Here is a 115,343-nt window from a genome sequence, read left to right on the forward strand (position 1 = left end):
CAATACCTGAAATGATACCGCCGTAGATATCTAAATTGGGGCCATAGTTAGCTTCGGGATATAATCCAAAGATATCACCTTCATAACCCCAATGGTAATGTCCTGTTCTGTAAAAGCCTCTCAAATCAAAATTGTCATTTTTCCATTCAAACTCTGCTTGATAAACCTGTAAATTATTATTGTCTTGAAGGATAACTTCGCCATCGGGTGTAGTCACAGTTATGGGTCTAGCTCTGTTTTCGTAGAAAATCTCGTTGATAGGATTTTCAGCAACATCCCCTACAATGTTAAAGTCTACATTAAAGTTAATGTTTGGCGCTGGTTGTCCGCCTACACCTATAAAATAAGACTGCATTTGATCGAACCCAAGTTGGTTGGGGTAAGAATTGTCGTTTGGATTAGGATTATCCGGAGTAGTGATTAAACTACCCCCTGTATAAAATGTAGATAAATGCGCTGCTATTCTACTAATGCCTACTTTTTGAGAATCTCCACCACCCAATGCGGCTTTATCGCCTCTAGCTCGTAACACAGCATCTGTTAATGAAATATTGCTAAAATAGTTGTCAACAAATTGAGCATCAACCCCTTCTGCATAAGGATCTAATTTATGTGCTTCCTTTAAGGCATAGTAAGCAGCACGTGGATATAACTCGTATAAACCTCTTGAATTTGTTGCTCCTTTTGCACAAATCCCAAACCATTCCTCATTCATGTTATTTTTACCTTCTTCATAGTCTCTATCATAACCACCGTTAGACCAAGAGGCGTTACTATCGTGAACATCAAGATTTTTAGTCTGTCCGTATTTCCACCAGCCGTCGCTAAATTGAAAGGTAAACCCCCCAATTGAGTTCCCCGCTTTTCCTAGTCCAGCAGCATTTTCATAAATATCTTTCCAGTTATTGACCATGTAGTAAGCCTGAGATTTTTGGTCTTCCTGATTCTCTAAAGCATTGAAAGCATCTGCGCCGAACTCTGTAAATAGAACAGGTTTGCCATAAACTTCTTTAATCGTCTCAAAAGAATCACCAAAAGACTCACCGCGATACATGTTGGTTCCATAAATATCTACATCGGGACATTCTTCGGCTATAATATCTATAAATAAAACATCACCATTACAAATAGCAACCGGTAAGGAATCATTTATTTCTTTCATTTTAACAGCGGCTTCGTTCATTAAGCGATACATTGGTCGGCCTCTGTTTTCTCCAACTGCTCTTTTTTCATCTTCCTCATCTGGGAAATCTTCTGTTTCAGCACCTGCCCAAAATAAGCCGTAGTTGTTTTCATTTCCTAAAAGAAAAAGCAAAAGACCAGGAGTTCCTTTGTAATCATTAGCTAGTTCAGTTACTTCCGAAAGAAGTAATTTCTGAGTTGCTGGATCATCATATTTAGTCACAGGAGTCCAACTCCCATCAATAGTTAAACCATATCTACCAAAAGAATGGTTTAACATGGTGTAAATACCATAATTTTCATAGATGTATTCTACCCATTTTGGTTGAATACCTGTATACAGTCTAATGGTATTGACTCCCATATTTTTGAGCAAGCCCATTTCAGCATCTAAGGCAGCTTTTATGACATCGTCTGATTGATTCCATAAACTGTAATTGAAGTTTGTTCCTCTAGGAAAGTAGTCCCAGTTCATACCGTTAATCATAAAGTCATTACCATCAACTTGTAGCTTCATCCCTTGGTCATCTGTGGACACTGAAACTTTTTGAGACTGAGAAAACCCCATTACAGTTGAGAGCAAGACTACACTTATAAATAGAATTTTTTTCATGTGTTAGATATTTGTTAATCCATGTACATCAAACTTAAAGGTTTGAGTTGATAATTATTTAAAAAAATACACTACAAAAAACATACGTCTTAAAAAATAAGTAGTTTTATTGAATTATTCTTAAAATTAGTTAATAAAGTCTTACTATATCTAATAAGCTAAAGACGTTAAATATAAATATTTGTTAATAAAAATAAAAATGTATGGGTAATGTATAGTTGTTTAATGCTCTTGTAAAGGTGTGACGGATCTTATATATGGGTGGTTAAGCAATTATTTCGTCTAAATCGTATCTTTTCTCGCAATCGATATCGCTTATATTGAGACTTTTAATACAGATGTTTAAGTGGTGAGTACGTTTTAGAAATTAAAATAAAGAGAGCGTGTATGACTCTCAATTTTTAGAAGAAGTCGGAAGCATTTAGTAAGCTGGATGTTTTTGGTTCACGTTAGTATTAAATAATCCTTGAAAATTATTTCTCTAAGAAGATAGATGTAGAGCAGTGAGAATTATTCCAATAGGGTTAAGGCCTTTTCATTGACTATTCCCGAAAAAATTATTTTCAGTATCGATGAAAAGGACTTTATTAAGGAAAAATTCATTTCCAGCTAATTTCATCATCAACCCATTGGGGAAGTAATCGGATTGGCTTAAACTCATAGAGGAGTATACATAAGGTTGCACTTCGATTTGTGCTACTACTTTTATATTGGAATTTAGTTGTCTTCTATAAAACTCATAGGATTTACCACAACTCGTGATGTAATACCAATTTAGTTTTTAAATGTTGTATTAAAAATTTGAATTATACTACGACGAAGCTCAGCACAGGTTTTTTACTTAGTTGAGGAAAAAAATATAAGTATAGTTAAGGTTCTATTTTATGACGATTAATAAGTGAAAAAGAAACTTATTCTATCCGACATTGGAATACTAAATTGGTATAAAATAGAGTATCAATGGGTCTTGCATTATCTATGTTAAGTAGTTTTTGGTGATCTATGATAACTGGAAACATACTCGATCCTGTATCATAGTTTAGCTGTACTGTGTTGATGAAATCACAAAAAAAAATAACCCCCTGTTTTTAGAAAACAGAGGGTTGAAAAATTAATATAAATTTTATATTAGAAACTAATATTCAATTGAGAAAAGATTCGAGTCCCGTCAATACCAAACTGTGTGGTTTGCCACGGGTACTTAAATCTTCCTACGAAATCTAAATTTCTATCTTGAGGTGTTCCACCAGTTGACGCATAAGCTTCCGCAAAAGTATCAGGGAAAACATCAAATAAATTATTCACGCCCAGAGTAAAGTTAATATTATCTGTAAACGCATAGTTAACGCTCAAATCCGTTAAGGTTTTACCTCCATAGGTAGCATCGTTTATAGGATCATTTGGGTGTCTGTAAGTTACAGAACCATAATACATCAAAGATAAATTTGCGGTAATCTTATCGATTTCATAACTGGCCGTAGCGACAACTTTTTCTTGAGGTCTCCAGCTTTCAACTCTGGATATATCTTCTCTTGAAAATATAGCATCTCCTAAATTATTGTCTTCAATAAATGCAGGAAAATTAGTTCCTTGCACTTCTGTTTCATTGAAGTTAGCAGCGATACTACCACTTAAGAAACCTCTCCCCAATTCTATATTACTGTAGCTATATACAATATCAATCCCTTTGGTCCTTGTATCTATAGCATTCAAGAAAAAACCAGCAGAACCCACTCCAACATTCTCTAGAGTCCGGTCTATGGGGCTATTTGGATCTCCTGTGGCTGTAACTTGCCCAGAGAGTGCAATTCTATCATCCACATCAATTTGGTAAGCATCTATGGTGATCCCAGAATTTCTATTGAATCTATACGTAAAACCTCCACTTAAGTTAAAAGACGTTTCAGCGTCTAGCTCAGGAATTCCAAGTGCTCTTAAAGCTGGGTTGGCATTGTTCAAAATTCCATTTTGCTGAACCCCATCGGTTGTTAAAGTCGTTGTTGTAGCAGTATAGTAGACTTGGTGTAGAGATGGCGCTCTAAAACCACTACTTACAGAACCTCTTATAACCAATTTATCATCAGCAAGTTTATATCTGGAGCTCAACTTCCAACTTACATTAGAGCCAAAATCGCTATAATCTTCATAACGTAAAGCACCACTCACTAAAAATGATTCTGTAAAATCTGCTGTGATGTCTGTGTAAAAACCAATATTAGATCTGTAATCGTTTGATGCATTTTCTGGGCTAAAACCTCCAAAAGATTCTGAACCTGTTCTACCTCCTTGTGCATCGGGAGACCCTCCGTCGCCGTAAGAAGCAAATTCACCCTCTTCGGTTACAAAGTTTTCTGTTCTGTGTTCCAAACCAAAAGCTACTGATAAAGCTTCAAGTCCTGCATCGTAAAAGGTTCTGTTAATGTCCAAGTTATTTACAACATGGCTAAATTCATGGGCCCCATTATAAAAATCAGAAGGACTACTTCCAGCAAAAGACTGGTTAAACGAATCTTCGATATAATAATCAATTCTATTTTTACCTAAGATAGAACTTACGTCAAAATTCCACTCATTAAAGGTTGTTTTCAAACCAAGAGCAAAGGTGTGATCTCGAATTTGAGGGGCCATTTTAGCTAAAAAGAATTCTTGATCTGGATAGATGGCCTCAAATCCAGGTACCCAATAGGGTACTCTTGCAAATTGGGGCGCAGAACCTTCTCTGTCCGTTAGTGTACCAAAAGAATAAATTTCTGTATTGGTCTCTTTATCTAAAGTAAAACCAAGGTTATAAGCAAAATTAGTAATAGTCATATTGGGTAAGCCCACTTGGAACCCAGCGCTTGGATTTCTTTCTAAGAAAGACGTCAAATCGCTTGTGTTAAAAGCTGAATCATCAGTCACACCCCAATAACCAGCTTCATCTTCAACACTTGTGATTGTTCCTGCTCGTTGTGTAGCCTTAGAGTCCATATGACTCAATGTGAAATTGGCGTACCCTTCAGGCCCAAGGTCTATACCGAACCCAGATTCCACTTGGTACTGTTCACCGTCGCCTCGAGTCGTAGAACTATACCCTGTATTTATAAAAGGGTCTACATCTTCCTTCATCACTAGATTAATGACACCAGCAATAGCGTCAGATCCATACTGTGCAGCTGCACCATCTCTCAAAACTTCTACACTTTCTAAAGCTGCAGAGGGAATAGCTTTCATATCTACTCCAACTTCACCTCGACCTGGAGTGACATAACTGTAAACAAGTGCACTGGCATTTTTTCGTTTTCCATTAACCAATACTAAAGTTCTACTAGGAAAAAGACCTCTCAAACCTGCAGGGCTAAAGTGAGCAGCCGCATCAGATACTGGCTGTTCTGTTGCATTGTAGGAAGGGACGCGTAGCATCAATTGTTGATCTACTGTCGTTTTACCTGTTTTTTGTAGCTCTTTTATTTTAAAATTATCTACAGCTACAGGAGAGTCAAAAGAGGTTCTTGGCTTACCTCGAGTACCTATAACAACCACGGCATCAAGTTGTCCAGCATCTGGCTTCAATTGAACTGTCACTTTGGATTTTCCCTCTACATTTACCTCCTCCTCTTTAAAGCCTACATAAGAGATGACAAGGAATTTTGAACCTTCAGGAACCTGTACTGTAAAGTTTCCGTCAAAGTCTGTTTGTGCACCTACGCTGGTTCCTTTTACTATGACATTAGCTCCAGGTAGTGGGTTTCCTTCTGGTCCTACAACCATTCCAGTTACTTCTCGGTCTTGGATAGCATCAGTAACAATTTTAGCATTTGTAATGCCAGCTGTGAGTACTACTTGATTTCCATTGAAAGTATAATCGAAGTTAACTTGCTTGCTAATTTGATCTAAAATATTTTCAAAAGCTTCGTTTTCGGTATTAATACTTACCTTTTTATTCTCATCAATTTCATTAATATCATAAAAGAAATTGAATTTTGATTTTGATTTAATGTCCTTTAAAACATCAAGAAGCGTTGCATCTTCGTAAGCAATAGATATGTTCTGTTGCAGTTTTGGGTTTGCAAAACTTGGGTTAACAACAAAGAACGATAAGAATACTATGAGCATCGCTTTTAGTGTTGTCATACGTAAAATTGAACATCTCCGATGTTCAAATCTTTTTGTGTAAATTTTCATCATAAAGTGTTTTAAATTAATACTTGTGTTGAACTACTGTTTGTTGATCTGCTTAATCCTTTGGGTTTTTATTAAAAATTCGAATGTGTTTTCCATCTATAGAAAAGCTAAATTTTGAACTAAGAGCAATGGTTTTTAAGGTTTCGGCAAGAGATTCATCTTTAAACTCCCCTCTATAGGTTTTCTCCCATAAATAATCCAATTCGTTGGTAATTGTAATATTGTATTTACGTTCTAGCTTTCTCTTAAGTTCAAGAAAAGAAAGACCGTCGACAACCAAAATGTTATCGATCCAACTGTTAAAAGCATCTGCGTCTACTGTCTTTTTTTCAAACTTCTGATTTGTTTTTTCGAACACTGCTTGTTGATTCGGTACTAATTCAACAGGAGTATTTATTTGAAGGCTATTGTAAACTTGAACTTTGCCTTCCATAAGGGTTGTCTCTGATTTAGAATCATTGGCATAGGAAGAAATATTAAAATGAGTCCCCAAGACTTTCACACTTACGCTGGGCGTGTGGACTATAAACGGTTTTTGTTTGTTTTTGGAAATCTCAAAATAGGCCTCACCGACCACATTTACTTCTCTGGTTTTGGACTTAGAACTAAAGTGTTGTGGAAAGCTTAAGCTACTTCCAGAATTTAGCCAGACCAAGCTACCATCAGATAGTCTAAGCCTCAATTTTTCCCCATATGGTATGTCAATTTGGGTTGTTGAGGTATCTTTTGCAATAGAAGAGTAAGCTTCAAAAGACAATATATTATCTAATTGGCTTGCAACAAGTCTACCTGATTTGTCCTTAAGGCTTATAGTAGATTTTTTGTTGATACGGTGTTGACTTCCATCTGATAAAGTAACTTGGATTTCCTTAAGACTTTCATTAGCCTCTCTTCTATCCGCTATATTGTCTTGTTCTGTAAATAATAATTCTGAATTTTGATAGAGAAGACCTAAACCTATTAAGGCTGTAAAACTTGCAGCCCAATAAAATATTTTTAGTCTTTGTTTGCGCAAGCGTTTTTTCTCTTGAATTTTTTGGTAAAAACGATCAAAGGCTTTATCCGAATCGAAATTTAAGGGGATGACGTATGAATGTGAACGGATACGTTCCTTAAAATAATTAAGATTCTTTAAGTCTTTTTTGACCCATTTATTCATTTGAACACTCTCTCTTTTAGAAAGACTGCCCTTTAAATAATTGTCAATAAGTTGGTCTGAATTCATTTATAATTTATGTGGATCACTTACTTATAAGATGCGGTTTTATTTAAAAACCCCTATTTAACTTAAGATAAATTAAATATATTTCTTAAATTGCTAAAAGTGATAGATCTTATTTTCATACAAAAACTTAAACAAGGCGATGAAATCGCCTACCAAATACTGTATGATAAGTACTATCAATGGCTATGTAATTATGTCTTTAAGCTTTGTGAAAACAAAAAACTATCTGAAGACATTGTTCAAGATGTGTTAATGAAATTTTACGAGAATCGTCTTAAAATTACAATTACAGGTTCACTTAAAAATTACTTATTTACGTCTTGTCACAATCAATTTTTACAGCATTTAAGAAAAAAGAAAATAAAGTTTGATGATTTAGATACTATTAAATGGGAGGTGATTGCAAGTACAATGAATACTCAGGAAAATCATAAGCAAACCAAACTCAAAAAATTACACCAGTATATAGATGAGTTGCCACCCAGATGTAAAGAGATTTTTGTCAAAAACAAACTAGAAAAAACCATCTATAAAGATATTGCTGAAGACATGGATATTTCTGTGAAGACAGTGGAAAACCAGATGTCGAAAGCTCTCAAACACCTCAGAAAGCGAGCTAATCAGTTTATGTTATAAATTTTAAAAATCTTTAATTTCCTCTATGCTATGATCGAAACCCTAGCGATATAAAGTAATTTCGATTGATTTTTGACTTTTGCCTTGGACTAATCGACTTTAACCACTTTTAATGCAGTTATGTAAACCATATGAGTAGAGAAGCAAATGTCACCACCGATAAATGGAGAGGGTATAGACCAATTGCAAAGGTTTATGATAGAACAGAGATTGACAGCAATCGAGAATTGAATTTTAAGGCGTTACATACAAGGATACATCAGGTTAAATATTGGATAAGAATGGCATACTCCTGGTTTGTGGTGTCAGTTTAAATAGATATTTTAATGAATTTTGTTTTAGGATAAATAGGTGGCACAATAAAGCAACTATATTCAATAATCTAATTGTCAAAATGGTGGAGGGAGACAAAATATATCAATCAGAATTAATGTGTAACTAATTACTGACCTCTTCATATATAAATCAATTCACTACTTTTATTCTTGTTATCAATTAATAAAGGGTTTAGGTACACGAACCTTATACTTTAGTATATGTCGGGATTTTCTATAATGCTTTTGAAAGTTTATTAATTGTATTTAATAAGTTTTATAATTTGACCTTCTATGTTCAAGTAATACAAGCTTTCTGGAAATTGAGACAAATCAATCTGCTTGTTATTTCCAGTTAGATTTCCTTCCAATATAGGTTGTCCTAGGGGTGAAATGAGTTCATAATTAACGTCTTTAAGAATTTCTAAATAGACTATGTTTCTGGTTGGGTTGGGATAAAATCCAATAGCTAATTCCTGATTATCAATCCCTAATAATCCACATTCGAAACTTTGCTCCACCTTAGAGGCAGCAGGAGGGTTTACTAAAAGATTGTCTGTTAACAATGGACAATAACAATCATTATCTTCCACATAGAGTTTAAGCCAAGAAAGGGCTATTCTACCTACAGAGCCGCCTCCGCCATTAGGTGTATTAGCAACTGAGTGATCGCCATTTGCAATTTCGAAAAGCACTTTGTCAGTCATACTCGGTGTTGCATTGTAATGAAGATCTGCGTGCTGTGAAGGGGGAGCTACGGTATCATCCTCACCACTAAAAATAAGAACTGGACTTTCATGATCAAGTTGAGAGTTAGGAAGCCATGGACATAAGGCCACAACACCTGCAATGCTATTATCAAGAACGGCAGCCCTTTGAGCACCACCACCGCCCATAGACCATCCACTTACGGCCAATTGGTCTAAGTTGAGGGCTCCTTCAAGCGGAGAAGAAGCTCTACTATTTTCTTGTTTGATGGTTTCCAAAGCATCTAGCAGTGCATTAGCCCGTGCCTCTGGGGAATCCCAAAGATTATTTGTCCCTATAATAATGGTCACGATACCGTGAGACGCATAAAATGGTCCCCATTCTTCAACACTTGAAGGAAACGAATAAAATCCTGGGACTATTGCAATACTTGCGAAGGGCCGTTTAGCATTGGTTGGGTAGTAAATGGTCGCTCCAGAATAATCAGGCCCATTTCGAATTCCATCTGCCTCGGTAAGGGTTTCTACATCATATGGCCCTGGGTTTGTAAGATTCACTAAATTTACATCATCACACTGGGCAAGAGCGCTATTGGTAAATAGGGGGGAGATAAAAAGGAGTAAGAGGACGAAGTATATGTTTTTCATGAGTTCTTTAAACTATTAGATGAGGTATAGATTCATTTATATTTTTGAAAGCAGTAAGGTAAGACTATAATTTAGTCGGCTTTAAAAAAAATATGATATGCATTTTGTCACTACGTTGAATATAATCATCTTATTATCAGTTTTTTAAAAATTGTAATATTTTGAGAGTTGTTTTTTATTTTGAGCAAATAGGTACCAGAATTGAATTTAGGAAGCAATACTCTTATTTTAGAGTGACTTGCTGTTACTTGTTTTTCATATAAATTTTGCCCCAAAATAGTATAAAAACTCAAATTATAATCTCCATCAATTAGATTTAATATTTCTAAGGGACTTCCCGTTGTTGATGGATTAGGATAAATCATTACGTTTTCATTAGTGTTTTCAAAATTGTTAATGTTTAAGAGGGGACTCGTTAAAGCTTGAAAAGCATTAATTCTACCATGTCCATAATATTGATCCCATCCAAACGTATCCTCTGAATCTCCTACTTGGTCTTCAGAAGATTCCTCTAATACTAATCTAATTTCGTCTACAGTCAAATCTGTATTTACAGATAATAATAAAGAAATTAGTCCAGCTACGTGGGGTGCTGCCTGTGAAGTCCCTCCCCAATAATAATCATAATTGGTATTTGACAAGTGATCTAACCCATACATGTAATTTCCAGGTGCCACAAAATCTAATTCCGCTCCATAATTACTTCCGCTAGTGTCACTCCAAAAAAATGGAGCACTTCTAGTATCGTCAGAATTTGTTGAGCCAATAGCAAAAGCATTTATATATTTGGCGGGGTACTGTATCACCGAGTTTTGATTTCCAGTTGACACCACGACGGGAACATTCTCATCATATGCATAATTAATTGCTTCTTCCAAAAGTGTTGATGATACATTTCCACCAACAGACATGTTGATTACAGAAGCTTCATTATCCACAGCGTAGTAAATAGCTTCTGCCCACCAACTATAAAAGCCACTGTTGTTTTCGTCTAATATTTTACATATCATAATTTTAGAATTCCAATTAACACCAGCGTATCCTATGTTATTATTTCCAGAGGCTAATGTAATTCCAGCAACGTTGGTACCGTGTCCATGGTCATCTGTAGGATCATTATCATTATTGACAAAATCCCACCCGCCAAATAAGTCATCTGAATAACCATTTGAATCAGAGTCAGAACCATTTTGAGTTTCATTAGTGTTATTCCATATTCGTCCTGAAAATTCAGGATGGTCTAATTTTAAGCCAGAATCTAAAATAGCGACTATTAAATTTGGGTCTCCTTGGGTGATGTCCCAAGCTAAGTCTGTATCCATATCAGCGTCGATAGTTGAATCTGATAGCAAAAAGGAGCCATCGTTGTAGTGTGACCATTGGCGGTTGAAATAGAAGTCATTGGGAGTAGTTTGAAAACCATGACCTTTACCAATAAAATCAGATTCAACATAGATGAACAGTTCTGTTTTTAAATATAATTCCATGAGTTGTTCTATGGGTCTGTTGACATCAAATTCAAGAACATAAGTGTCTCCTTGTCTCTTATTCCCTGTTAATTTTATGGATCTAATATTGTTGTTCTTATTTAGCAAATCAATATGAGGCATATCAAATTTTTGATATGATTCAACGCTTGTTTTATTGGGTTTCTTATCGGTTTTAAACTTTACAACTATCCTACTGGTTGTTTGATTTTCATTAGATTGAGAAAATAAAAAATGGCTACATAAGATACTTATCAAAATTAGAGTTGTTTTTTTCATACTTTTTATTGGATTGGCGACACTATTAATATGATAAACGCACGTTTTATTTAATAACTAATTTAGGAAATAAAAACTTAATTTCCTCCTTGGTAAAGTGCGAAAATCTGATTCCTCGAGAATAAGGCCGTCATCATTGAAGCCATTAATTTGTTAAGATGTTGTCATACGCTTTTTACTTGCTTTTGTAATTTCTGTTAGCCCAATGTATTGTTGGCTCAATCCATTCTTTTAAAGCTTTAAATAAAAAGCCATGTCCCATTCCTGTATGTAGCTCGATTTCTTCAAAATGTTTGATTTTGCAGGTTGAAGATTTTTTACGGTCTAAAGCAGAAACTCCAAAGGGATCGGACTTTTCGTAAATGGTTAGAATGTTTCCACAATAGTTGATTTCTGGATTGTTTACCAAGTCGCTAATTCTAAAACTTCCGATAAAAACAAAATTCAAGTCTGGATTTCTTGCTAATGTTGAAACGTATTGAGCAATATATCCACCTTTTGAAGTTCCAACGATTGTTATGTTGTTGGACTGAGTACCGCTTTCTATTAAGCTATCAATTTGAATTACAATTCCTTTGGCGTATTCTCGCGCATTTACATTTCCGTTTCTTTTTTCACTGAAAACCTTAAATCCGTTTTTTTTGAATTTGGCAATCATCTCATTGTATTCTGTCCGTCCGAATTTGGGATGTAATTCATTTAATTCGTGTTCTTCTAAAAATCGATTGTGAAGGAAGAAAATATAGCGGTCGTCATTATTTGTTCCATAAGCCCATAGAGACGAGCAAAAAATAATTCCAATGAATAGGCCTATTTTTATCGATGCTCTTAGCTTATAAATGTGAAGCGCCGGTTTTAGTTCAAACAACTCTTGAGGTTTTAAGTCTGATTATCATGTGAATATAATTATTTTTTTCTTTTAAAAATTCAGGTAATTGTGTCTTCGGATACACTACCGTTTTCCATCAAGCTAAAAGCCATCTCAAATTTGAGATGGCCTTGACTTAAAACATGAACAAAACGAAAAAAAAGTTAGTATTCTAATCAGTATTTAGCATTATCGGTAATCAAGTGTTAATACGACCGATTTTTGCATTCGGGGATCTACTGGGTATCCGTTGAACCACAAATTATGTTTCCAAAATTTATTCATCAATATTAATCAATAGTGGAGCCTTCCCATCGGTGATGATTATCTTGGAGTTTGGAGATAGAGATAATTTACTAAAGGCCTCTATACTTCTAGTTTTTATAATTTGATCAGTAAGTCCTTCTGCCAAAATTAGTTGCGCATCTCTTTCTCCCTTTGCACCTATGATTTTTCTCTCGGCCTCTAATTTTTCTTGCTCTAGTACAAACACCAATCGCATCGCATCTTGTTCAGCCTGTAATTTTCGTTCTATAGAATTAGCTAAACCAAGAGGTAATTGTATGCTTTTCATTAAAACAGCAATAAGTTCAATACCATCAGCTTGTTTCTTAAGATTCTCTCCCATACTGATTTTGATCTCTTCCTCTATTTTTGCACGCATCCCAGAATGCATATCCTTGGCAAAAAACTGAGCACATATATCAGAAGAAGCAGATCTAAATACGCTAGTAATTATAGATTCATATCCTCGCCCTAAATTCTCTAATACAGATGGTATTTTATTTTTTTCCAAGCGATATAAAATTGAAATCTCAGAATTTACACTCAGACCTTCTTTACTGGGTAAACTCAGAAAAAGTTTTATATTATTAGTCTGTGTAGATTCTTTTATAACTTTACTTATAAAAGGATTGTAAACCACAGTTCCTTGAGTTATTACTTTGTTTGAAAATTTGCCAAGTGTCTGTTTTACTCCAGCTTCACCAGGCCTAATAACGGCACAACTGCTTAAAAAAATAGCGGCTAAGGCTACACTTAAAATAGTTTTTGTTTTCATAATTTTTTTTATTAAAAATAATAATTAAAAGAGTAATAAATGCTTATTATTTATTAATTGGGTAATTTTTATGAAAAATACGCAACTAAAAATTGAATATACTGATTATATAATAATATGTATAAACATTTTTTATGGATTGAGTGTTTGAAATTTAGTCTTCACGATAAGAGTTTATCACTTATTCTGAACCTGCTTGGATTTATTCATCAATTCATTTGCAGTCTTCTACAATTGTCATATCGTATTACTCAGTGCCGCTTTTTGTTAATCTATCAATTTGATTATCAATTCCTAGGGCGTATTTTCTTGTGTTCATATTTCCATTTCTTTTTTTACTGAAACCTTCAATCTATTTTTTTTAAATTCGGCACTGATTTCATTGCATTCTGATTGTCCGTCTGAATTTTGGATATAATTTTTTTAATTTGTGTTTTTGTAAAAATTGATTGCTTAGGAAGAAAATAAAACGGCCATGATTATTCGTTTTTTAGGTACTTAAAGACGAGAAAAAAAGAATTCCAATGACTAGGCTTATCGCTTAAGGGTTCCGTTTTTTTGACCTAATCACATCAAATTGCTGGTTTAATCTCGTGTAAGCTGTTTATAAACTTATGTGTTCCTTTATCAAATCCAATACTTTTTTAAAATTATCTCTTCTGAAATGAAATCATAACTCTTAATTAGTGTCAGAAACAGATCTTTCTTGTAGGCGTATATTTGAATGGGGTCACAGACCATATTTCAACGTATCATTTTTAATCTCAATATTATGCCAGAAGGCCTTGCTTTTCAGAAAAAAGGGAGTTCTCAGCATACTTTTTTAGCTTGTTGGAATAACTATTTTTTTTCGAAGTAAATTTATCTCACCAACCCCGTCTTTCTTATAGATTGTATTTATTTCTATTTCGTAATACAAAAGATTTATTCTCACTGGTTTTGAGTGTATCAATTTTATTAAATTAGTTTTGTATATCCGCAAATAGCCCTAATTCTGAGATTATTTCATATATTTACCTGATTTTAAAATAGTTACATAGATAATTATTATTTTTATTTTCTAAGCAGAAATGGATGTCGTTTTCATTTAAAGGGGAACGGGATAAAATAAAATTAATTTGAAACCGCTGTTAAGCATTCGACATCTCCAAGTTTAAGAGCAAATGAGGTTATCAGTGTAAAACCGGTTAATCGAAGCCGTAGTTGCTGAATGAAACGTTAATGTTAAGTTCAAAGTTATTATTCATGACATTGTCCAAGACCATTTTCCTCTTGAGTATGACTATGAAAGGTTTTTTATCTAAAGGGAAACAACTACAACTGAGCATTAAACGTTGATAAGGCAGAGAGAATAGACCATTTATTGTAAGAGTCAATAGACGATGAATAAACGATAGTATTCACAGATTATAGTTCATCATAGGTGAATATTGTAGTTTATGCTGAGATATATGTCATTGAAAAATCAAACGAACGAACGAACCACTAAAGAAACTTTAGAATGGGTTCAGCGACAAGTTATGCAAAACGAAATTTTGCAGGAACCTTTCATTAAATTAAAAAAAGTATATTCACCTTTACACTATTGAATTCTACGTAAACTAAATCGTAGATATTTTGGTGAACAAATTTCTGATAGGCTAGTAATTGATGGCATCGCAGCTAATAAACATTAAATTGACACACAAATAAAAAAAATGTACACAAGGCAAAAGCAATTAAAAGCATTTGAGAATTTGCTAGACATGATGGACGAACTCAGAGAAAAGTGTCCATGGGATAGAAAGCAAACTATGGAATCTCTTAGGAATTTGACAGTAGAAGAGGTTTATGAACTTGGAGATGCTATTTTGGAGAATGATAAGGTGGAGATTAAAAAAGAGCTGGGAGATGTATTGCTTCACATTGTATTTTATTCAAAAATAGCAAGTGAAACTGAAGATTTTGATATTACTGATGTGATAGATAGCCTTTGTAAAAAGATGGTTAACAGGCATCCTCACATCTATGGAGATACAAAAGTTGAAAACGAAAAGCAGGTTAAAGAAAATTGGGAAAAAATAAAGTTAAAAGAGGGAAATAAGAGTGTTTTACAAGGTGTCCCTAAATCTTTGCCAGCCTTAATAAAAGCTAGTAGAATTCAAGATAAAGTGGCTGGTGTAGGCTTCGATTGGGAAGAACCCTCACAAGTTTTTGAAAAAGTCCAGGAAGAATTAGGTGAGCTACAAGAAGAGGTGAAAGCAAATGATTTAAATAAAATAGAAGATGAATTTGGAGATGTTTTATTTTCTATGATCAATTACGCGAGATTTTTAAAGATCGATCCTGAAACAGCTTTAGAGCGAACTAATAAAAAGTTTATTTTTAGATTTCAACATCTAGAGAAAAGAGCTGGAGAGCATAATTTAGATTTATCAACTATGTCATTGGAGGAAATGGATAAGTTTTGGGAGGAAGCGAAACATCTTTAACTTTGAGAAAATTCAATTTCTAAAAGTTAAAGATATACATAATTAGGCCACTATTTTTTTTTGGCTAAACCTTAATTCATATCATTGTTATTATAAACTATTAAAAAACGAAACTCATGAAAAAAGTAATTTTAACCATCGGTATATTTATGTTTGCGTTACTATCTACATCTGCTCAAACAGAAGAAAAAGTAAGCGATGCTCAACTTCAAAAATTTGCGGAGGCTTACCAAACTGTTCAACAGGTAAATCAACAAATCCAGCAGGAAATGGTTACGGCTATTGAAGCTGAGGGAATAACAGCGAAGCGTTTCAATGAAATTTATCAAGCAGAAATGGATCCTGAGGTTGAGGCAGATGCCACTGAAGATGAAATGGTGAAGCAAAAGGCAGCTCTTAAAAAGATTGAGGGTATGCAAGGCGGTGTTCAAGAAGATATGCAAAATAAGATTAAGGAGAAAGGTTTAACCTTAGAGCAATATGAGAATATAGGAGCTCAACTTCAGAATAGCCCAGAATTACAAAAGAAATTGCAAGGTATATTGATGAAAAACAAGACAGGTGAGAATCCGATGAAAAAATAAAAGTAAACTTAGTTATATAAGCTAACCTAAAAAAGGTCAGGATATTTTCCTGACCTTTTTTATTTTTTCACTAACTTCTTAATCACTGAATTACCATGTTGATAGATTTTGAAAAAATAGATTCCAGGCGTTAACCAACTCAAATCTTCCTTAAAATAATTTTGCTGACTGTGTTTTGTTAATAACACTTTACCATTTAAATCATAAAGCTCTATTCTTTTTTGATCATTAGAATTAAAACTCATATGAATATGTGAATTTTTCAACGGATTTGGATACAACTTAATGTCCAAAGTATCATAGAAGCTGGAAGAAGATAAAACCTGTTCTCCCGTAATTCTAAAATTATCAACAGTCCAACGCGTTGCCTCTCGATCATTATCTGTATTATATCGAAAAGCGATGTAAACATTCTCAGGTATTTCAGAAATATCAATAGATTCGGCTTTATATGTAAACAAAGAAGGACTTTCATTTGGATGAAGTGGAATTTCTACATTGGGTACTTCTTGCCAATCAAAACTAGAGGGGTTTCCATTTCCAGTATAGGAGGATGAAAACAGAAGCTCTAGCTTTGTGTTTCCATAACTTGCAGAAGCAAAAAAGCTTATTTTTTCAGATTCAAATTCGTTAAAATTAATTTTGCTACTTGTAATTAACCAGTCTAAACTAGGAACTTGTCCATTTTGATAAGCGTTCATTTGATATCCCTGAGAATTATTTTCACCACCATCAGAAACACATCTCCAGTCTAATGGACTTATTTCACTTACGGCCGTGAAGTTATCTAAAACAGTAGTGCAGTTCTCAAAATCTTCAAAAATGAGATAGTTAGGGTCTGCCAGAGTTAAAACATCAAGATTTTCACTTGGTTCAGACACATTTCCACCTTGGTCCAGTGCATAGACCCTATAATTATAAAGGGTTTCAGCGTTTAATCCTGTAACGAGGTAGGTGGATTGGTTGGACCCTACAGTACCGATATCAACATTATCTTGTTCAATAATATAGTGGGCAACAGCAACATTATCATCAGATGAAGTCCAACTTAGTTGTAAACTAAAATTAGTGATAGTGTTGGCTGATAAATCTGATGGAGCAGAAGGTGGCTCATTGTCCGTAAAATCTCCCCAGATCATCAATGCGAATTCAGGACGATCTATCAACGGATTTCGGTTGCTTTGAAATTGATATCCATTGTTATTCCTATCTATTTCTCTTTCGCCAACAGGATCATTGAGGTGCCATGACAGTAAAAGTTCTAGGTACCAATCCACAAAAAACTCTTGAGGATTATCTGCTAATACTTCGTTTGTTCTCCAACTAGAATTGAATTCATCTTCGTATCGAATAGCAAAGTAAAGTACAGCCCTAGCGATATCCCCCTTGAATTCGTCAATAGGTTCAAATACTGTTCCTGTGTAACCAGGGAAAGTATTTGGACCTCGTTTAGACCCATTTGTGGAGGTGTAATTTGGACTTGTGACTTCTCCAAAAGGAAAACTTCCTCGTGCTCCGTTAACAGCTCCATCGGAAGGGACCACATGGAAATAGTCGTTCTTCATGGGGGATGCACTATTAAATGTAGATTGGGGTACTAAATGTTCTCTGTTATAACAATCTCCTTCACCAGAATAGTTACCACAGTTATTCTCCAAATGCTCATAGTTATAATTATCAACCCCTGGAACACGTTCAGAATACATATCCAACACAGTCCCATCATTTTCAAAATAATCGTCACTATCTCCACTATTTTCAGCAGCATAGGCATCGTATAAGGCTCCATACCCTTGGTCCTGATGAAAAGGGAAATCATTATCATCACCAATATCATCTATGATAATTTTAAGGGCAGTTTTAAGTTCGTAACTCAGTAAGTCGTTGGTACTTTCATAATAACCAGAGGGTGCTTGTGCATAGGTTAATGTTGTTAGAACCAAAAATAAGGAAGATGTAAGAAATTTCACTTTATGATTTATTATTTTTGAGGACGGCATAATAAAACCCATCGTATCCTGATTTATGGGCTAGGATTTTTTCATCTGTATCTAGTTGAAAGAATTCACCTTCAGGTGAGTTTAAGAAATCCTGTATTTGAACTTGATTCTCTGTCGGTAAAATGGAGCATGTGGCATATACCAATAAACCCCCTGGCTTTACCATTTTACTATAGTCTAAGAGTAAATTTTGTTGTTTTTCTTTAATTTCCTTCAGAAATTCTGGCGTTAACTTCCATTTAGCATCAGGATTTCGTCGCAGAACACCTAAGCCTGTACAGGGAGCATCAATTAATACGCGGTCTGCAGAGTCATGTAATTTCTTGATGACCTTCGTGGAGTCTATTTCTCTAGTTTCCAAGTTATGAGCTCCTGCACGTTTTGCTCTGCGTTTTAGCTCTTTAAGTTTATTGCCATAAATATCCATAGCGATAACTTGGCCTTTGTTTTCCATTAAAGCAGCGATATGTAACGTTTTCCCTCCAGCACCTGCACAAGCATCGATAACTCTTAAGCCAGGCTCAAGTTTTAAGGCGTGTGCTACTTTCTGTGACGATGCATCTTGCACCTCAAAAAATCCTTTTTTGAAAGCTTCTGTTTTAAAAACATCCGCTCTTTCATAAAGCTCTAAGGCCTCAGGATATCCTTTTATTAATTTAGTAGGAATAAATTCTTCATCTAGGATCAGTTGAAGTTTTGTGGGAGTGATCTTAAGTGTATTGGTTCTTAAAATCACTTTCGCTTGTTCGTTTAACGCATGGATTTCACTTTCCCATAGTTTTCCTAATTCTTTTCTGCCAAGTTCATCCATCCAATCTGGAATGGATTCAGCATATTTTGTGATTTTTGAAAGTTCGTCAAATCGGCCTTTTATTCTTCGTGTAGGAGTATCCTCAAACTGTTTCCAATCTGGAATTTCTATACCCTTTAAAGTGGCCCAGACCGTAAAAAGTCTAAATAGGTTAGGTCTAGAAAAGGGAGGGTTTACGTCTGCAATTTCAGAATATAGTCTTTTCCACCTTACGATATCATAAGTGGTTTCTGCTATGAACCCTCGATCTCTTGCCCCCCAGCGCTTATCTCGCTTTAAAGTATTTGAGATTTCCTTATCCGCATATTTATCTTCATTGAATATAAGGTGAAGTGTATCAACAACGGCAAAGACTAAATTTCTATGTAAGCGCATGATTTTGGTTTAATCTGCAAAAATAGATATTTACTCGTTAGATGACTTATCAGATTGGTATTGTTTCAAAAGTTTTTTATTGAAATCATATTCAGCTTTTTTAAGCATCATGATTTGCTTGGAAGTAATGACTTCTTTGAGGTTTTTTACAAAATCCTCTCTGTAATCTACTCCAGCTTGCTTATATGACATGTAGTTGTCTAGTAAAACTTCAGCCTCTTTCTGACTTAAGGTTTCAATGATCTCTAATTTAGATTTAATAGTAGACCACTCTTTATCCCTTAATTCTTCATAACGTTTGTTATGAAGATTGTAGACGGGCCAAAACCTTACAGCTTCTTTAGCAGATAAGTTTAATTTTTCAGTAAAAAATGCAATTTTCAACTGTTCTATTTGCTCAGTGTCTCTGTCTTGAGCTTCCGCAAAAAAGGCTAAAGTTAATAGACATAGTGTAATAATTATCTTTTTTCTATTCATTGTCATAATCTTGATCTTCGATTTCGTCATTTAAATACTCCAAGATGTCATTATCTTTCAAGTTAACGATATTATCATTTACGATGCTATTAATCGATGATGTATTTTCGTATTCAATAAATTCTTCAGGATTCTCCATGTTATAGTCTAGATAATCCTCAATCATATCTCTATCTAAATCAGAAAATTGAAGATTTTCATCTGGACTTATATCATTTATATATAGAGCGCCAAGTACTGCAAATGCTAGTATAGACGCCGCTGCTACCCACTTGCTTAACTCTTTAAGCTTTATGACTTTGCTTGAGCTTTCCTCTAAAGGGACTGCAAGGCTAAAATCTTTAAAGTAACTCTTAGGTACTTTATACCCGAAATTGCTATTTTCTGATTTTGATTTCACTTTACAAGCCATAGTTTGGTCAATGGAATCGAAGTATCCTTTTGGAACTTTAAATCCTGATTTGCTAGTGTTTATATGTGATTTATGTTCCATCTGTATTTTAGACTATAATTTGATTTGAAAGTTTAATCTTTCTTTAAAAATTTTTCTACTTTCTTTCTGGCATGGTGGTAGTTAGACTTTAATGCTCCAACACTTGAACCTAGGATTTCTGACATTTCCTCATAAGGGATATCTTCAAAGTAACGCATATTAAAAACAGTTTTTTGCTGTTGAGGTAGTGTATCAATAGCTTTTTGAAGTTGAAACTGTATCTCACTTCCTTCAAAATAAACATCACTTTCCAAAGAATCAATTAAAAAATCATTAAGCTCTTGGTCTGAAAGTTTCATCTTTTTTGCTTTCTTATTCAGAAACGTAATGGACTCGTTGGTAGCGATTCTGTACATCCAGCTAAAGAGCTTACTGTCACCCTTAAACGACTTGATATTTCTAAATACCTTTATAAAGGTATCTTGTAATACGTCATCGGCATCTTCATGTAACTTTACAATAGTCCTTATGTGCCAATATAGCCTAACCTTGTGCTTAGAGATAAGGGCTTGAAAGGCCTCATTAGTTTTGGTGCCTTTTTGTAAATGATCTATGATTTCGTCCTCTTTCAATAGTATTGCTTATTCAAAAGACTGCATATTAACCAATTTTTTATAGACTCCTTCATTAGCAATCAATTCATCATGTCTTCCTTGCTCTACAATTTCACCTTGATGCATAACAATAATGGTGTCCGCATTTTTAATCGTAGATAAGCGATGGGCTATGACTAGAGACGTTCTATTTTTCATCATGTTTTCTAAAGCTTTTTGGACAAGTTGTTCGCTTTCAGTATCTAGAGCGGAAGTCGCTTCATCCAAAATCATGATAGGTGGGTTTTTGAGAACCGCTCGAGCGATGGATAGACGTTGCTTCTGTCCACCACTTAATTTTCCTCCACTATCTCCAATATTGGTATCCAAACCTTTAGGGAGTTCTTTTACAAACTCATAAGCATTTGCGATTTTTAGAGAGTCTATTAATTCTTCATCGGTAGCATTGGGTTTTCCGATTTTCAAATTTTCTTTGATGGTATCGTTAAACAAAATTGAATCTTGAGTGACTAAGCCCATAAGTCCTCTCAAAGAACTTTGTGACATGTCTTTAATATTGATACCGTCAATTTTTATTTCACCTTCGGTGATGTCATAAAACCGGGTGACCAAATTAGCAATGGTAGATTTTCCACTTCCAGACTGTCCCACCAGAGCTACTGTTTTTCCTTTTTTGACCGTGGCTTGAAAATTCTTCAGGACGTATTCATTTTCATATTTGAATGAAATATTTTCTAAAGTCAATTCAGAGTTAAATTCAGTTTTATCAATAGCCTTATCAGCATCTGTAATGCTGTTTTCTGTTTCTAAAATTTCTAAAACACGCTCTGCCGCTGCATTTCCTTTCTTTACATTATAGAAGGCTTTTGAAATGCCCTTAGCTGGCGTTAAAACATTATAGGCAAGGCCCATATAGGCTATAAACATAGGTCCGTCTAGAGTCTCGCCGACTAAAACCATTGTCCCTCCATACCATAATAAAACAGCAATAACACTTATTCCTAAAAATTCGCTAGCAGGCGAAGCTAAATTTTGTCGGTTTAGTAATTTATTGGAAAAATCGTTAAAATTTTGGGTGGAAGATTTAAACTTGGTGTAGAAAATGGATTCAGCATTAAAGCCCTTGATGATTTTGAGCCCCCCTAAGGTCTCTTCTAAAATCGATAAAAACAAGCCCTGTTCTTGCTGTACTTTATCCGACTTTTTCTTTAAAGATTTTCCTATTAATGAAATGATAAATCCAGAGATGGGAATAAAAATAAAGACAAAAACAGTTAACTCTGGGCTAATGAATAACATCGCTCCAATGGTAAATAAAATAGTGAGGGGTTCTCTAACAATCAATTCTAAAATAGATAAAAACGAGTGTTGTATTTCTAAAACATCGCTGGTAATTCTAGCAATGGTATCTCCTTTTCGCTTTTCAGAATAATGAGAAAGAGGCAATTCTATGGTTTTCTTGTAAAGGGCATTTCGCAAGTCCTTCAATGTGCCATTTCTAAGAAAGGTTATGAAATACATGGCGATGTAGTTTGAAATATTTTTAAGAAAAAATAAGACGATCACCAAACTGATGACCAAAATCAAAGCAATGGAAACATCATCTTGGGCGTACTCATTGACTTGAAATGACAAATAGTCTTTAAAATAATCTTGGGCTTTACCGATGCCATTGTAAACTGGTGGCTCAGTAATTTTTGTTGCATCTTTTCCTTTAAAAAGCACATCCAACATAGGAATAAGAGCTATAAATGATAAGGCGCTAAAGAGAGCATAAAAAATATTGGCAATGATATTAAGCACTGCATATTTCTTATAAGGTTTCGCAAAGCGAAGTATTTTTTTAAAATAATTCATTTAGTGTTATTCTGATTTTTAAATACCTAAATCGGCTTTTATATGTTCAATTTTTGAAGACAATTCTGAATCGATCTCTTCAAAATCATTTTTTGTTTTGAGAGTTGAATTTACACTGATATAGAATTTAATTTTCGGTTCTGTTCCACTGGGTCTAGCAGCGACTTTGGTCCCGTTTTCTGTATAGTAAATTAAAACATTAGATTTTGGCAGGTTGATGTTATGCGTTTCATGAGATTGCATATTCTTAGCTATTGAAGTTTGATAGTCTTCAATAAGCACCACTTCTTCTCCGTTGATCTCTTTAGGTGGGTTATTGCGCAACTCTATCATTTTAGCTTTAATTTCTTTAGCTCCTTCAATTCCACTTTTGACGAGGGACACTAAATGTTCTTTAAAAAAACCATGCTCTATGTAAATATCAATCAGCTGTTCATAAATAGAAGATCCTTTTGATTTTAACTCTGCAGCCATTTCACAAACAAGTAATATCGCCGTATTCGCATCCTTGTCTCTAACAAAATCCCCTACCATATAACCAAAACTCTCTTCACCACCACCAATATAATCTAGGGTAGGATTATCTTTTATTAATTTTGCAATCCACTTAAAGCCGGTGAGGCTTTCCATATACTTCACACCATACGCTTCGGTCAAAACTCTCATAAGAGGTGTCGATACTATTGTAGAGGCAATAAAGTGAGACTCTTTTAAACTATTGCTTTCTTTTACTTTTTCTAGTAAGTACCAAGTCATGAGCACCATGGTTTGGTTGCCATTGAGCAAGGTGAGTTCCCCTTTTCTATTCCTTACTGCAATACCCAATCGGTCTCCGTCAGGGTCTGTTCCTATAGCTAGATCGCTCTTCTTTTCGTTGGCTAGTTTTAGTGCGAGTTTTAAAGCATCAGGCTCTTCAGGATTTGGAGATTTAACCGTTGGAAATTCAGGATCTGGTTCAGATTGAGAAGAGACCAAGTTTAAATTGGGGTAACCTGCATTTTCTAGTAATTGAGGAACTGTTGTAATGGAGGTCCCATGCAAAGAGGTAAAAGTGATGTTGAGATTTTTTTTGGACTCAGCAGGAAGATTGAAATTTACATTTTCCACTGCTTTTTTTAGATATGCTTTTTCTACAGAATCATCTAAAACTTCAATTAAATCTGATTGGCTTTCAAAATTAATATCAGAGAAATTTAATGCATTTATTTCAGAAATAATATCCAAATCTTGAGGTGGCACGAGCTGTCCTCCATCCTCCCAATAGACCTTATATCCATTATACTCTGGTGGATTGTGACTTGCTGTAAGCATGATTCCACATTGGCATCCAAGGTGTCTTACCGAATAGGAGAGAAGAGGAGTAGGTCTCAATTCAGGAAAGATATAGGCTTGTATCCCATTGGCAGAAAAGACGCCTGCTACTTGATGAGCAAATTCCATACTATTATGTCTGCAATCAAAAGCGATGACAACTTTTAGTTTTTCATCTGGAAAGACAGATTTCATGTAATTTGAAATCCCCTGGGTGTTTTTACCTAAGGTGTATTTGTTTATTCTGCTGGTACCCACTCCCATTATACCGCGCATTCCACCAGTGCCAAAACCCAAATCTTGAAAGAAACTCTCCTCTAGTAACTCTGATTTAGAGTCCATTAAGTCTTGTACTTCTTTATTGGTAGTTTTATCGAAGGTCTCTGTAAGCCACTCTTTTGCTTTATCTAAAAAATCACTCATTATATTCTTTTTAAATTTTTTCTGAAATTAAATATCGTTTTTGATCACTTTTTGTTCTTAATAATAACTCTCCTAAAAAACCAGCTAAAAACATTTGTACACCTATAATCATAGCTGACAAAGCTATATAAAACCAAGGATTATTCACAACCAAGATATTTGGTAGCCCATTCCAAAGCTTATATAATTTAGAGGATCCTATCCAAATAGCAGAAAGGAGACCTACTAAAAACATCAACACACCTATGGCTCCAAAAAAATGCATAGGTCGCTTACCAAATTTAGCAAAAAACCAAAGGGTTACTAGATCTAAAAATCCGTTGATAAATCGTTCTGCACCAAATTTGGTTTTACCGTATTTTCTAGCCTGGTGTTGAACTATTTTTTCACTAATTCTTGAGAATCCTGCCTGTTTAGCTAAAACAGGTATATAGCGATGCATTTCACCGTTAACATTAATATGTTTTACAACTTGAAGCTTATAGGCTTTAAGTCCACAATTGAAGTCGTGAAGTTTTAACCCAGAAGTCCATCGTGCTGCTTTATTAAAAATTTTTGATGGTAAGTTTTTAAAAATGATGGAATCGTATCTTTTCTTTTTCCAACCAGAGATAAGATCGTAATTCTCTTCAGTAATAAGTTTATATAGCTCTGGAATTTCTTCAGGATTATCTTGTAAGTCCGCATCCATAGTGATCACGACCCTCCCTTTAGCCTCAATAAATCCGGCATGTAGTGCTTGAGATTTCCCGTAGTTTTTATTAAAATTAATACCTTTAACGCTATTAAATTCAGAGTGAAGTTGTTTTATAATTTCCCAGGAATCATCTGTACTCCCATCGTTAATAAAGATAATTTCATGCTTAAAACCATGTTTTTCCATCACAGAATTAATCCAAGACTGTAATTCTAAAAGAGACTCAGACTCATTAAGTAGAGGAATAATAATTGATATATCCATAGTCTATCAATTATTTCGTTTAACCATACCTACGATAAGACCCACAAGAAAAGTCTTAAAAATAATAGAAAGTAAACTTAGGGTGGCTAGTGTAAAAGGAGAAGCAAAGGCACCCGACATATCTCTCGTCATTTGTGCTTCTTCTTCACTCATTTGCTGCCGCTCAATTAAGGCTTCCATCTCAGCTTCATTAGTCATTTTCATTTCTGTAATAAGCTCAGGTTCAATCCACTCATAATGAATGTAATTATAGCCTCCATAAATTAAACCTCCAATAACTCCAATAGCAAGGCCTAACTTTATTGAAGTCGTTAAGTCAATTTGCCCTTCATTATCAATTTTGTAGAGATGAATGGCATACCAGACGATAGCTACTGTAATTATAAAGTTAAAAATAGAGATGGCTGTGTTGGATTCCAGATTGAACGCATAAAGCAAAACCATAATTAATATGGAATAACCACCATAGATAACCCCAAAATTAGTGGCATAAGGTTTTACTGGAAGATCTTGATGTTGCATGACTATAAAATATATCGAGCAAATATAAGCATTAGAATGAATTCGATGGTTTTCATTGCAAAATCTAAGAGAATTTCTATGTGCCTAATTCTTTTTTAGAGAAACGTCCTGTTCTGCGATTATTAAAACTTTTGCTATAGAAATTCTTTAAGGCAAACAAAGCTGTGAAAATAGTTTAAAATTTAATTTTTCTAAGTTGTCTAATTTTCTTTGAAACGGAAATCCTATCCAAAATCTATTATATTTACCTCAAATTCTTTAAAACTATGAAACATTTGCTTAACGCTAGAGTAGATGATACTCACGATTTTGAATTTACGCAAGATCAGATTCAAGATCTAGATGTTCAAAAAACTTCGGGAGGGGCATATCATTTATTGGTGAATCATAAATCGGTAACTTCTAAAATCGTAGAATCTGATTTTCTAAATAGAACCTACACGGTTAAGATCAACTCCAATCTTTATAAAGTTGAAATATCCAACGAATTGGATATTCTTATTAAGGATATGGGACTTTCTTTATCCGCTTTAAAAGTCATAAACGATGTAAAAGCACCTATGCCAGGAATGATTCTAGACATTATGGTGTCAGAAGGGCAAGAGGTTAAAGAAGGTGATAATCTTTTAGTTTTGGAAGCTATGAAAATGGAAAATACCATTTTAGCCCCACGAGATGCAGTGATAAAATCCATAAGTATCGCTAAAGGAAAGACCGTTACTAAAAACGAAGTTTTAATCGAAATGGAATAAAAATACGCAGTAATGAAAAAAATATTAGTCGCTAATAGAGGAGAGATTGCTTTACGTGTAATGAAAACCATTAAACAAATGGGAATAAAAAGTGTTGCTATCTTTTCTGAAGCCGATAGAAATGCACCTCATGTGAGATTTGCAGATGAGGCGTTTTGTGTGGGGCCAGCTCCTTCCAATCAATCCTATTTATTGGGAGATAAAATTATAGAAATTGCCAAGTCACTCTCTGTGGACGGGATACATCCGGGCTACGGGTTCTTAAGTGAAAATGCAGATTTTGCAGAAAAAGTAGAACAAAATGAAATCGCTTTTATAGGACCAAAATCTCATGCTATTAGAATTATGGGGGATAAGCTTTCAGCGAAGGAAACGGTTAAAAATTATGATATTCCTATGGTTCCTGGAATAGATGAAGCCGTTACGAATACCGCTAAAGCTATAGAAATCGCTAATGAAATAGGGTATCCCATTCTCATAAAAGCTTCTGCAGGTGGAGGAGGGAAAGGAATGCGCGTGGTAGAAGAAGAGGCAAAACTCGAAGAACAGATGAAAAGAGCTATCAGTGAAGCTGAGTCTGCTTTTGGAAATGGTGCTGTTTTTATTGAAAAATACGTAAGTTCTCCTAGACACATAGAAATTCAAATCCTGGCAGATACCCATGGTAATGTTCTGCATTTATTTGAAAGAGAATGTTCTGTTCAACGAAGACATCAAAAAGTGGTAGAAGAAGCACCTTCTACTATTCTGACTCCTCAATTGAGAGAGAAAATGGGACAAGCGGCTATTGACGTTGCGAAGTCTTGTGATTATGTGGGTGCTGGAACTGTTGAGTTTCTTATGGATGAGAAGAAAAACTTCTACTTTTTAGAAATGAATACGCGTTTGCAAGTGGAACATCCAGTAACAGAATTAATTTCTGGAATTGATCTCGTAGAGCAACAAATAAGAATTGCTAGGGGCGAAGTTTTGGGCTTTTCTCAAAAAGACTTGAAAATTACAGGCCATGCTTTAGAACTCCGTGTTTATGCGGAGGATCCAACAGATGATTTCTTACCAAGTGTAGGGACACTAGAACGTTATAGAAAACCATCAGGACCTGGGATACGAGTGGACGATGGTTTTGAAGAAGGAATGGAAATCCCTATTTATTACGATCCTATGTTGTCAAAATTAGTCACTTATGGGAAAGATAGAGAAGAAGCTTTACAGCTTATGCTTGAGGCTATAAATCTTTATGAAGTAAGAGGAGTAGCAACGACTTTACCCTTTGGAAAATTTGTTTTTAACCATGAAGCTTTCCGTTCTGGTGATTTTGATACTCATTTCGTTAAAAATTATTATACTCCAAAAGTGCTTGAAGAAGAGGTGAAAGAAGAAGCCTATTTAGCTGCTTTAATGGCTATGAAACAGTACCAAGCTGATCAAAAAAAACTAAGATTACCAGAAGTTCCATCAGAAATTAAAAACCAATGAGTAAAAACATAAAAATACTTCAAGATAAACTCGAAAAAGCCAAGCTTGGTGGAGGTTTAAAGCGAATAGAAAAACAACATGCCAAAAAGAAATTAACTGCTCGAGAGCGGGTCGATTATCTTTTGGACGAAGGTTCTTTTGAAGAAATTGGCGCTCTAGTGACCCATAGGACGACCGATTTTGATATGCAAAAGCAAATCTATTATGGAGATGGAGTAGTCACGGGTTATGGAACTGTAAATGGCAAACTCGTGTATGTTTATGCACAAGATTTTACTGTCTTTGGTGGAGCATTATCAGAAACTCATGCTGAGAAAATCTGTAAGTTAATGGACCATGCCCTTAAAGTTGGAGCGCCCATTATAGGTTTAAATGATTCAGGAGGCGCTAGAATTCAAGAGGGGGTGAGATCTCTCGGTGGATATGCCGATATTTTTTATAGAAATGTTCAGGCATCTGGCGTTATTCCTCAGATTTCTGCCATAATGGGACCTTGTGCCGGGGGTGCTGTCTATTCTCCCGCTATTACCGATTTTACGTTTATGGTAGAAAATACAAGCTATATGTTTGTAACAGGGCCAAATGTTGTAAAAACAGTGACCAATGAAGAAGTTACTTCCGAAGAACTTGGAGGGGCTAGCACGCATTCTACTAAATCTGGAGTGACTCATTTTACATCTGTTAATGATGTTGAATGTTTGGAACACATCAAAAAATTGTTGAGTTATATTCCACAAAATAATACGGAAACTGCTGAAAAATTAAAAGTTTCTCTTGATGATGAGACTCGTAAAGAATTAGATAGTTTAATTCCTGACAGTCCCAATAAACCTTATGATATGCATGATGTCATTAAAGGGATTATCGATACAGACTCATTTTTTGAAGTACATAAAAATTACGCAGAAAATATTTTAGTTGGGTTTTCGAGACTGGGTGGAAGAAGTGTAGGTATTGTGGCTAATCAGCCAATGAGTTTAGCGGGGGTTTTAGATGTAGATGCCTCTAAAAAAGCAGCGAGGTTTGTTAGGTTTTGTGATGCCTTCAACATCCCTCTATTAGTTCTCGTAGATGTACCAGGCTTTTTACCAGGAACCGATCAGGAATGGAATGGTATTATACTTCATGGGGCCAAGTTGCTCTATGCCTTAAGTGAAGCTACAGTTCCAAGAGTCACCGTTATTACTAGGAAAGCTTACGGCGGTGCTTATGATGTGATGAACTCTAAGCATATTGGAGCCGACCTTAATTTTGCTTGGCCAACTGCAGAAATTGCGGTGATGGGGGCAAAAGGGGCTAGTGAAATTATTTTCAGAAAAGAAATACAAGATGCTGAAGATCCAGAATTGAAATTGTCTGAAAAGGAAGCTGAATATGCAGAAACCTTTGCAAATCCGTTTAAGGCTGCTCAGCGCGGATTTATAGATGAGGTGATTATGCCAAAAGAGACCCGTAGGAAGTTGTTGAAAGCTTTTGCAATGCTAGAAAATAAAAGCGTGCAAAGACCCAAACGGAAACATGGGAATATTCCTTTGTAAAGAAAGGAAGCATTTTTAAAACCTAGTGTTATCAGAAATAAACCCCTGTCTCTCAAAATTTCGAGCTGGGGTTTTTTTATGTAATGGACATCGATGTTTTAATAGTCTGAAATACACATGTCTGCTAACCGAATTCAGTCAAGTGTTGAATGACAACTTAAGCTTCTAGGAGGTAGATTCTTGCGTCAGTTTTTAAAACAAACTTACTTTACATCTGATTTGGTACCTCGATTCCAAGAACCTTAAAACTTTTCTTGATGACCTCTCCTACCAATCGAGATAGCTCTACTCTAAATTCAATTTGGTGTTCCTCGTCCGCTCCAAGAATAGATACATTCTGATAAAAAGAATTAAATTCTTTAACGAGATCATACACGTAATTTGCGATAAGCGCAGGACTATACTGTTCTGCAGCTTGTTGAATGAGCTCAGGAAACTGGTTTAAAATTTTAATTAAGGATTTCTCTTTGCTATTGAATTCGTAACTAGAAAGATTCAAGTCTTTCGATTCTTTTTTTCCCTTTCTTAAGATCGATTGAATTCTGGCGTAAGTGTACTGTATAAAAGGCCCTGTATTCCCTTGAAAGTCTACAGACTCCTTAGGGTCAAATAAGATTCTCTTTTTAGGATCTACTTTAAGGATATAATACTTTAGAGCCCCTAAACCAATCATTTTATACAACCTGTTTTTTTCATCATCGTCGTAGCCTTCAAGTTTTCCTAACTCCTGAGAAATAGATCTGGCAGTTGAGGTCATCTCTTCGATCAAGTCATCTGCATCCACCACCTTACCTTCACGGCTTTTCATTTTTCCGCTGGGTAGATCGACCATCCCATAACTTAAGTGATAAAGGTGTTCTGCCCATTCGAAACCAAGTTTCTTTAAAATCAGAAAGAGTACTTTGAAATGATAATCTTGTTCATTCCCTACCGTATATATCATTTCATCGATATCGTAATCGGTCACACGTTGTATTGCCGTACCAATATCCTGAGTCATATAAACGGAGGTACCATCAGATCGAAGAACTATTTTTTCATCTAAGCCTTCATTCGATAGATCAATCCATACACTGCCATCGTCTTTAGTAAAGAAAACACCAGTTTCTAAGCCAGTTTTTATATGGTCTTTACCTAAAATATAAGTATCGCTTTCATAATAATTTTTATCAAAATTGACCCCTAGGTTAGTATAGGTAGTTTCGAACCCTTCATACACCCATTTATTCATGGTTTTCCAAAGTTTTACAACTTCAAGATCTCCCGCTTCCCATTTTTGAAGCATATTTTGGGCTTCGAGTAAAATAGGAGCTTGTTTTTTAGCTTCTTCTTCTGTTTTTCCTTCTTTTAGTAAATTTTCAATTTCCGATTTATAGGCCTTATCAAATTTAACATAATATTTTCCTACCAAGTGATCACCTTTGAGGCCAGAAGATTCTGGAGTCTCCTCCTCACCGAATTTTTGCCATGCCAGCATACTTTTACAGATGTGGATACCGCGATCGTTGATAATTTGTGTTTTGTAGACGTGTTTACCAGCAGCTTTTTGAATTTCAGCGACTGAAAACCCTAGTAAGTTATTTCGGATATGTCCAAGATGTAATGGTTTATTGGTGTTCGGTGAAGAATATTCAACCATTACCTTCTGACTAGTAGGGGTGGCTTTTCTAAATCCAAAATTTTCATCCTGACTCATTGAAACCACAAGATCTTTAAAGTAAGATTCAGTTAATGATAAATTTAAAAACCCTTTAACAACATTAAATTCGGATACCAAACTAGAGTGCTTTGATAGATACTCTCCAATTTGTTCACCGAGTTGAACAGGATTGGTTTTAATATGCCTTAATAAAGGAAAGACAACTAAGGTCAAATCACCTTTGAATTCCTTTCTAGTGAGTTGAAATTCAAAAGATTGGACATCGATGTCGTGGTTGTCTTGGATATATTTGGTAACGTATTTAGAAAGTTGCGCTTCTAGAGTCATGAATAAGGTGTTTCAGTTACAAATATAATCTAAAAATTAGAGGTCATTTCAACATGTGAGCATGGAATTCAGTATATTTAAAAATAAAAATGCTTTTAAATGTTTCCTACAACAGACCTAAGATTAAACAGCAAATCGATACAGAAGTAGGCCAGCCTTTTACCCTTTTAGATAGATTAAAAATGAATGGGATAGGATCTGGTAAACTTCACATTCACTCCACTAGTATACAGATCCATAACTTGCTTGTCTTAGATAATAATATGAATATTTGTGGAGTGGAAATGAGGCCTAAAGGAATTATTGTCACCTTCAGATCATTGCTTGAAACTTATGCTCTGGTGATTCCATATTATAAATTGAAACTATACAAAGGACAATCCAAAGTGTATTCTATTTATAAGGACAATTATTTTGTTAAGGTAGAAGCTAAAGAAAAGCGTAATCATGAATTTTTAAAGAAGATCCTTAAATACAAGGCTGATAATTTTTCGAGTGATTTTGAAAACTATTAATATATGAAAATACTTCTCACAGGTGCTAATGGCTATATAGGGATGAGGGTTTTGCCTTTATTGCTTGAGCAAGGTCACCAAGTGGTCTGTGCTGTAAGAAGTGCCGACCGGCTCTCCGTTGATAAAGAAACCAAAGAAAGGATTGACATCATAGAGATGGATTTACTAGATGAGGTAAAACCTAATCTTATTCCAAAAGATATTGATGTGGCCTATTATCTCGTGCATTCTATGTCCAGTTCAACATCAGACTTTTCTGATAAAGAACAAATCACCGCTAATCATTTTAACACCTACATGAAAGACACCCAAGTCAAGCAGGTGATCTTTTTAAGTGGAATTGTGAATGAAGATAACCTTTCAAAACATCTAGAATCCCGTAAAAATGTAGAAAGTATTCTTTATAAAGGGAATTATCATCTTACAGTAATAAGAGCTGGAATTATAGTGGGATCGGGAAGTGCTTCTTTTGAAATTATAAGAGACTTATGTGAGAAGTTGCCTTTGATGATTACCCCAAAATGGGTGAATACAAGATGCCAACCAATTGGGATAAGGGATGTTTTAAAGTTTCTGACGGGTGTGTTAGGAAAGGAAGAAACTTATGATGCTTCTTTTGACATCGGTGGACCGGATGTCTTAACGTATAAGAATATGATGAAAAATTACGCTAAGGTGAGAGGTCTGAGTCTCACCATCGTTAATGTTCCCATTATGACCCCAAAGCTCTCTTCTTATTGGTTATATTTTGTCACGTCAACATCTTATAAACTAGCTTCTAATCTTGTCGATAGTATGCGGATAAATGTGATTGCAAAAGACAAAAGGTTGCAAGATATTTTAGGCATAAAACCTCACACTTATGAAGAAGCCATAGAAATGGCTTTTATAAAAATTGAACAGAATCAAGTCATATCTAGCTGGAAAGATTCTAAAGTAAGTAGTAGATATTCTCAAAAGGATTTGAACAAATATATAAAAGTTCCTAAATTTGGTTGTTTACACGATCATCAACAAATGAAAGCAGATGATCCTAAAGAAGCCCTAGAAAAAATTTGGGCCATCGGCGGTAAAAATGGATGGTATTATGCGAACACACTTTGGAAAATTCGCGGTTATTTTGACAAACTATCAGGTGGAGTAGGACTCCGTCGTGGAAGAACAAATCCAGATAAAATTAATTCTGGAGATTCTCTGGATTTTTGGAGAGTATTGATGGCGGATAAAGAAGAGCGCCGACTTTTGCTTTTTGCAGAAATGAGGGTTCCTGGGGAAGCTTGGTTAGAATTTTATATAGACGATGAAAATGTAGTCCACCAAAATGCTACGTTTAGACCTAAAGGACTCATTGGAAGACTGTATTGGTATTCTATGCTTCCCTTCCATTTCTTTATCTTTAACGGTATGTTGACTAAAATTTGCAAGACCTAAGACTTATCTAAATTCTAAGATTTCATCATTTGTTCCAAAAGTGAAAACCCCAAAGCCTTGTGAGTCTAAACGTATCGTTCTTTGGGTAGTTGCATTTTCTAATGTAATATTATTAAAGACGACAGTGATATTGAATCGCCTTGAAACGCTATTTTCTCTAAAAATATCTATAACCAAACTTTCAAAAACTGTTTCGTCTAAATAATTTGGAATACCGTTATCATTGGTGTCATCGTTAAGTGGATTCAAAACAGGTCTTGATGTAGTGCCTTCTTCAAAAGCATTCAAATCTTCATATCTAGTAATCACTCCATCGCCGTCATCATCGGAGTCTAGGTAATCTGGAATACCATCGCCATCAGTATCTAGATCGATTCCAAAATCTATATCTATTTCAATTTCCACGTTAGTGAGTACATTATCATTATCGTCATCTATATCCAAGAAGTTGGGAAGCCCATCACCGTCTGTATCATAATTGAAGATATCGTTATCTGGACCTTGTTCATCTATATCATCTATCCCGTCACCATCGGTATCTACTCCTGAATCTGATGTTCTTGTAATGGTAAATTCCACATTCCCCCCCGTAGTACTTGTGAATTCTTCAATAACCGTAGGTTCACTAGGAGGAATCTCTTGACAGAAATAAATGTTACTTTCAACGCTGCCATTTAATCGTCTATAGTTAACGCGATTAGAATTATTGATAGTGACTGAGAAAGTTTCAGGACTTATAATATTTTCAACATTTTCTAAAATGTTTTGATCAAAAATCAGGGAAATAGCTTCATTGGATTCAGTAACGATATGCAAGACTTTTCTATCGCCTGCAAATTCACATAAATTGAGTGCTGAGTTTTGATCAAAATTGAAATCGCTGACGATGATATCTCCATCATCACAAGAGAAAAGTAATAAACTTAGTATAGATAATAAAAATAGTCGTTGCATAGTCTTAAAATGAATTCAAATATAAAACACTTGAGCGATTCCATATATATTTGATTTACTTTTGTGATATAATAAAGGGAATAGAATGGATACAGTTTATTTGGATAACGCCGCAACGACTCAACTAGATATAGAGGTGATTTCTGCCATGCATGAAAGCATGCAAACCAACTTTGGAAATCCTTCGTCGACGCATGCTTTTGGAAGAAAGGCAAAAGCAGCTTTAGAAAACGCTAGAAAATCAATTTCTGCCTTACTTCATGTCCCTTCCTCTAGCATTGTGTTTACATCTGGAGGAACTGAAGCGGATAATACAGCTATCAATTGTGCCGTTAGAGATCTAGGAGTTACCCGTATTATTTCTTCCAAAATTGAACACCATGCTGTTTTAAATTGTGTGGAATTTTTAGATCTTGAGAACAGAATAAAATTGGATTTTGTAAATCTTGATGAACATGGTTCTGTAGACCTTTCCCACTTGGAAACTTTATTAAAATCAGATACAGACTCAAAAACCTTAGTGTCCTTAATGCATATCAACAATGAGATTGGAAATATATTAGATCTCAAAGCCGTTGGGGAATTATGCCATACCTATGCGGCGTATTTCCATAGTGATACAGTACAATCTGTTGGTCACTATGAAATGAATTTATCGCAACTTCCTGTTGATTTTATTGCGGTAAGTGCTCACAAATTTCACGGTCCTAAAGGAGCTGGATTTATGTATGTAAGAAACAGAGCTCAACTTAAGCCATTGATACACGGAGGTTCTCAAGAGCGAGAATTAAGAGCAGGAACCGAAAGTATCCATAACATCGTTGGTTTACAGAAAGCTATGGAGCTTGCTTATGCCAATCTTGAGAAAGAAGCAACTTATATAAAATCTTTAAAAAGTTATTTTATATCAAGCTTGAAGGAAGCAATTTCTGGTATACGATTTAATGGACATTCTGGCGATTTGGATAAAAGCACCTACACTTTAGTAAATGTGAGTATTCCGCTCTCACAGGCGGAATCTGATATGATGCTGTTTCAATTAGACCTTAAAGGTATTGCCTGTTCCAAAGGAAGTGCATGTCAAAGCGGAGCTCAACTTGGCTCTTTCGTTTTAAATGAGGTGTACGGTAAGAATTTAGACTACCCTGGATTAAGGTTTTCTTTTTCTAAATACACGACCAAAGAAGAATTGGACTACGTGGTCTCAACTTTAAAAAGCTTATCAACTTCAAAAGCTAGCGGATAGTTTTAAGTTAAAAACTCGAGGACTCAAAAAGTTCGGAATTGCAAATTGATTTCGAGAGGAGGAATCTCTTACAAAAGTATTGGTGATAGAATTCAATCTATCAAACATATTAAAAATTTCAAAACCAACATCTAAGTTTTCAAATATATTCAGCCAATGGTTCTCTTTAAAAGTGTCGTTAGCCTCTTTTAAAGCATAAAAAAATCCAACATCCAAACGTTGATAATCGGATAATCTACTCTGGTAGTCATAAGGGTCTTCAAACTGTGGTGATCCTCCTGGAAGTCCAGTATTATAAACCAAGTTGAGGTATAATTTCAATTTTGGCATATTGGGCACATAATCTTGGAACAAGGCTGCAAATTTGAGACGTTGGTCTGTAGGGCGAGCGATATATTCCCGATCACCTTGGCGTTCTTCGGTTTTTAAATAACCAAAACTAAACCAGCTTTCTGTGCCAGGGACAAATTCTCCGTTGAGGCGCATGTCCAATCCATAAGCATAGGCTTCAGCATCATTTCGTGCTCGATAGCGTATTCTTACGTTTTCTATGGTATACGGATTTACATTATTGAGTTTTTTATAATAGCCTTCAGTCACCAGCTTGAACGGTCTATCCCAAAGTTTAAAACTATAATCGTTTCCAGCCACGATATGTATAGATTCTTGAGCTTTTACATCTGGGACAACAGTTCCAGTAGAATCTCTTAATTCTCTATAGAATGGCGGTTGATGATAAAATCCTCCCGATAAGCGAAAGACCATGTCTTTATCCCAATCTGGTTTTATGGAAACTTGACCCCTCGGGCTTACCACTTGCTGGGTGTTGGATTCAATTCCTTCTCCTGAGACTCTCCAAGCTTGGCTCCTCACTCCAGCATTCATCCATACCTTAGAATTTCCTAGTCGAGTTCTATAGCTCCATTGTAAAAAAGCAGTAATTCTGTCGATTTTCGTAAAGTTAAGAGCTCTTATGCTCTGGAATGCTTCAATAGGAGCCTCAAAGGGATTGTAGGGTTGATCGTTTCCAAAATCGGGTAGTGGAGGACGAACACTAAATCCAGCAGAGTCAATGACTTCATACTCTTGTAAACGGTCTCTAATGTCTTCATGGGAATACCTAGCTCCATATTCAATAAGGTGTTCATCAATTTGATGACTAGCTAAATGTTGAAGATTAAAGATTAAAGCATCCAGATTATTTCTAGCATGTGTAAATTGAGAACCTGCACCTTCTGTAAATTCAACTTCACCTAAATTACCATCCCCAAAATCTGTACTCACACTTCCTAATCTGTAATTTGCTAAAATATCAAAATACTCTTGTTCTTTTGTATGGTAAGCGGAAGCGATAAACTTTCCTGTATAGCTATCATTGGGTTTATAGGTCGCTTTAAAAGCTCCAAGATAGGTTTCGTAAAGGCTTTCTTCTTCACCTTCATAAAAAATCAATAAGGCTTGGGGATCGTCTATAGTTCCAAAATTAGTCTGTCTGGTGAATGGCTCATAACTGTACGAGTTTACAGCTATATTTCCTAAAAAACTGATTTCAAATTTGGGATTAAATTGATAAGTTAAGAAGGTTTGTACGTCTGCAAATCTGGGTTTAAAATTGGCTTCAGTTTCATTTGCATTTACGAATAAAGAATTGTCTCGATAGCGCATCCCAACTATGGCGGAAAGTTTCTTGTTTTTAGAAACACCTTCTACAGAGGCACTTCCTCCAAGAAAACTCGCCTCAAAACTACCACCAAAATTGACAGGTCTTCTATACTCTATATCCAAAACCGAAGACATTTTATCTCCGTACCTCGCTTTAAATCCACCAGCTGAAAACTCAACATTTCGAACCAAATCGGTATTTACAAAACTCAATCCTTCTTGTTGACCACTTCTTATTAAAAAAGGTCTATAAATCTCAATATCATTGACATACACTAAGTTTTCATCAAAATTCCCCCCTCTTACAGAATACTGTGTACTTAGTTCATTATTGGAATTGACTCCTGGTAAGGTTTTAAGCAAATTTTCAACACCAGCATTGGCCCCTGGAATTTTTCTGATGGTTTCTGGATCTAATGTGGTAATCCCTTCAATCCTAGTTCTTCCATCATTTTCAAGGATAACCTCTCCAATTTGTTCGATACTGGTTTTGAGGATAAAATTAAGTTCTTCAACTTGATTTTTTTTCAAGTTAAGCTTTGCAGTAATGGGCTTAAATCCTATATAGGATATTTTCAATTTTAAAGTTTGTCCAGCAGTGATTTTTAGTTGGTAAAATCCGTTGGAATTGCTTACTGTCCCTCCTTGAGATGTACTCACGTTAGCAGAGGCAATAGGATTTCTACTTTCATCGAAAATAATTCCTTGCACGGTGGCTGTTTGGGAAAAGACAGAAGAAGTTATTATAACAAAAAGGAATGTGTAAAAATAGTTCAAGATATAGAGTATTAGTTTTTTCTGGAGAATTCTGCTTCAAATATAGCAGTATTCCCAACTTTATCAATAACAACGACTTTTAATTCATTTTTAGTATCTGAAATTTTATCATCGTTAAAATCGTGAATCAAAGTATTGGTCTTATAATCGTATTCCATCAAAATAAATTTACCATTCACGGTTGCTCTATAGCTCTCTATTCCAGTTTCTTCGTCATTTATTTCCAGTTCTAAATACCTGAAATTTGATACCCACTGCTTATCTGTAAAATTCTTCGGCTTAATACTAGGAGGCGTAGAATCTTCAAACAAAGCATAGCTTCCAAATTGATTGGTCCTAGTAGTCAGCCTATCTTTCTTTTTGTAAGTACTCACATAATATTGACCACCCCAGGGATTAACTTGAGCGATATATAGCTTTCTTTGATCTTCTTGAGAATATTGACTTACATCAAATCCAATAGTGACTGACTTGTGAAGTGGAGTCGTATAGTTATGTAAATCTACACTTAAGCCTTCTATATTAATTTCTAAATAGGTATCTTCATAAAGTGCATTTTTAGGAATATAGATATCAATTTTACCTTCTTCAAAAACACTAGCAGCATCAGCTTTGGCTAAATATTCAGTTTCTTTTTGTGTGTTGGGCTCAATACCTACTCTAAAGTCACTTTCTATAGGAATAGTGATGGATTGGGTATTGCCTTTAAAATCTGAAACTTCAATTTCAAATTGCTGGTTAAGGCTATCTTTAAAAACACTTACAACTCCTTGGTTATAAGCATCGGTGTATACACTTAATGGATTATTGGGCTCAACAAAAAGTTTATGAATTCTGCGTTTTTCCGTTTTATAAAACTCAAAATCTAACAGGCGATTAATATATCGTGTCTCATAAAATGAAAATTTATCAAATGTATTTTCAAAAATAGGTTTTCCATTCAGTTTGGTTTTAATAGAATACACTCCATTTTTATTATAGCTTAAGTCAAGTCTGTCTGTAACTTCAATACCAAATCCAATGTCGCCATAGACCTTGATGGATTCGGTCATGAAATCACCATTATTTTTTTGTATCAATTTGAGTTGTTTCCTGCCAGAATTTCCATTCACATGAGAGTCTTCTCCTATGGCATAGCTGTGTAAGGCGAAAACAGTGGGTTTCTGAGAATCCTGGATCTCATCGAAGCCAAATAGAAAAGGATTCATCGGTTTAGATTGATAATCTCGAATCTCAAAATGTAAATGAGGGCCTCCACTAGAGCCAGAATTACCGCTGTAAGCAATAGTTTCACCTTGTGAAACTATTAGGTCAGATTCTTCTGGGAAAAGTTCAATTTCGAACGACTCTTTTTGATACTGTTTTTCTTTGACCAGTTTTTGAATTTCTGGTGAAAAGTTGTCCAAATGCGCATATACGGTTTGATAGCCGTTGGGGTGATATATATACAAGGCTTTTCCATACCCACCATGTTGAATTTTTATTCTTCCAACATAGCCTTCCGCCGAAGCCTGAACAGAAAGACCAGTCGTTCCTTTCGTTTTAATATCCATTCCCGCATGGAAATGATTGGAGCGCAACTCTCCAAATGTTCCTGAAAGTAATAAAGGGATATCTAAAGGCGACTCAAAATAGTCCTTAGGTAAATCTTGACTGAAAGAAGACAAGCTAAGACTTAGGGTGAATAGATATAAAAATATTTTCAAATACATAGTGGGGGAAGTTTTGAGCTCATTTAAAAAATCAAGAAAGTTGGCGTTGTCTTTTGGCTTCAAAAATCAAAATGGCGGCAGAAACCGATACGTTTAAAGAATCTACCTGGCCTTCCATAGGAATCTTTATAATTTTATCGGCGTTTATTCTCCACTCTTCAGATAAACCTTGATGTTCTGTTCCTACAACTATTGCTGTGGCTTCCTTAAAACCTTCTGCAAGATAGGATGAAGAATCTTGTAAGGCTGCAGCATAAATCTTAATGTTATTGTTTTTTAAAAAATCAATAATTTCTGAAGTTGTTCCCGTTCCAATTGAATTGGTAAAGACTGTCCCTACACTAGAGCGGATGATATTAGGATTGTAAAGATCTGTTTTGGGGTTGGCAATGATGACAGCATCTAGTTTTGCTGCATCAGCGGTTCTAAGTAAAGCGCCAATATTCCCAGGCTTTTCTGGAGCTTCTGCAATCATTATAAGCGGTGTTTTGCTAGATAGCCTTAAATTTTCTATCCTTAAATCTTTTGGTTTTGCAATGGCTATTAGTCCTCCCGTCGAGGATCTATAAGCTAGCTTTTCAAAAACGTCTAGTGAGATTTCGGTAATTTCACAGTCAAATTTTTCTAGGTCTAAAGCATTGTCAAATAGATCTAGACATACTAAAACTTGAGAAAACTCATAAGTCGCTTTTTGCGCATAACTTATTTCCTGAAGGCCCTCTATCACAAATTCCTCCTGACTTTTTCTCAGCTTTGATTTCTTCTGAAGAAGTAGCAGATTTTTAATAAACGGGTTATTGAGACTTGAGATTTTTTTCCTCATGGGTTTTATAAAAAAAGGCTTCTGAAGCCATAGTTTCAGAAGCCTTAAATGTAATTAAATCTTTACGACTAGAGGTGGATAACTTCACCATACGCATCTGCAGTAGCTTCCATTACAGCCTCACTCATAGTAGGGTGTGGGTGTACAGTTTTTAAAACCTCATGGCCTGTGGTTTCAAGTTTTCTTCCTAAAACAGCTTCAGCAATCATATCGGTAACGCCAGCACCTATCATGTGGCAACCAAGCCATTCACCATATTTAGCATCAAAAATAACTTTTACAAAACCATCTTTAGCTCCAGAAGCACTTGCTTTACCAGAAGCAGAAAACGGGAATTTTCCAACTTTAATTTCATACCCAGCTTCTCTGGCTTGCTTTTCGGTCATACCAACACTAGCAATTTCTGGATTTGAATAGGTGCATCCAGGAATATTACCATAATCTAGAGCTTCTACTTTTTCTCCTGCAATTTTTTCTACACAAAGAATACCTTCAGCAGAAGCAACGTGAGCCAAAGCAGATCCTGGCGTCACATCTCCAATAGCATAATAGCCAGGAACATTAGTTTGGTAAAAATCGTTCACAGTGATTTTATCCTTATCGGTTTTGATTCCCACATCTTCCAAACCGATATTTTCGATATGGGTTTTGATACCTACAGCAGAAAGAACAACATCTGCCTCAATAATTTCTTCTCCTTTTTTAGTTTTAACGGTGGCTTTTACTTTTTCACCTGATGTATCTACGCTTTCAACAGAAGAATTGGTCATGACTTTAATGCCCTTCTTCTTGAAAATACGTTCAAATTGTTTAGAGACTTCTTCATCTTCGACAGGGACAATATTGGGTTGGAATTCTACTAAAGTAACTTTAGTTCCCATGTCGTTATAAAAACTTGCAAATTCAGATCCAATAGCGCCAGATCCCACAACAATCATAGTTTCTGGTTGCTTTTCTAGGGTCATTGCTTTTCTATATCCTATTACTTTTTTACCATCTTGTGGTAAATTAGGAAGCTCTCTAGAGTGAGAACCAGTTGCAATTATAATGTGCTCTGCTTCGTATTCAGTTGTTTTACCTTTATCGTCTTCTACAGAAATCTTCTTCCCCTTTTTTAAGGTTCCATGTCCCATGATGACGTCAATTTTGTTCTTCTTCATCAAGAATGCAACCCCTTTACTCATTCCTTCAGCAATGTTTCTGCTGCGTTTTACAACAGCTGTAAAATCTTTATCTGGATTATCAACCTTTAGACCGTAGTCTTCAGCATGATTTAAATATTGAAAAACCTGTGCGCTTTTTAATAAAGCTTTGGTAGGAATACATCCCCAGTTTAAACAAACACCTCCTAAACTTTCTTTCTCTATGACAGCTGTTTTTAAACCGAGTTGCGAGGCACGAATAGCGGCTACATAGCCACCTGGTCCACTCCCTAAAACTATAATATCGTATTTACTCATAACATTTTGTTTGCTAAGATTTTTAAAACAGCTAAATTAAGAATAATCAACAAATTTCACACTCAAATTGGTAGTCTTATTTAAAGGATCAGAGCTAAAAAAATTCCTAATACTATGATTCCAAATTTATAAATGTTGAATTTGTGATCTTTGGAAGACTCAAATAAAATTGTTGTCGAGACATGAAGGAAAATACCGATAACAATGGCATTCAAATAAATACCGATATCGTCGAAAAGAGTCGTATTTGCTTGAACAAAGCTGCCAAAGGGTGTCATGATTCCAAAGATCAATAGAAAGAAAACCACTTTGGCCTTAGATAAATTTGTATTGAATAAAAAGGACGAGATAATAATGGCAATGGGGACTTTGTGGATAATCACCGCATAGAGTAAATGGTCATTTCCATGGATTGGCACTCCCTCCAAAAATGCATGAATACATAAACTTACGAATAGCACCCAAGGGAAATTTGTGTTTTCCTTAGAAATATGGAGATGGCCATGTTCTGCCCCTCCCGACATGTATTCTAACATAATCTGAAGTAAAATTCCTCCTAAAATAAAGACGCCAATAGAATCAACCCCAGAATTATAAATTCCAGGTAGAAATTCTAAGACTGTAACCGATAGTAAAAAGGAACCACTAAAGGCTAATAGGAAGTTTATGATGACGAATTTCTCGTAAAGGAAGTACGAAATTCCAAAGCCAATAAGTACAGCAAGAATGGGTAACAGTAAATTCATAAAAACTACTAAAATATGAGACGTTCAATTATTTATAAGCTTGCTATTGGTTTTTCAAAACAAGGGAGCAAAATTAATGTATTTTTGCACTTAAAAATACCTTCTTTATGGAAATTAATTTCAAAATGATTGCCAAGTGTCTCTTTGAGTTTGAAGATGAGCTTGCAAAAGAGTTGCGGGAACTTGGTGCACTCGATATTAAGAAAGGAGTGAGGCACGTTTCTTTTGTTGGAGACATTGGTTTTATGTATAAGGCCAATTTGTCTCTAAGAACTGCGATAAGTATTTTGAAGCCTGTTTTTAGTTTTAAAATTTCAAATGAAGAGGATTTTTATAATGAACTCAATGCCTATCCTTGGGAAAACTTAATTGACAAGGATGGGACCTTTGCGGTAGAATCTACAGTAAATTCAGAAATTTTCACTCATTCTAGATACGTCGTCTTTAGGACTAAAGATGCTATTGTGGATAGATTTCGAGATAAATTTCAGTCCAGACCCAATGTAGATACCGACAGGCCAGACTGCCAAGTAAGTGTTCATATCGATAGAGGAAATTGTGAAATTAGCTTGAATTCTTCTGGAGACCCCCTCTTTAAAAGAGGATACAAAACCGCTACTAACATAGCACCTATAAACGAGGTGTTGGCTGCAGGCCTACTTTTAAAATCTGGTTGGACTGGACAATGTGATTTTTTGGATCCCATGTGTGGTAGTGGAACTATTCTCATAGAAGCGACAATGATAGCCTGTCATATTCCCCCTAACATCAACCGGGAGCATTTTGCTTTTCAGAATTGGGAAGACTTTGATCAATCCCTTTTTGAAGTCATAAAAGATTCAGCTTTGAAGAAAGTAAGATCGTTTAACTTTGAAATTAAAGGCTACGATAAAGCCCCTTCAGCGGTTGAAAAAGCAACTCAAAATATTGAAAATGCTAATCTATCTGAATTTATTACTGTAAAACGTCAAGACTTCTTTGAATCTATTAAAACTTCAGAGCGTCATTTGCATATGGTTTTTAACCCTCCTTATGGAGTAAGATTGGATGTGGATATACCAGCGTTTTATGCCAAAGTAGGGGATACCTTAAAACGGAGTTACCCAGGAACCTCTGCTTGGTTTATGGTAGCAGACCTAGAAGCCATAAAACATGTTGGCTTGAGACCTTCTCGAAAGATTAAACTCTACAACGCCAAATTGGAGTCTAGACTTTTGAATTATCAAATCTATGAGGGTTCTAAAAAAGCAGCCAAGCAATAGATTTAATTATCTACAGCTTGAGTTTTTGTCTTGGAATAAATGGGGATGAGGTAGCTGATGGAATATCCCCAGCCTGCACCAATATTTGAATTATCGAAGGTCCTTCGAAATCCAGGAACATATAGATTATCAAAATTATTGATCTCTGAAACCGATACCATATTTTTCAATTGAACGTGAGCGCCTAAGTAAAAATTATCAAAAATATTAACCCTTAAACCTGCTTGAAGTTCAATCCAGCTTGCCGTGAGATTGCTGAAGGAGACATCTACATCCCTTATATCTGAAGGGAAATAATCATCTGTTGTATAAATTCTATAGCTCTGTAAATTTTGAGAATAACTAGCAAAGCCATAGCGAATCCCAACGTATATAAGGTTTTGCATCCCTATCCAGTTGTCATATACATTATAATTAACTCCTAATTTAATATAGCTACCATCGGTTTCGTTTATGATGTTTTGCTCATTAAAGGTAGAGGTCTCATTGCCTAACTCTGCTGCTATATAAAGATTCTCACTGTATCTATAATCAGCAGAAATTTCTAGACCTTGATAGTCTGAGTCCCAAGAACTTTGACCAATCCTGCTCAAATCCAAACCGATGTTGAGTCCATATTTATCTTTAAAAAATATAGAATCGCTAATTTGTTCGTATTCGTCGATTGAGTCTTCTTGTGCAAAAGATTGCATGCCAAAACACAGTAGAATACTGCTAATAAAATAAGTATAGGTGAGTTTCAGATTCATTATCTATTGTAGTTTCTCTTACTTGGATATCTCTTATCCAATTGATGTCATCAAATTCTATATTCTCTTTACGTGCTCTAAAATCTATAAAGTCTGCTTTGAAGCCGCAAGCTCTGTTTAAATAAGTTTCAACAGTTGCGTAAGAAAAATTTAAAGTATCAATTAAACCTCCAGATTCTGACTGAGAGTTGATATTGAAAATATATTTAGTTTCAATGGCATCTGTTTTTAATGGAATAGCTATGGTTGAAGTAGAGTTAAATAGTATGGTACTGTCATTTTCAATTTCCCTCACCAGCAAGCTATTCACATTTTTGGAATTTCCAGGATTATTGGCATCAAAAAATTCAATGACCAATTTTGGAGTATTTACAATAGCTTCAGCGCAAATATCATCTCGTTCACATGAATATATACACAGGGCTACAAACGCTGAAATAATACCATAAACTAAACCTTTCTTCATGCTCTTAAGCTTAAGCAAACCACATTTTCAACATGATGGGTTTGAGGAAACATATCTACGGCTTGGCTTTCATCCACTTTATAAAATTCATCCATGAGTTCTAAATCTCTAGCTTGAGTGGCAGAATTACAGCTCACATAGACAATACGTTTAGGTTTTACATTTAGTATCTGTTGGATCACATCTTTATGCATTCCATCACGTGGTGGATCGGTTATAATGACATCGGGTTGTCCATGCTTTTCAATAAATTCTGAATTAAATAGCTTCTTCATATCTCCAGCAAAAAACGATGTATTCTCAATACCGTTGAGTTTTGCGTTTGATTTAGCATCTTCAATAGCTTCAAGTACAGATTCTATACCTACAACATGTTTGGCTTTTTTAGCCACAAATTGAGCTATAGTCCCCGTTCCCGTATATAAATCGTAAACCAGTTCTTCACCCGTTAAGTTCGCAAAACTTCTGGTGATTTTGTAAAGCTCGTAAGCTTGCTCAGAATTGGTTTGATAAAAGGATTTGGCATTAATTTTAAATTTTAAACCCTCCATCTCTTCAAAAATATGATCTTCTCCGTAATAGGTACAAATTTCCTGATCGTAAATAGTGTCGTTTCCTTTTTCGTTGATAACGTAAAGAAGGGAGTTAACTTCAGGAAATTCTTTAATAATATAGTCTAGGAGAAGCTTTCGCTTTTCCTTTTGTTCTTTAAAAAATTGAATCAAAATCATGAATTCACCCGTAGAACTCGTTCTTATCATCAGGGTTCTAAGCAATCCAGTTTTATCTCTCGGGTTGAAAAATTCTAGATCATGTTCAGTAGCAAAATCTCTTATTTTATTTCTAATGGCGTTACTAGGGTCTCCTTGAAGATGACATTTTTCAAGGTTCAAGATCTTATCCCACATCCCTGGAATATGAAATCCAAGTGCATTTTTATCTGTAATGTCGACTTCACTTGAAATTTCTTTTTCAGTTAGCCATCGACTGTTGCTAAAGGAAAATTCCATTTTATTTCTATAGAAATAAATCTTTTCACTTCCCAAAATGGGATGAGTTTTTGCTATTTCAATTTTACCAATTCGTTTTAAATTTTCTAAAACTTCTTTTTCTTTGTAAAACAACTGGTGTTCGTAAGCCATATTTTGCCACTTACATCCACCACAAACTCCAAAATGTTGACAGACAGGCTCAGTTCTTTTGGACGATAATTTTACGAATTGATTAGGTTTGGCCTGGTAATATGATTTTCTCTTCTTGTAAGTGGTAACATCTACAATATCACCGGGGACGACTTGGTCTATAATTAAGACTCTGCCATCATCTGCTCTACCAATGCCTTTCCCTTTACTTCCAGCATCCAGGACTTCTACGTTTTCGAAGGTTTTTTTAGTATTTTTTCGTCTTGCCATAGCGCAAAAATAAAGTATTGTTTGAATTACTGCTTTAATCGATTACATTTCTTTTAAAATGAAGTAATTCTTACACTAATTCCAGTAAAATCACCCAAACACAAACCAAAATGGGACCTAAAATCCCTATCAAAATCCAACAAATCAAAATTCAGATCGGTCTAGTTGTGTTGCGCTATAATCAATGGCGTTTGGAAGCATTAAAACAGGCAAAAGCAAGGTGCAAAAAGCACTTAGAGGGAAGATTAAAGGGATAGTTTTGGGTAATTTTTCAGGAGGTAATAAATAAATGATAGAGTCAGAGGAGTCATTATAGTTGTATGACTCATGATGTTTGAAAATAAGACTAAATAATGCAAAACTAATAGCCAACACATAAAAGTTTAAACTTTGGACATTGAAAAATTCAAATCTTTGATTAAACAACTCAGACCTAAGGTTGCCTAGAAACTTACTAAAAACTGAAGTGAACGACTTTACCAAGTCAGTTGTTTTGAAGTGGTGTCGTTAATTTTTTCTATTTTTTTTTAGAGTACGGTCTAGAATCTGAATCCATACTTTAAGCCTAATTAAAATTTAATTTTAATTAGGCTTTGTTTCATCTTTTTATTTAAACTGAAACTAAATTGACCTATCTCTTAGTTAATAATTTTTAATGGTCCGTGAATTCCTTATTTTTGTGAAAATCGATAAAATATAAGTTATGACAACTGATACAATAGATAAATTAAGGGTTGAAGACATTAAATCTTCACAACAAGCAATAGATCTTGAAAATAAGTATGGAGCTCATAATTATCATCCATTACCTGCAGTTCTAAAAAAAGGAGAAGGTGTATTTGTATGGGATGTTGAAGATAAAAGATATTACGATTTTCTTTCCGCCTATTCTGCTGTTAACCAAGGTCACTGCCATCCTAGGATTGTAGAAGCCATGCACAAGCAATCTCAAACTATATCTTTAACCTCTAGAGCATTTCATAATGACGTGTTAGGGGTATATGAAAAATATGCAACAGAATACTTTAAGTTTGATAAGCTTTTACCGATGAATAGTGGAGCTGAAGCTGTGGAAACTGCTATAAAAATTTGCAGAAAATGGGCTTATGAATGTAAAGGCATCGCAGAAACAGAAGCTCAGATTATAGTTTTTGAAAATAATTTTCACGGTAGAACCACAACTATTATCTCTTTTAGCAATGATGAAGAGGCGAGAAAAAACTTTGGTCCTTATACACCTGGTTTTATTAAGGTGCCTTATAACGATCCTGAAGCCTTAGAAAAAGTACTTAAAGAAAACAAAAATATAGCTGGTGCTTTAATAGAGCCTATCCAAGGTGAAGCAGGTGTTTTTACTCCATCAGATGATTTTATGTCAAAGGTAAAATCACTGTGTAATGAACACAATGTTTTATTTATGGCAGATGAAATACAAACAGGAATTGCAAGAACAGGAGCCTTGCTTGCTGTTTGTGGTAAATGTGATTGTCAAGGGCATTGTGAACGTCAAGAAGCCACTTATTCTAGACCAGATGTTTTGATTTTAGGTAAAGCCTTATCAGGAGGAGCCTATCCAGTGTCTGCAGTTCTAGCAGATGATTGGATTATGAACGTGATCCAACCAGGACAACACGGGTCAACCTTTGGGGGTAATCCTGTTGCTGCTGCTGTAGCTATGGAAGCTCTAGAAGTCATTAAAGACGAGAAGCTTGCCCAAAATGCAAGACGTCTTGGTGATCTTTTTAGATCTGAACTGAATAAATTTATAGAAAATCACAACATTGTAAATCTCGTAAGAGGTAGAGGCTTACTCAATGCTATCGTTATCAACGATTCTGAAGACAGCTCTACAGCCTGGAACATATGTGTCGCTTTAAAAGAAAATGGTTTATTAGCAAAACCTACACATGGTAACATCATTCGTTTTGCACCACCATTAGTGATCACCGAAGAACAATTGATGGATTGTTTAGATATCATAACAACCACACTGAAAGATTTTGAAAACTAAAACTTTAGCTAGTTTTAATTTAAAGCCTTAATCTATGGATTAAGGCTTTTTTGTTTTTAAAAATAGAAGGGTATCCTCTTTAAAGCGGGTTTCTTATTCTGATTTTACCTCCGTTTTTTTAATTGATATTCGATATCCAGTTTTAAAGTTTTAAGTTCACCACTGCCTCCGTCTGGTGTGCGTATAGATTATAAAACTTAAGATAACTTTTGATAGGAGGGAAGTGACTGAAGGCTTTATCTTCAAAAATTTACGGTTTAACCTTGCTAGTTTTATTGACTTAAGGATTTAATCACTACTATTTATCATTAGATAAGGTTCGGTTTAAATCCTTCTCTGTAATAGGTTATCAAATATTTTTTCTCTCATGAAACTTTTATTCAATCGATAGCCATATTCATCTAGACAATCCTGTAAATCTCTGACATGATGGTGTATTACTCTAAAAACATCCTTATAAATCCATGATTACCCTGTGTAGTTCTGAGAAGTTAACGCCTTTATCACCAGAATATATTTTGTTAAATCTTCAAAGTCCTTATCTAATGCTTGATGTCCCGTCTATTTATCTATGGTTACATTAGCTTTTGGAACAGTATGCTCTTTTATAAAAAAGCCTTGATCTTTTGGGAAGCCATACTTCTTAAAAACCTTTGTAACCTTTTGTTTAATTGACAGAAAGTTCTTAGGTGAATAAAAATAGGTTTTAAGAATCTGTGATAGTAAGCGTGTCGGTAGCTTTATAAGCATATTCTTAGCGAAGGCTAAGATAAAGGCAAAAAACTAGCACTAATTTTAGTTGCAAATAAGCTGCTTAAACACTGTTTTGGTTTCTCAAAATCAGGTAGACCATCTGATTAAATGTACGTTTCAGTTTTGCCTAGATAGATGGAAGGAAAACACAATAAAAAAACTTAAAAAATTACAAATGCGAATCTTTGAGTCAAGAGTACTAGTGATTCAAATTAAAGTAGAAAAGAGTTGTTTTATACCTCAGGTCTTTGTTACCAAACGTATTTTTTAATTAGTTCAGAAGTTGATTGATATATTGAAAACTTTATTTTAGGAAAGTGTAACGCTTAAAGTAGAAGCAAAAAAAAACCTAGAGCACAATGTCTAGGTTATATATAATCTTTTATAGTGCAACACTAAAGCATTGTGAATAGTTAGGCACTTTGAATACAAATATAAAAATATTATATGTCGTAGCCAATTTTATTGGTGATTATTCCTTTGAGTGTTTCATTATTCGTGTGCTCTTTTAATAAGTCGTTTATCTCGGTATTCATATCAGAATTTCTGCCCTCAGAAATATTTTTTAAAATAAATGACATTGTTTTAATTCCAGCATCCAAAGATTGGTTGTTATTGTTATTAAATTTTACTCTAGGGATTTTATATATACCCTGTGGAAAATTCAAATCGTATAAAACTCCTGCGTGCGCACATATATTTCGAATAAATTTTATGGTGTGGATGAAATTTATAAATGTATTAAGATTATTTAATCCATAAAGTTTTGAAATTTCTTTTTTTAATTCTTCGCTCTTTAATGCATTAAAAATAGTTACAATTGCTCCAAAAGTCAAAAATTCAAATGTTTTCCAAGTAGGCGCATATATGTCATTTCGATAATTTATATGATGTAGTTTTATCTGTTTATTTTCTTCTTTAAATTTATCTGTATATAGATTCACATCTAATTTACTGATAAACCAATAAGCCATTATTTTGGGATTGGAATACCATATCGGGTCTTCTATATATTTGTGAGAAGTATAGTAAATAATTTTAGTTCTAAAATTTACTTCTATCCGTTTTAAATATTTTAGTAAAACATTCCTTAAATCAACATCTAAATAATAAAGGCTAATAACATTTGAGAATGTAGTTCCTTCTTTAAAATTATGTTCTTTGTCTATTTCGAATGGATACCAATAAAACCCAAGTCTATAATAACCTATATCTAAAAGCATTTCTTCAGCTTTCTCTATTCCGCAGTCAAAATTCATTCCTCTTTCTTTTAGAATGTCTATTTGCTCACTTATGGTTGTTGCTTTCTTTCCCATTTTAGATTAGTATGATATATGTTTTAAAATCTGTAGTTAATAATTTAAATTTAGCTGTAATATTTCTGTTGATATTCCGTAAACTGGCTAAAAAATAATTAGTAGATACTTATTTTTCATTTAGTTATACTGCAAGTAGCTATATGTTCTTTAAGTCTCATAGTTTATAAAGTTAAAAGGATGTGCTTAACACTAGATTTTGACTTAGCGTAATTGATATTTGTTTATCTTTTATTTTAATTAAAGCAATCTAAAAACAGGTCTCTATAAAATACTTTCATATTCCATTTCCTTGATTTTCAGCACCAATTTATTTTCCTTTAAGTGATGCAGTTAAATATACTTAATAATATGACTTCCAGCGTATGTGACCGTTTTTACATACTTTCATCATTTTCATGGTTGATTTGTAATCCCGTTTTGGGATTTTCTCAGGGTATAGTCTATTGGAAAAATCATGGTAATCTGCGGGATTTTCCATTCCTAAAGATTCATTAGGTCTAATGTGGTTATATTATATCACAAACTTATTTAAGCTACGTTGTTGGGCTTTTAAATCGAATGCTTAGGGTTTAATAAGCTGCTTTTAAATCACCGTGAAATTGCTTGTATCTTCCGTTCCGATCTTGCTGGGTCGAGATAAACCGGATCTATTTCTTAATTCTATAAACCAATAGGATGGCTTGGTATATCTTTAAATCGAAGTTTCAGATCCAGAGGCACTTCCGTTGACTGTATGTATTTGTTTTGGGAAGCCAGACTTCCTAAAACCCTTCTAAACTCTTACTTAATTGACAGATTTTTTTTGCGGCGTCCATTTGGTTTGAATAAAAAATTGCTCTTAGAATCGGCAACAGTAAGCGTGTCGGGAACTTTATAAGCGTATTCTTAGCAAAGGTATAGGCAAAAAACTAGCACTAATTTTAGTTGCAAATAAGCTGCTTAAACACTGTTTTGTTTTCTCAAAATCTGGTAGACCATTTGATGAAATGTACGTTTTAGTTTTACCTAGATAGGGAGAAAAATAGACAATTAAAAAAGCTCAGAGAATCAGTTTTATCGATCCATGAGCCTAGAATACTAGTGTTTCAAATTAAAGTAGAAAAGAGTTGTTTTTACCTCAGTTCTTTGCTAGGCCACGGTTTTATCTCCGTAATGTTTTATTTCTTTCAGTTCTGATTGTTTGGATTCCTTTTCTTTTTCAATGTCGTAATCGTCTTGAATTCCAAGCCAGAATTTGGCAGAATTTCCAAAATATTTACTTAATCGCAAAGCAGTATTCGCAGTAATTCGACGGTTACCTTTTATAATTTCCGAAATTCTGGTTTGAGGTATTTTCAAATCCTTCGAAAGTCGGTAAGCTGTAATTTCGAGAGGTTTAAGAAATTCATAGTTTAAGATTTCTCCAGGATGAACATTTGCTAACTTTTCCATTGTCATATTTTTTTAGTGATAATCAATTATTTCCACTTCGCTTGCGTTTCCTTTATCCCAAATGAAGATAATTCGCCATTGCTTGTTAATCCGTATACTATAGAATTCATTTAATTTTCCAGTCAGTTTTTCAAGTCTGTTTGATGGAGGAATTCGTAAATTGGCAATGTCTTGTGAGTTGTTTAATATCCTCAATTTACGACGTCCAACGTTCTGAACTTCAATTGGCATTTTCTTAACTCGGATTCCGTTCCAAATTTTTTCGGTTTTTTTTGAACCAAAGGATAACATCATATCTTTGTACGTTACTAACGCTAAAGGTAGGCGTAATCTTTGTGATTTCCTAATGTTGCCAATGTTAGCCCTAAAAATTCTGGTCTTAAAATATAATAATTTTTTGGTCATTATTTTTTGGGCATGTTAGGGGTTATCTTTTTACAAACATTGATTTTGAATGTGATTGATTTAAAAGTCTTAACATTAAAAACATGCTCTAATAAATGGTGAAATCTCGGGTGTAATTACTATACCTTTCAAATCACAATAGTAGAGTACCCTCTATTATAAATGTTTAAGGAATAGCCTTCTAACACCTATTAAAATTCTGTTTTATAGCTAGGAATAATTAAATCACTAGTTGATTAATGGCCTCCAATGGCTTTATAATTACCTTGGATTGGAAGACAGACCAACAGGTATGCAAAAACCTGTTGGCTCACCGTTGCTCAAGAATTTGAAGGTTTCCGTTTTACCTAAATAAGTAGAAGAAAAAAACAATAAAAAAACTCACAGAATCACAAATGTGAGTCTCTGAGTCCAGACTATTAGTGTTTCAAAATTAATGGAGAAAAGAGCTTTTTATACCTCAGATCATTGCAATGCTTTCGTTATTTTGATTTCATATAAATTCAAGCGAGGCTATTCTAAAAAAGGCTCTTTAAAATCCTCCTAAGTATAAATAGTAGTTGTCGCTTTATCTTTCCCAATTACAGATCTTAAAAGCAGGTACAATTCCTGACCTTATTATTCCCAACAACTTTTAAATCAGTCTTTTTTTTCAAGTCCAAAACCATAAACTCCCATTACTGAACCCATCGAAATAAAGGCCTCTGGATCTATAATTTTCACCGTTTTAAGAATCGATTGAGAATCTTTTTTCTTTGCTAAAAGCATTAAGATTTTTATATCCTTTTGTGAGAAACCATCTTTTGCTTGAAGTTCGGTGATGCCTTGGTCGTGGTTAGAAACAAGCTCATTTTTAATTTTATCAAACATCTCTGTGAAAATAAAAATCTGAACAGATTGCTTCCTGCCCTCAATCATCAAATCAACACAATACGCACTCACACTCATTGCTACAAAACCATAAACAACTTGCTCTATAGAACCCATAACAAAATAGGAAGACGATATAATGATTAAATCCAAAGTCAAAATAAGCTGACCAGGACTATAATTCCGGTATTTGTTAATCATCATAGCAACGATATCCGTACCTCCAGTACTGCTTCCTTGAGATAGAATAATACCCGCACTAGCGCCTGCCATTACACCTCCAATTATAGCACTCATAAATCTATCACTCACAAAAGGTTCAGTAATAACAGATTGCAAAAGCCATAAAAAGAAGGATAACACAAATGTGGCAAATATTGTTTTTATTCCGAAGCCAAAGCCTAGAATCTTCAAAGCAGCAATAATCAATAAACCATTTATGATAAAGACGGAATACCCAACTTTAAAACCCATCATAAAATAAATAATGGTTCCAATTCCACTTACTCCTCCTCCAACAATTTCTGATGGAATAAGAAAACCGGTCCACGCTAAGGCATTTATGAAAAGTCCAAACGCAATAATAAAATAGGATTTAAACTGCTTATTGAAATTTAAAGACGCTGTCATATCATTTTAATGTATTAAATTCTGTGTCTTAAAGTATCTTTGTGCAAAATTATGTTTAAATGAATTTAAACCAAATTATATTTGTCATTATTTTATATAAACCAAAAAATATTCGATTTCAATATGAAGAATGAACTAGACTCGAAAGATATTCAGATTTTAAGCCTTTTGCTGAATAATGCACGGCTATCAAATAAAGAGATTGCTGCAAAGATTGAAATTGCACAGTCTAGTGCACACGATAGAATTAAAAAATTAACTCAGAAGGGGTACTTGAAGGGAGCAAATGCCCAAATTGATCAAAAAAAGCTGGGACTTAATATTGAGGTAATGTTAGCCATTAAGCTAAATAAGCAACACCGTTCAATAATTACAGATTTCTTGGAGAAGGCCTCTCAATTACCTGGTGTTATTCAATTATTTCATATGGCAGGTGACAATGATTTTATTTTGCACATCGCAGTAAAAGACACTGACGAGTTAAGGAGCTTTATTCTCGATAGATTATCTACTCTAGATTATATACACAGTACTCAAACTACAATGGTTTTACACAGTGAAAAGGTAAATAATATTCTATAAGTATTCAGTAAGTGGTCTAACTGTTAATCAGATTACAAAGGCTGTCAATTTTAGTTGACTTGTTTTAATGTAATATGATGTTTTTGCATAAAAAGAAACAATTTATTGCGACATTATAGGTTTAAATTGGTATAACGTCCAAACTGAAGAAAAAAGGGCAATATCAAGTGAAACTGACATAAAAAGAAACCAACCCTAAAAATACACTTACTTCAAGTGACCATCAAAGAAAAAAAGTAACTAATTTGATGTAAAATCTTTTATCCTTTTTTAAGGTCTATGCCTAATCGTTGACTTCACCCTTACCATCAATCCCGAATCAGTCAAAATAATATAAAGCTTCTACCTATCAGCACGCCATATACTTAGTTATTGGCAACTGGCATTATTCCAGTATTTCTTTTAGTTTTTCATTCAATTTTTCTCCTCTTAAGTTGCGTCCAATTATTTCTCCATTCTCGGCAATTAAAAAGTTGTCAGGTATTCCATTAATTCCATAAATGAGAGAAGCTTCATTTTTTTGACCTTTTAAATCACTGACGTGCTCCCTATTTAAACTATCTTTCTTTATTGCTCCTAGCCAACTTTCTTTGTCTTCGTCTAACGAAACTGCAAATATTTCAAATCCTTTTGGATTGAATTTTTCATAAGTTTTCACGAGGATAGGATTTTCTTGACGACAAGGACCACACCAAGAAGCCCAAAATTCGAGAAGTACAGCTTTTCCTTTCAAATTAGACAATTTCTTCAATTCTCCATTTTGGTTTTTCGATTCAAAGTCCGCAAATTGATCTCCGGTTTTTGGTTCTTTATTTAATTCAATATATTTTGTGATTTCTTCCCCAAATTTTGAGTTTTTATTTTCTTTTGAAAGTTGTTCAAAAAGTCCTTTGGTTTTTTCTTTTCCCCAAGTTGTTGAATAAAGTGAAAGCATTGAAGCACTTACAATACTATTTGGATTGTCTTTTATAAATTCAATTTCTAATTTTTGTGCCTCTTCTCTTGGTAAGGTATCTATTTTTTGATGTAAAATGAAACTCAAATTTTCTGGTTCAGAACCTGTTATTTTTGCATTTCTAAAATCAGTTTTAGTCGCGTCAAAAGTCATTGGTTTATTTTCTGCCCACAAAAATCTATATTGAGAAAAGTCTTTAGTTCTTATGATTACTTGTAAAGGCGAGCTCGATAATTTTGATTTAAAAACAAATGTATTATTCTTAATTTTAGTTGAGTCGATAGTATTATTTTCAACGTCTAAATATAGAGTTGTTCCATTTTCAATCCCGTTCGTTGTTCCATTCAAAAAAAAATCCCTCTCAGGTTTTTCATTGCACGAAATTGATACTAATGTTATTATTCCGAATATTATTTTTTTCATTTATGTTTGTTTTTACTTGTTGCCAATATTAACCCTGAAAATAACGGTATCTAAAGATAATAATTTTTTGGTCATTATTTCTTAGGGATTTTAAGGGTTGTTTTTTTACAAAGATTGGTTTTGAATGTGATTGATTTAAAAGTCTTAACATTAAAAACAGGCTTTAATAAATGGTGAAATCTCGAAGCTAATTAATCTCAATATTAGAATACACTCTATCATAAATATTTAAAGAAAAACCTCCAAATACTTATTAAAATACTGTATTACAAGTACTTAATAGCAAATCAATAGCTTATTAATGGCCTCCAATGGCTTATCAATTACCTTGGATTGGAAGACCAATGGGTATGCAAAACCCATTGGTTCACCCTTAGTTCCCAGCTGGTTAAGAAGTTGAACGTTTTCGTTTTACCTAGATAGGTAGAAGTAAAACATAACAAAAAGAAATTACCCTAAAAAGTACCTCGTTTAGATAACCAACTGAAAAAAAAGGGATGCAAAGCACTCTAAAAACAACCTTCTCATCTTGTAAGGTTCTTGCCAACTCATCGAATTCCCCCTTATCTAAAAATCCTGGAATCAGTCAATAAATCATATAGCGGACTCCACTGAGTCTGCTTGTCGTGCCTTATCAGGTAGGCCTGTCAAAGTATTCGCATATTCACACTCCATATGCCAATTTATTAGCTCTAGTTATTTCTCCGGATATAGTTTTTTACTTGCATCATCCAGTCTTTTTCGATAGCTAATTTTATATAGGGTTCAATTCCAATAGATTCTAATTTTAGGTATTTTGAATGCTTTTTAGACGTTAGAACTACTAAGTAATCATCACAAGGTAGATTGTAATTAGAATCTACTATTTCGTATGCCGCTGTTCCACTCGTTCTATTTCCCAGGATGGTGCAATTTTCAAAATCACTTAGTTTATATGCAAATTGTTCTGCATTACTTGCGGTTCTGTGATTAACTAAAACGTAGACATTATTTAGTTTAATATATTTCTTTAAAACTTTAAATAGTCCGTTAGAATTTCTGTCGCCACCACCACCATTATCTCGTAAGTCTAAGATTACATTCTTCTTGGTCAAAGTTCCTTCTAGAGATTTGTAAAATTTATCGGCATCAGAAAGTGTGGGATTCCAAGAGTTAAAACTCCCCACTTTTAAGTAGGTTGTTTCTGGTGATATTTCCTCTCTTAAATAGGTGGATTCAGGATATTTTGAAACGGAATAATTAGGTATTGAGGGCTCTTTTTGAAATCGCATAGTCAGAAAAACCCCATTTTCAATCCGTTCGCCATAGGATATCATTCTTTTACTAGTCATACTTCCACCAACAGCTAATAAATAATTATGGCCATAAGGAACTAAAGTGTAAATCACTTCACCAGCTTCCCAAACTTCATTTTCTGAATCTAAAATAATAGCTCTGTAGGAATCACTTTCTACCATTTTATAAACTCCAAGAGTCATATATCCTTTTCTGAAGTAAACGCCTTCAATAGAATTAATAGGTTGCTTTCTGAGTGCTGTTCTCAGACTATCTAAACTTATAACTGGTCTTGGATAAACAGTAAAGAGCTCTGTTTTTTTAAATATTTTAAACTTAGCAGTATCATTTTTTAAATCTCCATCTAATCCTGTGTTAATGCCATAAAGATTACAATGTCTATCATTTAAGGAAAGCATCAACTTATTCAATTCAAGAAAACACTCATAACCAGAGTTTAGATTTCTAATCTCTTTTTTTATTTTTGCATATTCCATCTCATAAGCCGCTTTGCTTACTTTGTAGGAAGGTGTTTTTTGAATCTTTTCATTTAAAAATTCTAAATCCATTTTACAACTGCAATCATTGATTTGAGCATTTGAAAATGCGATTGAGAAAATAAAAAATAGAAGTGAAATAGAAGACTTTTTAAATTTTCGCATATGTTTTTTTTTTTGACCATAGCTAACGGTCTTGCTAATAATCGTTTTAATGCTTTTTAGCTTTTGTTGTAGCACGTTTTTATTTTTTCTTTTAATTCATTCCCTGGTCTTTTTAGAACCAAAGTCATTTTTTCTAAATAATTTCTGTCAGTAAATTCTATTTCAAGGACATTACTGACTTCTTGAATTTTTTCAATCTTAACGTGACCGGGCTTTAAAGTGATACCATTCTTTTCAAATTCAAAAAACGTTGGTGTCAGTGGTTTGTTCTTTCCCAAAATTTTTGTCTTACCGATCACTACAATGTTTCTATCATTCAGTATTAAGTCGCAGTTGTTGAAGGAGTAAAGTGTTTGGTATGGATCTAAGTCAAACTTGTTCTTCTTTTTAAAGACATCAAAGTTTTTGAACCAAACTTTCAAGTCCGTATAAATTTCTGAAGAATTGTCTGAGTGTGCCTGAATTATCTTTTTTGTTCTCTTTTCAAGAGTTGTCATATATATCCAAAAGAAAACTATCGGAATAGACAACACCGATACGCTTAAAATTATTTGGATGACTTGGTTCATTGTTATGTTTCTTCAAATAGGCTTCAACTTTCGGATAACACAACAAGTTGTGATATCCTCATTTTAGTGTTAGTATAAATTTAGTGATTATTTTATTATCTTGAAAGTTTTAACATTAAATACGGGCTTTAATAAACGGAGGAATCTCGGAGCTAATTAATCTCAAATCTTAATACTAGAATACACTCTATCATAAATATTTAAAGAAAAACCTCCAAACACTTATTAAAATTTTGTTTTACAAGTACTTAAAAGCAAATCAATAGCCTTCAATGGCTTATCAATTACCTCGGATTGGAAGACCAACGGGCATGCAAAGCCCATTGATTCATCCTTAGTTCCACGCTGGTTAAGAAGTTGAACGTTTTCGTTTTATCTAGATAGGTAGAAGTAAAACATAATAAAAAGAAATCACCCTAAAAAACACCTTTTTTAGATAACCAACCGAATAAAAGGGGATGTAAAGCACTTTATAAACAAACGTCTCCTTTTGTAAGGTTCTTTCCAACTCCTAAAATTCCCCTTTACCAGCAATCCCGAGTCAGTCAATAAATCATATAGCTGACTCCACTGAGTCTTGCCTGTCGTGCCTTTGCAGGTAGAGCCTGTTGAAACGGTGGCCTATCGGCACTCCATATATTTAGTTGTTGTGGCTGGTGTTTTTTATCAATTCCCTGTTAATTTCAATTTCTTTTTTTCTAAATAAAAAATAATTAATGAAAATAGAATTTCTATGGTTCCACCAATCAATCCAATTATATGAAAGGGCAGGTTAAAAAGAAATCCTCCAAATCCTGATAAAATTAATGCTGCACCGAAAGCCCAATATATACGCATACCATAAATTGAGGAAAAGACTAAATAACGAGCTCCAATAGTTAATATCATTATTGGGAAAAACCAATTAGGACGGATTTGATACACAAAATAAGCTATGAATAGTCCAATAAATAACAAAAATGTACTTTCCAAAGCGAGGGATGATAATGGGTTTCCTGTTTTATGTTTTCCAGAGCGATTTAATCCTTTAGATAGTAGTATCCCTAATGGATGAATTAGCATTCCTCCAAAAAAGAACACAAGTAGACTAATTTGTTCTGTACTCACTAATGCAGTAATTCCAGCTGTTAGCCATACAATACCAGATACAAGAGCGCCGGGACAACCCCCAAAATAGGATTTACACATATCTTCTTGTGCTTCTATAATATTCATTTCTATTTCATTTTTTTCGAAAGGTATAACTTTGGCATAACACAACTTATTGTGTTATGCCCATTTTCTTTATGATATAAATTTAGTGATTCTTTTATTATCATAAAAGTTTTAACATTAAAAGTATGCTTTAATAAACGGTGAAATCTTGGAGGTAATTGATCGACCTCTTGAATCACAATAGTAGAGAACACTCTATCATAAATGCTTAAAGTATAATTTCTAAACACCTATTAAAATTCTGTTTTATAACCGCTAATAAGCAAATCAATAGCTGACTAATGGCCTGCAATGGTAATACAATCCCCTTGGATTAGAAGACCAACGAGTTTGCAAAACCGGATGGTTCACCTTTGGTTATGAAATTAAAGGTTTCTGTTTTGCCTAGATAGGTAGACGGGAAACACAACAAAAAAATTCAAAGAACGACAAATGCGAATCTCTAAGTCTAGACTACTAGTGTTTCAAAATCAAAGTATAAAAGAGTTCTTTTTACCTCAGTTCTTTGTTGCCTGCTGGCTTTATTCATTTTTAAGCATATCCGTTTATATAAAGTTCCGAATATGTCTTTTTTTTCAAATTCACTTTCAGATTGAAATAGCAGTTTCCACCGTCATTAACTTCCATAAGTTCTGATCTCCAATTCTCACTTCCCCAATCATTGCAGAAAAAATTAATCCAAATCTCTTTTTGTCCCTTATCATTAATAATAGTAACATACTGTCGTTTGAATCCTTTTGTCTTCAATTCAAATCCTGTTTCTGTCCATCGATTGTTAGCATATATCGTATTATGCTTTTCAAGACTTTCACGTTGTTGTTCGTTATTTTCTTTTATGGCTTGTTCAATTATCTTTTCTACTTCGTTAAGTTCATTTTCTGATAGTGTGGTAAGTTCAGCATCCTTGAATATCCAATGCCAATCACTTTTATAGTCCAAAATCACATAGGTCGAGTCAGGAGTCTGGAAATGGGAGCTTACAATCTGCTTCTCAATAGTTTTGTCTGCTTGTTTTGTCTGCCCATTACAAGCAGTTAAAGAAATTATAAGTATTAACAATAATTGTTTCACGGTGTTTTTTTCAAATGTTACACAACGTTTACCAGCTATGCATAGTACGGATCATTAGCTTTATTTGATTTTTCGAAGATAGTTAGAAGGAAAATACAAAAAAAGAATAACACTAAACAGCAACTTCTTCAGATGACCAACTGAAAAAAAAAGGGATACAAAGCTCTATAAAAACAGCCTTCTCCTTTTTTAAGGTTCTTGCCAACTCATCGAATTTTCCCTTGTTTGAAATTCCAGATCAGTCAACAAACCATATAGCGAACTCCACTGAGCATATCGAAGTGTTGGCCTATCGGTACTCCATATGCTTAGTTATTGTAAAACGTTACTTTTCATTATTTAGTGGAAATGTAATTCCAACTGCAAAAGCTCCAACGAATTGTTTAACTGATGGTTGAAAATAATAAGTAAATCCTAAATCAACATTATTATTCTTTCCTAATTCTAGTCCAATTGAAAAAGGGATGTGATAAATAATTCCGCCTTTATCAATATTGTCAAAAGCTGTTAATGTTTCAAATTTTCCAATTGAAGTTCCTATTCCAATTTCAACGTATGGTGCAACCCAAGGAATTGGCGCACGAACTCTTGCTTTTCCTCCAAGTAAAAACGCTTTTGATTCGGCTTTTTCATTAGTCGGATTGTCATTTAAATCTTTTCCATTTGAACTTGTCAAAATAAAACCTGCGTATGGTCTTAATTCAAACCAAGAAGCGACTTTTAATACTAGTTCTCCTTGTACATAAAAGCCATTATCAGCAATTTCGTCAATGCTATTGTATGGTACACTAATACCATAACCAATTTGAGCATTTATTGATTTTTCTTTTATAAATTGAGCTTTAACTAAATTTGAAGTCAGAATTATAATGAATAATATCAGAGTTTTTTTCATAATTAAATAAAGTCATTGTTTAAGTTTAGTTGCGTGTTAAGAAATAAAGTTGACAAATAAATCACAGACCGGTAGGTAGTCCGCGAGGACTTTCGGATGTAGGCTTGAAGAGAGCAATTAAATTTACACGGTGTTGCCATTTCGTTGTTTTCTTAGATTTCTAATTATTCTGCTTACTTTTATTTTACGTTTCAGTGAATTCGGTCAGCGTTTTATTTCATAATTATTTCAATACCGATAGAGTGAGTATTTCCTCAACTTGCTAAATTCTGCAGAAAGTTTGGTTTTTATTTAAAACATTAATATTAGAAAGGACTTTCCCCGTTATTTATTACAACCCTATAACCATCTAAGTCTTCAAAGGTTTGAGCACCACCTTCCCAATATGGATTAAAAGATTTAACTTTCTTAAAGCCAGAATTAGAAATTCTACTTATAGCGTTTTTGTATTCTGTTTCATTTGAAACATAAAAGATTAATAGATTTTCTAAAGAAGGCGCACGCCCAGCTTTTTCATTTGTATGTGTTGTAAATTCTAAATGATAATGATGTTTTGGGTGTCCAACCATTCTTCCACTAAAATTACTATGACCATCAAATCCACCAATCACCTCAAAGCCCAGTCCTTCAACATACATTTTTGTTATTTCTTCTAAATGATCAGTTGGTCTACCAACTCTCATCACTGTATCTCTTTTTATCATCTTTTACTTTTCTAAATTTTAATTATCTTCTATTAGTTCCTCAATGAACGGGTAGAGTAGAGCCTGATTGCTTATCCAAAGTTGTCACTTTAAAAGTAACAAAATAAATAAACAATCAGCGCCCCCTTCATCAAACACTTCGACAGGCTCAGTGCAGCGCCGTGCATGAAGTTTTCCCTCACACAGCCTGCCCCGTTTTTGTCGGGGGCTTACCGATAGATTTCTTTATTGAGCTTTCGCAAGGGTTTTCAAACGTGCATACTTTTCTATGTCAAATAGGTTGTAAAATTTAACCAAATTCTCATAGGGTCGCTGGCGTAGCTTCCGATGCGCTTTCCTTCCTTTGCACTTCATCCATTTAAATAATTTGTAATCCAGATGCTTTTTAATGATTTTTATGGTTTCCCAAATATGTGTAACCTTACTGATAGAAAAGTAATTTAGCCAACCTCTTAATAATTGATTAACCTTCCATACTATCCACTCAATTGTCCAATGTTTTCGATTTGCAAATAGTTCTCGCAATTTTGAAAACAATTTAGACCGTGACTTCATACTGGGTCGTACATTGGTGTAATTCTTGGCATTCCATCCAAATTTGGACTTTATACTTCTAAATTCAAACCCCAAAAAGAATAAACTGCTCTTGCTACTATGCAAAAGTTTTGTCTTTTCTTTATTTAACGTTAATCCCATATTATCCATTATACTAGTGATATAGTCCAGTATCTCTTTGCTGAAATACCATTTACCCATCAATAGAAAATCATCTGCATAACGAACTATGCGGATGTTTGCCTTGGCAAACTTCCCCTTTGGATTGTTTACAATCTGGTCAAATGCATGGAGATATATGTTGGATAATAATGGCGAGATAACTCCCCCTTGTGGACTTCCTTTGGTACTCGCTACTAGCTTTCCGTTGGGTAGCCGTACAGGCGCAGTTAACCATTGATGTATCAAACTTAAAATACTATGATCTACCAACCTTTTCTTTAGTAAAATAAATAATTTAGTATGCGGGATGGTGTCAAAATACTTCGACAAGTCCGCATCATAGACAAATTGATGCCTATCATAAATATTTTGTTTTACTTGCTTTATGGCGTCTTTTGCTCCTCGTTTGGGTCTAAATCCAAAAGAGGTATGCTCAAAATCTGCCTCCCAAAGTGGCTCTATTAGCATCTTTACTGCCATTTGAACCACGCGGTCGCGAATTGTTGGTATTCCTAATACCCTAAAATCTCCTTCCTTTTCCTTGGGGATGAGCTTTTGCTTTACTGCTTGGCTCCTGTAGGTGTGACCTTGTAAGTCTTGTTGAATCTCGCCAAGAAAAACAGATATTCCTTGCTTTTCAATAGCGTCAGAACTTTGATTGTCTACACCTACCCCTTTAGAATAGTTGCTCCTAACTCGTCGATAGGCTTCTATAAGCGTATGGTCTTCACAGAGTTTTCCGTAAAGACTATAAGCCTTGAAGCCCTTATCTTGCTTGGCTCTAATATATAGCTTCCTCTGAAAAACACGAATAGCTGCATCGCTTTGCGATGGACTTGTTAATAGATTTACATCAATACTTGTCATTATGTCTTTCATATAAGCATATCTAAAGTAGTGTCCCTTTCCTAATTAGAGTTTTGTTGTCTCTAACATCATAGGTACTATGAACACCTCCGACTTCTCTTGCTACAGCTAGTAATTTCGTAATACTTATGTACTAGCTTTTATAGTTGCCACCATTTGTAACAAGAGACCTCCCACGTTTCGTAGTTTTCCATCTATAACCACGCCATCCCTATGACTCCGGTAGATTGTTACACTTCATACTACTGTTTATCCATGCAACATAACAGGGTTCAAGAACGTCGAAACTCTCCCCAATCTACAGATACACTTATCGAAGCTACTACGGGTTCACACTTGCGTATTACAGCTTGGTTATTTGAACATGCCCAGCTTCAGCGAAATCCTCACAAATTTAACTGTCGGCAGCTCTTCTAAATGAACAGCAAATTATTTAGGTAGGATTTACACCTACTGGAAAAACACAACTTCGTGGCGCACCAACGTCTAGGCATCGAGTAGACAAGGGGAATTTCACCCCAAGCCTCTCACAGAACCGTGCTTGAAAGTCTCCCCTCACACGGCTCTTGTTGTACAAATCTAAGCGATAATGTTTATCTGAGAAAAGTTCCAATGGTAAAACAAAGTAGGAAATTGCTTTCTTACCGTTGCCAACCATTTGTACCCTTTCCTAATACTGGTTTTATAACGCTTATACCTTTTCCTTGCCCACCAAACTAATCGTTTACTTAGTAATCGAAAGACTTTTGTAAGTTCATACATCTTAAATTTACCATAGTAACGCACCCATCCCCTAATCATTGGATTAAGGTATTGTGCCACTCCTACAATGCTTTTAAACGTAAGTTTATTTACCTTGAGTTCTTCGAGCTTGTCTGCGATTCGTTTTCTTGAACTAATACTTATAGCACAATCATAACCTAAAAATAGCTTTCTCTTTTTCTTAGAATAAGCTGTTCTTGGTTGAAAAGAGTATCCCAAAAAATCAAATCTGACCATTGGGTGATTTTCTTTTCTTCTGTAATCTCGGCAATAGACAATTTTTGTCTTTTTAGGATGTAATTCTAATCCTACCGATTCCATTCTTTGATGTACTAATTGCAGTATTTGTTCCGCATGAGCTTTTGTATTACAGTGTAATATCACATCATCGGCATAACGAGTGAAAACTACATTTTTGTCTACCTTTTCCAACCATGTATCAAAAGCGTAATGCAGAAAAAGATTTGCCAGTAAGGGACTGATTACTCCGCCTTGTGGCGTTCCTTTTCCTTTCCTTTGGGTCAGTTTTCCAGACTTTGTAACAACGGGTGCTTCCAGCCATCGTGTGATGTAGAGTTTAACCCAATTTTCAGGTACATGTTTCTCTACTGCAAGCATCAGTTTGTTATGGTCTATATTGTCAAAGAAACCTTTGATGTCTAAGTCAATTACCCAGTTTTTCTTCCAACAGTTCTCTCTTACCCTTGATAATGCTTGATGAGCACTTCTCTTTGGTCGATAGCCGTAAGAATTTGGACTGAATACTAACTCTAATCTTGGTTCAAAAAACATTTTAACCACCATTTGCCCTACTCTGTCACTAATAGTGGGTATACCCAATTTACGGATTGTACCGTCTTTCTTTGATATCTCTACTTCTTTGACAGGTGGGGGGAAATAACTCCCTGATGCCATCCGATTCCAAAGTTTGTAAAGGTGTTTACTGCGGTTGGCATCAAATTCTTGCATACCAATAGCATCTATTCCCGCACTTCCTTTGTTGGAACGCACTTTTTGATAAGCCTCCCAAACCATTAGGCGACTTATCGGTATTGATTTTGTTTCATTCCATAAATTCATCCTCACATTTTGTAAGTTGATTCGTAAAATGCAACTGTACAACTTAACCCCTTTGCTCCAGTTTCATTACAAAACCTTCTTCACTACTACGGATTAATCTGCCTCTGCTTATAACTTCGGTATTCTATCTCTCGATTGTTTCGATTGTATATTTCCCTTTGACTTGTAGCGAATCCTAATGCGGTAGCCTTACACAAGTCTATCATTCATAAGCAGTTTCCCAAGTTCCGTAAATAAGCCTGAATAAAGTTCTTGCCATCTGAATGACGCCAGTCTTACAGAAAATAAATAGGTTATCTCTGTAATTAATAGTATCAATACTATTACTTTTCACTCCGTATCATACTTCGTAGCTTTTGACTGGAGGTTCCTACTTCTCGACACCTCTTCAATGGTTCACTTTAGTTCAACTCCTTTATTCGTACCTGCTAATCTCCAGGACTAGATTCTCCTAAACGCTCAATACCAAGACTATTAATCAAAGCACCTTTAGGTGGTTTAAAGCCATCGCCTATACAACGACTCTGATGGACCTACCATCATCTTAATTACAGCATTCAACCATTTTATTTATTGCCATGGTTGATTCTTGGCACACTATGGTTAGTACGGGAATTAAAAGTAATAAACTTTCGATTAAGCACTTAGCCAAAACTTTTTATCTTGTTTTATCTTTTTTGTTCTAAAGCCAAATCAAAAGATTTGGCGGACTTCCTTAAAAGCGCTAAACTTTGGGTTAAGCACCAAAACCCGTATTAACTATAGCCATTGTTGTAGGTAGTTGTTTTTACGTTATATTCCGTCAAAGATTCCACCAATAAATTCTCCAATTCCTTCTAATAATCCGTCAAAAACGTCTCCAAAATCTAACCAAGAAGCGTCAATATCTATATCGGGAATTTCAGTCCAATCCGCAGTGGAAGAAACAGATAATCCACTTAACATTTCAGTTTTCATTTCACCATAATCACAAATTTCTCCTGTTTCTTCGTGATATTTGTCAAAATCCGAATGTGAAGAGAACGTACTCATTCCCCAACACGAGAAATTAAGTCCATCGTACCATTTACTTTTTCTATGAGCCTTTCTTACTTCCTCAGGTTTATAATACTTTTTCTTTCCATTTTCATTAACTAATATTTTTCCTAAATCTGATATGTATTCTTTTTTATTAGTTGGTGCAGGAGCACAAGATTTTCCCATAAATTTAATTTGTATTTTCGTTCTGTTTTAATTACATACAACGGTTCGCGCATAACAAAAGTGGCGACTTAAAATGAGCAAGTTTTTCGGTTAAGGTTTTACTTTTATAAAAATGCACAAAACTCCAGTTTCAGTACAAATCCCGCCATTTTTGTTATGCGCTGTTGTGTGTAGTTTTTTCGTCATCTAAATAAGATTAATTGTCTATCATTAATTCCAAAGTAGTTCTTTTCAAGAGAAACATTATGAATATCAATCTCTAATCTATTTATTATCGGTTGATTCCATTCGTTAGAAAAACAAGTAAACATTTCTACTTCTCCAAAATCACATAACTTTTTAATGTTTTTTATTAGTATTCCAGCGGATTTCTTTTGAAGTAAATAATCTTTATCAATTTCATCATTATCTATCTATTCATTAGAATCAAATATAAACCCATTTGACTCTCCGTAATGCGAAATCAAATAGTAAATATTATTCTTAGAAAGTTTATCATTTAAACCTAACCACATTTTTTCACTTACATCAATTAATTCAAGTGAGAAAAGTTCATCGAATTCGCTTTTCAGTTTTTTAATTGCATCAAAATCGGTTGATAAGAAAGCATTATAAGACATTTTTTTTTTGCTATGTTTTAATCTTTAAAGTATCATTTTTCTGGGCGGTTCGAAACTACAGCCAACGGTCTCGGCTATAGTTAGTACGGGATTAAAAGAAAATAAATTTTCGATTAAGCACTTAGCCAAAACTTTTTATTTTGTTTTATCTTTTTATTTCTAAAGCCAAATCAAAAGATTTGGCGGACTTGGTTTAAAACTCCAAACTTTGGGTTAAGCACCAAAACCCGTATTAATTATAGCCATTGTTGGCAATAGTATTTATTATTCTTAATTTCTCTTCAGAATACTATTTTTTAGATATATTGTTAGTTATCGATTTTTTATAAACTCTAAAGTGAAATTCAAAACACTATCATAGTCATTCAATTCTTGACCAATTGTATTTCTTATCCAATAATCCGGTTTAATACCGTGACTATCATTTTTATAATCTACGTTCATTTCCCAAACAACCAGAGGTATTTTTACCTTTTGTTTAGTGTAAGGTAAAGTAATAATATAAGATATTCCACTTGTATTCTGAACCTTATTTCCACCTACTTCTTCTCCTATAAAAATTACATTTCTATTGTTCTTTAAAAAAGAGGTAAATTCGCCTGTGGCAGAAAACGATTTACCATTTATAAGTATATAAAGTTTTCCTTTAAAGTTATCTTTTTTTGGTGAAAAGACATCCATTCCTTCAATCTTTCGCAGGCTGTAATGATTATCCATTGTTTTTTTTAACTTAAGCCAGCTAAATGCATTTAGCCAAAACACACCCTGATTACTATAATACTTTTTGTCTTTAATCTTCTTAGTAATTGTATAAACATCTTTATACATAACAAACTCTTTATCTAACAGATAAGACAAAAGCTCTTGAGTAGGAAGAGCATCACCTCCACTATTATCTCTAACATCAATAATTAAATGTTCAATTGTATTATGTTTAATTTTTTTAAATGATTCTTCTAAAAAACTTAGATAGTTTTCTTTTTCTAATTTTCTTTCTGAAAAAGTAGAAAATGTTAAAATACCTACCTTATTGTTTATTTCAAAACTCAAAGGTTTTTGTTTTTTACTCTTTTCGTAAGCATTAACTACTTCATCATTCAATAATGTGCTTTTTAATTCAATTTGAACATTTTTATTATCCTTACTTATAGTAATTGTATGATTAGATTTTGAGCCATAAATTAATGCGTAGTCTAATCCAAATAATGAAGATAAATTTTCATTTGGAAAAGTTAAATTATCACCATCTCTTGTATAATTTTTGAGTAGTGAATTATATATTTCTCCTATTGGTTGCTTATCAATTTTTAAAATCTGTAATCCTAATAAATCCTCATACCCTTTTGCAAAAAAATCACCTACATAAAATGAATCTTTATATTTATATAGTTGTATTGGAAGTAACTTGAAATCTTTTTTAAGTTTTGGATATGGGATGTCCGTATGTCCGTTTTTAATAACGCTATTTAATGGAGTTAATAGTCTATAAAACTCAAAGGTTCCCATAGAATCTTTCAAGTTTTTCTGAGTTTGTATAAACCAATCATCTATTATCTTCTTTGAAGAATAAGTATATAAACCTCCGTGGTTTTTTTCTAGATTCGATTTTAAAATAGCTAAGTCTTTTTCTAGGTATATTTTGCTGATTTTATCTTGAGAATATCCTACTTGAAAGAATAAAATAGAAAATAGCGTAATAAAAATTGTTTGCGCAAAAAAAGGTATGTTAGTTCTGATCATACTGATTAAGTGTTATTGATTATTAATATTTGTAATTTTATATTGATTTTACACTGTAGAAATTATGAACGTTATTAAGGAAAAAGGATTCTAAAGTTTGAAATCAAGTAGTTTTACTGAATGCAAAAATAGACCAGAATGTCTAATGTTTAGTTTCGATTTGTTAGCATTGAAGAAATTGGTACTTATTTATTTTTATTCTTGTAGGCTCGTGGAGTTATTCCTGTGAATTTTTTTAATACTTTGTGAAATGTTGTATTTGAAGAAAACCCAGCTTCAAGACCTATTGATTCAATATTGTATTTATCGAAGGTATTATCGTGTAACATTTTTTTTGCTTCTTCAACTCTATATTGATTTACATAGCTTGAAAAATTATCTTCGGTATTTGAATTAATAATTTGAGATAAATATCCTGCGCTAATACCTAATCTTTCAGCAGTAGATTCTCTAGTAACATTTGGGTTTCTATATTCATATTCTTCTTTAAATAGACTTTCGAATTTTTCAAAAATAGTATTAGAAGAATTAGGAGTTTTAGATATGTTTAGTTCTTGAGTTTTTAATATTTGTTTTATCTCATTTGCTTCAGCATATAATTTTCGGTTGTAAATTGTATAATAAGATACCCAGTAAAGAAAAAAAGAAATTCCAATAAATAGTATGATTGTATAATAGCTTGCTTTTTTAGTTACTAAAATACCTTCAGTAAAATCGAGAAGAATCCAAAGACCAATTAGTGAGCTTAATATAAAATGCAATTGCCATAACCAATTTTTCGACTTTTGAGAATCAGAATTTTTTAAGATAAAATATAGGTAGGTCATTAAAAAAAAATATAAATGTAGACCAGCTTACTTTCAAGAACAAATAAGCTAAATTTTATACGAGAAAAAATTTCGTTTGTAAAAATGAAAATATCAAAATCTCTCTCTAGATTATGAATGGAATTTAAGAGTAGTGATGCAATAAAGGGTAAATACAGTAATTTAAGTTCATTATATGTATTAAGATTATGGTTGATGCTTTTTATAACAAAAAGGAAAATAAAAACGGGAGTAAGAAATACCCATTCTATATTGTCAATTATTCTTAATTTTTTATTCTCTTCATAAATACCTACTTCTGCAAGTAGTCTATTGAGCATTAATAGAGAAATAGTTAAAATTGCATATCCTAAATAGGGCTTGCTGATTTACTCAAGCTTATTTTAGTTCAAGAGGTATGTAATTTTGAATAAAAAAGGGTTTAGTGACATCAGTATTATAGAAACACCCTTTTATTTTGGGATTTAGCTTAGCGTATATCCAATTTTCAAATAAGGCACAAAAAATAGCATATTTATCTGCTATTTTTGATAAGTTTATTAAGTTCATTATGAAGAAAATGGCACTAATCCAGCTTTCTGATGTGTCTTTCCTTTTAGCTTTTATTTTGCTAAGTCCGTATGCGTTTTTTGCTTGTCCAAACTTTCCTTCTATTAGGTTTCTTTGGTTTCGCTCTTTTTTGAGTTTTCGCTTTTGATAGGCAGAAAGTTCTTGTTTTGGCGGTCTCCCTAATGGTTTTCCTACAATTCTAATCCCTTTTTCTTTGAGCCATTTTCTGTTCTCTCTGTTAAGGTATATTTGGTCTGCCAGTAGTAATTCTGGGTAGTGACCAAAGGTGATTCTGTAGGATTCTACTTGTAATACTAAATCTTTAGATTCATTAAATTGATCCCAACTTATATGTTCTACTCTACTCATTCCATCTATCTCACTAGCACTAATCTTTGCTCCAAATTCTGTCGATACTTTATCCTTTCCTCTTGGGATAGGGCGAACGTAAGGTTGATAAATATTGACTATTCTATTTTTTACACTATTAACTTTTTCGTGATACATATAGTTTTGTTGTTCATAGATGAGTTGAAGCACCCAGTAAATCTTTTGGTCCCGTTTTGGTAAAGGGAATTTACAGGGATAAGCAGTTCTAAGATCTGTAAACATGCCAGGCAAGTGTTCCTCCTTTTTTTGATCTTCTATTTGGTCTAACAGTTTTTCAATATAAGATAGGTTACGCCTGGTATATCCTAGTTGTTTTCGAATGAACTTGTTTATTTGTTTGGTTGTCTTTCTGCGTTTTTTAGAAAATACAAGATATTCTGTTCTTGCTACTCGACGGTAATCTCGAGGTTTATTAACTCCTTGGGTTTGCTCGTAAAGCAAATCTATAATTCGCTCACTTTCTTTGCGTGCTGTATTAAGCAGACCAGCATCGGTAGGGAACACTATTCTTTGATCAGCCACACTAGCATCAATCTTTAGTTTGCCTTTGTGTTTACTATCAGAGGCAGATTGATTAGGGGCCTCTTCCTCGGTGTTCTTTTGAATATTCCTTGCCCTTTTTGGCTTCAAGCTATCTGCTTTTTCAATGATTAGAGTATTCCAAGAGTCAAAATTTACTGCCCCCATTCGTTTACGAATAGCTACAAGTACAGTGGGGTGAAAAGGGGGTTTGGTTTGAAAACACTTTAATCCACAGAAATATTGCAAGTAGATGTTTTCGCTAATCATCGCAACGGTCTCTCTATCGTTTAGCCCTATCTTATGCTTTACAATAATTGCACCTATAACCATGCGGACATCAATACTCTCTCTACCATTACGTGCATTGAGTTTATTGGAATATACCTTTGCCAAAGCATCCCAAGGGATGAGTTGTGCTAATTTTACCCAGCGATTATCAGATAACAATTCTTGTTCGAAGGGATGTGAAAACTCGGATAAACTTAACTGATTAGAAGGCGTATATTTTATCATAACTGCATAGGTTTATGAGTAAAAGATACGAAAAACCATGCAATTACGCAAGAAAAAAACGTGTATTTTCATGCGTAAAACACTGATGCTTAATTTAATAGATGATAATTATAAGAAAATCAGCAAGCCCTAAATATTTATTTGTAATGCTTTTTAATGAGGGTCTAAATAATATTGCTAGTCCAAGGAAAAATCCTAGAGCAACATTTATGGTAAAAAGAAACATTAGAAGTTTCATTTAACTTTTATATGATTTGAAGTTTATATTATTGCCAACGATTGAGCTATGTATAGTGGCCCTTCGGGGGCATTATACATAGGTCCTGTTGTATGTAGTTTTCTTTTATCCCTGATTAATTTAATTTTACTTTCTAAAATTAAGGATAAAATGAAAACCTAGTTTAAGATACCAAAGATATATACGAGATTGTTTTTCAAGATTCCCTCAGACCATGTTTTTTAGGTATGGCTAACAAACGTTGACTGGGGAAGCGTATATCCGTTGCTGATTATTGTTATAAATTCCAATAAACTTGACTTTGTCAAAAATTTTACCGTCCTTTATATAAGTAGTTTTAACTTGTCAAAGTTTTGAGAGCGAGCTCTCAACGCAGAAAGCAAAACTACTTGAGGAAAAGCCCTTCCTAAAGTCAGTCCTTATCCAACAATAATCAGCATCTCCGCTCTGTTTTGTCCCACAACTCACGTAACCCTTGAAAAACAACACCTCACGGTATCTTAAATTACATAGAACGTATGGATAACACAACAAGTTGTGTTATCTCCATTTTATTCACAATTTAAATTTAGTGATTTTATTACTGTCTTAACATTAAAACTAGGCTTTAATAAACGGTGAAAACTTGGAGGTAATTAATTTGCCTCTTAAATCACAATAGTAAAGTATACTCTATTATAAATCTTTAAAAAATAACCTCCAAACACCTACTAAAATACCGTTTTATAGCTGCTAGCAGGCAAATTAATAGCTGATTAATGGCTTCAAATTGCTCTACAATCACCTTGGATTAGAAGACTATTAGATTTGCAAACCTGCTTGTCTCAACGCTGGTTATCAAGTTAAAAATTTCCGTTTTACCTAGATAGTTAGAAGAGGAACACAATAAAAAACTCAAATCACAGATATAAATAAATCTCTGAGCCTAGACTACTAGTGTTTCAAATTAAAGTAGAAAAGAGTTGTTTTTTACCTCCATTCTTTTTTGCCTGCTGGCTTTATTCAGATTTCCATTTAATGTAAACTTATAACTTTCGCCATTTTCCAATCCCCATTTTCATTATGCCACATTGTAATAAATTTACTTGGTATTGATTTAGCATTAGGTTCTTGGTTATTATGAAATTTATGAAATCCTATTTGTACTGCACCATAATTATTAATTGGATAAACTTCAAGACTTCCATCTACCAGTTCTCTAGTAACTTTCCCGCAAATATTCCGTTTCGTTCCTTCAATAATTTCTTTTTTGGATGTCATTAAACCTCCTTTATCGTGAAAAAACTCAATATTATCAGAGTAAATTAAAGCCTGCTTTTCTAAATCACAGTTGTTATATGCATCAAAAAACTCTTTATCCATTGCTTTTATTTCATCAAATATTTTTTTGTCAACAGGAGCATATTCTCTTTTTTGAGTTGATTTTTTTTCAGCTTCTGTTACACACGAAATAAATGATATTATCAGAAATAGAATGGTTAACATTTTAATTGATTCTTTCATATTCGTTTATTATTAGTTTTAGAGGCCGTTTTGCACTTGCAGGTAACGGACTTAGATATGTTTTAGTTGAGTTTTAAAAGGTAAAGACTTTTTAAGTTAGTACTAACAGAAATATTTACTTTTTGATTTGACTTCTTCACCTTAAAAGCCAAATTTAAAAATTTTGCGGATTCGAAAACTTTCCCAAAACTATGGATTTGGTTTCAAACATAGCTATGAGATATAAGCGTTTTTAGCTGCTGGACTTCATTCCGATTTCTTCATCTTTATGATTATGACACTATCATATTTATCAGATGTATATTTCGCGATTTCCTGTTCGTCTTTGATTACAGTCACAGTTTCTATTTCGTCTGTATTTATTTTTTCGAGTTCCGCTTCAGTTATCGGTTTTTCATTTAGTAAAATGAGCACTTTACTGTCAGAAATACTTTTTGCAGCTCTTTCTTGAAATGGTTTTGTTTCAATTAATAAAACTCCGCCGGATTCAAGTCATAAATGCAACTTCTGGGTTAAATAATAATTGATCCATTACAAATATAGGATTTTCATAATTGAACCTTTTTCTAGGTCTTAGATTTAATTTCTCTTGTATCTGTTTTACTTGGTAATCAGTGATTTTTGTAAAGTCTGTTTTTTTAGGTAAATATTGTCTTATCAGTCCGTTTAGGTTTTCGTTTGAACCCCGTTCCCAGGAGTGATAAGGTCTTGCAAAATAATAATCTATATTTAGCTCTTGCGCTACCACAAGGTGGTCTGCAAACTCTTTTCCATTATCCGCTGTAATAGTTTTCAAATAAGGTTTCCAATCCTCTAATAAATCTATGATTGCTAAGCCTACCCCTTTGGATTCTTTAGAAGGAACTTTTTTCATTTTAAGCATTCCAGAGCTTCTATCATTAATTGTTAGAATAGCTTGATTGTGATTTTTACCTATTATCAAATCCACTTCAAGATCTCCAAAGCGATCTCTGAGCTCCACTTTACTAGGTCGTTTTTCTATACTTACCCTGTCTTTTATAATACCCCTAGAATCCTTTGCTGCGCCTCTTTTACGATAACGCCTGCCTTGATGTCTTAGATGCTTATGTAGGGTTCCTTTATGTTTTTTATCATTCCAGATATGTTGATAAAGTGTTTCAACACTTACACTAGGTTCTTGGTGTTTCTTTAATATCCCTACTACCTGTTCTGGACTATAATCTAACTTTAAAAGCCTTTCTGAAGCTGTTTTTATTTCATTTGTAAAACAAATCTGTTTAGGTTTTGTTTTATGTCTCTCGCGACACTTTTTCACAGCTAATTCATAGCGATATTCACCGCTTCTTTGATCCTTATTACGCTTTAGCTCTCGACTAATTACTGACTTGTCTTTGTCTATACTTTCTGCAATAGCTCTATGGTTATAGCCTTCTTTGCGCATTACAGATATTGTATATCTTTGTTCTTTGGTAAGGTGACTCATTGCAACTTCTTTTTTGGCGATTTGATGCTGTAAAAATAACCTTTCCATCAAAACAAGAAAGAGGAATATTTTCCTCTTTCTTGTTTTGAAAAAGTAGCTATAATAATCAAATCTAAAAGTTGCATTTATTAGTTGAATTCAAGTCCATTTAAACTTTGCTTTCCATAAATTCCCTCCATTTGAGGATTGTCCATTGCGATTATACTAAATTCTATAATATCGGATTTATAGAAATTCAATTTATCTAATTGGTCGTCTTTTAAAACTCTTTCATTGATTACAATAACAGGGTTTTTTTTTAACTTTTTTTCTGTGATAGATTTCTCTATAAAATCTGCTATCATATTTTTATCCGAATTTTCGTCGGCAAGCAAATAATCTTGGGTAAATCCGTTGAATGTTAAAAATCCAAATATGATTAAAAATAAGTTCCTCATTTTGTTTTGGTTACGATTTTTTGCATTCCGGCAAAGGTTAATCTATGGTGCGTTTGCATCCCGCAGGGTCCATATGCATTATACATAGTGTTGTGTGATCGTTTTTATATTCTATTCTACTTTGGATGGATTAGTTCTAAAGACATACCCAAATAATATTGCAAAAGTAATATATACGACTGTGAGTGAAATAACGATTTCTACATGCATTTGGATTTCCAAAATAATTTTAATCAATGCAAGTGCACCAACTCCAAAATTCATAAAATTTCCAACGGCTATGGGCTTATTGTATATTCCACCAATTGAAGCTCCTTTTGCCATCCAATTTAATATTGCGAATCCTAAGTAAAGTGCACCTAAGAGTTGGAAAGATAGAGTTGATATCGGGTTTGGAGTAGTCGAAATACTGGAGATGATTTCACCTGGTAGAAACGTTAAAACGATCCCTGACATGCCTAGAAAGACAGTGCTTGCTATCATTAATATTTTTGTATTCATTTTATTTTTATTATTAAGTTAATTATGTGATTGTGCTTATTCATAAAATGCTTTATAGCCCATTAGTTTGGCAAATGGAGCAAGTAGTTTAAAAGTAATTTTTTGGAGCTTCCAATTTGGATGTGCCAATCTTATTTCATTTTTAAAATTGAGTAATATCAGTGCCGTTCTAAAGACATTAGGAGTTCCCCTTTTATTCAATTTATTCTCTCTTTCTAAAACAAAGAATGTTTCAAATAAACTGTCCGTTTTAAGAGCAGGAAAGAACTCCTGAATATAATGTGCATCTGCCTGATCAGCATTATAAAAAGAATGAGGGATGTTTTTAGGAATAGAAATCACATCTCCAACAGAGGCCAAATGTTCCTTGCCATCTGTAGTAAACAAAAGTTGACCCTTTGAAACTGTAAACCTATTTTCCTGATAGGGATGAACATGTGATTTCTCTTTTTGAGAGCTAGCTGGGCTCACACAATCAATCTTTAATTGCGTGCCGTTTGTTTCAGCCCATGTTTCTAAAAATGTCATTTTTTGACCAGTTCGAGCATTTACAATCGTATCTCCTTTTTTTATCATGGCTTTAGGTTTAATTGATTGTATCTAATTTGTATTTTCCGATGTAAGGGAGCACATCACCACCAATATACAAGTAGCCATTAAACTCTTTAACAGCTCCTGCTTCTGGCAAAACAACTCCTTCTCTATCAAAGAGTGTTTCTAAGATTTCACCATCCGTTGAAATGTTCATAACCATTCCAAAAGGTTCGGCTTTGGGTTGTACGAATTCCGGTAACCCGTAAACGAATTTTTTCATTCCTGTTTTGGGATGTATTTCGTCCAAAGCCTTGTTTCTTTTTGTTGAAAATCCCAACCAATAAGTTCCGTCCTCTCTAATTGAAATTCCATTGGGAAAACCGTGAAGGTTGTCCATGAATACTTCTGTTAGGCCTGCATTTTCACCAGAGATCCAATATTTTAAGACTCTGTATTTTGTTGTTTCTACCATCAAAAGGTGGGTTTGATCTTTTGAGACTACGACACCATTGCCAAAATAGACGCCATCAATAAGCGTTTTTACTTCTTTTGTTGCAGGATTGTAGCTGTGCAACCCCCCAAGGGGTCTCATTTCCATGATAATCTTTCGGCCATATTTGATAGAATATGCTGAGGTTTCTGAAGTATTACTGAAATAAATCATCCCATTATCGGCAATATCCAATCCATTCGGAATAAGAAATGGTCTTCCGTGTTCATCAGTTGCGGCCAACACAGTGACATTCTTTGTCGGACTTATGCTTATTAACCCTTGTTTGTGGCTTAAGGCAATGACGTTGCTTTCTTTATCGAAATGCAATCCAGCTACCCATGAACCTGAATTATAAAACTCTTCAACTTTTCCTAAAGGATCTACTTTTAAAATTCGTCCATCACTAAAATCCGCATTATGCACACCTGTGTATATATTCCCTAGGGAATCGAACAGGATATCCTCAGGTCCATACCAATTGTCGATTTCGATTTTTTTACTTGTTGCGAGTTTGTCATTTAATTGTGTTGCGCCCTCAAAAGAAGGAATTGTTTTTGGTTGATAAGCCAATGGCTTTATGTCACAAGAACTAAGCAGTAATCCAGATAGAATTAATACCACAGAAATCATTTTTACTTTTTTCATCACTTTGTTTTTATTATTATGCTACAAAGCAACGACCGTAAAAGAGGGAATCCCTTTACATATGTAAAGAAATGAATTGGGGGATTATTTGGATGCGAACTGTTTTCTGATTCGACTTAATTGAGTGGCAGATATGCCTAAATAGGAAGCGATATGAAATTGAGAAATGAGTTGTTCGAGAGTTGGGAATTCTTTTTGAAAAAGGATATACCGTTGAGAAGCATCAAGCAATACAATTTCAATTTCTTTCTTTTCTTTTTCTAAAAAATAATACTCTGCTATTTTCCTTGCGAATCTTTCCAAATCTGAACATTCGTCAAAAAGAGCTGTCAATGTTTTGTAATCACAGGTATAAATTACACAGTCTGTTAGAGCCTGTTGCGCAATGAGGTTTTTATTTCCTGTTAGCAAAGAGGTATAAGCACCGATTATACTTTGCCCAACAAAGAATTGTTTGTTGTAATCTTTGCCTTCCTGATTTATGAAAAAAGCTCTAACAACACCTGTTTTAAGAAAAGCTATTTGCCGAGCGGTTTTATTTTCTTGAGCGAAGTATTCGTTCTTTAGAAGTTTACCCTCCTTAAAAAATGGAATTATTTTATCCCATGTTGATTCATTAAGCTTGGAAATTGCATTGAAATAATCCTTTAGTTCGTTCATAAATTAGTGGCATTCACTTGGCAGGTTGTATGACTCAAAACGTCAACTGTATGATTAGCATGAGAATTAAAAAGCAATAAACTTTCAATTTAGCACTTAGCCAAGTCAAATATTTTTATAATTATTTTTCTTTCTTCGTTATTAAAATTTTGGTTTGGCAGTTTTCAATTGAAACTTCCAACTTGCCGCCAAAAAAACCCCTATGTTTTTTAGCCATTGTTGGCAAATCGTTCTTTTTAGTATCGGTCGTCATAATTACCATCTAAAATAGCTTTCCAATATTTTTCATCTTTATAACCTTTTATTTGTTTCTTCCAACCTTTGACCTTGTAATTCGGAATGGTTGTTTCTAAATCTAATTGACCTTTTTCAATCAATTTGTCGATAAGCTTTTTTAAATATGGGTTTGCAAGTCGCATATCTTCATTATCTCTTGTAGAAAATCGTCTAGTAAGTAAATATTCTAATGTGTTTTTATTCTGCCCATAATCAAAAATCAACATATCTAGAATTTGATGTTGATTATAATACATATCTTCTACGGTTTGTTTTTGTAGCTTACGATAGCGCCAAGTACTCCCTAAATAATTAGCCTGCCCAACAATAGAAGCCCGAGCCAATAAGCGTCTGCGATGAGTTCTATAGATGGAGTCTCCGCCAGATACTGTGTGTTCAGAATCTAATAGCGTTCTCATTAATTTGGCGTCACAGCGGTCAATTGCAAATTTGGTGAGGTTTTGAGATTCATATTGGTAGAAAGATATATCCCTATATGCTTTAAAGGCAGATGCTTTATTAAAATTTTTTTCTCCTAAGACGGATTCCTTCATCATAGATAGTGTAGGAAATTTTATGAAATTAAAATCAATATCATTCACATTATAATTTACAATGGACTCTCCAATCCACTCTTTCACGAATATGTCTAAATCTTCATTCATTAGGTTAACCCCATTGTTTAAAAGAACAAGATCTAGAGACAAGTACCGATAAACATATTTATTGTTTTTATATAAAATATCTTTACTGAACTGTCTGTATAGTTCAGTTCTATTTTCTTTTACCCACTTGGAATAGAATTCCTTATTACTTTCGTAAATAGTAAAAAACACATCTTTATTCTTTGAATAAAATAATATTTCAAATGTTTTTCGTTTTGACTTTGTACTTCTTAGTGAATGATAAATATTCATTGCTTCAATGGTGTCATTTGCATCAGCAGAACCTAATAATTCTCGAACCTTTATTGCGTCAGAATTTTCAAAAGTATACTTAGATTGCCCTCCTTTTAATTTGGATATTTTCTTAAAACTATAAATAGACACAGATTCTTCAGCTATATCTAATGGACTTTTTGAATCAATCGTAAAATTAACTCCAAAGCCCATTTCAGAAAATCGTTCAACTGTATTGGGAGCATCTAACATTGCTGATGTCATAATTACTTCACGTACTTTTTTAGTAATTATCGTTTCTGTTTTTCCTTCTAAATCACTATTTAAGAAAGCTTGTACAACATTGGGTTGATCTACTTTAATCGCATAAACAATAGGTGCATCACCATCAATACTAACCGCATGATGAAGTCCCGCACTCACGATATTCTCGATTAACTTTTGATTATTTTCTTTAATAGCTTCCTTAAATCTTGTTTCTAAACTTAATTTTATGATTAAAAATTCAGAAGATTTATCATCGTCAAAATAAGATGGAGCTTTTGATTTAGCGGTTAAAAAACTAGAATAGGCAACTAAAGGGTTGTTTACTCCAGCATAATGTCCCATTAAATAATAATATGCTGTTTTTGGATTTTCCGTTGCTGCCAATCCCGTAAATTTCATAGCCCCTTGCTGAAATACTTCTCTACCTGTCTTCAGGTATAATTGATATTTTCGCTTCGCTGTTTGAATGTATTGAATGTCTTTAGCTATTAAATTATTTGACATTCCTACAACTTTGGTTGGAGTAGGGCAGTTGTTCTTTGTCCATGATGTACTTGAATAATCAAAATTATTGGTCATAGACTCTTTAAAACAATTGTGATGTTCAACAAATTTCAATAAATACTCTTCCTCTTCTTTTGTAAAAGCATACGCTGCTCTTTGATAATACTGGTTTATGGCATTGTCATTAAGTTCCATTGCTTTCCAGTAAAAGTTACTCATTTGGTTTGCAGCTTCATTAACTAATTGTTGTCTATAGGCTTGGGCTCTGCGCCTTGCATCACGTTTTGCTTCTCCTTGGTCTATCAAAGACAAAGCACTAAATAAGGCGCCTTCATGATTCCCTGTACTTAAATCAGTTAATGTTGAGTTCAAAGTATTTGTAACTTGATTCAAATTATCTGCTTTGTTTTGCAATTGTAATTCAGAAATAGCTTGCATGTTATTATTAAACTCCTGCAAAAGTGCTTCCGGTGATGAAGCTTGATTTAATTGACTATAACTTTTGACTTGGTTAGCGAATGCCTTGGCTATTTCAATCCCTTGTGTTTGGAAGGCCATGGCATTGCTATAGTTTGCAAGACTTTGTTTTAGTTTTTGGGAGGTGCTATTTGATGCGCTAACAGAACCATTTGATGATTGATTCATTCTATTTTTTTTACAATCAGCAACAGCTACCCTTGGAACACTCCCGTAAGCCGAGAAATCACTGTCAATAATTCCTTTAGTAGTATTCATAGCTTGGACTAATTTAGGGAATTCAGCATCAGTTAGATTATCAGGGTTATCACATTGGCATTTATACGCTTGCCAAGCAGCTAATTGTGACCAAGCTTGGATTTTCTTGCCACTACTAACTCTCTCAGTAGGTGTCCAAGAATTTGCTGCTTGAATTTTAGATACATAATTTTGAGCCTCTGGACATTGTTGAGCCTTCGTTTTAAAAAAGGAGAGTACTATAAAAATGGAAAATAGTAGTTTGATTCGTTTGTTCATAGTTTATTTTTAATGTTATTCACATAATAAATTTAGCTATTTTTTTATTATCATAAAAATTTTAACATTAAATACAGACTTTAATAAACGGTGAAATCTTGTATATAATTAATCTACCTCTTAAATCACAACAATAAAGTACTCTCTTTCTCTCTATTCTAAATGCTTAAAAATAACCTAGTAACATTTATAGACATGTTGAGTTATATCTACTAACAGGCAAATCAAAAGCTGATTAATAGCCTTCAATGGCTTATCAATCACATTGGTTTAGAAGACGAACGAGTTTGCAAAAACCATTGGTTTCAACGTTGGTTATGAAGTTGAAGGTTTCTTTTTTTTCCTAGATAGGTAGAAGAATAAACAATAAAATAATCTCCCTAAAAAACCCCTTATTTAGATAAGCAAATGAATAAAGAGGGATGCAAAGCTCTCTAAAAATAAGCTTCTCCTCATCCAAGGTTCTTGCCAACTCATAGAATTCCCCCTTACCAGCAATCCCGGATCAGTCAATAAATCATATAGTGGACTCCATTGAGCCTGCCTGTCGTGCCTTGGCAGGCAGGCCTGTCGAAGTGTTGGCTTATCGGCACCCCATATGCTTGGTCATTGTGGCTGGTATTTTATATACTTTCTTCCATTAGTCTTTTGGAAAGTTCCTCTTTTTTATTATCATCAATAGAGTCACATAATTGAATGTATTGATATATAATATTTTTATTATTTAAACACATCTTTATTAATCTACCACTAGATAAAGAAGTAATTCCCTCATTTTCAATATTCGAAATAGTGTTTTTACTAAAACCTAATACAATACTAAATGTAGATGCAGGAATTCTATATCTAGTCCTAAAACTAATTATTTCACTTGGTGCAGCCGCTCCTTTTGCAATAAGATAAGCATTTTTGAGTGCTTTCATATTGCGGTCTATTTGATTTTTAGTATAATATTTGACCTTTTTGGTTTTATTGATTTTACCAGTATCCTCATTTACTTCACAATCTAAATAATACACTTCAGTATATTCTAGTTTTATTCCTTTAAATGTTTTCTCAATAGAATTATATAGTTCACTAGTAGGCTTATTTCCTCTTGTTAATACTTTTTTAGCTTCCATAATATTAGTTTTTAAAGGGTTGAGTCATTGGATAGTTAGGTACGTGATTCGAAAAAAGTAATATCTGTAACCCTTTGGCTTCCAGTCCGTAATTTAAATAAATCTCCACAGTATCCTCTCCTACAGATGTACGAAATGCACACACGTTAAAATCAGCTCTTCCTTACGGGTCAATTCCTCTGTAATAATTATCTGTTGTTAAATCCATAACTGCAGACTCAATATCAGTAGCATCAATATCGAATTCAAGCACTAAATCTCCCGATTCAGAACTTGCTTTTCCAGTAAAGGTTATATCAACACCATGCGAAATTCTTTTCTTGGTTTCATCGATAAATTCTTGTATTACTGCCATATTATCAACAGTGTATGTTGATTCTGTCATAGAACCTCAATTAACCCATTTAATTTTGAAACAAATATACAAAAATCATTCTGTATTCCCAATTATTGGGAATACTTAATGATTTTTAAATGTGGTTTATTTAAAAGGAAAGTATTTAGCGAATGGGAGTCATTTGGGTAATGTGGTACAATGTCAGCCTTAAAATATTGGTTCTTTAATACAATAATTCTTCGGCCACAATTTTTAGGGCATGCTAGGGCTGTTTTTTTACAAAGATTGGAAGACTATTAGGTTTGCAAAACCCATTGATCTCACCGTTGGTTATGAACTTTAAAGTTTCTGATTTACCTAGACTACTAGGGTCTCAAAGTTAATGGAAAAGAGACTTGTTTTTTACCTCCATTCTTTGTTGAGCATAGTTATTTTAATCCACATAAACCTCAGTAGCTTTTCCTAACTCAATTCCATTGGCAATAAATGTTATTTTCTTTTTTGATTTAGGAACTTGAATAATTAAAAAATACGATAGTTCTTTGTCATCATTCTCAATATTTGAATTCACGAAATTATACTCAATCAGAAGTTTTTCATCATCCTCTTTAATTCCAACTAATTCAATTTTGTCCAATCCTTTTTTGCTTTTGTCTGTTTTAAAAATCTCAATCAGCATTTTCTTTTTGTAAAGTTTTTTTTCATTCAAATTATATTTTTCTAAGAAATTAGGTGGTAAATAGTCTTTGTTAAAATATTTATTAAAACAGATGATTTGTAGTTCAGGAATAGGTGAGTCAGTTCCTTCAGCTATTATTTTGTATTCAACCTGAATTAACTTTTCATCCTGAGAAAATACTTTTTCTGATGAGATAAGTCCGATGATAAAGCATATCATTATTATTTTATTTTTCATTCGATTTCAGTTTTTTTTTAATTATGTCCAACCATATGTATAAAATAACAAGTTGTGATACCCCTATTTTAGTGTTAGTATAAATTTAGTGATTTTTTTATGGTCTAAAAGCCTTAACATTAAAAATAGGCTTTAATAAATCGTAAAATCTCGGAGGTGATTATTCTAACTCTTAAATCACAACTGTAAAGTACTCATTAATTATAAATGCTTAAAAAATAACCTCCAAACCCCTATTAAAATTCTGTTTTATAGATACTAATAGGCAAATCATTAGTTGATTAATGGCCTCCAACGGCTTTACAATCACTTTGGATTAGAAGACTATTAGGTTTGCAAAAACCTGTTGATTATAAAGTTGGAAGTTTATTTGTTGTCTAAATAATTAGAGAAAAAACAACAAAAGGATCACAAATGAGAATCCATGAGCCTAGACTACTAGTGTTTCAAATTAAAGTAGAAAAGAGTTATTTTTACTTCAGTTGTTCGTTGTGTTCAATATTTATTTAATTCCTAAGCAGTATTTATCTACCCAATTAGGTATTCTATCACTTTGATAAGTAACAGTTTTAGCTTTGTGAATGTCAAGAATTAATCTAGATTTACTTTCACTATTATCAAAAATAAAAGTTCTATACGTTGATTTTATAGCATCTTGCAACATTTCTAAACTTCTATAGTATCTTTCTTCTATTTTAATAGGTGGAACTGGGTGGCCACCATTCAGAACTCTTTCAATTACACGAGATTTATTAATTTCAACACTTTCGGTAGATATAAAATAAAGATAGTTCTTGTAATTTTTCTGTTTTGAGAATTTTAAAGTCTCTATTTTAGAAGGGTGAGACATTACTGTTTCAAATGAAAGTTTTTGTCCTGATTTAATTAGTTCTTGTCGTAAAAAATCAGTTAAAATTGACGCCTCATAAGAATGAGTTCGTGAATTATGATTTAGAATTAGACCATCTTCAAAAGTTAAGTCAATTTTATATCCATCATTTTCTGCTTTTCTAAATAAAGTATGAGAAGAAATGAAGTCATTAAATTTAGATCCAACTTCTGCAGAAAGATTGAAGTCAGAAATACTAATTGAATTTTTCTTTTTGAGTTTTTTCTCTATTTCATCTGCGTTTAAATAAATCCCCAAATCCAAATCGTATTCGATTTTAATTTCATTAAAAACAGTGGTTTTTCCTGAACCATTTGGTCCAGCGAACATTCTTAATCTTTTATTTGGCATTTATTTCTAATCTAAATATTTAAAGAGAAGTGGTTTTTCCAACAACAACTCGTCTTTCTTCTATTTTAGAAATTACTTGGTAAGGTTTACCAGATCTTTTTCGAATTAGTTTTCCGTTTTGAACAATGATGACTTCGTTAGCAATTCTTTTTGCTCTTTCAAATCCTTTTTTTGTCCCTTTAGCGGCAATCCAACTTAATAGAGATAAGTCTAGTTTGTCCTCAACAATTCTAAATTCAACGGCAGTTGCCTTTTTAGATTTATCTTTATTTGATAAATACTTTTTATTAATATTTTCTAATCTTACTTTTCCCATTGCTTTTTGAATTATACAATACATGCTAAAATACAAATAATGTGCCAATTTGACAAATTGCATATAACGTGATATTTATGGCCAGTTAAGTGTTTAAAAGTTAAGTTAGTAAGTAAAACATGAATCAGTTAAGTCTGTGAGGGCTTTCGTAAGTAAGCGATTTGCTAATAATTAATTTTATACCATGTGTGTGCCCAGCATGAGCTCCTTTTTATTTACGTTAATATAGTTAATTAATTTAAAGTTTGCAAGTCCCTTATGAGCAAGGGGTGACCCTTCGTTTTTCCAAGGACATGCTCTTTAAAGCACTAGTGAGTTGCAAGGTTGTCGTCTGTGATGACAAAACTGAAAAAAGCGAAACTACAATCCCAAGAGGTATCGGTACCGTACTGCCCCCGTTTAATTAAGGGCAGACCAAACAGAAACTTTGTACGAGGCATAAATAAATGGGTAAGTAATTGCATCATTATATAGCCCCAAAGTTCAAAAAAAAATCTCCTTCAGATGACCAACTAAATAAAAAGGGATGCAAAGCACTCTAAAAACAACCTTCTCCTTTTGTAAGGTTTTTGCCAACTCTTCGAATCCCTCTTTATTTAAAAATCCCTGATCAGTCAACAAATCATGTAGCGGACTCCACTGAGCCTGCCTGTCGTGCCTTGGCAGGCAGGGCTGTCGAAGTGTTGCCTTATCGACACTCCATATGCTTGGTCATTGTGACTGGTATTTTATATACTTTCTTCCATTAGTCTTTTGGAAAGTTCCTCTTTTTTATTATCATCAATAGAGTCACATAATTGAATGTATTGATATATAATATCTTTATTATTTAAACACATCTTTATTAATCTACCACTAGATAAAGAAGTAATCCCCTCATTTTCAATATTTGAAATAGTGTTTTTACTAAAACCTAATACAATACTAAATGTAGATGCAGGGATTCTATATCTAGCCTAAAACTAATTATTTCACTTGGTGCAGCTGCTCCTTTTGCAATAAGATAAGCATTTTTGAGAGCTTTCATATTGCGGTTCATTTGATTTTTAGTATAATATTTGACTTTTTTGGTTTTATTGATTTTACCAGTATCCTCATTTACTTCACAATCTAAATAATACACTTCAGTATATTCTAGTTTTATTCCTTTAAATGTTTTCTCAATAGAATTATATAGTTCACTAGTAAGCTTATTTTCTCTTGTTAATACTTTTTTAGCTTCCATAATATTAGTTTTTAAAGGGTTGAGTCATTGGATAGTTAGGTACGTGATTCGAAAAAAGTAATATCTGTAACCCTTTGGCTTCCAGTCCATACTTTAAATAAATCTCCACAGTATCCTCTCCTACAGATGTACAAAATGCACACACATTAAAATCAGCTCTTCCTGACGGGTCAATTCCTCCGTAATAATTATCTGTTGTTAAATCCATAACTGCAGACTCCATATCAGTAGCATCAATATCGAATTCAAGCACTAAATCTCCCGATTCAGAACCTGCTTTTCCGGTAAAAGTTATATCAACACCCTCCGAAATTCTTTTCTTGGTTTCATCGATGAATTTTTGTACAACTGCTATATTATCAACTGTTTATGTTAATTCTGTCATAGAACCTCAATTAACCCATTTAATTTTGAAACAAATATACAAAAATCATTCTGCATTCCCAACCATTGGGAATACAGAATGATTTTTTAATGTGGTTTATTTAAAAGGAAAGTATTTAGCTAATGGAAGTTATTTGGGTAATTGTGGTAAAATGTTAGCCCTAAAAATAGAAATATTAAAGATAATAATTCTTCGGCCACAATTTTTAGGGCATGCTAGGGCTGTTTTTTCACAAAGATTGGAAGACTATTAGGTTTGCAAAACTCATTGATCTCACCTTTAGTTATCAAGTTAGAAGTTCACTTTTACCATAATAGGTAGAAGGAAAACACAACAAAAAGACTTAGAGTATCACAAATGCAAATCTCTATGTCTAGACTACTAGTGTTTTAAAATTACTGGAGAAAAGAGTTGTTTTTTACCTCAGTTCTTTGTTTTGTGTAGTTTTTATTTATCTACTTTTTACATATTTAAACTTTTTGATCCTTGATGGAAGTTGATTGGTAATAGTCAATTTATTGGATGTTATTGTTGGTTCAATTCTAATCACTTTTGTTGTCTTGTCAATCATGACACTGTGAGTGCTTTTAAATTTAAACATATCAACATGAAGAAGTTTAAATTCATAATCCTTTTTTTCTAATTCAATGATGGCGTATTTACTTGCTCTAAGCTGTCCCATAGGTTTTTCGTCAATCCACATATTTAATCTCGGCGTATTGTCAATTTTGTGTAATCCATCCGCACCATTGTAAATAAGTATCCATCCGTTTCCTAATTTTTCAAGTTCAAGTTCAAGATTAGCTACATTATTCTTTTGATAATCATACTGAGTAGCAATCGGTCTTAATGCACAAGAGTTTAATGCAAATATTGCTAAAGCAATAAACAGTAGATTTGTAATTGTTTTCATTTTTTTTGAGTTTTTAATTTTTTTTTTTCAAATCTATCACTTTTATTATTCAAGTATTTTAATAAATTCATTAGTTTTTTATAGGTTGTTTTTAACTCGCTCATTCCTATTTTACACTACTTCATCATCTGTATTTATTGATAACCCGTTTGTAATTCAAAGTTAATATCTCAGGCACAGCGCAAATTACGTCCAACGTTCTGGCTATGCGCAGTGTCCCGAAGGGCATTGCGAATAGGTGTTGTTGTAGCCAGTTTTTATTCTTTTAAATACTCAATGTTTAAAGTGTTCTTTCTTTGTCCACGCAATATCATATTAACGTGAACATAGCTTTTTCCCAATTTTTCGGAACATAGTTTAGCTGAAGCATAAACTGCACCTGTCAATTTGTTCTTGACCTTTTTCGAAGAAGGATGGTCTTCTTGTGAAATTCCGAACATATAGTTCTTTTCTCCGAGTTTGGTCTGTCTTATTTTCTCCTTGGTCTCTTTGCTTTTTGGTTTTCCAACCATTGATAATGGACCCAATTTTAAAGACTGTTTTACCTTTCCTTTTACAGGTTTTCCAATTCGATTTCTTTGAGCTTTTCGCAGGGCTGCTAACTGCCGTTCATTCTGCCCCCTTGCCTTAGCTACATTGCTTTTGAGTGCTTTTGTTTCTGCACTCTCCTGAATACCTAGATTTGATTCCGCAACAATTCGAACATTGTATGCTGGCTTAAACTTGTCTATAAAAAATTGTTCACGTTGAATTAAGTCATTCCTATCTGCTACCTTTTCTAGGATATTAATTTCAAAGTTTTCTTCACCGTATTTGTTCCATGTTCGTTGTAAGTGGATATGCTTAGAAATATATCTTCTTAACATTGAAAGGTGCTGATTTGTCCTTTTCTGCAGATTGACAGCACTTCCAATATAACAGTCACCGTTTTCTATATTCAGTATTTGATATATTCCGTGCATTTTCTTCTGATTGGCTACAACTTGGGGATAACAAAACTTGTTGTGTTACCCCCATTTTAGTGTTAGTATAAACTTAGTAATTTTTTTCATCGTCCTAAAAGTCTTAACATAAAAAATAGGCTTTAATAAACGGTGAAATCTTGGAGGTAATTAATTTACCTCTTAAATCACAACAACAGAGTACCCTCTCTCTATTATAAATCCTTAAAGAATAACTTCCAAACATCTATTAAAATACTGTTTTATAGATACTAATAGGAAAATCACTAGTTGATTAATGATCTCTAATGGCTTACGAATCACCTCGGATTGGAAGACCAGTGGGTTTGCAAAAACCTTTTGGTTATAAAGTTGAAAGTTTTCGTTTTACCTAGATAGGTAGAAGGGAAACTAAATAAAAGACTCAAAAAATCACAAATGTGAATCTTTGAGTTTAGAATAATAGTATCTTAAAATTAAAGTAGAAAAGAGTTTTTTTTGCCTCAGTACTTTGTTGTGGTGCGTTTTACTTTTAATTTGTATTTTTAAGGCGTAAAAAAAAGTCCCCAAAATAATTCGGGGACTTATATTTAACAAGGAACTTTTCAGATTTTGTAAACCCTATCTTCCGACTGTTTAGGTCTAACTTACCCTGTTCCTCTTAATTTTTCTGTTACAAATATAATGCTCATATTTGTAATTAAAGGTTAGTAGTTATATTATTTACCTATAGTCGTATGCTATTACTATAGTTTTAGCTTATAAATTTCCTGTAGATTTTTGTTCACATTTCTTTTGAGTAATACTCTATTTTGAACAATACTAATTACATATTGACCATCAGCAATTTTAAAATCGTCAACTTCCATAGCAGTAATAACAGTTACTTCATATTTACTTGTGTCAAGAAAATGAATTTCAATTACAACATTTAGCGTTCCATTATCGTGGACATTTTTTAAAACAATCCTCTCTTTTGTTGGTTTTTTCCCTGATTCAAAAAAGTTAATGAATTTAAATTGTGGAAAACGAAGGTAGATATCTAATAAATACTTGAATGCGTTTATTATCAGTTTTTGAACATTTTCCTCACTAATTCCTTCTCTTTTTCCGTTATCATCTCCTTGTAAAAGTCGTTTTTCATAATGCTTATCAATCCACAATTCGACTTCGAATTCAGTATATTTATGCAGAAACTTGGCATTTTCAGAAGCGCAATTTGGTTCAAAATCTGCCTTAATTTCACTTCTAGCGTTTACATTTTTATTAATTCTCGGTCTAATTCCCATATTTTTCTCAAAAATTTAAATTAGTAACTTTAAATTTAATTTTGTAGCTATTTTGACTTAATTTTCGGTTTTAATTGTCTACAACCTACGGGTAACACAACAAGTTGTTTTACCCCATTTTATTGGTGGTTTAAACTTAGCGATTATTTTATCGTCTAAAAGTCTTAACATTAAAAACAGGTTTTAATAAAAGGTGGAATCTCGGAGGTAATTAATCGACCTTTCAAATCAAAATACTTGAGTACTCTCTATTCTAAATGCTTAAAGAATAACCTCCAAACACCTATTAAAATACTGTTTTATATCTACTAACAGGCAAATCAATAGCTGATTAATGGCTTTCAACGGCTTTACAATCACCTTGGATTGGAAGACCAACGGGTTTGGAAAACCTGTTGGTTTCAACGTTGGTTATGAAGTTGAAGGTTTCTTTTTTTTCCTAGATAGGTAGAAGAATTAACAATAAAAAGAAATCACCCTAAAAGGCAACTCCTAAAGATAACCAACTGAATAAAAAGGGATGCAAAGCACTCTAAAAACAACCTTCTCCTCTTGTAAGGTTCTTGCCAACTCGTCGAATTCCCCCTTATTGAAAAATATCGGATCAGTCAATAAATCATATAGTGGACTCCACTGATCCTGTTGAAGTGTTGACCTATCGGCACGCCATATACTTAGTTATTGTAAGTAGTTTTTATAGAGGTTTGAAAATTGTCTCAGGGTTTTCTGAAGTTAATCTACCATAGAATTGAATCGCATAATTGTTAGTCATTCCTGAAATAAAGTCACAAATGACTCTTTTCTTATCAACTTTATTTGATCTTAAATAAATTTGTTGATAGTCTTTAGGAAGCAATTGATTTCCGTTTTTTTTATTTATGGTTTTGAAAATGCGTTTAACTATTTCTTTCCCACGTAATTCCGCAATTTTTAATTTAGGAGATAAAATTTGTGATTCATAAGTCAAGGTTTTTAATACTTCGACCTCTATAAGTGTATCTTCATTTAGAAAAGCTTTTGATAAATATGGAGCTTCTTTATTTAATTTTAAATCAACCTGTCTTATGAATTTCCCAACTAACCTTGAGGACATTTGCGTTCTCAAGGCACCATTTGAGGCAATATTCATTGATGACTTGTATGCATTTCCTGCATAATAATATATTAAATCATCTTTATTTTCTTCTGTAATTTTGATTGTTTCAATCTCTTCTGTTGATTCTAAAATATGTCCGTAAATATCTATTAAAATCAAACTGATATCGTCCGGTTTTAAAGTTAAATTAGTTCTTTTGTTAACTGAATTTACTACTCTAACTAGAAGTTCTTCATCTGGATAAAGCAAATCTATTGGAGATAAAAATCCCGCTTTAAATGAATCTTCTAAATCATAATTAGAATATGCAATATCATCTGCTATATCCATAATAGAACATTCAATTGTCTTAAATCCTATAAAATCTCTGTCTCCTGCTATTTTTTCTTTTATTTCCTTAATTATATTCTCTTCGGATTTATAAAAACCTTTCACAGGTTTAGTTTTTTCACTTCTTGAATCATGGAACATTTTCCTTTCTTTTTTGGTAAAAGGAATAACTGTATCATATTTCAAAATCGATGCGATAGACCTATAAGTTAAGTTTAATCCAAACCTTAAATCATTTCCACTGTCATCAAACCCACTTGGAAATTCTTCGTTGTATAATTTTTTTTCAATTTTAGTTATAATTCTTAATGTCTGAGCATTTCCTTCAAATCCTCCATATTTCATCATACATTCATCTAAAGCTTCTTCTCCTTGATGTCCAAATGGTGGATGTCCTAAATCGTGTGTTAAAGCTGAGAATGAAACCAAATCTTCATCAATATTTAAATTATATTGATGATTTAATCTTTTCGTGATTGATTTTGCAATTTGTCCGACTTCTAAAGAATGTGTTAATCTATTTCTAAAAAAATCAGTTTCATTGTTAGGAAATAATTGTGTTTTACCTGTTAATCTTCTAAAACTTGGACTATGAAGAAGTCGAGCATAGTCTCTCCAAAAATCAGATCTATAATCTTCTTTTCCTAAATTAGATTCGTTTTCTTCTGCGAACCTTAGACAATCGCTTTTTGAATATAACTCTAACATTAAAAGTGTTACTTATTGTTTTGGGCTTAATCTTGTGCCGGATTTGGTGCTTTTAGTTGCGACATGAGCCCTCAACTTTACTGGAACATAAATTGTTTTGGATGTTACTCTATTAGATTGAGCAATTACTTTTCTTGTAACAGATTTTTCTGAATTTTTAGCCATTGGTAAATATAAACATTTTAATTTAAAATTTATTTAACCGTTTATTTTAAATAACTGAATACTATTATTTTTTAAAATTCATCAATAATTCTGCCATTTTAAAATAAATTGACAAAATTACTTTCAATGAAAGCCCTGAAAATAATGGCTTTAAAGGGATATTTTTCTAAACGGCGAAATCTTGTATATAATTAATCGAAATCTTAAATCACAATAGTAAAGTACACTCTATTATAAATACTAAAAAAAAACCTAGTAACACTTATAGAAATGTTGAGTTATAGCTGCTAATAGGCAACCAAAAACGACATAATATATTATTCGTGTGCAGTTTTAAGGTCTGTAGAGGACTCTAAGAGGTTACTGTTAACAAAGGCAAAAGTAAGAAGCTTGTCTCAATTGCAGTAGCCAATAAGCTACTCAAACCTAATTTTGCAATCGCAAAATTAGGTTTGATCTACGATGCTAGCTATCGAAGTACTCTATTGAAAAATTAATGAGTTTTTACTTGTTTTTACCATATTAACTTCGAATCAATAGTTCTTTATTTATAGTTAAATATTTCGTATATTTATAGATGGAAAAAATAGACTTAAGGAGTGTTTCTGATCAGGAAAGAGGTATAATTCGAAGGGATGCTGTAAAAATGATAAAACGTGGAGATAAAAAAAAAGACATAGCTCTGTTTTACGGTGTTCATGTAAATACTGTTAGAGATTGGTGGAAGCTTTACAATAAAGAAGGTCATAAATCTTTGTCATATCAAAAACGAGGAGTCAAATCAGAAGATCGAAAACTACTCAATAAAGATCAAGAAGCTGCAATCCAAAAAATGATTATTGATGTAATGCCCGATCAACTAAAGTTAGATTATGCTTTGTGGACTACAAGGGCAGTAAGGGATTTGATAGCAAGAGAGTTTAGTATTACAATCGGAAGAAGAGCTGTCGGTAATTATCTCAACGCTTGGGGATTCACGCCTCAAAAGCCAAAAAAGAGAGCTTATGAACAATGTTCCAAAAAAGTTCAAAAATGGTTAGACGAAGAATACCCAGCAATAAAAGGGAAGGCAAAACAAGAGAAGGCAACTATCCATTGGGGGGATGAAACGGGTGTAAAAAACAATAATCATCATGGACGTTCCTATGCTCCAAAAGGAAAAACTCCTGTTAAAAAACATATGTCGAAGCGGTTTTCAATCAACATGATTTCTACAGTTACAAATCAGGGTTTAATTCAGTTTATGATATATAAAGAAAATATGAACTCAGATGTATTTATTCAATTTTTAGAACAGCTCATCAAATCGCAAGAAACCAAAGTATTCTTAATCCTTGATAATTTACGAGTCCATCATAGTAAAGTTGTAAAGAAATGGGCGGAAGAAAATGGCGAAACCATAGAACTATTTTACCTGCCATCATACTCACCTGAGCGAAACCCAGATGAATATCTGAATTGCGATTTAAAGTATGGACTCTCGGATAAACCGGCACCAAAAACACAAGAAAAAATGAAAGAAAATTTAGAGAATCATATGAAAATGCTTCAAAATGATAGCGAAAGGGTAGCAAAATATTTTAAACATGAGAGCATCAAATATGCTGCCTAAAATTAAAGATCTTTAAGTGCGAGGTTAATAGTACTTTGTTGTGCGTATTTTTTTATTTTTATTATTTCTTCAATTTGATTCTTTTTTTGATTTAGACCTAAATGATTACATAGTTCAAGTTCTGATAACAAAGATAAAACTGGGATTTCATAATTATCAAATTTTATGTATTCAATATTACTAAGATTTGGTGTTTCAACCCATTCTCCTTCAATTCTGTTTTTAACATCGCTCATAATATCAAAAGTAGTATTGTTAATTTGTAGTTGACCAAAATATGAATATATTCCATTAGATTCGGAATATTTAAATTCAGTATTAATGTTTTTATGAAATATTGAACTGATTAATTCAATACCTTTGTTATCTGTGATTATATCAATATCACTTGGATTAAAGTTGTGAATGTTTTCTAAATATAGTCTATAAGAACCTGTTAATGCCCAATCAATATTTATATTAATAATTTTATTTAAAAAGTATCTAAAAGCTTCCTCGTAAATATATTTATTCATTATCTATTCTATTGTTCCAAACAATGTTAAGTTTGTTTTTTATTATTTTATAAGCAAAATTAGGACAAGGAAGTGCATCGTTTAGGATACAATTATATTCTGTAAAAAAAGTAATTATATCATCCTCTTGAGGATTACTTTTTATTTTATTTAAATCTTCATCAATCCTTTTAAGTTCCTTTGATTTTTTATTGAATAATATATAATGGTCAATAATATTTAAGACATATAGGAAATTGATTAACAAAGCCAAGTACTCAGCTATGTTTATTGTTAAATCTTTATTTGTATTACTCTCTGATAAAATATAAAAACCATAAATACTTGAAGTACAAATGAGAATTAAAATTAGACCTATAACTCCAAGTATTATCTTAGAATAAAATCTCATAATTTCAGAAGTAAAGAAACTATTTTCTTGTACATTTTCAATTAACTTTCCGTATTTGTCTTCCCTACTTGAATAATAATCAGTATTTTCATTTTGTCTATTTTCTGCTTTATTAATAATTGTTGAAGGAATTTTCGAAAGTAAATATGATTTTTCACTACTATTTTTAGCATTAGGAAAAATCCTTTCTACCATATCCATTTTTCGAATACTTTCCCCAAGTGAATAGTATTTTTTTGAATGATATATTACAATCATACTTAAAATAATAATTACTAAAGAAAATGCAAAGAATAGCCATATGAATTCATTTGATTTGTCAGGTTTAAGTAAGATTATTAAAATATTAATAGTAAAAAGAAAACCTTGAACTCCATAAGACCAATACACTAACTCATTAGATTTTTTAAATAATTCTTGCATTGCTACGGAAAGACTGATATGCTGAGATTCCTCTGTCATAATGTTTTTAATATATATAAAACTCTCTTTTCTTCGAATGTTTAAATTACATACAACGTACGGATAACACAACACGTTGTGATATCCCCATTTTATCATTGAAACTAAATCCAATTTTACTTTTAATAGTTTGATTTATATTGGTTTCTGTAAACCATAAAAGTTTCTTCATTAGATGGATTTTCTAAAATTAGTTCCAGCGCCTAAGCTATAAGTAGTGCGTGAGAAGTGAGCCAATGTCCATTCCTACTAGCACCGAACCAAAGCATTTTGTTTGCGCTTATCTTCTCAGTTTTCAAATGCCAAATCTAACTGATTTGGCGACATCATAAGTATAGACAAAAATTGGGATTGAATACCAGACTCTACCCTCATTAACTATAATCGTTATTGGCAACAGTTTTTAAAAGTTGTATTTATTTTCTATGGATCTGCTTATTCCCGATAAATCAGGGTATACATCTCTTTCTGATACGCCTAACAATTCAAGTTCTTTTCTGATTTTTAGTTTTGAATTTTTATCGATTATAATCTTTGCCAAGTATTTGTGATTGTCTTTAAAGTCCAGTATTCCATTAACTTCATTTCCAAAAATAGTAAAACACGATTTTTGATTCCTCATTCGTTCATCTAAATGATATGGGTAAATGGCAAGAGGGTAAAATTCCTTTTCATAAGATTCATGATTATGTTCAAAATCTAAGTTTAAATACATTCGAAACAACTCATCAAGATTCAACTTCCCTTTTTCATCTATTAATTCTATTCTGGTTGCGCGCTGTGGGAAGTAAATACTGCCTGTTTGAACTATTCCATTTGACAATTGATTTAGTACTAATTTGTTATAATTATGTGGAGATAATAACCATACGACAGAATCATTTTCTACAAAGTGATTATCAGAAATTGAGAAGTATAATGCTATTAATGCACTTTCAGTCCAATCTAATAGCCTTGTTTGCATACCATAATGTTGCATAAGAAAGTACTTATTCCAATCATTATTGTTAATTCCATTTTTATTTAAAAACATTTCGGCTTCACGAAAAAAAGAAGATTTTAAACTACCTTCAATATTTAATACATCTTCAAATACAGTAGTTTTTGTCAATTTATTATTTAAGTGGCCTTCTCTTTGCCTGAATGCTTTTGGAACGAGTGGTGTCAAAAAATTATTATTTCCCTCTCCTCTAAACCAAATATTCTTAATTTCATTTGGAGTTGAAATATTTGCAATTTTTTCGTGCATTAAATCAATAAATTCTGAAACGGTTTTAACTGATTTTTCTTCATTCATTTGTGTATTTTATTGTGCTTAATTTGATTTATATGTCTAGTTACTAATTTAGTAAAAGAAAATGAACCAGAGAAAATTCCGAAGGAATTTAAAAGAAGGCAATAACCAAACAATTAATTATAAACGTCTTAAGTTTGATTTCTAATAAAAATACTTAGTTTTATTTATTAACCAGAAAGAAAAAAAGAGAGTTAAGGTTACTAAATACGATGTGGCTGCAGACTTCGGCAATCCCGAAGCCTCGAGAATAATCCCCTCTCTTTTTCACACAGATTTCGATCTCCCGATAGATTCTGTGTTATTAATCAAAATGTTCTGAGGATTTTCTTGGATATCTTTTGGCTTGAAACTTAACTAATAAAGTGACTCGACATTCTTGGTTTTAGAAATGGACTCTATACTTACCCGATTATTTTTTCTAATAAAGATTCGTAAAAGTCTATTACCCCTTGGTAAGTTGAAGTGGAGTCGCCACCAGACCTTTTATCAGCAAGGCTTTAATTTGATTCGGTTACCTTAGAGTTGAAAGGTTTGGAAGCACCACAGCCGAAAATAAGGAGAACGACACTAAAGAAAAGACCATATGTCAACATTAGTAATTTTTTAGAATATACTTTCATCTATATAATTACTTTTGAGGCTAAAAAAAAACACTTGAGATATCTTACCATCCTCCTATTTTTATATTCAGGAATAATTTTTTCACAAACCCAAAAAGACACTACCTCCCTAGAGGAAGTTAAATTGAAAACTTCGGTTGACATTGAGAGGGATTACCAACAAGACGCCAATGTGTCTTTGCTTAATCAAGACGAGTTATTACAGTCCAACCAAACGACAATCACTCCAATTCTTAATAAAATTCCTGGAGTGTATATGCAACAAGGAGGAATCAATACCACCAAAATCAATATCCGGGGTATAGGAGCAAGAGCCCAGTTTGAAACCAACAGGCTTAAGCTTTATTACAATAATATTCCCTTGAGCACCGCTAATGGAACCTCTATTTTGCACGATATAGACCTTACGACTATAGCTGAGGTGAAAGTGATTAAAGGACCACAAGCCACTGAATTTGGAGCAGGATTAGGTGGGGTTATTCAGCTAAAATCAGTCTTAAAAGAGGAGAATTATCTAGAGTCTGAATTTTTAGTGGGAAGCTTCGATCTTTTAAAACAAAACTATTCTATCAATCTTTCAGACGGAAATAAGAAAATTAACTTAACCTATAACAACTTGAGTGCTGGTGGATTCAGAGACAATAACAACTACCAGCGAGAGTCTTATTTTCTAAACTCTGAAGCCCAACTCAGTACGCATTCCAGACTTCAATTTGTGAGTCAAGTCATTCAATTAAAAGGGTTTATACCTAGTTCTTTGAGCAGGTCTAGTTTTGAGGAAGATCTCACTCAGGCTGCTTTTACGTGGGGACAGGCTCAAGGTTTTGAGTCTTATACACGTGGTATTTTTGGCGTTAACTTAACGACAGAATTAACTTCAAATATCACACAGAACACATCGGTTTTTACCAATTTTAGAGAGGCGTTTGAACCTAGGCCTTTTGATATTTTGGAAAATAATAATATTGGAATGGGGATTAGACATACCAGTGAGTTTGAGTTTAGTTTACTTGGTAATTCAGCTCAATTGACTCTTGGGGGTGAATTTTTGAGAGATGATTATAAAGTTTCAACTTTCGAAAATAGATACCGAGACAATAATGGTCAAGGTTATTTACAGGGAAATATAGTATCGGATTTAGATCAAAATAGGCAATACATTGAGGCCTTTTCAACCCTAAATGTTTTACTTTTTAGAAAATTAAACTTAAAATTAGGTCTGGCTACAAACAAAACAAGTTACGATATTGAAGATAAGCTCTCTAATTCTCAAAACTCTCAAACTGGAGAGTATAGCTACGATCAAGTATGGTTACCTAATGTAGTGACTACCTATTCACTAGCAGAAAATCAAAAAGTATCAGCATCTGTAAGTCGGGGGTTTTCTGTGCCAACGGTAGAACAGAGCTTAACGGAAGAGGGCGTTTTTAATACAGATCTAGAGCCAGAAACGGGGTGGAATTATGAAGTAGGCTACAAAGCCCGTTGGTTTGGTGATAAATTATATACCGAGGTCAATGCTTATTATATGGATGTTGAAAACTTACTGGTAGCCAGACGTGTGGCAGAAGATAGATTTGTGGGCATCAATGCAGGTTCAACCTCACATCCAGGGCTTGAGTTTTCCTTTAAGTCCAATCTAGATTATGGGTCTTGGCTTCAGCTTCAACCTTATGTGACAGGAAGCTTTAACTTCTACGAATTCAATGAATTTGAAGATCAGGGCGACTCTTTTTCTGGAAATGATCTCACAGGAGTTCCTTCACAACAATTCAGTTTTGGATTGGATGCTCAAATCAATAATCAACTCTATTTTTATTTTCAAACCAATGCTGTATCAGAAATCCCAGTAAATGATGCCAATACAGAATTCGCTGAGTCTTATGCTTTTTCTAATGTAAAATTAGAATACAAATTCCCTGTATTTGATAAAATTTCAGCAAGGATGAGTTTCGGAATCAACAATGCATTCAACGAAAAATATGCGTCAAGCATTGTCACCAATGCTGGAGCATTTGGGGGAAACGAGCCTAGATATTTTTATCCCGGCGAGCCTAGAAATTATTTCGGTAGCTTTTCACTCAACTATGCTTTCTAGAACCTGTTTTAATTTGTTATCAGGTAATCGATAGCAAGTTGAGACATGGTTTTTACGCCTAAAAGCATACCAGCATCATCCACTTCAAAATCTCGGGTGTGATGAGGATAAGGGGTTTGATTCCCTAGAGTCATGCCGCCTAGGAAAAAGTAAAATCCAGGAATTTCTTCTTGATAGAAAGAAAAATCCTCTCCACCTGTTCTAGCTTTTACAAGCTTTACATTATCATCACCAGCGATACCTTGAAGAGTAGGTAACATTTGCGCTGTCAATTCCAAATCGTTGAAGGTTACAGCCGTATTGTTTTGAAACTCTATCTCAGCATCTCCACCATACGCTTTGGCGATGGCAGGGACCATTTCAGTCATGCGTTTTATGACCATAGCTCTCATATCTGGATTTAATGTTCTCACAGTGCCTATCATTTCTGAAGTTTCTGGTATAACGTTAAATCGGGTTCCGGAAGTGATTTTACCAACGGTAATGACGGCAGGCTTGTCAACTAATTTGGCTTCACGACTTATGATGGTTTGTAAACCATCAATTATTTTTGCAGAGATTAAAATAGGATCTACGCCTGTCCATGGAGTAGATCCGTGAGTTCCTTTTCCTTTTACAAGAATGACAAAACGTTCTACAGCAGCCATACTTCCTCCTGGTTTATAGTTTATGGTTCCTACAGGAGTGGATGAATTAATATGAAGACCAAAAATGGCATCTACCTCGGGATTCTTTAAAACTCCTTCTTTTATCATCAGTTTAGCTCCTCCTTGTTCTCCTGGTGGTGGACCTTCTTCTGCAGGTTGAAAAATAAATTTTACACTCCCGTTTATCAGATGTTTATTTTTTGAGAGGACTTCAGCAACTCCCATTAAAATAGCGGTGTGCGTATCGTGTCCACACGCATGCATCACCCCGGTTTCAGTTCCTAAAAATGTGGTTATCACTTCGCTTTTATAAGGTAAGTCATTGCGTTCTGTGACTGGTAAAGCATCGATATCTGCTCTTAAAGCCACCACTTTTCCAAGTAGATCGCCCTTAAGAGTGGCAACAACACCTGTATGAGCCACTTCCGTTTGTACTTTCAATCCTAAACTTTTTAAATGTTCAGCAATTTTCTTAGCAGTTTCAAATTCTCTGTTAGACAATTCAGGATTCTTATGAAAATCATGCCTCCACGCGATGACTTGATCTTCAATAGATTCAATGTCTTTTAAAAGCTGCTTATCCATTTGTGAAAATAGATTTAGGGCACATAAAAGGAGTAAACTAGTAAGTAATATTTTCATAAGAGTTGATTTTAAAAATTAATAAGGGCGTACCCTTCATTTTGAAGTTGGATAAGTGCAGACATAGCTGATAAAGCAATTTTGACATCAGGGTGTAATCCCTTTTTAGAGATTGATCTGTGTTTTGAAGTTTGTCCGCATAGGATAATTTCAATATTATGTTCAGTGAGAGTACTTAATAAATCATAATTAGGATTTTGAAGGTTTTCCTGCTTGTGGTATTTGGAATATTCTTCATGAGTGAGCAAGTCAAAAATCGCGGAGCCATGAATCACTAAAGCCGCTTTAACTGAATTATTCTCTAATTCTTTTACTTGATGAAGCCTTAAATACCGTGCTACAGTTTCAAATTTGCGATTTCGATTTTCTTTAGAGTCCGAGATGCTGGCCACATCAAACACGGCTTTGAATTCTTGATTGAGATCGACTTTAAAATCTGGATTTTCAATGTCGTAAACAGGTCCATACGATTCAAGACTTAGATGAGTTTGGGATATCCCTAAAACAGATATTAAAAGCGTGCAGGTAAGTAGTATGAGTTTCATAAGTTAAGATTTGACGATAACAGAATCTGGGACAAAACCGGAATAATCGCCATTATTTCTAATGATATCTCTAACGATAGAAGACGAGATAAAGCTTTTTCCGCTTGAAGTGAGTAAGAATATAGTTTCAATTTTCTCGAGTTTCCTATTGGTGTGAGCAATGGCTTTTTCAAACTCAAAGTCAGCAGGATTTCTTAACCCCCGAAGGATAAAGTCGGCATTTATTTCTTTACAGTAGTTGACAGTCAGACCTTTATACGTGTCTACTTTAATTCTGGGTTCATCTTTAAATGTTTCTTCAATAAAAGTTCTGCGTTCTTCAAGTGTGAACATATATTTTTTTTCAGCGTTAACGCCAACAGCTAGTATAATTTCATCAAAAAGGGTTAGCCCTCTCGTGATGATATCGTAATGGCCTATAGTAATGGGATCGAAAGATCCTGGAAAAACGGCACGTTTCATAATTTGATTTTAGTGTAAATTAATTAAATTTCAAAATTTTCAATAGCAACTTCTACAGCATTGGTAAATAAGTCTTGAAGCGAAATTCCCGCTGCTTTAGCTTGTTGAGGCAGAATACTTGCTTCCGTTAGTCCAGGGCAAGCATTGCATTCCAAAAAGTGAGGTTCGTTATTATGAAAAATAAACTCGGATCTGGTAAGGCCTTTAAGTTTTAATAGTTTAAAAATCCTCACCGCTTGATCTTTTACGTCTTTAGTTTGAGAGTCACTTATAGTGGCGGGTGTGATCTCCTTAGATTTTCCTAAATATTTAGCTTCAAAGTCAAAGAATTCATTTTCAGAGATAATCTCTGTCACAGGAAGCGCTATTATGTTCCCTTTGATATTGATAACGCCAACACTAACTTCGGTTCCGTCTAGAAAAGACTCAATAATAACTTCATCATCTTCTTTAAAAGAGTGTTCTAAAGCCGTTAGGATATCATCCTTATGTTTCACTTTTGATATGCCATAGCTACTTCCTGCTCTATTAGCCTTCACAAAACAAGGTAAGCCAATATATTCTACTATTGCTGAGGGATTTATATCATCTCCCTTATTGATGTATATATTTTTTGCAGTTTTAATTCCATTAGCTCTAAGCACAGAAATACAATCGCGTTTATTAAAAGTAAGAGCTGCTTGGTAGTAGTCGCAAGCCGTTTGTGGAATTTCAAGCGTTTGTAAATATCCTTGAAAGAGACCATCTTCTCCTGGAGTCCCATGAATCGTATTAAAGACACAGTCGAAGTGAATCGGTTCTCCATTTATAACTACGGAAAAATTGGATTTATCGATAGGGATTTCTTCCCCTATATCTGTTTTTATGGTCCAGCCATTTTTTAAGATTTGAGCTCTGTACACCCTGTAATTTTCATTTTTTGTAAGCTGCTTATAAACGACTTCACCACTTTTCAGCGAAATTTCAGCTTCCTTAGAGTAGCCTCCCATCGCAACTGCAATGTTTTTCTTCATCGGATAAATTTTATTCAAATATAAGTGTTCAATAATGAATTAGACCTTGCAACTGTTCCATATGACGTCATCTGGTAATTTAGCTTCAAAACTGATATCCTCCTTGCGGACGGGATGCGTAATCGTCAATTTTTTGGAGTGAAGATGAATACTAGCATTTTTATTGCTCCTGTCAAATCCATACTTTAAATCTCCTTTTATCGGACAGCCTATAGCAGATAATTGACTTCTTATTTGATGGTGTCTTCCAGTTTCCAAAGTGATTTCCAACACGTGGTAATTATCTAAAGATTGAATTTTTTGATAGCTGAGAACAGCTTCTTTGGAATCTTCTACAGGTTTGATATGCGCATAGGATTTATTTTGCTTTGTATTGCGTTTGAGATAATGGACCAGCCTAGCTGACTCTGGTTTAGGTTTATTTTTGACTACAGCCCAATAGACTTTGTGTGTATCTCTATCGGCGAAAGCTTTATTTAACCTTGAAAGTGCTTTCGAGGTTTTTGAAAACACCACAACACCACTCGTTGGTCTATCCAACCGATGCACGACTCCTAAGTAGGCCTCTCCAGGTTTATTATACTTCTCTTTTAAATACAGTTTTACCACTTCACTTAAGGGCAGATCGCCAGTCTTGTCTCCTTGCACAATATCGCCAGGCCGTTTGTTGATGACGATAAGGTGATTATCTTCAAAAATAACTTGAAGGTTTTTAGGCGTTGAGTTCATGTATTAAAATATTTATCTGTTGATTAGTAAAGGATAATTTTAAATAGTATCTGAAATTTCTTAGATTAAATTTTTATTTTAAGGCTTTTAGTTTTACCGAAAAAAAATAATTGACTGCTTTTTCATTCTGAAAATCCTGTGTTTTATTTTTCAGTTTTTCTTGTAATTTTTTTTTTATAAACCACACGTTAGTTGAAATTAATGGGTAGCCGAAATTACAATTTTTGGCAGTAAATAAAAGGTGAAATCTATTTTTAAATAGGTGTGCTGCACTTATCTTTCTAATTAGTGTGATTGGTTTTAATCTTTTGAAATGATGGTTTTAAGTGATGTTGTTATTATACCAAATTAGACCTATAATAACGCAATAAATCGTTTTACCGATATGAATTCGGCACAGGCTTTTTTCGCCTGCTTTTCATCAAAAATAATTACCGTAGCTAAGGCTATGCTAGTTATTTTTGATTTCAATCAATCAAAAAACCTGTGCTGAACTACGTCGTAGTATAATTCAATTTATTCATACGGCATTATAAATATAATTTGGTATTAAGCTGTGACAGGTGTAGATTGTATTCATTTGGGAGTATAAGCTGCTAAGTTTTAAATAAAAAAAATGTTTGACAAGTCTTAATTTTTAAGAAAATTCATAGGATTTATGATTGTTTTAATAAAGTCTCTCTAGAACATTATAGCGTAAAGATCTAATTTTAAAAAACCATAAATTTTAATCATGAGATATTTTTATTTTATTTTTTTCCTTTTAGGAAGTTTTATCTCTTCGGCACAGGGCTTAACAGGAGAATTTACAGTTGGAGATTTGAACTCTGACTATGAAACTTTTACTCAAATGATAGTTGATCTTCAAACCGAAGGTGTTGGAGATGGAGGGGCCACTTTTACGATAGTTCCAGGTACTTATTCCGATATATTGATCTTAGAGTCAATTTCTGGGCTTTCTGAGACTTCACCTTTAATTATTACAGCAGAACCAGATTCTGTTTTTTTTGAAATTGTTGGAACTTCATCTTCAAGTGATGCTGCCTTTACGATTAATGCTTTAAGCTACATCACGTTTGAGAATTTAAACATTAGAGATGAAAGTGATACTGGCAATGAATTAGAAAGAGGGTTTAGCTTTGTAGGATCCTCATCCGAAGGTTGCTCCTTTAATGTAGTAAGAGATTGTTTTATTTTTTTAGGTGCAAATGGGGCAAGACCCTTAACTTCAACACGAGGAATTCGCTTTGTCTCTAATGCAAGTAGCCAAGAAGCTACTAATAATGATAACCTTATTGATAATGTTTTTATAGATAATTCTGGTAGTGGTATTCAAATTTTAGCCTCTGCAGACTTTTTCGGTAGAGTTGATTTTGAGGATACAAATAATCAAATTATAAATAGTTCATTTGGAAGTATTACAAGCTTAGGACACGACTTAAGTAGTGGTTCTTTTGGGATTAATGCTTTAGGAAATAAAGATATGTTAATTCAAAATAACGTTTTTGAAAGTATTACCAACTTAAATTCTTCTCCATCTTTACCAGTGAGCACAAGCGCTATAGTTATTGACTCAGGCTCAGGAGAAATCAGTCAGAATACAATAAACTATGTGGAATATGAAGGAACTATTGGCTCTACTTATGGAATGAAAGTGAGTACTATTTCTGGAGATTCAACTGTAATTGCCAATAATAAAATTTCTGGACTTGTGAGGAGTAATTTCACGGCTTCAACAACAGACCCTAGTTTATACTTATTTGGAGTTTGGATTTTTGAACAAGATGGTAACGTAGGTTTAACAAGGGTATTGCATAACACTATAGTATTGGAACGAGAAGAGGCCGTGAGCTATCCTTCTGCTGGGATACAGTTAAGAACCGGATCTTCTGGTCAACCTCCAGCAGAAGTGTTCAATAATATTATTACAAATTCTATTTCAACAGAAGATGAAGCGTATAGGTCTTATGCTATAGTAGACGGGAATAGTGATAGAGGCTTTTTGGTATCAGATCACAACCTTTTATTTGCTGACGGTGTGAATGGTTTTCTAGGTAGTATCGGTCGTCGATTGGGAGAGACTGAGCAATTCACAAATGACCTAGCAGAATTTATTATCTTTTCTGAAACCAATGAAAATAGCGTCAGCTTTTCTCCTGTATTTCAAGATATAGACTCAAATGATTTTAGTATTTCACCTGATGTAATTAATCCTTTAGACTATGTTGTCCCTAGATTAGAAGAAATCGACTTGGATGTATTGGGTAATCTTAGAGAGGATGTAGAGACTTATCTTGGTGCTTATGAAGGAACTGTTTTCTTAACAATTTCTAACATAAATTCAGGTGGTAACCTAACAGTTTACCCTAACCCAGCTTCTCGTTTTATTTCTTTAGAATTATCTGGATTATCTATAGATGAAAACACATCTATGAAAATATATAATATGAACGGTCAGTTAGTTTTTGACACTTTAATCAAAAGTGAAAATGACTTATTAAATATCGAAATCAATAGTCTAAGCTCAGGACTTTATATTTTAAGAGTAAACACCGAGTCAAAATTATTTACTAAAAGATTTGTAGTGGAGTAAGACTTTAAAAAAAATCCATAAAAAAGGCGCTATCAGTAATAAGAGTAGCGCCTTTTTAAATTAAATTTTTAGAAGAATTAAGTTTGAATCACTCCTAAATTAAAATCTTTAGTAATAGGGGAGTGGTTGGCGATTTCTATTCCATTTGAAATCCACTTTCTAGTGTCTAAAGGTTCAATAACGGCATCTGTCCAAAGTCTTGCCGCAGCATAATATGGACTCGTTTGGGTATCGTAATCATTTTTAATTTTATCGTAAAGTTCCTTTTCTTTCTCTTCGGTAATTTCCTCTCCTTTAGCTTTTAGTCGAGAGGTCTCGATAGATAACAGGACTTTAGCGGCAGAGTTTCCACTCATAACAGCCAATTCTGCACTTGGCCAAGCAAAAATTAATCTTGGATCATAGGCTTTTCCACACATGGCATAATTTCCCGCACCATAAGAATTTCCGATGATGACTGTAAATTTTGGTACCACAGAATTACTGACTGCATTTACCATTTTGGCACCATCTTTTATAATTCCTCCATGTTCACTTTTGCTCCCTACCATAAATCCAGTGACATCTTGGACAAATACAAGGGGTATTTTTTTCTGATTACAATTGGCTATAAATCGTGTAGCCTTGTCAGCAGAATCGCTATAGATCACACCTCCAAATTGCATCTCCCCACTTTTAGTTTTTACTAGCTTCCTTTGGTTAGCAACAATACCCACAGCCCAGCCGTCAATTCTGGCATATCCTGTGATGATAGTTTGGCCGAAGCCAGCCTTATACTCATCGAATTCTGAATCGTCTACAAGACGTTCTATGATAGGCATCATATCGTATTGGTCACTTCTTTTAGCAGGAAGTAAACCATAGATTTCTTTGGGATCTAATTTTGGTTTTTTGGATGTTTTTCGGTTAAAACCAGCTTTATCGAAATCACCAATTTTATCAACTATTCTCTTGATCTTTGTAAGGGCATCCTTGTCATCTTTAGCTTTGTAATCGGTAACTCCACTAATTTCGCAATGTGTAGTTGCTCCACCTAAGGTTTCGTTATCAACACTTTCACCTATAGCTGCTTTTACAAGATAACTCCCGGCCAAGAAAATACTGCCTGTTTTATCTACAATCATCGCTTCATCGCTCATAATAGGTAAATACGCGCCGCCAGCAACACAGCTTCCCATCACCGCAGAGATTTGCGTGATTCCCATACTACTCATTACAGCATTGTTCCTAAAGATTCTTCCAAAATGCTCTTTGTCTGGAAAAATTTCATCCTGCATGGGTAGGTAAACTCCTGCGCTATCTACTAAATATATAATAGGAAGTCTATTTTCAATAGAGATTTCTTGAGCTCTCAAATTCTTTTTTCCTGTGATAGGAAACCAAGCGCCTGCTTTTACCGTTGCATCGTTGGCGACAACAATAACCTTTTTGTCCGACACTTTACCAATTTTAACGACAACGCCTCCACCGGGACAACCGCCATGATCTGCATACATTCCATCTCCTGCAAAGGCTCCTATTTCAATGGAGTCTTTAGCATCATCAAGAAGAAAATCTATCCGTTCTCTAGCAGTCATCTTTCCTTTACTGTGGTGCTTTTCTATCTTTTTCTCTCCACCACCCAAACTTACTTTCGCAAATCTGTTTCTTAAGTCAGAAACTAAAAGTTTATTATGATCTTCGTTTTTATTAAATTTTATATCCATGAATTAGGCAATATTGGTTGAACCGCTAAAATACAAAACCAATCTTATATTCCTTAATCGATTTCGCATACTCTGTTTAAAATATTATAGGTGAGTATAAATTAAGCTTTTAAGCTAAAATTAAATGCATTAAGCCACATAAAAATCAGTTGAAATTATAAATTTGGGAATTATTTTATACAGTGACTTCTAAACCGTCAAGTTCTAAACTCTTGCTCAAAAAGATTCTTCGAATTCTTTCTAGGATAGTACTCTCTATTTTTATACTCTTTATTCTACTTATTTTGTTTGTGAGAAGTCCTTGGGGACAAGACCTTATTATTGAGAAAGTAACCAAGTATGTCAGTGAGAAAATCGACACTAAATTTGAAATTGGTAAACTCTATCTTAGCTTCTCTGGAAACTTAACTATAGAAGAACTTCTTTTGGAAGATACCTCTCAAGATACTCTTATGTATTCAAGATATCTAGAAGCAGATGTTCCCCTTTACCCAATTGTCTTTGGTCACCAATTAAAAGTTGATCTAGTGGATTGGAAAGGCTTGAAAGCAAATGTGAGTCGAAAAGACTCCATCGGAGGCTTTAATTTTCAATTTATCATTGATGCTTTTGCGTCATCACCAGAAGAGAATCCTAAAAGTAATCAGGAGGAAGCCCCTTTAGATATTTCTTTAGGAGCAATTTTTTTCGAAGAGTTTCAATTGTCCTATCAGGATGAGGTGACAGGGATTGATACAGAGCTCACCTTAGGCAAATTTTTTTTAGAGAGTAAATCGATTGATCTGGAGGCGATGAAATTTCAGTTGTCTAAACTCAGGTTGGAGAATACAAGTATTACTTACCACCAATTTAAGCACTTCGAAAGTGAGAATACTGAAGAAGAGTCAGATTTGCCTTGGATTATTGTTGATGATTTAAGTATAAAGAAGCTCGATTTAAGGTATAATTCTAGTCCTGAAGATACCAAGGCTGACGTCTTTTTGGATGAATTTGCCTTCTCAAATTTAGATGCCAATTTAAACCTGCAAACGATTTTACTTCAAAATCTGGTGTTACATGATAGCCAGTTTGCTTTGGAGGTGAATTCAAACCCATCGGAATCTAAGGTTGAGCTTACTGAAACGCCCCCAAAACCCAATGAATTGTTTTTATGGCCAAAATGGACTGTGGAAGTTGGTGAAGTTGATGTCGTAAATAACAGTGTGAGCTTTCTTCAAAATGGAAAACAGCCCATTAAAGGCGAATTTTCTACAGAAGCTATTTCAATTAAAGATTTGAATTTCAATGCCGAATCTATTCTACTTTCTAAAGAAGAAGACCTCAGTTTTACTCTTAATAATTTTCAATTTAAGGAAGAAAGTGGAATTGAAATAAAGGAATTTAAAGTAAACGCAATCTTAAATTCAAAAGAAATCAGACTCAATGAGTTGAGATTTAAAGTCAATACAAGTTTAGTTTATGCGGACTTGAATTTGAATTACACTTCAATTCAAGCCTTAATTGACGATCCCTTGCAATCTACTTTTAATCTTGCAGTTTCCGATTTGCAATTAAATGTAGCAGATGCTTATGTGTTTTTACCAGAATTGAAATCCAATGCCCAAATCAACGCACTAGCCAGTCACAATTTCAAAGGAAATTTTAAAGTGAAGGGAAGTCCAAAGTCGATGGCTATTTCAACTTTTGACCTCAACTGGGGAAAGGATACGCGATTGAAGCTAGCGGGAACCTTAGAAAATGTAACGGATAGTAATCAATTGAGCTTCAATTTTGAAAGGTATACGGCACATTCTTCTCGAGCTGATATGTCTAAATTCATTTCAGCTAAAGACTTAGGAATTTCAATCCCAAACACTATTAAGGTAAAGGGAAGCTTAAAAAAAGAAGCTAAAGGTTTTTCTACAAACAGTGAATTGGAAATTCCAGAAGGAATTGTCAAACTCAATGGTAATTTCCAAAGTGAGCCCCTTTTAAAATATGATTTGGATTTAGAGGTCAGCTCTTTAAAGCTTGGTGAATTATTTAAAAATCCAGAAGTGGGCAATCTTTCATTAAGGTTATCTTCTAAAGGAGAAGGTGAATCTATCAACGATCTTTCTGCGGAGTTAACCTCTACTATTGATAGCCTCCGTTGGAACACATACACCTTTTCAGGATTACAAATCGAAGGGGCGCTTAAAAAGGGCAAAGGTGATGTGAAATTTGACTACAGTGATGAAAATCTACAAATGGAGTTGGTTTCGGAGTTAGAATTGGACTCCATTTCTTCAAAAGTTGATATTATCTTTGATTTAAAGGGGATAAGAACTCAAATTCTGGGGCTTACAGATAAAGATTTAAGAGCAAAAGTTTTAGCTAATTTAAAATTTGAAGGAAATTCTACGCAATTTGAATTTGATGCTCAATTGAAAGAGGGTCTAGTTGTTTATGACCAGAAGCCATATTATTTAGGGAAATTTGATTTTACATCTAAAGTGGATTCTACAAAAACGACTGCAGATATATCGAGTGAATTCTTAAATGGAAGTTTAGAGGCCAATGCAAGTGTAAATCGAATTTCAAAAGCATTGGGAAATCATTTTGAACGCTATGCTAAAGACTCCTTAGTAATGGAGACCCCGAAAACACCTGTAAAACTGAAACTTAACCTGTCTTTTATAGAATCCCCCATATTCTCTGATATATTTCTAGAAGGGATTCAGGAAATGGACACCCTAAGATCTAAAATTAATTTTAACGAGAGTAGCGAGAAATTATCTGTCAATCTGAATTTGCCCTATATCAATTATCAGGGGAATGAAATTCAAGGGCTTTTTTTTGATTTTAATTCTGAAGAAACTACCGCTGAATTTAATTTAGGCTTTGATCATATTCTTGCAGGTCCAATAGACATTCCTGCAACTGATATTTCAGGTCAATTTTTGAATAAAAAATTGAATGTAGACCTTAAGGCCTTTAAAGATGAAAAAGAATTTTTCAATTCTACAGTACATATCGATTTTGAAGAGAATGGCCTTTACCGTTTGTATGTGTCTCCAGAAAACCTGATATTAAATGGATCCTCATGGTCAATACTAGAAAATAATGAAATTGTTTATCAACCAAACCGTTTAAAAATAACTGATTTTAAGCTAAGTAGAGAGGCACAAGAAATTGTCATCGGTGATAATTTTGATGTGGAAAAAACCAATGTAGGTATCGATTTTAAAAATTTTAAATTGTCTAGTATTACCAGCTATTTTAATCCAGATGAATCTTTGGCTAGTGGGGAGTTGAGTGGCGATTTTATTATTATTGAACCATTTACATCTAAAGGCCTGCTTTCTAACTTAAAAATTGAAGACTTTAAGGTCATTCAAGTTCCGATAGGGAATTTCAATTTTAAGGCGCTAGCAAGGTCTAAAGAAGATTATGAGCTTAATGTCAGCTTAAAAGATGGTGGTATAGATTTTAATATGGACGGTTTTTATCATACTAATACTAAGGAGTCTAATGTTGACTTTGATGTCGTTCTCAATACACTCGAACTTAACAGTCTGGAACAATTTGCTCCAGACTATTTGAAAGACACAGAGGGGAAAGTTAAAGGAGAGTTCAAGATAAAGGGTAAACTAGATCATATAAATTATGCTGGTTTCTTAGCTTTTAAAGATGCTCAATTCAATCCCAAAGTACTAAATACTATATTCAAACTTAAAGATGAAAGAATTGATCTTAAGAAGGGTAAAGTGAGTTTATCCAACTTCACAGTTCTGGATGAAGATGGGAATAAATTTACAGTCAATGGCAATGTAGGCTTGGAAGAGTTCACAAATCCAAAGTTCAACTTGACTTTTGATACTAAGAATTTCCAAGTATTAAATTCTACTATAGAAGACAATAGTTTGTATTATGGGAAACTCATCCTTGACGCTTCTGCTAAGCTAAAAGGAGATTTGGAATTCCCTAAGATTGATTTAGATCTAAGGGTGAATGGAAAGTCGGATCTTACTTATAGTGTTCCAGAATCTCGTGCTAGTTTAGTAGAACGAGATGGTATAGTGATTTTTGTGAATAAAGAAAATCCAGATGATATTTTAACTCAGCAAAAGGAAAATGCTACAGATGTTGTTATTTCTGGAATTGAGTTAAATAGTATCATCAAAATACAGAAGAAATCTAAAGTGAAAGTCGTCATCAATAAAAGAACTGATGACAATATAAGTATAGAAGGCGGTGGTGATTTTAAATTTGATATTGCCAGAAATGGAAATATGAATCTAGTAGGAAAATATGAAGTTTCCAAAGGGAGCGTCGAACTTAACTTTTACAATGTTGTAAAGAGAAAATTTGAGATAGCTCCCTTAAGTTCTATCTCTTGGAGTGGGAATCCTTACAATGCGGATTTGAATTTAAGAGCTATTTACAATATCGAAACGTCTGCAAGTTCCCTAATGGCTTCACAAACTGCTGGAGAAAATGCAATCGTACAAAATCGATATAAACAACAATTTCCTTTTAGGGTTTATATGGATGTGGGAGGAGAATTGATGTCGCCAGCTTTATCTTTTCAACTAGACATGCCAGAGGAGAGTCAAGGCGCTATTAATGGATCTGTCTACGGTAAACTATCTCAAATCAACCAGCAAGACGATAAACTTAATAAACAGGTCTTCTCGTTATTGGTGCTTAATAAATTTTATCCAGAATCTGGGAGTGATGGAAGTCAAGGGGGTGCTGCATCCATGGCTAGAGATAATCTTAACCAAGCTTTGTCCGATCAACTCAATACCTTTTCTGATAAACTGATGGGTAATTCAGGTATAAATCTCAATTTTGATCTTACTAGTTATACAGATTATCAAGGCAGTGATGCCATGGGAAGAACCGACCTTGATGTTACAGCCCAAAAGAAATTATTGGATGATAGGCTAGTGGTGGAAGCGGGAAGCCAAATGAATGTTCAAGGTGATCAAAGGCCTGGGGAAAGTCAAGCTGTTCTGGGAAATGTAAGTGTGGAGTATTTATTGACACAAGATGGGCGATGGAAATTACGAGGCTTCAGAAGAAGCGAGTATGAAAATGTTATTGATGGTCAAGTCTTTGTAAGTGGTATTGCTCTCATTTTCACCAGAGAGTTTAATAAATTTAAAGTGCTTTGGGATAAAGCCTACAGGAAATCTTTAAAGGCAGAGTCTGTCAAAAGGAAAAGAGTAAAAAATAATAAATAAAGAATAATAAATAAAGAATAAAGAATAAAGAATAAAGAATAAAGAATAAAGAAGAAGAGGTTAAAGACCAAGACCCTAATAAACAGTAAAAATGACTATGCTTACAAAAAGATCAACACTATATCTATACTTTATTATTCTTGTCGTGTTGACGTCCTCATGTAGTCTTAATAAGTTTTTACCTCAAGATAAAATTTTGTTTACAGGAGCAGAGATAGAAGTCAATGCAGATGAGGTTAAGCAGATATCCGAATTAAAATCGAAGTTAAATTCAGCAATAAAGAGAAATGCTAACTCTACGTTTTTAGGGATGCGTCTAGGTCTTTATTATCATTTTAAAGCCCAAAAAGAAAACCCTGGTTTCATCAATAAATTTCTCGATAAACAGATAGGTGAGGATCCTTATTATTTTGAATCTATTGATATTGATACAGATGAAAATATTCTTGCTAATCGATTACAGAATAGTGGTTATTTTGGAAGTAAGGTGACTTCTTCTTTAGAAAGAGACTCTACAGATAGATCTATATCGGTGAAGTATAGTATTGATTTAGCTAAGCCTTACCGATTAAAGTCTTATACACTTCAAAAGACATTAGAAGATACACTTACTATTTACAAGGACATTCAATCCTCATTACAAAGTTCTATTATAAAAGAAAATGGTCTATTCGATTTGACTCAACTAAAGGCAGAGCGAGAACGTATAGATCAATATTTAAAGCAACGTGGGTATTATAATTTTAATTCAAATTTCTTAATTTTTGAAGCAGATACAAATCACTACGATCAACGAAAATTCGACTTATTTTTAAGGCTTAAAACTAAAGTTCCCAAAAAATCATTGGTTCCTTATAGTGTCGATGAGGTAAATATCCACCCCAATCGTTTATTGTCTAGTGAAACAGAGACAAGGGATACCACAAATTATATGGGTTATAATTTTATTCAGGACAGCGTCTTTTTTAAACCAAAGCGGCTAGAGCCTTATGTTTTGATTGAGCTAAATAAAGCTTACAATCCCGAAACTTCAAAATATACCAGTAGGCGATTATCCTCTTTACAGACCTATAAATTTGTAAATATCAATTATACAGAAAAAGATACGCTTGAAGATAATGAGGGGAACAGGCATCTAAAAGTAGATATCTACTTATCTCCTTTGAATAAGAGATCATTAAGGTTAGAATTACAAGCGGTCACAAAGTCTAATAATTTTTCTGGACCAAGCTTAAGTGTGGTGTACTCCAATAGAAATCTCTTTAAAGGAGGAGAACTATTACGATTATCTGCTAGTGGTGGATACGAGCAGCAATTTTTTGGTAGAACTGGTGATCAAGGATTAAGCAGTATCCAGCTAGGTCTAAATGCTTCAATTTTGTTTCCAAGATTAATTTTTCCGATAGATCTTAGTGAAAGTTTTGAATATGCTATTCCCAAAACCAAAGTCAGTTTTGGTCTGGATTATTTAAATAGGACTCAACTTTATACATTGAATTCTGTTTCCTCTTCCTTTGGCTACTTGTGGGAAGGCAACAGTTACGTCACCCACGAGTTCAGACCTCTTACTATTCAATATGTGAGCTTAGGGGAAACTTCTGCTGAATTTGATAAAATCTTAGATGAAAATCCATTTTTGAGACGAAGTTTTGATCAACAGTTTATTGCAGGTTTAACCTATAACTTCACTTACGACGAGATTGTAGACCAATCTAAAAGTGGAGGTCTTTATTTTGGAGCAAATTACGATATGGCAGGTAATGCTTTAAACCTTGTAGGATCTGAAAATGACCAAAGACAAAATACTTTCCTAGGTTTAGAATATGCGCACTACCTCAAGGCCGATATAGAATT

92 protein-coding genes and 3 pseudogenes (2 of these 95 only partly in view) are annotated in these 115,343 nt (G+C 33.7%); 22 read left to right on the top strand and 73 right to left on the bottom strand.

The window, feature by feature from the left end:
- From P700755_RS14710 to P700755_RS14720, 3 genes are all read right to left on the bottom strand, one after another.
- Positions 1–1,795 carry the 5' portion of a glycoside hydrolase 5 family protein gene (locus P700755_RS14710; RefSeq protein ID WP_015025429.1) on the bottom strand. Its footprint begins 1,376 nt before the window's first position, so only the first 1,795 of its 3,171 coding nucleotides appear in the window; it begins with the start codon at positions 1,793–1,795; its stop codon lies off the left edge, out of view.
- Positions 1,796–2,923: 1,128 nt separating this feature from the next.
- Positions 2,924–5,908 carry a TonB-dependent receptor gene (locus tag P700755_RS14715; RefSeq protein ID WP_245535952.1) on the bottom strand — a complete coding sequence of 995 codons (2,985 nt, stop codon included), beginning with the start codon at positions 5,906–5,908 and terminating at the stop codon, positions 2,924–2,926.
- A 103-nt stretch (positions 5,909–6,011) separates the two neighbouring features.
- Complete coding sequence (locus tag P700755_RS14720) at positions 6,012–7,184, bottom strand: FecR family protein (protein WP_015025432.1); 1,173 nt, start codon at positions 7,182–7,184, stop codon at positions 6,012–6,014.
- A gap of 99 nt (positions 7,185–7,283) precedes the next feature.
- Between P700755_RS14720 and P700755_RS14725 the strand changes: the two genes are divergently transcribed.
- Both P700755_RS14725 and P700755_RS20100 read left to right on the top strand, forming a co-directional pair.
- Positions 7,284–7,820 (top strand): RNA polymerase sigma factor, encoded by a 537-nt coding sequence (locus P700755_RS14725; protein ID WP_015025433.1) that lies wholly within the window; start codon positions 7,284–7,286, stop codon positions 7,818–7,820.
- Positions 7,821–7,939: 119 nt separating this feature from the next.
- Positions 7,940–8,262: pseudogene (locus P700755_RS20100) on the top strand (IS1595 family transposase); the annotation flags it as partial.
- Positions 8,263–8,391: 129 nt separating this feature from the next.
- Here the strand turns inward: P700755_RS20100 and P700755_RS14735 are convergent.
- The 4 genes from P700755_RS14735 to P700755_RS14750 form a co-directional block, all read right to left on the bottom strand.
- Entirely contained in the window at positions 8,392–9,489 is a 1,098-nt protein-coding gene (locus P700755_RS14735; protein ID WP_015025434.1) for a poly(ethylene terephthalate) hydrolase family protein, read from the bottom strand.
- A 125-nt stretch (positions 9,490–9,614) separates the two neighbouring features.
- Complete coding sequence (locus tag P700755_RS18855; RefSeq protein WP_015025435.1) at positions 9,615–11,255, bottom strand: S8 family serine peptidase; 1,641 nt, start codon at positions 11,253–11,255, stop codon at positions 9,615–9,617.
- A 175-nt stretch (positions 11,256–11,430) separates the two neighbouring features.
- Positions 11,431–12,123 (bottom strand): hypothetical protein, encoded by a 693-nt coding sequence (locus P700755_RS14745; protein WP_015025436.1) that lies wholly within the window; start codon positions 12,121–12,123, stop codon positions 11,431–11,433.
- A 277-nt stretch (positions 12,124–12,400) separates the two neighbouring features.
- A complete protein-coding gene (locus tag P700755_RS14750; RefSeq protein WP_015025437.1) occupies positions 12,401–13,183 on the bottom strand; it encodes a prohibitin family protein in 783 nt (260 codons plus the stop codon).
- A gap of 1,390 nt (positions 13,184–14,573) precedes the next feature.
- Between P700755_RS14750 and P700755_RS21375 the strand changes: the two are divergent.
- From P700755_RS21375 to P700755_RS14760, 3 genes and pseudogenes are all read left to right on the top strand, one after another.
- Positions 14,574–14,859, top strand: a pseudogene (locus tag P700755_RS21375) (IS1595 family transposase); the annotation flags it as partial.
- Positions 14,860–14,880: 21 nt separating this feature from the next.
- Positions 14,881–15,654 carry a nucleoside triphosphate pyrophosphohydrolase gene (gene mazG, locus P700755_RS14755; RefSeq protein ID WP_015025438.1) on the top strand — a complete coding sequence of 258 codons (774 nt, stop codon included), beginning with the start codon at positions 14,881–14,883 and terminating at the stop codon, positions 15,652–15,654.
- 116 nt (positions 15,655–15,770) lie between these two features.
- A complete protein-coding gene (locus P700755_RS14760; RefSeq protein WP_015025439.1) occupies positions 15,771–16,238 on the top strand; it encodes a DUF4168 domain-containing protein in 468 nt (155 codons plus the stop codon).
- A 59-nt stretch (positions 16,239–16,297) separates the two neighbouring features.
- Here P700755_RS14760 and P700755_RS14765 read toward each other — a convergent pair whose 3' ends face one another.
- From P700755_RS14765 to P700755_RS14805, 9 genes are read right to left on the bottom strand one after another with little or no spacing between them, the layout of a single operon-like run.
- Positions 16,298–18,208, bottom strand: coding sequence for an endonuclease (locus P700755_RS14765; protein ID WP_245535953.1), 1,911 nt, complete (start codon positions 18,206–18,208; stop codon positions 16,298–16,300).
- 1 nt (position 18,209) lies between these two features.
- On the bottom strand, positions 18,210–19,424 hold the full coding sequence (locus P700755_RS14770; protein WP_015025441.1) for an RsmB/NOP family class I SAM-dependent RNA methyltransferase: 1,215 nt from the start codon (positions 19,422–19,424) through the stop codon (positions 18,210–18,212).
- A 30-nt stretch (positions 19,425–19,454) separates the two neighbouring features.
- On the bottom strand, positions 19,455–19,901 hold the full coding sequence (locus P700755_RS14775) for a hypothetical protein (protein ID WP_015025442.1): 447 nt from the start codon (positions 19,899–19,901) through the stop codon (positions 19,455–19,457).
- Positions 19,894–20,394, bottom strand: coding sequence for a hypothetical protein (locus P700755_RS14780; protein WP_015025443.1), 501 nt, complete (start codon positions 20,392–20,394; stop codon positions 19,894–19,896). The genes P700755_RS14775 and P700755_RS14780 overlap by 8 nt, the downstream gene beginning before the upstream one ends.
- Positions 20,395–20,426: 32 nt before the next feature.
- Positions 20,427–20,966, bottom strand: coding sequence for an RNA polymerase sigma factor (locus P700755_RS14785; protein WP_015025444.1), 540 nt, complete (start codon positions 20,964–20,966; stop codon positions 20,427–20,429).
- 9 nt (positions 20,967–20,975) lie between these two features.
- Positions 20,976–22,805: an ABC transporter ATP-binding protein gene (locus P700755_RS14790; protein ID WP_015025445.1), complete on the bottom strand. Its 1,830-nt coding sequence runs from the start codon at positions 22,803–22,805 to the stop codon at positions 20,976–20,978.
- Positions 22,806–22,823: 18 nt separating this feature from the next.
- Positions 22,824–24,539 (bottom strand): phospho-sugar mutase, encoded by a 1,716-nt coding sequence (locus tag P700755_RS14795; RefSeq protein ID WP_015025446.1) that lies wholly within the window; start codon positions 24,537–24,539, stop codon positions 22,824–22,826.
- Between the two features lie 10 nt (positions 24,540–24,549).
- Positions 24,550–25,500, bottom strand: coding sequence for a glycosyltransferase family 2 protein (locus tag P700755_RS14800; protein ID WP_015025447.1), 951 nt, complete (start codon positions 25,498–25,500; stop codon positions 24,550–24,552).
- Positions 25,501–25,506: 6 nt separating this feature from the next.
- Complete coding sequence (locus tag P700755_RS14805; protein ID WP_015025448.1) at positions 25,507–26,022, bottom strand: DUF4199 domain-containing protein; 516 nt, start codon at positions 26,020–26,022, stop codon at positions 25,507–25,509.
- 266 nt (positions 26,023–26,288) lie between these two features.
- On the opposite strand from P700755_RS14805, the gene P700755_RS14810 reads away from it, so the two are divergent.
- Genes P700755_RS14810 through P700755_RS14820 form a run of 3 tightly spaced genes read left to right on the top strand, consistent with a single transcriptional unit; the run spans position 26,289 to position 29,788 of the window.
- Complete coding sequence (locus tag P700755_RS14810; RefSeq protein ID WP_015025449.1) at positions 26,289–26,774, top strand: biotin/lipoyl-containing protein; 486 nt, start codon at positions 26,289–26,291, stop codon at positions 26,772–26,774.
- Positions 26,775–26,786: 12 nt separating this feature from the next.
- On the top strand, positions 26,787–28,250 hold the full coding sequence (gene accC / locus P700755_RS14815; protein WP_015025450.1) for an acetyl-CoA carboxylase biotin carboxylase subunit: 1,464 nt from the start codon (positions 26,787–26,789) through the stop codon (positions 28,248–28,250).
- Positions 28,247–29,788, top strand: coding sequence for an acyl-CoA carboxylase subunit beta (locus P700755_RS14820; RefSeq protein ID WP_015025451.1), 1,542 nt, complete (start codon positions 28,247–28,249; stop codon positions 29,786–29,788). The genes accC and P700755_RS14820 overlap by 4 nt, the downstream gene beginning before the upstream one ends.
- 208 nt (positions 29,789–29,996) lie before the next feature.
- Here the strand turns inward: P700755_RS14820 and argS are convergent, their stop codons facing one another.
- Positions 29,997–31,775, bottom strand: coding sequence for an arginine--tRNA ligase (gene argS, locus P700755_RS14825; RefSeq protein ID WP_015025452.1), 1,779 nt, complete (start codon positions 31,773–31,775; stop codon positions 29,997–29,999).
- A gap of 89 nt (positions 31,776–31,864) precedes the next feature.
- Here argS and P700755_RS14830 point away from each other — a divergent pair, with 89 nt between their 5' ends.
- On the top strand, positions 31,865–32,290 hold the full coding sequence (locus P700755_RS14830; protein WP_015025453.1) for a hypothetical protein: 426 nt from the start codon (positions 31,865–31,867) through the stop codon (positions 32,288–32,290).
- A 3-nt stretch (positions 32,291–32,293) separates the two neighbouring features.
- Entirely contained in the window at positions 32,294–33,721 is a 1,428-nt protein-coding gene (locus P700755_RS14835) for an SDR family oxidoreductase (RefSeq protein WP_015025454.1), read from the top strand.
- A gap of 3 nt (positions 33,722–33,724) precedes the next feature.
- Here the strand turns inward: P700755_RS14835 and P700755_RS14840 are convergent, their stop codons facing one another.
- On the bottom strand, positions 33,725–34,675 hold the full coding sequence (locus P700755_RS14840) for a hypothetical protein (protein WP_015025455.1): 951 nt from the start codon (positions 34,673–34,675) through the stop codon (positions 33,725–33,727).
- Positions 34,676–34,760: 85 nt separating this feature from the next.
- On the opposite strand from P700755_RS14840, the gene P700755_RS14845 reads away from it, so the two are divergent.
- Positions 34,761–35,921: a cysteine desulfurase family protein gene (locus P700755_RS14845; protein WP_015025456.1), complete on the top strand. Its 1,161-nt coding sequence runs from the start codon at positions 34,761–34,763 to the stop codon at positions 35,919–35,921.
- Here the strand turns inward: P700755_RS14845 and P700755_RS14850 are convergent.
- The 5 genes from P700755_RS14850 to P700755_RS14870 all read right to left on the bottom strand — a co-directional run bounded on the left by P700755_RS14850 (position 35,904) and on the right by P700755_RS14870 (position 43,101).
- Complete coding sequence (locus tag P700755_RS14850) at positions 35,904–38,360, bottom strand: TonB-dependent receptor (protein WP_015025457.1); 2,457 nt, start codon at positions 38,358–38,360, stop codon at positions 35,904–35,906. The two genes, P700755_RS14845 and P700755_RS14850, sit on opposite strands and share 18 nt — an antisense overlap.
- 11 nt (positions 38,361–38,371) lie before the next feature.
- Positions 38,372–40,072, bottom strand: a complete 1,701-nt coding sequence (locus tag P700755_RS14855) for a M23 family metallopeptidase (RefSeq protein ID WP_015025458.1) — start codon at positions 40,070–40,072, stop codon at positions 38,372–38,374.
- Between the two features lie 31 nt (positions 40,073–40,103).
- Positions 40,104–40,895, bottom strand: a complete 792-nt coding sequence (locus P700755_RS14860; protein ID WP_015025459.1) for an RNA methyltransferase — start codon at positions 40,893–40,895, stop codon at positions 40,104–40,106.
- A 68-nt stretch (positions 40,896–40,963) separates the two neighbouring features.
- Positions 40,964–42,355: a dihydrolipoyl dehydrogenase gene (lpdA, locus tag P700755_RS14865; RefSeq protein ID WP_015025460.1), complete on the bottom strand. Its 1,392-nt coding sequence runs from the start codon at positions 42,353–42,355 to the stop codon at positions 40,964–40,966.
- Between the two features lie 80 nt (positions 42,356–42,435).
- Positions 42,436–43,101, bottom strand: a complete 666-nt coding sequence (locus P700755_RS14870; RefSeq protein ID WP_015025461.1) for a ZIP family metal transporter — start codon at positions 43,099–43,101, stop codon at positions 42,436–42,438.
- Positions 43,102–43,208: 107 nt separating this feature from the next.
- Here P700755_RS14870 and P700755_RS14875 point away from each other — a divergent pair, with 107 nt between their 5' ends.
- On the top strand, positions 43,209–44,363 hold the full coding sequence (locus P700755_RS14875; protein ID WP_015025463.1) for a THUMP domain-containing class I SAM-dependent RNA methyltransferase: 1,155 nt from the start codon (positions 43,209–43,211) through the stop codon (positions 44,361–44,363).
- A 2-nt stretch (positions 44,364–44,365) separates the two neighbouring features.
- On the opposite strand, the gene P700755_RS14880 is transcribed toward P700755_RS14875, so the two are convergent.
- The 3 genes from P700755_RS14880 to rlmD are packed head-to-tail and all read right to left on the bottom strand — an operon-like array spanning position 44,366 to position 46,990.
- Complete coding sequence (locus P700755_RS14880; RefSeq protein ID WP_015025464.1) at positions 44,366–45,112, bottom strand: DUF6048 family protein; 747 nt, start codon at positions 45,110–45,112, stop codon at positions 44,366–44,368.
- Positions 45,078–45,578 carry a DUF6452 family protein gene (locus tag P700755_RS14885; RefSeq protein ID WP_015025465.1) on the bottom strand — a complete coding sequence of 167 codons (501 nt, stop codon included), beginning with the start codon at positions 45,576–45,578 and terminating at the stop codon, positions 45,078–45,080. The genes P700755_RS14880 and P700755_RS14885 overlap by 35 nt, the downstream gene beginning before the upstream one ends.
- Positions 45,575–46,990 (bottom strand): 23S rRNA (uracil(1939)-C(5))-methyltransferase RlmD, encoded by a 1,416-nt coding sequence (rlmD, locus tag P700755_RS14890; RefSeq protein ID WP_015025466.1) that lies wholly within the window; start codon positions 46,988–46,990, stop codon positions 45,575–45,577. The genes P700755_RS14885 and rlmD overlap by 4 nt, the downstream gene beginning before the upstream one ends.
- Positions 46,991–47,100: 110 nt before the next feature.
- Between rlmD and P700755_RS20315 the strand changes: the two genes are divergently transcribed.
- Together P700755_RS20315 and rocD are read left to right on the top strand one after the other, a co-directional pair.
- Positions 47,101–47,247, top strand: coding sequence for a hypothetical protein (locus P700755_RS20315; protein ID WP_169314469.1), 147 nt, complete (start codon positions 47,101–47,103; stop codon positions 47,245–47,247).
- Positions 47,248–47,693: 446 nt separating this feature from the next.
- Entirely contained in the window at positions 47,694–49,001 is a 1,308-nt protein-coding gene (rocD, locus tag P700755_RS14900; protein ID WP_015025467.1) for an ornithine--oxo-acid transaminase, read from the top strand.
- 1,196 nt (positions 49,002–50,197) lie between these two features.
- Here rocD and P700755_RS14910 read toward each other — a convergent pair.
- The 4 genes from P700755_RS14910 to P700755_RS14925 all read right to left on the bottom strand — a co-directional run bounded on the left by P700755_RS14910 (position 50,198) and on the right by P700755_RS14925 (position 54,409).
- Positions 50,198–51,070 (bottom strand): Abi family protein, encoded by an 873-nt coding sequence (locus P700755_RS14910; protein ID WP_015025468.1) that lies wholly within the window; start codon positions 51,068–51,070, stop codon positions 50,198–50,200.
- 1,131 nt (positions 51,071–52,201) lie between these two features.
- Positions 52,202–52,504 carry a HigA family addiction module antitoxin gene (locus tag P700755_RS14915; protein WP_015025469.1) on the bottom strand — a complete coding sequence of 101 codons (303 nt, stop codon included), beginning with the start codon at positions 52,502–52,504 and terminating at the stop codon, positions 52,202–52,204.
- A gap of 12 nt (positions 52,505–52,516) precedes the next feature.
- A complete protein-coding gene (locus P700755_RS14920) occupies positions 52,517–52,798 on the bottom strand; it encodes a type II toxin-antitoxin system RelE/ParE family toxin (RefSeq protein ID WP_041758892.1) in 282 nt (93 codons plus the stop codon).
- A gap of 750 nt (positions 52,799–53,548) precedes the next feature.
- A complete protein-coding gene (locus P700755_RS14925) occupies positions 53,549–54,409 on the bottom strand; it encodes a YitT family protein (RefSeq protein ID WP_015025471.1) in 861 nt (286 codons plus the stop codon).
- Positions 54,410–54,532: 123 nt separating this feature from the next.
- On the opposite strand from P700755_RS14925, the gene P700755_RS14930 reads away from it, so the two are divergent.
- Positions 54,533–54,991 carry an Lrp/AsnC family transcriptional regulator gene (locus P700755_RS14930; RefSeq protein WP_015025472.1) on the top strand — a complete coding sequence of 153 codons (459 nt, stop codon included), beginning with the start codon at positions 54,533–54,535 and terminating at the stop codon, positions 54,989–54,991.
- A gap of 385 nt (positions 54,992–55,376) precedes the next feature.
- Here P700755_RS14930 and P700755_RS14935 read toward each other — a convergent pair whose 3' ends face one another.
- From P700755_RS14935 to ltrA (P700755_RS14970), 8 genes are all read right to left on the bottom strand, one after another.
- Positions 55,377–56,369 (bottom strand): AhpC/TSA family protein, encoded by a 993-nt coding sequence (locus P700755_RS14935; protein WP_015025473.1) that lies wholly within the window; start codon positions 56,367–56,369, stop codon positions 55,377–55,379.
- 692 nt (positions 56,370–57,061) lie between these two features.
- The gene (locus P700755_RS14940) at positions 57,062–58,306 is read right to left on the bottom strand and encodes a peptidase (protein WP_015025474.1); all 1,245 of its coding nucleotides are present in this window, start codon (positions 58,304–58,306) and stop codon (positions 57,062–57,064) included.
- A 56-nt stretch (positions 58,307–58,362) separates the two neighbouring features.
- Complete coding sequence (locus P700755_RS14945) at positions 58,363–58,875, bottom strand: hypothetical protein (protein WP_015025475.1); 513 nt, start codon at positions 58,873–58,875, stop codon at positions 58,363–58,365.
- 666 nt (positions 58,876–59,541) lie between these two features.
- Positions 59,542–60,090 (bottom strand): DUF7010 family protein, encoded by a 549-nt coding sequence (locus tag P700755_RS14950; protein WP_015025476.1) that lies wholly within the window; start codon positions 60,088–60,090, stop codon positions 59,542–59,544.
- Between the two features lie 531 nt (positions 60,091–60,621).
- Positions 60,622–61,161, bottom strand: a complete 540-nt coding sequence (locus tag P700755_RS14955) for a hypothetical protein (protein ID WP_015025477.1) — start codon at positions 61,159–61,161, stop codon at positions 60,622–60,624.
- 325 nt (positions 61,162–61,486) lie between these two features.
- The gene (locus P700755_RS14960) at positions 61,487–62,056 is read right to left on the bottom strand and encodes a hypothetical protein (RefSeq protein ID WP_015025478.1); all 570 of its coding nucleotides are present in this window, start codon (positions 62,054–62,056) and stop codon (positions 61,487–61,489) included.
- Between the two features lie 305 nt (positions 62,057–62,361).
- On the bottom strand, positions 62,362–62,760 hold the full coding sequence (locus tag P700755_RS14965) for a VOC family protein (RefSeq protein WP_015025479.1): 399 nt from the start codon (positions 62,758–62,760) through the stop codon (positions 62,362–62,364).
- Between the two features lie 225 nt (positions 62,761–62,985).
- A complete protein-coding gene (gene ltrA, locus P700755_RS14970) occupies positions 62,986–64,356 on the bottom strand; it encodes a group II intron reverse transcriptase/maturase (protein ID WP_015025480.1) in 1,371 nt (456 codons plus the stop codon).
- Between the two features lie 243 nt (positions 64,357–64,599).
- Here ltrA (P700755_RS14970) and P700755_RS20105 point away from each other — a divergent pair, with 243 nt between their 5' ends.
- Positions 64,600–64,761: a hypothetical protein gene (locus P700755_RS20105; protein WP_157609314.1), complete on the top strand. Its 162-nt coding sequence runs from the start codon at positions 64,600–64,602 to the stop codon at positions 64,759–64,761.
- Between the two features lie 162 nt (positions 64,762–64,923).
- On the opposite strand, the gene ltrA (P700755_RS14975) is transcribed toward P700755_RS20105, so the two are convergent.
- The 25 genes from ltrA (P700755_RS14975) to dgt form a co-directional block, all read right to left on the bottom strand.
- Positions 64,924–66,186, bottom strand: a complete 1,263-nt coding sequence (ltrA, locus tag P700755_RS14975) for a group II intron reverse transcriptase/maturase (RefSeq protein ID WP_015023976.1) — start codon at positions 66,184–66,186, stop codon at positions 64,924–64,926.
- Positions 66,187–66,978: 792 nt separating this feature from the next.
- On the bottom strand, positions 66,979–67,389 hold the full coding sequence (locus P700755_RS14980) for a hypothetical protein (protein ID WP_015025481.1): 411 nt from the start codon (positions 67,387–67,389) through the stop codon (positions 66,979–66,981).
- Positions 67,390–67,802: 413 nt separating this feature from the next.
- Entirely contained in the window at positions 67,803–68,009 is a 207-nt protein-coding gene (locus tag P700755_RS14985) for a hypothetical protein (RefSeq protein WP_015025482.1), read from the bottom strand.
- A gap of 312 nt (positions 68,010–68,321) precedes the next feature.
- Complete coding sequence (locus P700755_RS14990; protein ID WP_015025483.1) at positions 68,322–69,749, bottom strand: S41 family peptidase; 1,428 nt, start codon at positions 69,747–69,749, stop codon at positions 68,322–68,324.
- Between the two features lie 185 nt (positions 69,750–69,934).
- Positions 69,935–70,576, bottom strand: coding sequence for a helix-turn-helix domain-containing protein (locus P700755_RS14995; RefSeq protein WP_041758423.1), 642 nt, complete (start codon positions 70,574–70,576; stop codon positions 69,935–69,937).
- 378 nt (positions 70,577–70,954) lie between these two features.
- Positions 70,955–72,550: an IS5-like element ISPto9 family transposase gene (locus P700755_RS15005; RefSeq protein ID WP_015025484.1), complete on the bottom strand. Its 1,596-nt coding sequence runs from the start codon at positions 72,548–72,550 to the stop codon at positions 70,955–70,957.
- A 1,252-nt stretch (positions 72,551–73,802) separates the two neighbouring features.
- The gene (locus P700755_RS15010) at positions 73,803–74,291 is read right to left on the bottom strand and encodes a nuclear transport factor 2 family protein (protein WP_015025486.1); all 489 of its coding nucleotides are present in this window, start codon (positions 74,289–74,291) and stop codon (positions 73,803–73,805) included.
- Positions 74,292–74,778: 487 nt separating this feature from the next.
- Positions 74,779–75,756 (bottom strand): IS30 family transposase, encoded by a 978-nt coding sequence (locus P700755_RS15015; protein ID WP_041758579.1) that lies wholly within the window; start codon positions 75,754–75,756, stop codon positions 74,779–74,781.
- A 128-nt stretch (positions 75,757–75,884) separates the two neighbouring features.
- Positions 75,885–76,193, bottom strand: a complete 309-nt coding sequence (locus tag P700755_RS15020) for a hypothetical protein (RefSeq protein ID WP_015025487.1) — start codon at positions 76,191–76,193, stop codon at positions 75,885–75,887.
- Between the two features lie 111 nt (positions 76,194–76,304).
- The gene (locus P700755_RS15025) at positions 76,305–76,676 is read right to left on the bottom strand and encodes a hypothetical protein (RefSeq protein WP_245535954.1); all 372 of its coding nucleotides are present in this window, start codon (positions 76,674–76,676) and stop codon (positions 76,305–76,307) included.
- Between the two features lie 54 nt (positions 76,677–76,730).
- Positions 76,731–77,270 carry a cupin domain-containing protein gene (locus P700755_RS15030; protein ID WP_015025489.1) on the bottom strand — a complete coding sequence of 180 codons (540 nt, stop codon included), beginning with the start codon at positions 77,268–77,270 and terminating at the stop codon, positions 76,731–76,733.
- Between the two features lie 10 nt (positions 77,271–77,280).
- Positions 77,281–78,366 carry an SMP-30/gluconolactonase/LRE family protein gene (locus P700755_RS15035; RefSeq protein ID WP_015025490.1) on the bottom strand — a complete coding sequence of 362 codons (1,086 nt, stop codon included), beginning with the start codon at positions 78,364–78,366 and terminating at the stop codon, positions 77,281–77,283.
- Between the two features lie 84 nt (positions 78,367–78,450).
- Positions 78,451–79,026: a Crp/Fnr family transcriptional regulator gene (locus P700755_RS15040; protein WP_015025491.1), complete on the bottom strand. Its 576-nt coding sequence runs from the start codon at positions 79,024–79,026 to the stop codon at positions 78,451–78,453.
- Positions 79,027–79,262: 236 nt separating this feature from the next.
- Complete coding sequence (locus P700755_RS15045) at positions 79,263–81,965, bottom strand: hypothetical protein (protein WP_015025493.1); 2,703 nt, start codon at positions 81,963–81,965, stop codon at positions 79,263–79,265.
- A gap of 623 nt (positions 81,966–82,588) precedes the next feature.
- Positions 82,589–83,086, bottom strand: coding sequence for a hypothetical protein (locus P700755_RS15050; protein WP_015025494.1), 498 nt, complete (start codon positions 83,084–83,086; stop codon positions 82,589–82,591).
- Positions 83,087–83,249: 163 nt separating this feature from the next.
- Positions 83,250–83,471, bottom strand: a complete 222-nt coding sequence (locus P700755_RS15055; protein ID WP_015025495.1) for a hypothetical protein — start codon at positions 83,469–83,471, stop codon at positions 83,250–83,252.
- A 385-nt stretch (positions 83,472–83,856) separates the two neighbouring features.
- Positions 83,857–84,339, bottom strand: coding sequence for a hypothetical protein (locus P700755_RS15060; protein ID WP_015025496.1), 483 nt, complete (start codon positions 84,337–84,339; stop codon positions 83,857–83,859).
- Positions 84,340–84,841: 502 nt separating this feature from the next.
- Complete coding sequence (locus P700755_RS15065) at positions 84,842–85,579, bottom strand: ATPase (RefSeq protein ID WP_015025497.1); 738 nt, start codon at positions 85,577–85,579, stop codon at positions 84,842–84,844.
- 19 nt (positions 85,580–85,598) lie between these two features.
- Positions 85,599–85,958, bottom strand: coding sequence for a hypothetical protein (locus P700755_RS15070; protein ID WP_015025498.1), 360 nt, complete (start codon positions 85,956–85,958; stop codon positions 85,599–85,601).
- A gap of 850 nt (positions 85,959–86,808) precedes the next feature.
- Positions 86,809–87,120, bottom strand: a complete 312-nt coding sequence (locus tag P700755_RS20875) for a hypothetical protein (protein WP_245535955.1) — start codon at positions 87,118–87,120, stop codon at positions 86,809–86,811.
- Between the two features lie 4 nt (positions 87,121–87,124).
- On the bottom strand, positions 87,125–87,373 hold the full coding sequence (locus tag P700755_RS15080; RefSeq protein ID WP_015025499.1) for a hypothetical protein: 249 nt from the start codon (positions 87,371–87,373) through the stop codon (positions 87,125–87,127).
- Between the two features lie 583 nt (positions 87,374–87,956).
- Positions 87,957–88,418: a hypothetical protein gene (locus P700755_RS15085; protein WP_015025501.1), complete on the bottom strand. Its 462-nt coding sequence runs from the start codon at positions 88,416–88,418 to the stop codon at positions 87,957–87,959.
- Between the two features lie 257 nt (positions 88,419–88,675).
- Complete coding sequence (locus tag P700755_RS15090; protein WP_015025503.1) at positions 88,676–89,380, bottom strand: GIY-YIG nuclease family protein; 705 nt, start codon at positions 89,378–89,380, stop codon at positions 88,676–88,678.
- 725 nt (positions 89,381–90,105) lie between these two features.
- On the bottom strand, positions 90,106–90,648 hold the full coding sequence (locus tag P700755_RS15095) for a hypothetical protein (RefSeq protein ID WP_015025504.1): 543 nt from the start codon (positions 90,646–90,648) through the stop codon (positions 90,106–90,108).
- Between the two features lie 694 nt (positions 90,649–91,342).
- Positions 91,343–92,782 carry a dGTP triphosphohydrolase gene (gene dgt, locus P700755_RS15100; protein WP_015025505.1) on the bottom strand — a complete coding sequence of 480 codons (1,440 nt, stop codon included), beginning with the start codon at positions 92,780–92,782 and terminating at the stop codon, positions 91,343–91,345.
- 455 nt (positions 92,783–93,237) lie between these two features.
- On the opposite strand from dgt, the pseudogene P700755_RS21380 reads away from it, so the two are divergent.
- Together P700755_RS21380 and P700755_RS15105 are read left to right on the top strand one after the other, a co-directional pair.
- Positions 93,238–93,444: pseudogene (locus P700755_RS21380) on the top strand (IS110 family transposase); the annotation flags it as partial.
- An 80-nt stretch (positions 93,445–93,524) separates the two neighbouring features.
- Complete coding sequence (locus tag P700755_RS15105) at positions 93,525–94,559, top strand: IS630 family transposase (RefSeq protein WP_015022720.1); 1,035 nt, start codon at positions 93,525–93,527, stop codon at positions 94,557–94,559.
- A gap of 2 nt (positions 94,560–94,561) precedes the next feature.
- Here the strand turns inward: P700755_RS15105 and P700755_RS15110 are convergent, their stop codons facing one another.
- The 4 genes from P700755_RS15110 to P700755_RS15120 form a co-directional block, all read right to left on the bottom strand.
- Positions 94,562–95,074, bottom strand: a complete 513-nt coding sequence (locus P700755_RS15110; RefSeq protein ID WP_015025507.1) for a nucleotidyltransferase domain-containing protein — start codon at positions 95,072–95,074, stop codon at positions 94,562–94,564.
- Positions 95,067–95,927 (bottom strand): hypothetical protein, encoded by an 861-nt coding sequence (locus P700755_RS15115; RefSeq protein WP_041758427.1) that lies wholly within the window; start codon positions 95,925–95,927, stop codon positions 95,067–95,069. Before P700755_RS15115 ends, P700755_RS15110 begins: the two co-directional genes overlap by 8 nt.
- A 46-nt stretch (positions 95,928–95,973) precedes the next feature.
- Positions 95,974–96,099 (bottom strand): hypothetical protein, encoded by a 126-nt coding sequence (locus P700755_RS21045; protein WP_281013866.1) that lies wholly within the window; start codon positions 96,097–96,099, stop codon positions 95,974–95,976.
- A gap of 231 nt (positions 96,100–96,330) precedes the next feature.
- Complete coding sequence (locus tag P700755_RS15120; protein ID WP_015025509.1) at positions 96,331–97,224, bottom strand: FRG domain-containing protein; 894 nt, start codon at positions 97,222–97,224, stop codon at positions 96,331–96,333.
- A gap of 654 nt (positions 97,225–97,878) precedes the next feature.
- Here P700755_RS15120 and P700755_RS15125 point away from each other — a divergent pair.
- Entirely contained in the window at positions 97,879–99,942 is a 2,064-nt protein-coding gene (locus tag P700755_RS15125; RefSeq protein WP_041758896.1) for a TonB-dependent receptor, read from the top strand.
- An 8-nt stretch (positions 99,943–99,950) separates the two neighbouring features.
- Here P700755_RS15125 and P700755_RS15130 read toward each other — a convergent pair whose 3' ends face one another.
- The 5 genes from P700755_RS15130 to P700755_RS15150 are packed head-to-tail and all read right to left on the bottom strand — an operon-like array spanning position 99,951 to position 103,980.
- A complete protein-coding gene (locus P700755_RS15130) occupies positions 99,951–101,231 on the bottom strand; it encodes an amidohydrolase (RefSeq protein ID WP_015025511.1) in 1,281 nt (426 codons plus the stop codon).
- A gap of 11 nt (positions 101,232–101,242) precedes the next feature.
- The gene (locus P700755_RS15135; protein WP_015025512.1) at positions 101,243–101,776 is read right to left on the bottom strand and encodes a DsrE family protein; all 534 of its coding nucleotides are present in this window, start codon (positions 101,774–101,776) and stop codon (positions 101,243–101,245) included.
- 3 nt (positions 101,777–101,779) lie between these two features.
- Entirely contained in the window at positions 101,780–102,238 is a 459-nt protein-coding gene (gene coaD, locus P700755_RS15140) for a pantetheine-phosphate adenylyltransferase (RefSeq protein ID WP_015025513.1), read from the bottom strand.
- A gap of 23 nt (positions 102,239–102,261) precedes the next feature.
- A complete protein-coding gene (locus P700755_RS15145) occupies positions 102,262–103,251 on the bottom strand; it encodes a D-alanine--D-alanine ligase (protein WP_015025514.1) in 990 nt (329 codons plus the stop codon).
- A gap of 39 nt (positions 103,252–103,290) precedes the next feature.
- Complete coding sequence (locus P700755_RS15150) at positions 103,291–103,980, bottom strand: RluA family pseudouridine synthase (RefSeq protein WP_015025515.1); 690 nt, start codon at positions 103,978–103,980, stop codon at positions 103,291–103,293.
- A 733-nt stretch (positions 103,981–104,713) separates the two neighbouring features.
- Here P700755_RS15150 and P700755_RS15155 point away from each other — a divergent pair.
- Positions 104,714–106,573 (top strand): T9SS type A sorting domain-containing protein, encoded by a 1,860-nt coding sequence (locus P700755_RS15155; RefSeq protein WP_015025517.1) that lies wholly within the window; start codon positions 104,714–104,716, stop codon positions 106,571–106,573.
- A gap of 77 nt (positions 106,574–106,650) precedes the next feature.
- Here P700755_RS15155 and P700755_RS15160 read toward each other — a convergent pair whose 3' ends face one another.
- Positions 106,651–108,279, bottom strand: coding sequence for an acyl-CoA carboxylase subunit beta (locus P700755_RS15160; protein ID WP_015025518.1), 1,629 nt, complete (start codon positions 108,277–108,279; stop codon positions 106,651–106,653).
- A 290-nt stretch (positions 108,280–108,569) separates the two neighbouring features.
- On the opposite strand from P700755_RS15160, the gene P700755_RS15165 reads away from it, so the two are divergent.
- Both P700755_RS15165 and tamL read left to right on the top strand, forming a co-directional pair.
- On the top strand, positions 108,570–113,489 hold the full coding sequence (locus tag P700755_RS15165) for a translocation/assembly module TamB domain-containing protein (RefSeq protein WP_245536059.1): 4,920 nt from the start codon (positions 108,570–108,572) through the stop codon (positions 113,487–113,489).
- Positions 113,490–113,586: 97 nt separating this feature from the next.
- Positions 113,587–115,343, top strand: the 5' portion of a protein-coding gene (tamL, locus tag P700755_RS15170; RefSeq protein WP_015025520.1) for a translocation and assembly module lipoprotein TamL. 520 nt of this gene lie beyond the right edge of the window; 1,757 of the gene's 2,277 nt are visible here — the first part of the coding sequence; its start codon is at positions 113,587–113,589; the stop codon falls past the right edge of the window.

Source organism: Psychroflexus torquis ATCC 700755 (assembly GCF_000153485.2).
GTDB lineage: Bacteria > Bacteroidota > Bacteroidia > Flavobacteriales > Flavobacteriaceae > Psychroflexus > Psychroflexus torquis.

Excerpts from the sequence above, each read along its gene's own strand:
- P700755_RS14750 (WP_015025437.1), bottom strand. The coding sequence starts at position 13,183 with ATGAAAACAAAAACTATTTTAAGTGTAGCCTTAGCCGCTATTTTTTTA.
- P700755_RS21045 (WP_281013866.1), bottom strand. The coding sequence starts at position 96,099 with ATGAAGAAACTTTTATGGTTTACAGAAACCAATATAAATCAAACTATT.
- P700755_RS15050 (WP_015025494.1), bottom strand. The coding sequence starts at position 83,086 with ATGGAAGCTAAAAAAGTATTAACAAGAGGAAATAAGCCTACTAGTGAA.
- P700755_RS14820 (WP_015025451.1), top strand. The coding sequence starts at position 28,247 with ATGAGTAAAAACATAAAAATACTTCAAGATAAACTCGAAAAAGCCAAG.
- P700755_RS15115 (WP_041758427.1), bottom strand. The coding sequence starts at position 95,927 with ATGACAGAGGAATCTCAGCATATCAGTCTTTCCGTAGCAATGCAAGAA.
- P700755_RS14930 (WP_015025472.1), top strand. The coding sequence starts at position 54,533 with ATGAAGAATGAACTAGACTCGAAAGATATTCAGATTTTAAGCCTTTTG.
- P700755_RS15055 (WP_015025495.1), bottom strand. The coding sequence starts at position 83,471 with ATGACAGAATCAACATACACTGTTGATAATATGGCAGTAATACAAGAA.
- argS (WP_015025452.1), bottom strand. The coding sequence starts at position 31,775 with ATGACTCTAGAAGCGCAACTTTCTAAATACGTTACCAAATATATCCAA.
- mazG (WP_015025438.1), top strand. The coding sequence starts at position 14,881 with ATGTACACAAGGCAAAAGCAATTAAAAGCATTTGAGAATTTGCTAGAC.
- P700755_RS14770 (WP_015025441.1), bottom strand. The coding sequence starts at position 19,424 with ATGCGCTTACATAGAAATTTAGTCTTTGCCGTTGTTGATACACTTCAC.
- coaD (WP_015025513.1), bottom strand. The coding sequence starts at position 102,238 with ATGAAACGTGCCGTTTTTCCAGGATCTTTCGATCCCATTACTATAGGC.
- P700755_RS14795 (WP_015025446.1), bottom strand. The coding sequence starts at position 24,539 with ATGAGTGATTTTTTAGATAAAGCAAAAGAGTGGCTTACAGAGACCTTC.
- P700755_RS15040 (WP_015025491.1), bottom strand. The coding sequence starts at position 79,026 with ATGAACGAACTAAAGGATTATTTCAATGCAATTTCCAAGCTTAATGAA.
- P700755_RS14960 (WP_015025478.1), bottom strand. The coding sequence starts at position 62,056 with ATGAAAAAAACTCTGATATTATTCATTATAATTCTGACTTCAAATTTA.
- P700755_RS15135 (WP_015025512.1), bottom strand. The coding sequence starts at position 101,776 with ATGAAACTCATACTACTTACCTGCACGCTTTTAATATCTGTTTTAGGG.
- P700755_RS14985 (WP_015025482.1), bottom strand. The coding sequence starts at position 68,009 with ATGTCTTATAATGCTTTCTTATCAACCGATTTTGATGCAATTAAAAAA.
- P700755_RS15095 (WP_015025504.1), bottom strand. The coding sequence starts at position 90,648 with ATGGGAATTAGACCGAGAATTAATAAAAATGTAAACGCTAGAAGTGAA.
- P700755_RS14915 (WP_015025469.1), bottom strand. The coding sequence starts at position 52,504 with ATGGAAAAGTTAGCAAATGTTCATCCTGGAGAAATCTTAAACTATGAA.
- P700755_RS15020 (WP_015025487.1), bottom strand. The coding sequence starts at position 76,193 with ATGAGGAACTTATTTTTAATCATATTTGGATTTTTAACATTCAACGGA.
- lpdA (WP_015025460.1), bottom strand. The coding sequence starts at position 42,355 with ATGAGTAAATACGATATTATAGTTTTAGGGAGTGGACCAGGTGGCTAT.
- P700755_RS14860 (WP_015025459.1), bottom strand. The coding sequence starts at position 40,895 with ATGAGGAAAAAAATCTCAAGTCTCAATAACCCGTTTATTAAAAATCTG.
- P700755_RS20875 (WP_245535955.1), bottom strand. The coding sequence starts at position 87,120 with ATGGAAGCTAAAAAAGTATTAACAAGAGAAAATAAGCTTACTAGTGAA.
- P700755_RS14830 (WP_015025453.1), top strand. The coding sequence starts at position 31,865 with ATGCTTTTAAATGTTTCCTACAACAGACCTAAGATTAAACAGCAAATC.
- P700755_RS15145 (WP_015025514.1), bottom strand. The coding sequence starts at position 103,251 with ATGAAGAAAAACATTGCAGTTGCGATGGGAGGCTACTCTAAGGAAGCT.
- P700755_RS15085 (WP_015025501.1), bottom strand. The coding sequence starts at position 88,418 with ATGAAAACAATTACAAATCTACTGTTTATTGCTTTAGCAATATTTGCA.
- P700755_RS14810 (WP_015025449.1), top strand. The coding sequence starts at position 26,289 with ATGAAACATTTGCTTAACGCTAGAGTAGATGATACTCACGATTTTGAA.
- P700755_RS14980 (WP_015025481.1), bottom strand. The coding sequence starts at position 67,389 with ATGGGAAAATCTTGTGCTCCTGCACCAACTAATAAAAAAGAATACATA.
- P700755_RS15105 (WP_015022720.1), top strand. The coding sequence starts at position 93,525 with ATGGAAAAAATAGACTTAAGGAGTGTTTCTGATCAGGAAAGAGGTATA.
- P700755_RS14880 (WP_015025464.1), bottom strand. The coding sequence starts at position 45,112 with ATGAATCTGAAACTCACCTATACTTATTTTATTAGCAGTATTCTACTG.
- ltrA (WP_015023976.1), bottom strand. The coding sequence starts at position 66,186 with ATGAATTTATGGAATGAAACAAAATCAATACCGATAAGTCGCCTAATG.
- P700755_RS15030 (WP_015025489.1), bottom strand. The coding sequence starts at position 77,270 with ATGATAAAAAAAGGAGATACGATTGTAAATGCTCGAACTGGTCAAAAA.
- rocD (WP_015025467.1), top strand. The coding sequence starts at position 47,694 with ATGACAACTGATACAATAGATAAATTAAGGGTTGAAGACATTAAATCT.
- P700755_RS14800 (WP_015025447.1), bottom strand. The coding sequence starts at position 25,500 with ATGGATATATCAATTATTATTCCTCTACTTAATGAGTCTGAGTCTCTT.
- P700755_RS14790 (WP_015025445.1), bottom strand. The coding sequence starts at position 22,805 with ATGAATTATTTTAAAAAAATACTTCGCTTTGCGAAACCTTATAAGAAA.
- P700755_RS14720 (WP_015025432.1), bottom strand. The coding sequence starts at position 7,184 with ATGAATTCAGACCAACTTATTGACAATTATTTAAAGGGCAGTCTTTCT.
- P700755_RS14940 (WP_015025474.1), bottom strand. The coding sequence starts at position 58,306 with ATGCGAAAATTTAAAAAGTCTTCTATTTCACTTCTATTTTTTATTTTC.
- P700755_RS15060 (WP_015025496.1), bottom strand. The coding sequence starts at position 84,339 with ATGAAAAATAAAATAATAATGATATGCTTTATCATCGGACTTATCTCA.
- P700755_RS14775 (WP_015025442.1), bottom strand. The coding sequence starts at position 19,901 with ATGAATAGAAAAAAGATAATTATTACACTATGTCTATTAACTTTAGCC.
- P700755_RS14715 (WP_245535952.1), bottom strand. The coding sequence starts at position 5,908 with ATGACAACACTAAAAGCGATGCTCATAGTATTCTTATCGTTCTTTGTT.
- ltrA (WP_015025480.1), bottom strand. The coding sequence starts at position 64,356 with ATGAAAGACATAATGACAAGTATTGATGTAAATCTATTAACAAGTCCA.
- P700755_RS14870 (WP_015025461.1), bottom strand. The coding sequence starts at position 43,101 with ATGAATTTACTGTTACCCATTCTTGCTGTACTTATTGGCTTTGGAATT.
- P700755_RS15010 (WP_015025486.1), bottom strand. The coding sequence starts at position 74,291 with ATGAAAGAATCAATTAAAATGTTAACCATTCTATTTCTGATAATATCA.
- P700755_RS15110 (WP_015025507.1), bottom strand. The coding sequence starts at position 95,074 with ATGAATAAATATATTTACGAGGAAGCTTTTAGATACTTTTTAAATAAA.
- P700755_RS14835 (WP_015025454.1), top strand. The coding sequence starts at position 32,294 with ATGAAAATACTTCTCACAGGTGCTAATGGCTATATAGGGATGAGGGTT.
- P700755_RS14995 (WP_041758423.1), bottom strand. The coding sequence starts at position 70,576 with ATGACCTACCTATATTTTATCTTAAAAAATTCTGATTCTCAAAAGTCG.
- P700755_RS14760 (WP_015025439.1), top strand. The coding sequence starts at position 15,771 with ATGAAAAAAGTAATTTTAACCATCGGTATATTTATGTTTGCGTTACTA.
- P700755_RS14950 (WP_015025476.1), bottom strand. The coding sequence starts at position 60,090 with ATGAATATTATAGAAGCACAAGAAGATATGTGTAAATCCTATTTTGGG.
- P700755_RS14855 (WP_015025458.1), bottom strand. The coding sequence starts at position 40,072 with ATGTATTTGAAAATATTTTTATATCTATTCACCCTAAGTCTTAGCTTG.
- P700755_RS15070 (WP_015025498.1), bottom strand. The coding sequence starts at position 85,958 with ATGCAATTTGTCAAATTGGCACATTATTTGTATTTTAGCATGTATTGT.
- P700755_RS14885 (WP_015025465.1), bottom strand. The coding sequence starts at position 45,578 with ATGAAGAAAGGTTTAGTTTATGGTATTATTTCAGCGTTTGTAGCCCTG.
- dgt (WP_015025505.1), bottom strand. The coding sequence starts at position 92,782 with ATGTTAGAGTTATATTCAAAAAGCGATTGTCTAAGGTTCGCAGAAGAA.
- P700755_RS15045 (WP_015025493.1), bottom strand. The coding sequence starts at position 81,965 with ATGAACAAACGAATCAAACTACTATTTTCCATTTTTATAGTACTCTCC.
- P700755_RS15005 (WP_015025484.1), bottom strand. The coding sequence starts at position 72,550 with ATGATAAAATATACGCCTTCTAATCAGTTAAGTTTATCCGAGTTTTCA.
- P700755_RS15015 (WP_041758579.1), bottom strand. The coding sequence starts at position 75,756 with ATGAGTCACCTTACCAAAGAACAAAGATATACAATATCTGTAATGCGC.
- P700755_RS14990 (WP_015025483.1), bottom strand. The coding sequence starts at position 69,749 with ATGATCAGAACTAACATACCTTTTTTTGCGCAAACAATTTTTATTACG.
- P700755_RS15035 (WP_015025490.1), bottom strand. The coding sequence starts at position 78,366 with ATGAAAAAAGTAAAAATGATTTCTGTGGTATTAATTCTATCTGGATTA.
- P700755_RS14945 (WP_015025475.1), bottom strand. The coding sequence starts at position 58,875 with ATGAACCAAGTCATCCAAATAATTTTAAGCGTATCGGTGTTGTCTATT.
- P700755_RS14875 (WP_015025463.1), top strand. The coding sequence starts at position 43,209 with ATGGAAATTAATTTCAAAATGATTGCCAAGTGTCTCTTTGAGTTTGAA.
- P700755_RS15155 (WP_015025517.1), top strand. The coding sequence starts at position 104,714 with ATGAGATATTTTTATTTTATTTTTTTCCTTTTAGGAAGTTTTATCTCT.
- P700755_RS14965 (WP_015025479.1), bottom strand. The coding sequence starts at position 62,760 with ATGATAAAAAGAGATACAGTGATGAGAGTTGGTAGACCAACTGATCAT.
- P700755_RS14935 (WP_015025473.1), bottom strand. The coding sequence starts at position 56,369 with ATGAAAAAAATAATATTCGGAATAATAACATTAGTATCAATTTCGTGC.
- P700755_RS18855 (WP_015025435.1), bottom strand. The coding sequence starts at position 11,255 with ATGAAAAAAACAACTCTAATTTTGATAAGTATCTTATGTAGCCATTTT.
- P700755_RS15160 (WP_015025518.1), bottom strand. The coding sequence starts at position 108,279 with ATGGATATAAAATTTAATAAAAACGAAGATCATAATAAACTTTTAGTT.
- P700755_RS14840 (WP_015025455.1), bottom strand. The coding sequence starts at position 34,675 with ATGCAACGACTATTTTTATTATCTATACTAAGTTTATTACTTTTCTCT.
- P700755_RS14910 (WP_015025468.1), bottom strand. The coding sequence starts at position 51,070 with ATGGGAAAGAAAGCAACAACCATAAGTGAGCAAATAGACATTCTAAAA.
- P700755_RS14920 (WP_041758892.1), bottom strand. The coding sequence starts at position 52,798 with ATGATGTTATCCTTTGGTTCAAAAAAAACCGAAAAAATTTGGAACGGA.
- P700755_RS15120 (WP_015025509.1), bottom strand. The coding sequence starts at position 97,224 with ATGAATGAAGAAAAATCAGTTAAAACCGTTTCAGAATTTATTGATTTA.
- P700755_RS14780 (WP_015025443.1), bottom strand. The coding sequence starts at position 20,394 with ATGGAACATAAATCACATATAAACACTAGCAAATCAGGATTTAAAGTT.
- P700755_RS14925 (WP_015025471.1), bottom strand. The coding sequence starts at position 54,409 with ATGACAGCGTCTTTAAATTTCAATAAGCAGTTTAAATCCTATTTTATT.
- P700755_RS14845 (WP_015025456.1), top strand. The coding sequence starts at position 34,761 with ATGGATACAGTTTATTTGGATAACGCCGCAACGACTCAACTAGATATA.
- P700755_RS15090 (WP_015025503.1), bottom strand. The coding sequence starts at position 89,380 with ATGCACGGAATATATCAAATACTGAATATAGAAAACGGTGACTGTTAT.
- rlmD (WP_015025466.1), bottom strand. The coding sequence starts at position 46,990 with ATGGCAAGACGAAAAAATACTAAAAAAACCTTCGAAAACGTAGAAGTC.
- P700755_RS15065 (WP_015025497.1), bottom strand. The coding sequence starts at position 85,579 with ATGCCAAATAAAAGATTAAGAATGTTCGCTGGACCAAATGGTTCAGGA.
- P700755_RS20105 (WP_157609314.1), top strand. The coding sequence starts at position 64,600 with ATGCAACATAACAGGGTTCAAGAACGTCGAAACTCTCCCCAATCTACA.
- accC (WP_015025450.1), top strand. The coding sequence starts at position 26,787 with ATGAAAAAAATATTAGTCGCTAATAGAGGAGAGATTGCTTTACGTGTA.
- P700755_RS14805 (WP_015025448.1), bottom strand. The coding sequence starts at position 26,022 with ATGCAACATCAAGATCTTCCAGTAAAACCTTATGCCACTAATTTTGGG.
- P700755_RS20315 (WP_169314469.1), top strand. The coding sequence starts at position 47,101 with ATGGGACCTAAAATCCCTATCAAAATCCAACAAATCAAAATTCAGATC.
- P700755_RS15150 (WP_015025515.1), bottom strand. The coding sequence starts at position 103,980 with ATGAACTCAACGCCTAAAAACCTTCAAGTTATTTTTGAAGATAATCAC.
- P700755_RS15025 (WP_245535954.1), bottom strand. The coding sequence starts at position 76,676 with ATGATAGCAAGCACTGTCTTTCTAGGCATGTCAGGGATCGTTTTAACG.
- P700755_RS15130 (WP_015025511.1), bottom strand. The coding sequence starts at position 101,231 with ATGAAAATATTACTTACTAGTTTACTCCTTTTATGTGCCCTAAATCTA.
- P700755_RS14735 (WP_015025434.1), bottom strand. The coding sequence starts at position 9,489 with ATGAAAAACATATACTTCGTCCTCTTACTCCTTTTTATCTCCCCCCTA.